The sequence below is a fragment of the Rhodohalobacter sp. 8-1 genome, from assembly GCF_038150125.1.
Taxonomy (GTDB): Bacteria; Bacteroidota; Rhodothermia; order Balneolales; family Balneolaceae; genus SW132.
Window position 1 is genome coordinate 173014 of the sequence record NZ_JBBVMF010000006.1, and the last position, 115343, is coordinate 288356.

The window sequence follows — 115343 nt, forward strand, 5'->3', positions numbered from 1 at the left end:
TGAGGCACAATCTGTTCGCCATTATAGACACCGCCATTTAAGATTAAATTGCCAATTTTCAGAAGCGCAAGCGGGCTGATGGCAAGGTTATTTCCGCCCATATAGTATCCCTGCGGATCGCGGTCCCAGCCGCCTACACTGATATTCATCGGGCCAAACAGTTGTTCGTTGGCAAATTCGAGCGTACTCATTCCCGTGGCTTTTGTAAGAATTACCGAAAGAAGATGCGATGTTCCCGTACTGTAAACCATTTGTCCGCCTTTTTCTTCTTCAAGCGGCTGATCAAGCGCAAACCTGACCCAGTTATCGCTTATCACCCATCGCCCATAATTATGAAAGCTTGTGGTTTCGAGTCCGCTGCGCATCGTAAGCAGGTTTCTAATCGTAATGGATTCTTTGGCCTGGTTAGGATTTTGATCGAAATAATCCGGAAAGAACTCACCGATTGTCTGATCAACCCCTTCAAGATGACCTTCATCAATTGCAATTCCCATAAGAAGTGAGATGATGCTTTTTGATGCTGATTTGATGTTTGTGGTGGTATTACGAGTCATGCCGTCACGGAACTCTTCATAAAGAAGCTCACCGTCTTTTTCAATCATCAGGCTCTGGACGGTGCCGATATTGAAAATACGATCCAGGTTGCGATGTTCAGTTGTGGACGGCTGAGCGACTGACGTAGAATGGGAAGTGCCGATCACAGCCAGGATGAGTAAAAAAAGTCTCATATGTAGATGTTGGTTTAACTTATACAACACCTATGTTAAGGAGTGTTTGGGTAAAAAAAGTTCCGGTCATGCCAAACTCACATCCATATTCATGAGTGGCAGTTTTTTAAAATCTGCGATAGAGTATTTAATACACTGAGGTTTAAACGTAGAAATCTTTTTCAGCCGGCTTTTCAATAACGGCTCCATCAAAAAGATGAATTCTCCGGTTAGAAAAACCGGCATCATGCGGACTGTGAGTAACCATTACAATGGTTGTTCCCTGCTGATTAAGTTCCGTCAGAAGATTCATTACCTCATCGCCGTGATCTGAATCGAGGTTGCCGGTGGGTTCATCGGCAAGGATAAGATCTGCATCGGCAACAACTGCCCGTGCAATGGCCACGCGCTGCTGCTGGCCACCTGAGAGCTGCTGAGGAAAATGATTACGGCGGGGCATCATGCTCATTCGTTGAAGTGAGTCCTCTACTTTCTTTTTACGCACATCATTCGATAACCCCATATACATAAGCGGCAGCTCAATATTTTCAAATACTGTCAGTTCATCGATCAGGTTAAAATTTTGAAAGACAAATCCAATATTGCCTTTACGGAGTGCTGCCCGTTTCCGCTCATTAAAACCGGATGTATCAATATCGTTGAAGAAATAATCGCCTGACGACGGTTCATCAAGCAGCCCGAGGAGATTAAGAAGTGTAGACTTTCCGCATCCCGATGGTCCCATTACAGCTACAAACTCGCCTTTCTTGATGTTGATGTTAATTCCATTCAGTGCTGTTGTTTCTATCTCTTTAGTTTGATAGAGCTTTTTTAAATTTTGGGTACGGATCATAATTACCGGTTTTGTAGATGCTGATATTACACACAAATCCGAACCAGTGGACGAGCGTGGCCGATATTCCTTTTTAAACATATCTATTAAGAACAGGAGTTGATTTTTTTTGGGGCTCCCGTACGATGTTGTCTTGAAAGTAGAAAAAAAATGTCAGTTTTAAGCGGTTAAATTTTTTAACTCGAATTCGATTTATACTTTTTTGAAAGTTCAGGATAAAACTCTTCCGCCTGGCGGAGAGATTGCCCCGAAAGGGGTCTCTCGGGGCGTAAAGGGGATTCTTTCATTCAAATTTCATTAATCGAACTCAAGGATTTAGGGTTCTAAATGTAATTATTCTAAAACTAATACATCATAATTACTAAAAGTATTGTATCCCGAGATGATGACACTATCTCCGGTATTTAAACCCTCCAAGACTTCAAAATATTCCGTGTTTCCCCGTCCAAGCCGTATGGGCTGGCGATACGCGCGCTCTTCAGATTCATCTATTAGGTAAATCCAGTTGCCGCCGGTTTCCTGGTAAAATCCGCCGCGGGGCAGGAGTGTTGCTTCTGTTTGATCGCCCAGTTCGAGGCGCACGCGCACGGTCTGGCCCCGGCGGATGCCATCGGGTGTGTCTCCCGTAAAGTCCATATCAACCTGAAAACTTCCATCCTGTATAACCGGGTAAACGCGGGTGATAGCAAGATTATACCTGTTGCCGGCAAACGGGAAACTTCCTTCCAGGCCTGTTGTTACGCGAGACAGGTAGAATTCATCGATGTTGACCCGCACCTTATAACCATCCATTTGATCAATCTGCCCAAGACGTTCACCCTGGCTGATAGACTGCCCCTGGTTAAGTTCAACCGTTGAGAGCTGACCGGATATTGGGGCTGTTACCACAAGGTTATCCAGTATTTGCTGCACGCCCTCGAGGCTCCTCCACATCCGCTCCTCGGAATTATCGAGCTGAGTAAGCTGCGTTTGTAGCTGGAGGGAGTCTTTCTGAAAAGATTGATAATTGAGCTGGTAGCGTCGCTGCTGAAAACGGTACGATTGACGCGTCTCTTCAAATTCCTGCGGCGAGATGAGTTTTTGGCTGTAGAGTGTGCTGTCGCGCCCAAACCGGGGCCGAAGCAGGTCGAGCTGGGTTTCGGCACTTGCAAGATCTTCCCGGAGGCGCAGGTTATTTTGTTCCAGGTTGAGGCGGGAATTTCGAACGTTGTTGATCTGGTCGTAAAGACCGGCTTCCTGCTGCAGTACATTAAGCTGAAGACTGGAATTGGAAAGTGTCAAAAGTGTATCGCCGGCCTCTACTGTTTCACCGGATTGAACGAAGACCTCCTGCACAACTCCGCCTTCCACAGCATCCAGAATGGTTGACTGAAGCGGCTGCACCACACCGCTGACCTCAATATACTCCTGGAAAGAATCGCGGGTGACTTCGCGTATCATCACTCGGTCGCGGCTCACCGTTTCTGATGATCTCGTATCAAGGAAAATGTACGTAAACAGGAATAAAGCGAGAGCTGCGGCTATAAGAACAAACGCCGCGATTGCACCTTTACCGAACGATTTCTTTTCAATTTTTCTGTCCATTCCCATAATTCGGAATCACTACTGCTTTGGGTTATTCACTTCTAAGACTTTCAACCGGACTGATGAGGGATGCGCGCACAGAATATGAGCTGATGGCGAAGAGGCTGATCAAAATTGAAATCACTATACTTGAAATAAATGTTAACACCAGGTAAAAGTGAAGGTTGATGGCATACGGAAATTCTCGAAACCCGATCGTTGCCAGCAAATAGACAATCGGCAATGCTATCAGATGCGCTAAAAGAATCAGTTTTACATAGTCTTTGCTGAGAAGATAAAAAATTTGCGAGGCTGTTGCTCCCATCGCTTTACGCACCCCTATTTCGCGTGTACGCTTGCTGATGGAATAGGACGCAAGGCCAAGAAGACCAAGACAGCCAATGCCGAGAGCTAAAATAGTGAAGATCCCCATCAGCGAGCTGAACTGCTCTTCCTGCTCATACATCTCTTCAATCTTGCTATCCAGGAAAAAGAAATCAAATGGGTGCATAGGGTCAATGCTGTCCCAGACGCCTTGAATATGCGCCAGTGCATCGTCTGTGTTCGCTCCCGAAAGTCGTATTTTAAAATAATCGATATTTGAGACAAACTGGCTCTCCGATTCCGGCAGATCCAGTATCAGCGGTTCAAGATCGTAACGAAGATGCGCGAAGTGAAAATCTTCGGTGACGCCAACCACATTGCCGGTTTTGTCAGCCAGCTGAAACGTTTTTCCGATGGCCTCTTCCGGCTTTCCCCAGCCCATTGAATCAACCATCGCGCGGTTAATCAGAAGTGCCTGTTCGGGATCAGTGGAAAACTCATCAGAAAAATCCCGTCCGGCGATGAGTTTAATATCCATCGTTTCAAGAAAATCATCGGCAACAAACAGTTTGGCTATAGAGAACGCCTCTTGTTCGCCATATCCTTCCGGAGCAATCTGGTAGGTGAAATAGGTATCGGACCCCAGCACGGTTTTAGAACCTGAAACCTGGCTCACGCCTGAATTTGCCAGCACGCGCTGTTTAAATTCTTCAAAGTACCAGATAGTCAGGCTCATAGAGGCCGGTACAACAATAACCTGCTCGCGATCGAAGCCCATATCTTTCTCCTGCATGTGCTGGTACTGCAAGAAAGCAAGTGATGTGCCTATAATTAAAACAGCGGTTATAGAAAACTGAAAGACTACGAGTGATTTCCGAAGCTTGCCGCCTTTATGACCAGCCGTAAATGTTCCCTTTATGGCATCAATTGGGCTGTATCTCGACAAAAACGTGGCAGGATAGAAACCTGCGAGCAACGTGATGGCGATCACAATCAGCACGCTGATTGCCAGGATAATCCCCCAGCTGAATGTGGCCAGCTCAATCTCTTTGCCTGTAAACAAGTTGAAATATGGTAATGCGTTAACCACAATAAATCCGCTTATCAGCACTGCAAGGATTGTGTAAATGAAAGACTCAAACAAAAATTGGCCTGTGAGCTGGGACCGGTGAGCTCCGAGCGTCTTTCTAAGCCCCACTTCTTTTGAACGCGTAAGAGCACGTGCTGTGGATAAGTTTATGTAATTGATGCAGGCTATGACAAGGATAAGCAGGCCTACCGCGGAAAAAATCAATAAGTAAAGAAAGCTGCCGGTAGGCCCGATTTCATTATCGGCGTTGGAGTGCAGATAAATATCAGTCAGCGGTTGAATCTGCAGATCTACCTGCTCATTTTCTCCATAAAATGGCTCATAATAGGTTTTAGAAAATGCGGCGAGTTGCTCCTCAATCTGCTCACGATTAGCGCCTGGCTCAGCTAAGATGTAGGTCCAGTTAGGCGTCCATAGCCAGCGTTCAGTAATTTGATCGTAATTTTGCCAAATATTCCTGAGCGACTCAAACGATGCAAGAAGAGCGGCCTCTACATGGCTTTGCCGCGGCCAGGATTCCATCACACCGGTTACCGTAAGTAAGATGCGTCCCTCGTACACAAGCTGCTTGCCGATGGGGTCGTCATCACCAAAATAGCGGGCGGCTGTTTCAGGCGTAATGACCACGCTGTTGGGTTCAGCTAAAACGGCGGCAGGATCTCCCCTGAGCAGGGGAATATCAAAAATATTGAAAATGGAGGCATCGCTGAAGTAGAAATGTTCTTCACGGTAAAACAGCTCGTCATCACGGTTGCCAATGGAGATGTTCGGGGCTTCCATATCAAAGAGCCGTGCGGCTTCTTTTACGTAGCCGTCCAGGTCGTTTAGCATGGCCTGGCGCAGTGGAAAAGGAGTGCTTGCAGAATGCGTTTCGTTACCCTCGTAGGTATTTATCTGACTAACTCTGTAGATATCCTCTTTCTGCTCATGATATGTATCAAACCCAAATTCATCCCACACATACATACCAATAAACAGGAAACAGGCAATGCCAACCGCAAGGCCGGTAAGGTTGATAAGTGTATAAACAGGATTTCTTTTCGCCGTCCGATATAAGATTAAGAAGTAGCTATTTATCATGTATCAGGGTCAGTTAAGAAAGTCTGAGAAGTAATGAATCTGCATTTGAGAGCACTATTTGGGGTAAAGACAAGAGATTTTCTAAACTACATTGTTACAACTAATCTTAAACATTAAAATTAATTAATAAAAAATGGAAGTCTATTTTCGGGGATAAAAGAAACATTTATAGATACTTATAAACCTGAGTTCGATCCTTAAATGATGATATCAAAAGTCCCTTTTATAGTGGATAAGTGAAATAGTTTATTAATCGAACTGAAGTTTTAAAATTAGACAAGGTATTTAGGGAAAAGGACTTTCTATGATGTAACATCATCCTGTATATTTGGGCCAAATCAAACTTATATATGAAACATCAGCCAATAATAGTATCTGCGCTTCTTACAACTCATCTGTCAGACAGGCACCTGCTAGAACTTCTCAACTCACTTTTGAAGATGTCCTTTGCAGGTCTGGAGATAATCATTATTGATGATGCAGCCTCTGAAGAACTCAGCGGCCAGCTTCATGAGATGGTTCAGACCTGCGACAATGATTTAGTATTTTTGCTCGATCACGAACAGTCTGCTGGGCGCGGTAACTGCCTGAATGAGGCAATGAATCAGGCGTCAGGCAAGTTTATATGGGCACCGCAACGGGCCGACAGGTTTAATGAAAATCTATTCAGGGATGCTTTCAGGCGGTTTAAGTCGGATCCTGCGGCTGTTTGGGTGATGGACTATAATTTACCTAAAAGCTCAGCGGAATGGATTGAGGATGCCGAGAATGGCCGGCTGCCAGACGATAGCTGTTTCGTTTGGAATCGAGACGTTCTGCAAGGCCGCTCGTTTTTCTTTAACCCTTTTTTAACCCATTTGCACGGTGCCGAGCTTGCGATGCGCATCAATGGAGATCATGTGTGGCACAGAACGGATCCGTTTTTTGTGATTGATGACCATCAGTTTTTGGCACCGGTCGGCAAAAACTTCGAGGAATTTATCCGGTCGGTGCATAGATCAGAACAATCTGCGGGTCGAAAGGCTAATATTCTAGACCACCTTATGAAAGCGGGAGAGGATTCTTCACCATCGGTAAGTCATGGTAGCCTGCTCACTCAATGCCGACAATTACTTGCACAGGAAGATGCTAAAAATACACTCAGGCTGATTGATACATTTTTGAAGCAAGAGCCGGACCACTATGAGGCATTGCAAATAAAAATCGCAGCACTTGAAAAATTGCGCCGGCATGTAGAGGCGGCGGAACTGAAGCACGATTTAAAAAAACTACGCCTGGCCGAGTCGATGGAGCAGACCAGGAGAGGAGACGATATTGATGAGAAACTCCAAAACGAAAGTCTGCCTGAACAAACAGATGATGAGAAAGAGATCGCGTACTCTGTTGTCGTCCCAACAACTGGCGTGGGGAAACACCGGCTCGAGCGGTGCCTGAACTCGCTGGCAGGTGCGGTATCAAAGTCTGACACGGAGCTTATTATTATTGATAACGCCAGCATCGACGACACCTTCGACTATCTGGATCAACTTAAAGAGAAGCAGTTTTTAAATATCCGTGTGATTACCAATTCAAGCAACGCAGGGTTTGGTGCTTCTGTTAACCAGGGGCTTGACGCAGCCGATGGAGATTTTGTAATGGTGCTACACAATGATGTGGAAGTTAGCCCTGGTATCGTGGCTGATCTTACCCGTGGATTCGACGCCGATCCCCGCGTAGCGATCGTTGCGCCCGTGCTCGATCAAACTCAGCATGCGGCCCAAATAGGTCAGCCGGAGGAAAATGTAGCTGATCCCGTGGTGCTAACTGATATCGTAGATAGTTGCTGTTTTATGGTTAAGTGCAATCAGTTAGCAAGAATGGACACATCGTTTGGGCTGGCCTATTTTGAGATGGAGGACTACTGCCGTCAGGTTCTTGATGATGGAGGGCAGATCGCCGTTTCATCAGGCGCAAAAGCGATTCATCATGAAGGATCAACCACAAAAACAATGGGTTTCAAACAAACGCCCCAGCGAAAATGGGCCAACCGGGCGCTTCTGCACCACAAATGGACCGAGCCTCCCGCTTATGAAATTCCAAGCCAGGGAACTATTGCTGACCGATTTGAGCGGCTGGAACCGCCAATTGATCCGTCGAACCCGCCGAATGACTGGCAAGAGACGGTGCTGGAATTTTTAACGGATGAAATTCGAACGGAGATACTTCGAAGTGATCTCTCAAAACGAGAGCTGATGGTAATTGTACCCACCTTGCTGATGGCCGATTGCCGGGAGTTGCTGCGTACGCTTGAAGATCGCCTGGACAACATGGATCTCCCGCCGTCAATGTTGCTGCTGTTTGTGAACTACTACTTCGAGAAGAATATCTACTCCCGCTGTCACCACTATCTTGATAAGGCAGGCCAGTCACATCCTGCGTTCGACCTGTTTCGCCTGAAAATACACATCGCAGATAAAGAAATAGATGATGCCTCAGCCCTTCTGGCCAAGCTTATCGACAAGTACCCGGCCAGCCCGGACCTTTTTGCGCTCGCGGCCCGGCTATATGAACAGGCTGGTGACAGGGATGAAGCCAATTCCTTTGCGGCAATGGCCAACCAGCTCGACCCGCTTCGCTACCCGCCCGAAGAATCAGCCTTTGAAGTGAAATTTTAAGTCATCGGTGTTAGTCTGCAGGGGAAGAAATTCTGAAGAAAAGTCAACGGATGAGTCACTCACGAAAACCGATAGTTTTAGGGGTGACTCGAATTTTGGAAAACCCGTTACCCTAATCACCAATAAACAAATAACCAATCAACCAACCTACCTACCGTTTCGTCTCAACCAGTGCAAGCAGCTCCTTAAGATCTGCCACTTTCTGCTCCTGGTGATTTTTCGCGTAGCTGTGCATGAGGTTGCGAATGCATCTCGCCAGAATTTCCGACTCATCGGCTCTCTCAAGGTGCTCCGCCCGCGGTTCAATGCCGTTCTTCTTCAGAAAATAATAGCATTGATCATACGTCACAATGGTGCCGCCATCAAACGGATCAACCAGGATGTTTTGGTTGTGCGTCTGGTAGACCAGCATAAAATGGATCGGCATGTTCGCACCGTAAAACGGAAGGTTCAGACGCCGTGCGATACTCATTACAACAACGCTGAGCATGATGGGCAGGCCTTTCCGGCGATCGATTACGCGGTCAAGAAATGCGTTTTCAGGATCATGGTAGTTCTTGGAATCACCCCGGAATCGCAATTCGCGAAACACAAAATGGAGAAGTATCCTCATTTTTTCATTTAGCGAGGGTGTATAAGCGATATCACTGCCAATTTGCCGGGCAAGGTCATCAAGCTTATCCTTATATTCTGATGCCCTCAGTGTGGGGTTGCCAAACCGGGCTAAGATAAAAAGCGCCTCTTCAAGCGATCGCCTGCCAGTAACACCGCTGTCAATCAGGCCGGTAAAATCCTCAAGAAGAGAACCATACGTAATATTGTGTATAATTTCATTGATATGCTGACGTTCGCTATCTCTTACGGATTCGCTTTTATACTGGTCCAGCAAGGGTACAGCTCTCTCACCCAGTTCCTGAAACCTGTTCTTAACACCGTTTTGCACTGCAGGATCGGGATCCTCAAGCAGATATATAAGTGATTCTATTTCGGCTTTATTTGTCATGTGTGATGTAACATCAGCATTGGTATTAATATTCCATCTTTTTTTGTTATCGACCAAATAGATAAAATGATAAAATCATTTTTAAATGAATAAAAACTCGGGATAAAGATCTATTTTGTCTGCCCGTTTATAAAACCATCTTCAGAAGCACTTATTGCAGTGTAATCCAGTTTATAATGGTGTTCTATAACACGTATATTGCGCCTTCAAATAAATTCACTTATTCGTTCACATGAAGATTCATATACCCTCAGAAACAGGCCGGCTGAAAAAAGTGATTGTACACACTCCCGGGCATGAAGTGTCGCTTGTAAACCCGGAGCTTAAAGACGAGCTTCTGTTTGATGATATTATATTTGAAGAAGATGCCCGCGAAGAGCACCTTGATATGCTCGATCTGTTCAAGGCGGCTATGCCGGAAGATGGAGAAATCCTGGAAATTATGGATTTGGCCCGCGAGTGTCTTCAGGATGCAGATATCCGGCGGGGATTCGTTAATACACTGGTAAGAGAACTTCCATACGAAAATCTCGCAGCTGTTCAGAAAGATCTTCAAAAGCTATCGGCCGATGAACTGCTTCGGTTTGTCGTGGAAGGATCCATTTCCCCTTCTCACCACTTTACGCTCCACCCGGCTCCGAACCTGCTATTTACCCGCGACCTGGCCGCCGTTGTGAATGATACGGTTATTCTATCAAAAGCCGCCAAGCGAGCCCGTGCAAGAGAATCTCTGTTGATGGAGCTCATTCTGAAAAACAGTGACACCTTTAGCGACGTAAAAAACAGGATTATCTACACAGACAGAAGCCAGTCGATTGAAGGCGGCGACGTGTTGGTGGCATCCGATAAAGTGGTACTCATTGGAATGAGTCAACGAACCACATTCAGCGGAATGATGGGAGTTGCGGGTCAGCTTTTGTCTGGAAACGTTGAGCACGTACTTGCGGTTGATATCCCAAAGCAACGATCATCGATGCATCTTGATACTATTTTTACGTTTTCCGACGAAAATGAATGCGTGGTTTTCCCGCCTGCCATCGAGGAGCAGACAGACAATGTGGTTGAGCTCAGTAAAGATGGAGATTTGATAGTCTCAAAGAAGCACTCGAGTCTCAAAAATGCGCTTGAAACACTAATGGAGACAGAGTTTACGTTTATCCGTTGCGGAGGTGATAACCGAACCACGCAGTTTCGTGAGCAATGGACTGATGGTGCCAACGTATTTGCACTTGCCCCCGGCGTTATTGTTGGATACGAACGAAACACAAAAACGTTTGAAGCGTTGTCTGAGCATGGATACAAAATTATGGATCAGTTCGATTTTGTTGATGAGTACGAAGACAAACAATTTGATTATAAAAAATCGGGAAAAATAGCGATCAGTTTCCAAGGGCATGAACTTTGCCGCGGCCGGGGCGGAGCCCGTTGTATGACGCTTCCCATTCTCAGAAATTAATCTTTTAGACAGCAGATTTGCCTTACCCACATTCTAACATTCCCGAAACCGATATTGATGCCCAGGAACCAGCGCAGGTACCGCCTCCAATCAATAAACCGACCTGGATTGAAATTCTTAAGCACACGGCGCTTTTTGTAGCTACCTTTGCCTGCGTTACGTTTGTAGGGATCATTTATGTAGGGCAAGACGTCGGCGCGGAGAGCTATTTTGATATGTGGCCTCACGGTGCTCTTTTTGCATCACTCCTTCTTGCATTTTTGGCTACGCATGAATTCGGCCACTATTTTGCAGCCGTGTATCACAAAGTGCGGGTAACTCTTCCTTACTTTATCCCAATCCCGCTGGGCATTGGAACATTGGGGGCTGTTATCAGGATTAAAGAGCAGATACAGAGCACCAAGAAACTATATGATGTCGGTATTTCCGGACCCATTGCCGGGTTCATAGTGTCGCTGGGAATATTGCTTTACGGTTTTGCCACACTTCCCGATCCCTCCTTTATAGAAAATTTCAGCGGGCACGAAGCCGTTATCAATCACATTCAGGAGACAAGGACTTTTCCGGATGAGGCACCTGAAACGCCTGACGGCGTCGGTTCAATTATCATTGGAAACACACTGCTTTATAGTTTTTTGGCAAGTTTCTTTGAGAACGTCCCGCCTATGTATGAAATGTTCCACTACCCGTTTCTTTTTGCAGGATGGCTGGGGCTATTTTTCACCGCGCTGAATTTGATGCCGATCGGTCAGCTTGATGGCGGCCATATTCTCTATTCCCTGATTGGATTTAAAAAGCATCAGCAGGCGGCACGAATTTGTTTTGCAGGACTCACACTGCTTGCCGGTATAGAAGCCATACCGTTCCTGTACCTCCAGTTTTCGGAATGGCTGCCCGGCTACGAATTCTCCTCAACGGTTATATGGGCTGGTATTCTGTTCTTTCTTATGCGAAAAGCGTTTCACCGCGCCCATGAATGGATAGCTCCGCTTTGGGCATTGTCACTTATGGGTTCAGTTGGTTATCTTTACCTATTGGGCGGGGGGCTTGAGGAAGCCGGCTCACTCATCTGGGTGGTCTGGTGTTTTTTCCTGGTTTATTTTGTCAAGATTGAGCATCCGCCGGTCATATATGAGCAACATTTGAGTCCCCGGCGCAGAGTGTTAGGCTGGATCAGCATGGTTGTATTTATCTTATGCATCAGCCCGTCTCCGATAAGTGTACTAAATTAAAATTAAGTTGGAACCACTATTCTTGTTAAATAAAACTATGAAAAAAAGAAGTTTGATTTCCGCGTTTGTATTAAGCCTGTTTCTTATCTCATGTGGAGAAGAAACCCAAGACCAAAATCTGGATATGTCGCTCGAAGACAGAATCAACCTGCTGATTGAACAAAATGAGTACGAAGCAGCTCTTGAAACACTCTCAGAGGAAGATAGTTCTGATCCGGAGATTGCAAGATTAAAGGAAAAGACTCATCTCAACTACGGACTGCACAGTATGAACACATTCGATCAGACTGAAATGAGAACACGGATGAACAATGCGCTGTCTCAGTTCACAGAAGTACTTAGGATTAATCCTGACAATTCAGCCGCGAAAGCATACATCCAGCAGATTTTAGATATTTACGCTACAATTCCCGACAGGAGTCCTGAGGAAGACGTGATGGAAGGACTTCGTGAGGTTGGGTTTGATCAATAATAGGGACTGATTTGGCAAAAAAAGCAGAGAAAAAAAAGAATTCCCCACCGAAGATTGAGAACCGAAAAGCACGGCACGACTATCATATCGATGAAACATTCGAGGCGGGTGTTGCACTCAAAGGAACAGAAGTTAAGTCGATTCGCGCAGGCAAAGCAAGCCTGAATGAGGCGTTTGCGTATCTTCAGAACGGAGAAGTATGGCTGAAAAATATGTATGTGAAGCCCTACGAGTTTGGCACGCATAATAATCATGATGAGCGGCGCGATAGAAAGCTTCTTCTGAAACGCTCCGAGATCAGGGAGATCGATAAATACATCAATCAAAAAGGCTTTGCGCTTATTCCGCTGAAGCTTTATTTCAAGCGAGGATATGCAAAAATCCTGGTAGGATTAGGGCGCGGTAAGAAGAGCTACGACAAACGTGATGACATCAAAGAGAAAGATGCAAAACGTGAATTAGACCGCAAGATAAAAGGCTCCTACACGGTTAATTTGTAGGTTTGATGGGTAATTTTCTATCGGTCAATTTATAAGACCTTCTTTTCCGTAAGAATACTCACGGCGAATAAAGGTGGGTAGATTGAATATTCAAATGAACTCGAAAAGTCCGTCTTATACTCCTATATATTTCCTATTGTTAGGGGAGACTTCTTCTTAGATATTTGGAAAATGTGTTTCTACGGGAACCTTCGTGGGTTGATGACAAAAGTCCTGCAAGTATAGCTTCTCATGTAGTCTCATCAAACCATTTGAGTTATTCAGAAGGTAAAACCAGTCATTGATTTTGTTTGATAGGACAAAATATGTTGCTTTTACAGATTCTTCATCAAACGGAAAAACACCGTTTAATTCAGAATGACAATGATTCAGCTGAGGGGTAGGGCGGCGTGACATCAAGACGATATTTACAAACAACTGATACACCCACGCCGCCACCTTGCTACCCAACGAGTGTGTCATCCTGATCAAGCCATTGTAGTTGATGGCGTAGAGAAGGATCTGTAAAAGCAATATTCTATTTTTTGAATATGTTCGAAGCAATTGTCCACAAATTTTGTCATCAACCCACGAAGATTCCTGTAGAACAAAAAGTATTTTACCCATAAAAAAAGCCACTCATTTTTAAACTGAGTGGCTTTTAAGTTCTATAGGACAAAAAGGATACAGCTAAAAATTAGCCTTCCTGAGTAGTATCCTGGAGAGCAGATCGAAGTCTTGTCATAAGCTCCTGATCTTGCTGAGCACCCATCATAATTGCCTGGTAACGCTGAATATCCATACCATTGTCTTCAATTTTCTCAACGATCTCCTCCTGTGCTTTCATCTGCAGGTCGGATAGCTCCGGCTGAATTTCCTGGATTTGCTGACGCTCTTCATCAGTAATTTCAACTTGTTGCGCCATTTGAGGGTTTTGCATGGCTTGCATTAACTGCTGAAACCGCTGCATTGAAATTTCTTTCTCCTGGAGAATTTGCTGTATATCAGATTGAAGCTGTACCTGGATAGGTTCGATTTCAGAGATCGTGGTTACGAACTTGTCCAGTTCTTCTTCACTTACATCCTCTGATGAAGGAACATCAGGCATTTGTTGCTGCCCCATACCTTGTGCAAGTGCTGATGTTACTGCGAATGTTGCCCCTATAAGCAGAAGGCTTGCTATTTTTAAAATCTTCATTAAATGAGTTTTTTATTATAAATTAATAGTTTTAAAACCTTTGATAAGCAGTTTTATTGCCACTTTACTTGTTTTTATAAAAATCAGCCTTTTATGTTCCAATAACAAATGATTAGCTGAACGAGTTGATATGAAAAAGGATAGATGTTCCCTGTAAGCCGAATTCTGTGTCCCGATAAATCGGGATAGCAGCCATTTATCTGGCCTCTGCATCACTGCAGAGATCTGAGCGTCCCACCCGATTGTATTGTGACGAACGGCACACAATCTGCGTGAACTTGCACCCCATGAGGTTTGCCATGCGCCACACATCACTGCATGGCCGGTGAGCTCTTACCTCACCTTTTCACCGTTACCCACGCCCGTAAGCCCGGGCAGTCTGTTTTCTGTGGCACTTGCTGTCGTACCGGCCTTGAAGCCGGCACCCCTTCCCGTTAGGAAGCATGGTGTTCGTTGGTGTTCGGACTTTCCTCCCCCTGATTAAATCAGGGAGCGGCTGCCCGGAAACATCTAAATATTATGATTGGAGACGGCAGTAACATTACAGCCGGCGGATAAAAATACGAAACGTGTATGCTTAAGGCCGGCTGACATTATGTTGCTGACTCAAACGTTAAGCTGTTTTTTGGCCTCTTCAAAAAATGACGGGTCTACAACGATGCGGCCGCTGTTTTCGTCGATAATGACTTTATTCTTTCGGCGCACTTCAACCTGAGCCTGAGGGGGAAGTGCCATACCAAGAGCTGCGCCTTTTTCCATGGGTACAACTGCAATGCCATTATTAAGGCCGTTTCTTAACCTGTTATAGCTTCGAACGTACCTCGTATCGAGCTCTTCTTCGAGCTCTGCGCGTTTTTTGAGAAGTTTGCTCTCTTCACTTTCGGTACTTTCAATAACCTTATCAAGATTTTCTTTTTTCTCTTCGTAAAGGTTTTGGATATCCTCGAGTTTTTTCTGGTTTATGTCGAGTTCTTCTTCGAGTTCAACCAGGCGTTTTTCAATCTCAGCTATACGTTTTGTAGCATTTTCTACATACTGCTTTTGCGCTTCAATTTCTTTTGTGAGGGCATCATATTCACGGTTGTTACGAACCGTAAGCTGTTGCTCTTCATATTTCTCATTTTTTTGCTTGGCAGTTTCAATACCAAGTTCCAGATCTTTTTTCTCGCCTATCAGGCTTTTTTGCTCTTCTTCGAGCTGATTGATCCTAGCTTCGTGTCGTTTAATGTCGGTTTCAATGTCTAAAACTTCTTCGGGAAGATCGCCTCGTAGCTGGCGGATTTCGTCGATTCGGCTGTCAATGTATTGTAGGTTAGCGAGTTGTTGAAGTACCTCTTGCATGGGAGTTGGTGCTATTTAAATGGATTTATTATTGAATTCTGAAACGTAAATTTTCATCGGGTTCGTGACTTCTTCAGTTGCGTCAACCTGCAGCTGTTCAAATGCTTCTGCCAGTTCCTTACGGATAGCTTCCACTACCGGAAATTCGCTTTCGTAATGCCCGGCATCAATGAGGAGAAAATTATTTTTCTCTGTAAAATATTCGTGATATTTGATATCGGATGTTACAAACGCATCTGCACCCGCTGCCATTGCCTTGTCTTTCAACGAAATACCGGCTCCGCCGCAAACAGCGACACGTTTAATTCTTTCAGACTGTCCGGAGTAGCGAACGGCATCCACGTCGAGTGCGCGGCAGACAAGGTGCAGAAATTCATCCATGGCAATACCCTCGTCTGGATACTTACCAATGACACCCATCCCAAAATTATCGGATGGTGATTCCATGTCAGACACCTGGAATGTACCCGATTTCAGCAGGCCTTCTTTGTTGAGGGCACTTTTAAGCTGATTTACGTTATGGCTGTCGATAGTGGCCTCAAAACATTTCAGGCCGTTCTTTCTGCCGTCAACACCGTAGAAATAAGCCTCTTCAGCAGAGAAGTAGTTCATAAGTTTTAAAACTGCCTCAGAATCTTCAAATTCCGTTGTGAGTGAAATTTTCTTGCTTATGGGATATCCCTTGTCAAGAAACTGAAGATTGTCGAGCCCCAGGTTGTTAGCCAGTACGAACGAGACGCCGTCGAGTGCAGCGTCGAGATTAGTATGGGCCGACAGGAGTGCAATGTTATTACGGATTAGTTTGTATATGATCCGGCCCTGCTCATCGGAAGGGTTAATACTTGAGATCTTTTTGAAGATCAGCGGATGGTGTGAGACGATGAGCTCACATTTTTTCTCGAGAGCTTCATTTACAACAGCCTCCGTCACATCAAGGCAAACCAAAACGCGTGATACGGAAGCGGCTGAATCACCAACCAAAAGTCCAACGTTGTCGTAGCTGAGTTTTAACTCAGGTGGGGCCCACTGATGCATGAAGTTTGTGATATGCCGGACCTGAGTGTTCATCAAATGGTTCCTCCTCTAAAACACGGATGAGCTATGTGCTGAGGTTGCCAGGATAATAATCCTGAATATATTTGTTGTAGAATGAATGGGTAGTTTATCATATGCATTTTCACAGACCTAAAAATACGATTATTTTTCTACCATTGAAAAACTTTTTAGCCGTAAATTTAAGGCTTAGAAAGTTTATGGAATGATTCGGCATTTTTTCATTTTCATGCTAATTGATTAATTGAATTCAACAGGAATAGAAATGGATGTAAAAGAAAGGCTTGAGAAGGTCGAAGCGCGTATTGAAAAAGCCTGCAGAGCTTGTGGGCGGTCTGCAGAGGAAATTACACTTGTGGCAGTGAGCAAAACAAAGCCAAATGAAGATATTTTAAAAGTTCGGGAAGCTTCTCAGCTTCATTTTGGAGAGAACAGGGCAAAAGAGCTTCAGGATAAAATGGAGCAGATTGAAGATGAGGACATAATCTGGCATTTTATTGGAAACCTGCAAACCAATAAAATTAAATATATGGTGGAGCGGGTCAACTGGATCGATTCCATCCACAAGAAAAAAGCACTGAAGGAAGTGGAGAAGCGAGCGTCGCGAATCGGGCGCCATATAAATGTACTTATCCAGGTAAATATTAGTGACGAGGATCAAAAGAGCGGATGTGACCCCGAAAAGCTTGAGAAGATTTTAACCTATGGGCAAGATCTCAAATTTACGCACGTTCGAGGTCTGATGGGTATGGCTACGTTTACGGATGATAAAGATCTGGTTCGCAAAGAGTTCAGGCTGTTGAAAAAACTAAGGGATGAGCACCTTCACTTAAACGGTGGCTCTGTTGAACTGGAGCATCTGTCGATGGGGATGACAAACGACCTGGAAGTGGCCATCGAAGAAGGGTCGACAATGGTCAGAGTTGGAACGGCAATATTCGGTGAGCGTAACTATAATTGATTTCGCTCGTTAAATAGGGTGCGATTTTCCCGAAAATTTATATCTTACAAAGAAAAAGACAACCAATATGTCTGCATGGATATGGGTATTGATTCCGCTGGTTGCCATTATTGGTGGATACATCATAGATTATCAAAAAAACAAGTTGAAATGGCAGAATCAGACCAACAGCAATGAAGCTGAATTGGAAGATTTGAGGGTTCTGGCTAATCAGCTGAAATCAAGAATTGAAAATTTGGAAGCGATCGCAGCAGGCGACCCGGATGAATTTTCTTCATTTGAAGGTGATTCGCTGGGAAAGATTGAAGTGGATGACAGGCAGACGCAGAAGGATAGGAACAAATCGAAAGTAGAAGATATTGCGAATAAACAAAGGTGATGAGATATGTCAAATGAAGAAATAGCTATCGTGGCCATAGTATTTGGGAGCATCACTACAATTGTATTCCTGGGTATTGTAGGGAGCATTATTAAATCCTGGATCAAAAGCAGGAACAGTTCCGAAGACATTACAAAGAATAAGGAGTTTCTGTCGGCACTGCGCGATTTTAAAGAAAAAACAGAGCGGCGGATCGCCAATCTTGAAGCTATTGTAACTGAAGATCGCCAGCTTGAGAGTAATAAAAAGAGTGAACGCAAAACCGAGCATAAACAAACGGAACATACCCGTGCAGTTGAGATAGAAATGGATGATGAAAGCAGATCCGAAGAATCAAAATCCTCGGGTAACCTGCGCAACATGTTAAACCAGTAACTAGTATCTTTGTCAGCCTAACTCAATTCATCAACAACCAATATGAAACTCACAGCGCTCGAAATTAAGCAGCAGCAATTCGAAAAATCACTTCGCGGATACGATGTTTCCGAAGTAAATGCGTACCTGAACCTTGTGGCGAATGAGTGGGAGCATATGGTGGGCAAAATGAAAGAGATGGAAGCCCAGCTCGATAAAATGGATGAAAAGCTGAAGCATTACGAGCGTGTTGAGCAAGCTCTGCATGAAACGCTTCAAACAGCTAAAGATTCAGCAGAACAGAAACTAGTTGGGGCAAAAAAAGAGTCCAGAAATATTATTGAAAAAGCGGAGATGGAATCGGATGCCATCGTGCGCGAAGCAAACCAGAAGCGTCAGCAAATCAGGCAGAGTATTTTACGGCTGCTCGACCGGCGTGAAGAAATCATTGGCGGCATGAAATCGTATCTGGAAATGGCACAAGATTCGTTGCAGCATTTTTCAAGGGATGATGCATCGCTGTTTTCACTTCCAAAAGAAGACACAGGCTATTCCGGTGAACAAGAAGAGAGAAGAAAGCAGGAATCCGCATCTACAAAAAAACGTTCTCAGCAAAAAGAAGAACAGCCGGTCCCTCCGGGTGCCGAAAATCTTGACGACATTTTAGACGATATTGATTAATTAACTGAATGAACTGCGTTTAATGAGCATAGAATCTGTTGCGACCTTTCGAAAAAAAAGAAATGAAGCCCTTCAATTTATACAGGAAAATACCGACCTGAGACCGAACTACATGTTGATTCTCGGCACAGGCCTTGGCCAGCTTGCTGAAGAGATGGAAGTGGTAAAAGAGATCAGCTACGACAAAATTCCGCATTTCCCGGTATCTACAGTTGAAAGCCATGCCGGTAAACTTCTCTTTGGAACACTTGGAGGCAAAGAAGTTGTAGCCATGCAGGGACGGTTCCACTACTATGAAGGTTACAACATGCAGCAGATTGTTTTTCCGATTCGCGTGCTAAAAGCTAATGGCGCAGATACACTTTTTGTTAGCAATGCATGCGGGGGAATGAACCCAAACTATGCGGCTGGTGACATTATGCTGATTCGGGACCACATCAACATGATTGGAGATAACCCGCTGATGGGGCCTAACGATGAGGAGCTTGGGCCGCGCTTTCCTGATATGAGTGAGCCGTACAGCGAACGGCTGATGGATATTGCAAAAAATGCGGCACTCGAAAGCAATTTACAAATGCACCAGGGCGTTTATGTTGCACTTAGCGGCCCGATGCTCGAAACAAAATCTGAATATAGGTTCCTTCGGCTCATCGGGGCGGATGTGGTAGGCATGAGCACGGTGCCTGAAGTGATTGCCGCCGTTCATATGGGAATGGAGGTATTAGGAATTTCTGCAATTACCGATGAATGTTTCCCGGATTCTTTAAAACCGGTTAATATTGAAGAGATCTTAGCAGCTGCATCTATATCAGAGCCTAAAATGACACGAGTGATAGTAGACGTGCTTAAGAAACTATAATGCAGTTTGCTGTTTTTACAACACAAAAAATAGTAATTTGGTCATGCACCATTACTATAAATCATATAGCACATCAAAGGTATGAGCTTTGACAATTTTGACAGAGATCCTATCTGGAACGAACATCAGTGGGAGTCTCACTTAAACGAGATAGAGAAACGTAGCGAACAGCTTCGTAAATTCATTACATCAGATCCCAACGAAGATGTACCGCGATGGATAAGTCTGCTAAAAGAGAGTTTTGATGAAATGGATGCTGTAGAAGCGTATATAGAAGAAGAACTTCTGTTTGACGAAGCCTATTTTCCCGAAGATGAAGACGATTGGGAAGATGAAGATGATGACGATGAGTTTGACGATGACCTGTTTTTCAGAGACGAACTTCCACCGTTTCTCGAAACAGATGATTATGATGATGACGATTTTGACTACGGGGAAGACTGGAAAGAGCTGAGTGATGATTTTACCAACTCGGATTACGGCTCCATTGAAAACCTTGAGGTGTACAGGGAATCAATTGATTTAGCTGTAGATGTTCTTAAGTGGGGGGAATCTATTCCCGCACACGCAATGAATCCGCAGGTACATGAATTTGTGAGCAACATCCTGAAAATAGGAGCCAAACTAGCCGGCGGATATTCCTTTGGGTTTGAAAAAGATGTGCTGGGCGGTAACATCGCTTACACTAAAAAAGCTTTGCACAGCTCCAATGAGGCACTTCTGAAACTTCAGGATATGAAAGAAGCCTCTCAATTCAGAGGTGATGAATATTTCGATTTCCATGCCCGCCTTTTCGAAATTCGAAACGACATTGGAATCTACGTTCAGGAGTTGAGAGATCAATTTCAGTTTGGGATCGAATAAATCCTTACCCGTTTAAATTTTATTAGAACCGTAAACTAAAAATGCGGAAGTGGATCAATAAAGCTGATCTGCTTCCGCATTTTTTTATCCTTTCCAATAGGATTTTTCTTTTACGAACTGAGCTGGTTAGAAGAGATCTGGAATACCTTTCTACTCATTCTCCCATATCATCACTTCCTGCTCGCCATTGGAATTGATGGATCCCCTGAACATGCCCGGGGTGTTCATTTTCATGGCGATATTTCCAACGCTGTCAACAGCAATGAATCCCGCTTCATCGGGCTGAAGGCGCTCATTCAGAAGATAGTCGACGGCTCCTTCAAGGCTATATCCACCAAACTCAACAAGATTCGCAATCGTATTCGCTGACACCTGCTGCATAATTTTCTCACCCCAGCCTGTCGCTGAAACAGCCGCAATATGGTTGGCATAGGTTCCGGATCCGATGATCGGCACATCACCCACGCGACCAAACTGCTTGTTGGTCATCCCTCCTGTTGAAGTAGCAGCGGCCAGGTTGCCATCTGCATCAAGCGCAACGGCACCGACCGTTCCGAACTTTTTGTCAATCAGCCATTCTCTGTCAAGAGGCGAACTTTCAGGTGATAGATTTGAGGATTGTCCCTGTGCTCTTTGCCAAGCCTCGTAGCGGTTTTGTGTAAAGAAGTAGTCGTTTTCAACCCGTTCCACATCCGTTTGATCGGCGTAACTCTCGGCACCCTGTCCGGAGAAGAATATATGCCGTGACTCCTCCATCACATTTCGCGCCAGCGATATCGGGTTTTTGACGGTCGTCACCCCGGTAATGGCCCCGGCTTCGAGTGTGCTTCCATCCATGATGGCCGCATCCAGTTCGTGAGTTCCTTCGGCTGTAAAAACAGCGCCTTTTCCGGCATTAAACAGTGGGTTATTTTCAAGATTTCTGACCACTTGTTCAACGGCATCGAGTGCAGAACCGCCATCACGTAAAACAAGCTCTCCGGTCCGGACGGCACGTTCAAGTCCGTCATAGTACTGCTGGCGAATAGAATCAGGCAGATCTTTTGAAATTGTACCAGCCCCACCATGAAGGGCCAGCGCCCATTCAATGGCCGGTTCTTCAGATGTTTCAGCCGATTGTGTGCAACCGGTGAAGTAGAGTAAACTGAGGACCAGAAAGGCAATGAGTAGATGTCGAAATGTGGTCGTAAAATTCATAAATATCTGGGTTAGAACGTTGATCAGCAAAGTGCTAATGTAAGTGAGATTAGCAGAAAATAAAAAACCCGGCTGAATAACAACCGGGTTTAGTGATTTAAATATGGCTAAAGGCCTTTAAATTGAAGATTTTATTCTTTTTTCTTTTCAGGCCTGAACGATTCCAAAAACTCCATTGGGAATGGGATAAACGTGAATGTGGCGTTCTCCTCACTAATCTCGTTCATGGTTTGCAGGTATCGGAGCTGCAGGGCTGTAGGTGTTTTTTCAATCATTTCACCGGCTTCAACAAGTTTCGCAGCCGCTTCAAACTCACCTTGTGCGTTAATAACTTTTGCACGTCGGTCCCGCTCACTTTCGGCCTGCCGCGCCATGGCACGTTTCATGGTTTCAGGCAGAATCACATCTCGTACCTCAACAGTCACAACTTTAATTCCCCACGGATCGGTCTGCCGGTCGATAATATCCTGAATTTTCTTATTGATCTTCTCGCGCTCAGACAGAAGCTCATCCAGTTCAAACTGACCCAGCACACTTCTGAGTGTAGTTTGTGCAATCATGGATGTAGCCCCGATATAACGCTCCACCTGTATAACTGCTTTCTCGGCATCCACCACACGGAAAAAGGTAATGGCGTCAACATTTACGGTGACATTGTCCTTAGTAATGACTTCCTGCTTATCCACGTTAATGGTAAGCACCCGGAGGTCAACACGCTCAATTTTATCAATAAAGGGAATCAGGATAATAAGCCCAGGCCCTTTTGTAGACTGAAACTTACCAAGACGGAAAATAACACCTCGCTCATATTCACGAAGTATTTTAAACATCTGCGGCAGAAAGACCGACAGAAAAATTACAATTGTGATCAGCCAGATAATTAAATTAGAAAATGCTCCTGCATCATCCATCAGATAACTCCTTTTTTTCGGTTAGTTTGGATTTAGAATTTACAAATACTTTAAGTCCTTCAAATCTTACAATGATACAGCGGTCACCTTCATTCAGTATTTCGTCACTTTCCGCACGCCAATATTCGCCGTTATGAAATACGCGTCCTTCGATTTCGGGTGTGATGCGATCGGTAACTTCTGCTTCACGCCCTACTTCGGATTCAATACCGGAGTGAAAACCGCTAAATTGCGCTTTGATGCCGGATGTTACGATCCATGCGAAAAACAGTACCGTTACGATTGTTGCGGGAACCAGCCAATACCAACTCAATTGCATTTCCTCCGGTAAATCTTGAAATAACATTAACGCCCCCAGGAAAAAGGATACGGCGCCTCCGGCAATTAACAGTCCAAATGCCGGCGTAAACGCTTCTGCCACAAACAGTATAATAGCCAGTCCTATAAGCAGAAACCCTGCAATATTAACGGGCATGGCAGCTACACCATAAAGTAATAAAATTAATGCAATCACACCCGCCATACCCGGCACAATTGCACCGGGGTTAGATACTTCGCCAATAATTCCGTAGATAGCGACAAGTGTGAGTATTAGCATCACTTCGGGGCGCAGTAAAAAACTGAAAAATGTTTCGGCCAGGTTCGGTTCTATACGGTTTTGTGATGCATTTTCAGTTTGTAAAACGTTTCCTTCGACCTCCATGCCGTCGATTTGAGAGAGTAGGTCATCCAGGTTCTGAGCTATGAAGTCTACTACATTGATGTCTACGGCTTCGTTTGATGTGATGGAATCCCCATCGCGAACGGCTGATTTTGCCCATTCTGTGTTGCGGCCGCGCCGCTCGGCAATAGTTTCGATGTAGCTTTCAGAAAAGTTGAAGATCTTCTTTTGAGATACGGAATCCATCTCTCCGCCTCCCATTGAAACCGGTGAGGCCGCACCTATATTTGTGGCCGGAGCCATTGCTGCAATATGCGCAGCAAGCGTAATAAATGTGCCGGCACTTCCTGCATTTGCACCTTCCGGTGATACATAGACAGCAATGGGATGGGATGACCCAAGGAGTTCCTGTACAATCTCCTGGGTAGAACTAAGCAATCCCCCGGGCGTGTCGAGCTCAATGACAAGAAGTTCATCGCCGCGCTCGCGGGATGTGCGGAGCCCGCGCCGAATATATTGAGTCGTTGTGGGGCCGATGGTTCCCGAGACTGATATAATACTAACGCTTCCGGGTGTGCCTGGATTGGTTTGATCGGTCGTCTGCTCAGTAGTATCCTGCAAAACAAACGCGGATCCAACTCCAAAAAGCAATATCGCAAAATAGATTCGGTAATTTTTCATGGAAAACTTTTCGTTATTCAATCCGGGGTTGCACAAGTATTCGTAAAACTGTTATAGCCCAATAGCAAATCTTAGCACCAATAGTAATGAATATTTATGTATATCAGGTTAACATCCTCCGTTTAAATAACGTTTGAGAAATGATATATAAAGTATGACAGAGAAGTACCCCTTTAAAGAAATTGAAAATGATGAAAAGAAGATTTGGATTTTAAATAAAATTGCGAGAGTTTATCTGTATGAATTTTGAAACGCACAGCATACCAAGCTTTTCTTTCCGCCGCCGTCGCCGCTCAGGCGTGTGATAAAGCTGTGTACCCAACCACTTTCACAACGCCTGCTTAATTCAAATTGAGCAGGCGTTTTTTTTGCCCTAAAGTTTTCCCTCAAAGGACTAGCCTTTTTTCAAAATTCAACACCTAACATAAGACAAACGACATGTCTAATTTTTTAACGATCTCGGATTACGAACCGGAACAAATTCAGTATCTGCTGGACTACAGCGCCGAACTCCATCAAACAGCCGGCGGCGAGTTAACTGGTAAAAACATCGCTTTTGTATTTGAAAAGCCATCACTTCGGACCAAAGTCGGAACCGAAGCGGCAATTAATCATCTCGGTGGCAACGTCATTCATATTGATGCAGATATACTTCTCAGCAGCGGAAAGGCAATTCCGTTTACAAGCCGGGAATCTCTCAAAGACGCCATGAAAAACGTGTCGCTCTGGTGTGATGCTGTTTTTGCCAGGGTCTATTCCCATCAAACGCTGAAGAATATGGCGGAATACAGCTCTATTCCAATTATCAATGCGTTGTGTGATAAACATCATCCAATGCAGGCGCTGGCAGATCTTCATACGCTTCAGCAAAAGCTCGGAAAAGATGAGGAGCTGACGGTAGCTTTTGTTGGTGACGCCAATAATGTGGCATTCTCACTGATCGAGATTTTACTAAAATTTGGGCATAAGGTTCAGTTTTCAGGGCCGGAATCCTATGGCTGGTCAGATGATCAGCTTCGATACTTTGCCCTTCTTGCCGTTCAGTACAAAGGGACATTTACGACACATAATGATCCGTCAGAAGCTGTAAAGAATGCCAATGCCATCTACACTGATACATATATTTCAATGGGTGAAGAGCATTTGTATGATGAAAAAATCAAGCATTTCAAACCATTCCAGGTCAATATGGAGCTGTTCTCGCAGGCCAATCGGAATGCAGGTTTTATGCACTGTCTGCCGGCACACCGGGGTGTGGAAGTGACCGACGATGTCATTGATCACGAGAATTCCTGGGTGTATCAGCAGGCCGAAAACCGGATGGTTGTCTCGAAAGGCGTTTTCGCGGGGCTGCTAACTAGAGAAAGCAAAGAACTGATAAAAAATGGAGAACAAAAAGTCTCCTCTTGAAGGAGGTTTTAATTGAAGGCACTGAGCCTTTACGAACACACCCTAAAACAAATTTCAAAAATAGACTTTAAAGATAAAAATCATGAAAAACGAAACTACATATAAAAAAGTCGCCTCACACGAAGCTGAGAAAGGATCTTTCAACACCTGTCTGCTGCTCTATTCCGGCGGACTTGATACCAGCATGATGCTCAAATGGATCCAGGAAGAGTATGAATGCGATGTGATTGCACTTACGGTGAACATCGGGCAAACAGCCGATGACCTGGACGCCATCAAAAAGAAAGCGCTAATGTTAGGTGCAAAAGAAGCGATTGTGTATGATGCAAAATCAGAATTTGCCGAGCTTTGTGCGGAAGCCGTAAAAGCCAACGCGGATTACCAGGGCGGGTATGCACTTGGATGTCCGCTTGGGAGGGTTATGATCTCTCAGCTGGCTGTTCAGTTTGCCGCTGAATTTGGCTGCGAAGTTGTAGCCCACGGGTGTACCGGGAAAGGAAACGACCAGGTTCGGTTTGAAAGCTATATCACAACGCTTAATCCTGATTTGAAAATTATTGCCCCGGTACGGGAATGGAGTATGGGCCGGAATGAACAGATTGAGTATGCTATAAATAATGGGATACCGGTAGATCAAACCCAGAAAAGCCCGTATTCGTATGATGAAAATATGTGGGCTAATACCGGGGAAGGCGGTGAAATTGAAAATCCCGAATTAATACCCCCCTTGGAGCGAATCCTGAAATGGGCGAATACACCGCAGCAGGCGCCGGATGAAGAGGAGCTTGTGAAAATTGGTTTCGAAAAAGGAGAGCCTGTATCTCTGAATGGTATTAATTACGAGAAAAAAGAACTTATCCTGATGCTGAACGACATCGGCGGCAAGCATGCGGTTGGCGTGTTTCACCTGATTGAAGACCGGGTCGTTGGCCTGAAGGTCCGGGGAGTGTATGAGAATCCGGCCGCAACAATTCTGATCCAGGCGCATAAAAACCTGGAGCAGCTGGTGTCAACGCGGGAAGAAAATGAGCTGAAGGGATTTATGGATCAGAAATGGGCGTACCTTATATACGGAGCCAAATATTTTGAGCCGGTTATGGATAACATCAGGGCATTCATCAACGAGCAAAATAAAAAAGTAACGGGCGTGGTAACGCTGAGGCTATATAAAGGCAACTGTGTTGTCGTTTCGCTGTCATCGCCATACTCTCTGTTTGATGAAAATCTTGCTACCTTTAACAAGTCGGCCGCGTTTAACCAAAATGCATCTGCCGGGTTTATTGAACTCTGGAATCTTCCGCAAAAAACTGCGTATCAGCTTAAGAAAGAGGTGAGCAAGGAAGTAGTGCAGTGAGGTAAAAGTGAGAAGTGAAAAGGCAAAAGAAAGCAATCTTTCAGCCTTTAAACTCTTCAACACTCATTTAAACACAACCCAAAAAAGTCTTTACATGTCTAAACTCTGGCAGAAAAACTCAGCCGACACTCAATCCGATATAGCTAAAAAAGTGGAGGCATTTACGGTCGGGAATGATTACGAGCTCGACCAGGAGCTGGTTCCGTATGACGTAAATGCGTCAAAAGTGCATGCAGCTGCATTGGAAAAAGCGGGCATATTAACGGAGTCCGAGCTTGCAAAGCTCAAGAATGGACTGTCTGATATCCTGTCTCTTTGGGAGAAAGGTGAGTTCGAAATTACCGTTCAGGATGAGGATATGCACACGGCGATCGAAAATCACCTTGTTGAAAAGCTGGGGGATCTTGGGAAAAAAATTCATACCGGACGCTCCAGGAACGACCAGGTATTGACGGCGATGCGGCTATATGAAAAAGACCGGCTAAAAGATGTTATCTCAGCCGCAGGCCAGTGTACGAATGAGTTGCTGAAATTCGCCAAAGCTGGAGAAACTGTGCCGATGCCCGGATTTACCCACACACGAAAAGCGATGCTCAGCAGCGTAGCGCTTTGGGCCGGCGGATTCGCAGAGATGCTGAAGATGCAGGGTGATGCATCATCCGGAGTATTATCACTGGTCGACCGGTCGCCGCTTGGCTCGGCTGCCGGCTTTGGAACCACGATCGACATTGACCGTGATTTTGAAGCTGAGAAACTCGGTTTTGCAAAACCACTAGTCTGTTCTACCACATCACAACTGAGCCGAGGCTGGGTTGAACTTCAATATGTTCAATATCTGTGTGGATTAACGGCAGTACTAAATCGGCTGGCTGCAGATATCATCCAATATTCCGGGGAGATATCACCATATTTCACACTCGATGACGCGGTGTGTACAGGCTCGTCTATCATGCCTCAAAAGAAAAACCCGGACTTAGCTGAATTAATCAGGGGGCGGCATTCTGCGAATATCGGTCATGCGGCGACACTTCAGTCGCTCACCATGAATCTCAACAGCGGCTACCACAGGGATCTTCAGCTTACTAAGGAGCCTGTTTTAAAAGCTGTTCGAAATACACTTGAATCGCTTGCAGCCTGTACATTGCTTGTGAAATCTGTGTCGATCAACAAGGAAGAGCTGCAGAAAGCGTGTTCCGCGGAGCTTTTTGCGGCCGAAGAAGCGTATAAACTGGTTAAAGAAGATGGAATGAGCTTCCGGGATGCCTACAGAAAAATTAAAGAGTCAAGTGGTGGGGCAGATATCGATCCGCATCAAAAATTAAAAGAGAGTACACATCTTGGGTCGACTGGGAACCCGGGGCTGGAACGGATTTAGATCCGTTAGCAAAGTCCTCTTCGAATGACTTAACTGGAATAACTGAATGTTTCAGTTTGCGCCATTAGAAGATGGAAATAACAGTTTAAAGTGTAATCACTTTTTTAATAAATTACCTTTGAAAGCGCTTTTGTATAAAATATTTTCTTGAAGCTTTTAATTGCATTGTATTTGTAATATTATTGCGGTGCTTATTATAATAAATAATAGTTGACACATACTTCGCGTCGGATTTGCTCATTCAGGCATCATAACAGTCAACCACGAACTCGCCTTAACTGCCAAGCGCGGAATAACCTATAAAATAAAGCATGTATATATGTACAGATCTATACGTAAATTAATTACCAAATTAACGTTTCTGTTATTAGCTATTCCCCTGCTTGCGGCAAGCGCAAATGGCCAGGAAAGGGAACGAACAGGAACTGTATTAGATACCGAGGGTGAAACTCTGGTTGGAGCTACCGTTTACATTGCGGATAACAGCGAGCGCGGAACGGTTACCAATATTGATGGCGAGTTTACAATTGAAGCTGCAGATGATGATGTACTCGTTGTATCGTATGTAGGCTATCAAACCCAAAGAGTTCTTGTTGGTGACAGAACAGATATCACTGTAACACTTGAGTTGGATCAGCAGTTGCTTAATGATGTTGTAGTAGTGGGTTACGGTGTACAAACCCGAAGCGATCTCACAGGATCCATCTCCAGTATTTCTGCGGAGGAAATTGAAAATCAGCCTGTTGCAAGTCTCGATGCAGCCCTCCAGGGGCGGTCGTCGGGTGTGTTCGTCAGCAGTCCATCCGGAACACCGGGTGCCGGGATAAGCGTAAATATTCGAGGGCAAACCTCAATATCGGGCAGTAGTGAACCCCTTTATGTGATTGATGGCGTGCCTATCATTTCTGAAGATCTATCAGGATTGTTTTCCGGTGGGCAGTCAACCAATTCAATTGCGGATCTGAATCCCAATGACATTCAATCTATCGAAATCCTCAAAGATGCTTCCGCTACCGCTATTTATGGATCGAGGGGTGCTAACGGTGTGGTAGTTATCACCACAAAACGAGGCCGTTCGGGTGAAGCAAAAATTGGCTTTAATACATATACGGGATTTCAAAATGTGACCGACATCATTGATATGCATGACTCCAACGAGTTTTTGCAGCTGATGAATGATGCAGCCAGGCAGGATAATCGCGATTTGGGTACAAATTATTCCGATACGTATGTATCTGACTTATGGGGTTTTGATCCTAACGCAAATGATCTTCAGAATACACGCTGGTACGATGAAATTTTCAGGACTTCGCGGGTTTCAAACTATGAGCTTACGGCATCAGGCGGTAGTGATAATACCCGTTACTTCACATCATTGGGTTATTTCGACCAGGAAGGCGTTCAGCTCGGGACAGGCTTTGAGCGTATCAGTGCGAGGATAAATCTCGATGCAACTGTGACGGATTGGCTCGATGTTGGGACGAACCTCACGGTGAACAGAACCATCCAGAACCGGACTATTAATGATAACTCTCTTTATGGTGTTGTTATCAATACGCTGGCAGGCGACCCGCTGATGCCCGTTTATGAGGAGGATGGTTCTTACGCTGACCCGTTCAGCTATTTTGGATGGTGGATGCTGGATAATCCAGTCTTGATTGCCGAAGAGTACAGCCGGTTTACACGAACAGTCCGCGGGCTTGGAACCATCTTCGGCGAAGCGACTCTCGCAGAAGGATTGTCTCTGAGAACATCTCTGTCGATCGACTATACAAATCTAGATGATGAGGCTTATACCCCGATTATTTCCAGGGAGTCTCAGAATTCACAGAGCAACGGGTTCGGTAATTACCTAACCACGCAAGATTTTACGTGGCTAGTTGAGAACTACCTGTCATATATTAACACCTTCAATGATCGTCACAGCGTTAACGCCGTTCTCGGGACCTCATTTCAGGCGTCTGACCGTAACTTTTCCTCGCTTTCAGCCCAGGGCTTTCCGAGCGATCAGTTTACTAAATTATCCGTTGCTGCCCAGGTAACAAGCGGGTCAACCTCCGGCACAAGCTGGGGGCTTGCATCGTATTTCTTCCGCGGGAATTACACCTTTGATGATAAATACCTGCTAACCGCCACCGGCCGCCTGGATGGATCATCACGGTTTGGTGAAAACTTCAGATATGGTTTTTTCCCATCCGGATCAATAGCATGGAGAATCACCAATGAAGATTTCATGCAGGATCAGAAGATCTTTTCAGAACTTAAGCCAAGAATCAGCTACGGAATTACTGGAAACCAGGAAGGAATCGGCAACTTTGCCTCCCGCGGTCTGTTTGGCGTATCTGACTACAGATCGACTCCTACGCTCGTTCCGGCACAGCTGAGCAACGCAAACTTATCGTGGGAATCTACCCGTCAATTTGATATAGGACTCGATGCTGGTATTTTGAATGACCGGATCACATTTAGCGCAGATTATTTTATTAAAACAACGGAAAATCTGTTGCTCAATCGACTTGTTCCGGGAGTATCCGGTTTCACGGGAGTGACAGACAACATCGGGAAGATGGAGAACAAAGGTTTTGAGTTTTCTGTCAGAGGCGCTGTCTTATCCGGCAGAGATTTAACCTGGACTTCAGGATTTAATATATCATTTATTGAAAATAAGGTGTTAGAACTTGAGGTTAATGATCAGGTATTGAACGATTCCCATATTCTATCGGAAGGTGAGCCGGTGGGAACTTTCTATCTTATTGATCAAAATGGTGTTGATCCACAAACAGGAAATATGCGCTGGATTGATGAAAATGGTGACGGAGTGATCGACTCCGGTGACCGGCGGATTGTTGGAAATGCTCAGCCTGATTTCTTTGGTGGCTTCAACAATTCGTTTACCTATAAAGGCTTTGACCTGAATGTGCTCTTCCAATTCACGGTCGGAAACGACGTTTTCAACCATAGCCGCGCATCATATGAAAATCTCGGCTGGAGCCGGATTGGTACCGGATTTCCGCTGCCCGATGGAAACAATCATACACTTGCGGATGACCGCTGGATGGAGCCGGGAGATGAAACAGACATACCCCGGGCTTCTCTAACCAATATCAACTGGAGGGAATACTCCTCTAGATGGCTGGAAGATGGATCGTACCTGAGGCTGAAAACTCTCACATTGGGATATAATGTCGCACCTGATCTGACACAGAAATTCGGAATGAGCAACCTGAGGTTGTACATGCAGGGGCAAAATCTACTGACATTCACCAACTACACGGGCCTCGACCCTGAAGTGAATCAGAATGCAAGAAATGCACTTGTTGCAGGATCCGACTTCGGAACCCATCCACAGGTACGTACGATCTCTTTTGGCATAAATCTGGAATTTTAAAAATAGGACTCATGAAAAAATTATTAATAACAGGTATTACATTTTTTGCGCTGTTTCTGATGTCCTGCGATGTATTGGATACGGAACCGGATACATCCCTTGATGCAAATACTGCCATAGTTGACGGCGCGTCAGCTGAGGCAGTTCTTCTCGGAGCGTATTCCAGAATGCAGACAAACCCTTATTACGGTGTTCACTATACTTTGAGCCCCGACCTTGCATCGGATAATGCAGTATATCAAGGGTTTTTTGACTCCCAGCTTGAAGTAGACTCCGGCTTCTTTCCCATCAGTAATCTCTGGATTGGTACGGCCTGGGTTGATATTTACAGGGTAGTCAATATCGCAAATCTCCTGATCGCGGAAGTGCCAAACGTTGAAGATGATGCATTTTCCTCTCGCGACCGGGTGCTGGGTGAAGCTCATGCAGTTCGAGCAATGGCTTATTTTGACCTGCTTCGAGTATTCGGATACCATTTCGATCGCTCGTCAAATTTTGGTCTGCCGCTGTTGCTGGAGCCTGTAGAAAACAATGACTTCAACCAGATTCCTGACCTGGAAAGAAGCACGGTTGAAGCCACCTATCAGCAAATATTGTCCGATCTGGAAACAGCTATTTCGCTGATGCAGGGATACGATAATAATACAGCACTTAGCTATTGGCCTGCAATTGCGCTTCGCGCAAGGATTAACCTGTATGCCGGTAACTACGGGGATGCATTTGATGACGCCGACGATGTGATAGCAAACGGAGGTTACAGCCTCGTTGAAAACGTTTCGGATCTTTATTCCAACACCGGAACGACTTCTGAGTCTATTTTTGACCTTGTGTTCACTGACCAGGACGGCAGCAGCTTATTCACATATATGTTTCAGCGGGATGAATATAATGTTGACCCGGATTTAACAGGATCGTTCGAAGCTGGCGACGATCGTGCAGATTTGTTCAGGTTTGACCGCTCGAGCGACAGATCCTTGAAATGGTCTGACCCTAATAATGCGAATAACGTAAGAATTCTGAGACTAGCCGAAATGCACCTTATCCGTTCAGAAGCGGCGGTGTTTGATCAGACGGATCCTAACGCAGGACTGGACGATCTCAATGAAATCAGGAACCGTGCCGGACTTGCCGATGCGGGACCCTTTGCTACAACCGAAGAATATGTAGATGCATTGCTGGGTGAACGCCGTGCGGAGCTAAATTATGAGGGGCACCGATTTTTTGACCTGGTTCGTCTCGGGCGTTTTGACGAGGTCCTTGGAAGGGAGCCGTTTCGAAGGGTGTTTCCAATTCCCAGGGATGAACTTCAGATATCAGAAAATCTTGAGCAGAATCCTAATTACCCAATCGAATAATATCTGATAAATAAGACGCCGACCTTGCCGGGGCGACTGATCTGAACGATAATTCAAAGCCGAAAGAAAATATATCTTTCGGCTTTTATTTTGTCTATGAATTTGTGGGAGTAGAGAGTCACAGCTATATTCAGCTGAACGTTCACCAACATATCCGTTATGTATCGCAGCTTATTAAGCTTAATAGTAATTTCACTGTTTCTTTTAAGCTCCTGTTCAGATACCTCACAAAATCTAAGTGAGCTCAAATTGGAAATAGAGTCAGTTCTGGAGAATGAAGAAGGAACATACGCCGTCTTTTACAAAGATCTGAATAATCCGAACCTCCAGATCACCATCAACCCGGATACAATGTTTCATGCCGCCAGCACGATGAAAACCCCGGTCATGATTGAAGTATTTAAGCAGGCGGAAGAGGGACGGTTCTCAATTTACGATTCCATTGAAATTGAAAACAGGTTCTATAGTATTGTGGATAGTTCGGAGTTTTCTCTTGAGCTGGATCCAAATGCCGATGATCCTTACGAATCGATGGTTGGGGAAACGGCAACTATTTATGATCTCACGCATGCCATGATTACCTACAGCAGCAACATCGCTACCAACCTGATGATTGACCTGGTGGGTGCTGAAAGCACCACAGAATCCATGCGAGAGCTCGGCGCCGATTCCATCCGGGTACTGCGCGGCGTTTACGATATGAAGGCGTACAATCAAGGATTGAGCAACCGAACAACGGCGCGGGACCTTGCCATTATTCTCGAAAGTATTGCTGACGGTGACGTGGTGGATGCCGAAGCAAGCCAGCTGATGCTCAATATTCTGGAAGAACAGTTTTATAAAGATATTATCGCCGGAAACTTACCTGACGAGGTTGTGGTTGCGAGTAAATCGGGGTTCATTACCGGCGTAAGGCACGATTCCGGCCTCGTTTATCTGCCGGACGGGCGTTCGTACCTTCTGGTTTATCTCTCGAAAAATGTACCTGACGAAGAGCGAAGCGTAGCGACGGGAGCCACGATATCGAAAATGGTCTACGATTTTTATATGGAGAATCGTGCAGGCCTTGATCAGTAATGATCCTCTGCACTGCTATGTAATACTCACAATTTAATGCAAAACTAAACCACAGAAAGTCATGAAACGCCTCAATTTTTTCCTGATCATACTCACAACACTTATTGCTCTCAGTTGCACGGCCGGGGAGCAGTCCGAAACGGCTGCCGACAGCGAATACCCGAATGCAGAGCTGCTGATTTCAGCCTCTGAACTGTCTGAGATGCTCGCCGATCCCGGTAATGAACTGCTTCTGGTAGATGCGAGAAGTGAAACGGAAGGTGGCGTGATACCAGGCGCTATCCATTTTCCGGCTGTTTCCTCGTTGGTAGACGAGGATCATCCCATAGACTCTTACCTGGTTGGTCCGGATCGCTTCCAGGAACTGATGCGAGGAATTGGACTGGACCAGGACGATAACGTAATTATTTACGATGGCGGAAATGCCCTGGCCGCCGCCCGCCTTTTTTACGCACTCGACTATTATGGATTTTCAAATGCATCCATTTTAAATGGCGGTATTCAGGCCTGGGATGAAATGAACGGAACGCTTTCTGAATCCGCATCAACCTCGCAGGAGGGCACATTTGAGGCCTCGGCGGAGGAAACACTAATGTGTGATTTTGATTATGTCGTTGAAGCTTCTCAAAGCGATAATAAAGTTATATTTGATGTACGGTCGGAAGAGGAATATGCCGGGGAGGTTGAGAGAGCCGCAAAAAGCGGACGTATTCCTAACGCAGCGCACCTGGAGTGGAGTAATGTTCTCGAATCGGAAGGAGTCCCCTATTTTTTACCTGCAGACTCAATCCAGGCAAAGTTTTCAAGCCGGGGAATCACACCTGACAAAGAAGTTATACCACATTGCCAATCTAATGTGCGTGGGTCACACGCTTATTTCACTCTCCGCTTGATGGGCTATGATTCTGTGAGGCCTTACGAAGGCTCCTGGGTCGATTACGGTAACCGTGAAGGTGCCACGGTGGTACAGTAGAAGTTTGGAGGAGGTAAATGTATTAATTGAAGTGCTTCGGTTTAAAACAGAATTTGAGTTTAAGTAGCATTTATAAGCCTTTGTTTATCACCTGTATCTGCTTAAACGCGGAGGTGCATTTTTTAAACATGGATTCGTAGTTGAAATCAGAATCAAGCTCTTTATCCGGCACTTCGAAAAATTATAGATAAATACTTTAAAATGTCAGAAGAAGTATATAGAAAATTTTTAGAAGATAATACTGAAAGTGATGCTGCCCATGATATTGCGCATGTGAAACGTGTAGTAAAAAATGCAGAGCTGATTTTTTTAAAAGAATCTGCAGACAAAGAGATTGTATTGGCTGCGGCCTGGCTTCACGATTGTGCGATTCTTCCTAAAAATCATCCCGATAGAAAAAGAGCGTCAACTTTTGCCGCACAGAAGGCAGCGCAATTTTTAGCGACAATTGATTTCCCTGAAAATAAAATTGCTTCGACCGCTCATGCCATCGAGGCGCACAGCTATTCCGCAGGAATTATCCCTAAAACGATCGAGGCCAAAATTGTACAGGATGCCGACCGGCTGGATGCACTCGGTGCTATTGGCATTGCACGATGCTTTTCGGTTGGTGGAGAATTGAACAACCCGATGTACCACCCGGATGACCCGTTCGCAGAAAACAGAGAGCCAGACGATACGATATGGACTGTTGATCATTTTTATCAAAAACTTTTCCGGCTGCCGGATATGCTCAATACCAAAACGGCGAAAGAAGTGGCATCAAAGCGGGTAGAGTATATGAAATCGTTTCTCCAGCAAGTGTCTGCGGAAATTGGCTGATGTTGGGATGCGATGTCTGGAAAGGAGGTCAGAATATATTTTTGTGTTCATGAAAATAATCTGATACACATCTCATGGTTCTAACGCTTTGTTATATAGAGAGTGGTATATAATTGTAATCATGTAACGCGCCTGGCTATGAATGAAGAACAGCTGAATTACTATAAAAAGATGACGGAGAAAATATTCTCCATTCCAGCCAACGAGAGAGGGAATTACCTGGCAGAAATCAAGAAGAAAGATGGCGAATTTTATGAGCGCATCGAACACCTTTCGCAATTTCTTTTAAGTCGTAAAGAGAATGTGGAGAAACATGCGCAAGATCAGATTAAACGCATTTTGTCTGATCTGAATGAAGACACTGTTCAATAGCGATTGTATCATTTCCTCTGCACTTAAAATTTCAGGAAGAATTACTATGATGGGTGCCATTTTCGTATTTTTCACGTGAGGGCATTAAAATGGTTCCAGAATATATAGGCGGATGATAAACTTCAAAAACCCTGCTTCTATCTTTATGTTTGCACTTTTCATATGCATTCAGGTTACGGCCGCGCTCACCCCTTATCAGGCTGTATCAGCCCAAAGTGCTTCAGAAATAATAGAGCGAATGGAAAATGTTATGCAGGGAGAGTCGAGTTACGCTGAAATGACAATGACAATTGAGCGTCCCCGGTACACTCGGAATGTAAGTATGAAGGCATGGTCGCTCGGTGATGAGTACTCACTTATTTTAATCACTGCTCCGGCTCGCGATGAAGGAACTGCTTATCTAAAGCGAGAGGATGAAATATGGAATTATGTGCCCACTATCGATCGTACCCTCAAGATGCCCCCGTCGATGATGTCGCAGTCGTGGATGGGGTCAGATTTTACAAACGATGACCTTGTCAGGGAAACGACTCTTCAAGATGATTACGACCACTCAATCCTAAGAGAAGAAGAGTATGAGGCACGTGATGTGTGGGTGTTGGAGCTGATTCCACACCCGGATGCACCAATTGTCTGGGGAAAGGTTTTGGTGTGGGTCGACAAAGAGCATTTTATTATGCTTAAAGAAGAGCAATTCGACCAAAGTAATGAGCTTGCCAGCACGATTGAATTCACCAATATTACTGAAATGGACGGCCGGACTTTCCCCGCAAAAATGACCATGATTCCGGCTGATGAGCCTGACCACACGACCATCATGGAATACGAAGAACTTGATTTTGATATTGATATTGACCCCTCATTTTTTACCAGGCAGAATATGAAAAGAGTGAGGTGAACAGTAAACAGTATGTCAGTGGCAACAGTGTGTCAGATTGGGATACTTAAAATGAAGTAAACCTCCCCCTTTGAAGGGGGCGGGGGGATGATTTCTCAGGGTTAAATCATAGGTGAGATGAATAGCACAAACCTATACTATAACAAAAATCTGAAAGAGTTTGCTCGTAAGCTACGCAAACAAGCGACAAGAGCTGAGGTCAAATTGTGGCAAGAGTTGTTACGAGGGAGACAAATGCATGGTTATAAATTTCTCCGTCAACGACCGGTATTATTTTTTATCGCTGATTTCATGTGCAAAGAGCTATTTCTGATCATTGAAGTTGATGGTTATACCCATGAATGGGAGGAACAATGGGCACTGGATCAAAAAAGACAGAAGAGGCTCGAAGAATTTGGATTTACCATATTGAGATTTACAGACGAAGAGATTTTAGAAGATATAAGAAATGTAGAGAGTGCGATTGAAGGATGGGTTTTGGATCATCCCCCTGCCCCCCTTCGAAGGGGGAACCCTTAAAACTAACGAATATTCATGTACCTAAAACTTGCCTGGCGAAATATCTGGCGTAACAAACGGAGGACACTCATCACCGTGTCGTCTATTATGTTTGCTGTTATTTTTGCCATGTTCCTGGAGTCGATTGAAAGAGGGTCGCACAATGTTGCTATTGAAAATATGACGCGGTTTCACACCGGTTATATCCAGGTTCAGGATTACCGATTCGAGGATCAGCCGTCGCTCGACAATGCATTTCTGTACGACGCAGAGCAGAGAAATCAAATCTTATCTGCTTCAGAATCAATTAATTATCTGGTTCCCCGAATCGAAACATTTATGCTTGCTGCCGGAGATGACGTGACAAAAGGCGCAATGGTGCTCGGAATTGATCCGGAAAAAGAAGACCGGCTGAATAATCTAAAAAGCCATTTGGTGGAAGGGGCATTCTCATCCGGAAACCAAACGGCCGTTATCGCTGCAGGATTCGCTGAGCGTCTTGAGCTAAGCCGGGGAGATTCACTTGTGCTGCTGGGCCAGGGGCGGTTTGGCAGAACTGCCGCCGGTAAATTTGAAATTACCGGGATTGTTGACCTTCCCATGCGTGCCATGAATAATCAAATGGTGTACCTCTCACTCGAAAACGCACAACGTCTGTTTTCGGCAGATCAGCGGATTACAAACCTTCTTGTAACACCCAATTCACCTCAGCAAGTTGAACAGGCAGCCAGAGAAATCGCAGAAGCTATTTCGGGTGGTGATCTGCGCGTCTTTACCTGGCAGGAGCTTCTGCCGGATCTTGTTGAAGCCCTCAATTTTGACAGGGCAAGCACACGATTTTTGATGGGAATCTTATATGTGGTTATCGGCTTCGGGATATTCGGGACCATACTGACTATGACGCTGGAGCGGCTTTACGAATTCGGGATGCTGATATCCATCGGTATGCACAGGGCAAAACTCGCATCTGTTGTTTTTCTTGAAACACTTTTTATGGCCATAATAGGTGTAGCATCAGGTTATTTTTTTTCTACGTTTCTCCTGCTTTATTTCAAAGCGAACCCGATTGAACTTGGAGGGGATGCGGCAGAAATAATCTCCGAATATGGCTTTGACCCCATAATACCGGCAGCGATAGCGTCAGACATCTATCTGTTTCAGGGCGCGTTTGTCTTCGCATTGTCGATTCTGATTTCATTCTACCCAATTATGAAAATATTCACTCTGAACACGATGGAAGCCTCAAGAAAATGATAAAAGAACCAACCCGAATCTCAACATAATAATAAACGAGCGGTGAATAGTTGAAAATGCTAATCTTCATATCTTGGCGTAACATATGGCGGCATCCGGCGCGCAGCGGTGTTTTGCTTGGTGCAATTATTGCCGGAATGTGGGCCGGCATTATGGTGTCGGGCCTTACCAACGGAATGATGGAGCAGCGGTTCAATAACCTGATTGAAGAGTCGATAACACATGTTCAAATTCATCATCCTGAGTTTGTCACAGAGCGTGATCCGGATATGTTCATCAGAAAATCTGATGAAATAATTGAGTTTCTCAGGAGCCTGGAGGAAGTTCATTCTTTTACGGCACGAACTCTGGCCGGCGGTATGATTCAGTCGCCGCAAACTACCGCGGGGGTGCAAATTCAGGGTGTTAAAGTTGAATGGGAAAAATCAACCACCACGTTTCACGAAAACATGACACGGGGCGATTATTTAAATACTGATACCCGTAACGCTCTGGTAATGGGTGAAGAGCTTGCGGACAAGCTGGAAATGGAGATGGGCAAGCGCGTGGTGCTGACCTTTCCAACCGCAGATGGCGAGATGACATCCGCGGCTTTCAATATTACGGGTCTGTATAGAAGTGCATCCTCGCAATTTGATGCACAACAGGTATTTGTGCGATCGTCTGATCTGTCAGAGCTCATTGCCGGCGAGACAGTGTATCACGAAATTGCAATGATGTTAAACGATGCAGATAGCAGTGAAGTGGTTGCCTCACGAATTAACGACGAGTTTCCAAATGTGAAGGCTGAAACGTGGTATCAGATCTCACCTGAGCTGAGATACATAGCAGATTTTGGAAACTCAATGACATTTTATGTCATGCTTGTGATTATGCTTGCCCTGGCCTTTGGTATTTTGAATACAATGCTGATGGCCATCTTCGAACGCATGCGTGAGCTGGGCATGCTTATGGCGGTGGGCATGAGCAAAGGACGGATATTTCTAATGATTATGTTTGAATCGATTATGCTGACTTGTTCAGGAGCAATCGCCGGAATGCTGCTGGCTTACCTGAGTATCCAATGGCTCGGCGATACCGGAATTGATATGGCGGCGTTAGGCGGTGAATCACTCAGTGAATTCGGCTATGATACGGTCGTGTATCCGGTTATCACCTCGGCAGATTTTATGGCGATTGCAATTTTGGTTGTCGTGACCGTCTTGGTATCAGCAGTATATCCATCATATAAAGCGCTTAAGATCAAGCCCGCAGATGTAGTGCGGGAATAAAATTTTTACAGTGTGTCAGTTTGCAGTGCCAACAGTATATCAGACATCAATTGATGTAATTACTGAATGTACTATAGCACTGTCGTTACTTATATATTTTTATTTCTGAAACACTGTAGAACTGTTGACACTGACACACACTGAACGTCTGACACACTGTTAAACTGTAAAAATTGAAAACTATGCCAATAATCACAACCCAAAACCTTTCAAAAGTTTACAACCCGGACACGGTACCGGTGCACGCAATTCGGGATGTGTCGCTTGAATTTGAAAAAGGTGAGTTTACAACGGTTCGTGGTCCATCAGGATCGGGCAAAACCACGCTGCTGAATATGATTGGCGGTCTTGATGAGCCTACATCTGGTTCCGTAGAAATAGATGATGTTCGTATAACCGGAATGAAGGAAAAGAAACTGATCGATTTCAGACTTCATAATATCGGGTTTGTTTTTCAGGCGTATAACCTGATTCCTGTATTTACAGCTTATGAAAACGTGACGTTTATTATGCTGCTGCAGAAGCGTAGTAAAGAAGAGATGAAAGAGCGGGCAGATGAGCTTCTTGCTGCTATGGGGCTGAAAGACAAAATTGACTCTCGCCCTAAAGAGCTGTCCGGCGGAGAGCAGCAGCGAGTGGCAGTGGCGAGAGCTCTGGCGTCGTACCCAAAATTTATTCTTGCTGATGAACCAACGGCAAATCTCGATACTGAATCCGCAATGAACCTGCTGGATATGATGGAGAAGATGAACCGTGAAGAAAGCGTCACATTTATTTTCTCAACCCACGATCAGCGTGTCATCGATCGTGCCCGGCGGGTTATTACCATTGTTGACGGGGCGATAGATACGGATGAAAAAAAGGAATAATCAAGAACCTGCGAGAGTCCGGCAGGTCCTCGCAGAGTTCATTACATGTACCGAAACTCTGACAGGAGCTCTCTTCGTTCGCACTCTGGCAGGTTTCTAAACTATTTTCATAAATGAAACACATATTCTTCATACTTGCACTGATCCTCTGTACAACCATAGTTCATGCCCAAAGTGATGAACTCCAAATCGGCGGCTACCTCCAGGGCATGCCGGTTCGCATAGGTGCCGATCTTCCCGAACCGATCGGTTCGGATGCACTCTGGGAGTATCGCCTTCAAAATAGACTGAACCTGAACTGGTATATTACATCTGACATAACTGTCAACTGGGAAATGAGAACCCGGTTTTTTGCCGGTGATCTTGTTGAAGAGATTCCGTTCTATGCGGATGCAATTGACAGAGATCCCGGCTATGTGGATCTTTCATGGATGATTGTGGAGAATGAGTCGATACTGCTTCATTATATTCCTGATCGATTGAACATTGACTGGTACACCGATGATTGGCGCGTGACGGCCGGACGGCAGCGGATCAACTGGGGGATCAATACGGTGAGTAACCCAAACGATTTGTTTAATATCTATTCGTTCTATGATTTTGATTATCCCGAAAGACCCGGCACAGACGCCATTCGGGCACAGTATTTTATCGATTGGGCGTCAAGGGTCGAATTCGCATATAGCCCGGCGCGTGATTCACGAAATTCCGTAGCGTCAGGAATGTACACGTTTAACACACGAGGTTATGATATTCAGCTGATTACCGGATATTACAGGCATCGATGGGCGGCTGGTGGTGGCTGGGCCGGAAGTATTCGCCAAACGGGATTTAAAGGCGAGATCATGGCTTTCATGGATCTCGACGAACAGAGCGGAAACAGATCCGTGAACCTGGTTGCCGCGCTTTCAGCCGATCACATGTTCGAAAACAGCCTGTTCCTGGTTACAGAATTCCTCTACAATAAAAATGGCGGTCGTGATCAGTTTCTGTTACTTGGTGAGCCGCTGTCAGCCGATAACCCATCATTTTCCCGATACCAGTTCACGGTGCAGGGATCCTACCCCTTCTCTCCAATTCTAAACGGATCTCTTGCCGGTATTTACTACCCGGATGAATTCGCTGCATTTCTTTCGCCTTCAATAACTTGGTCGGTGCTTCAAGATCTGGACTTCAACATTCTGCTGCAGATATTTGCAGGCAGTGAGGATTCTGCCTTTTCAAATGCCGGAAATGTAGCGGCGGGTTCGCTGAAGTGGTACTTTTGATTGAGTGATGATATTATTTAAGGTTCTACAGAAAATGTTGTGGGTAAAAAAATAATCCTGTAAGTCCATCTTTCCATATAGATTCTGCAAACCTGGTGGGTTATCCTGTATGTTAAATTGCTCAATGATATCTTCTGGTAGTGTGAGGTATTTTGCTTTTTGAGATTCTGATCAAAACGAAAACTCCCGTTTTGATCAGAATGGCGTTCACTTTTCTTGTTTAAGTGGCGGCGTGATCACATAGCATGAATAAAAATCTGTTTAGTAACCACGCCGCCCCATTCTCAACCTTATGAGCTTGTCATCCTGACACGAGCCCCGTGTTTTCCGGGGTAAGTGGAAGGATCTGCAATAGCTATGAGATTTTTTGTGACGATATTTAACTCAACTAAAACGATCTCTTTAGAAATTTGTATCCAACCATCAATGTTTCCGATAGAACTATTAAGAACATTTGAAGTTAATTATTAACAATTCTTAATACTAAGAGAGCTGCCTTCCAATATTAGAAATCTATTCCAAAAGCCTCTATTTGTAACATTTAACATTACAAATCCTCTTGTTTATAGCAAAGAGAAAAAATCCGATAACAATATTAACTCTTTTACATTAAAAGGACTTAATATTTTTAATAGGCTTACTCCCTCAAATACTCAGCTATGATAGGATACAGTGAAGTCTTACAAACCATGGCAGCAATGATCCTCTTTTCGATGATCCTGCTAAATGCCAACCACATGATTCACCGAAATTCGATGATGCAGGTACAATCGGAGCTGGAGCAGGAAGTAATTGCGCTTGGTCAGGAAGTGATTGATGAAGCCCGGACTAAATCGTTCGACCAGGTGACGGTTGATGCCGCTGCGCCACCCTCCTTGATTCCCGGAGGATTTACAGCTCCAGGCTCGCTGGGACCGGGTGGGGCTGAAACAACCCGGAGAAGTTTTAACGACTTTGATGATTATAACAACTGGTCGGATACATTTACCACAGAACACGGAGATTTTGAGGTAAGTGTGGATGTGCATTATGTGGATCCGGTCAACTATCAAAAAATAATGAATGCCACTACGTTTAAAAAAATAGTGGTAGTGGTATCTAGTAAGTTTCTGCGAACAGGCGGGGATATTCCGAGAGAATACAGGCTCGAATTTATAAGGAATTACTATGCTGATTAATATAAAGTAAGAGATACTATGAACTTGGCAATGATTACAAGCTATATTGTGGCAGGGGTTCTGCTTTTATCTATCGTAATGGTGAATATCAATATTTCAAACAGCGGTGCTGAATTGACAATGACCCAGATTACGAGAGATAAACTGGAATCTGTGACTGCCATGCTGGATGATGATATCCCGAATATGGGATATGACCTTCTTCAGCCGCCTGATACAATTTTAACGGTGGCTGACGGAAACCAGATTCAGTTTTTCCGAAATCTGTGCCGCGATCCCGCTCGTGATGCGGCGTTTGTGAACTGCAGTGAGCCCGAAAGAATTACATGGCAGTTTTTTGATACCATGAAACCTGGATCAAGTAAAAATAACGATCATGGCACACTGATCAGGGTAGTTGAAGAGGTTGGTCAGGCACCGGATACAACATGGATTCAATCTGGTGTCACACGATTTAATGTCCGCTATTACGACGACCACGGACGGGCGCTCGACCAGAATATTCCGACACCAGTATCCTCAAGCCAGTTTGATGACATCAAACAGCTTTACATTGAACTTGAAGTACAAAGTGATGAGAGAATTCCCGGCAGATTTAATTCAGATTCGCGCTTCGTGCGGGCTGTCTGGGAAAAACGGTTCTCTCCCCGAAATCTTGAGATTGAACTTTAAAAAATAAGGGTGGCACATTATGGGACGAGCAATGATCATTATTACATCAGGTGTATTGGTGGCACTTGGTATTTTTAATATATCCACATCGCAGCAGGGTTTGTCGCTGACCCAAAAAACGGTCAACAACGCCGATTACATCATGGCAAAAAATACGGCTCACACCGCTATTCAGATGGCAATGCAGCATATAAACGAAGATGATGAGTGGGCTGAGCGTCACGATAAAAACAACGCAAAATTTAGCGGCCCGTGGCAGACAGTGATCGACGGCAGCGACGTTACTCTTTACACGGAATACGCCAAACATCCGGATTACTGGCAGCCCGACACACTACGCCTGATTTCAAATGCGAAACGCAATGAGTTACAGGCAGAAGTAATCAGTCTATACTACAAACAACCGTTTAGTTCTCTTGTTCCGGATTTTGAAGGTGCCATTTCACTGCCCACAGGATTTAAAACGTTCAATGCTGATGGTAATGCGCACGATATTACGGGAACTGCTCCCGCCGGTACAGCCTGCGAAGACAAGCCGGCTATTGTTGTAAACCGGAGTGAAACGAAAGATGCTCTTCCAACTAACTTAAACACATTCGCGGATCCGGCAATAAAAGTTGACAATTCACTAAGTTACGAACCAACCGATGAGCTAATTGAACGATTGTCCAATACCTCTGGAGTTGAGTATTTAACAGGTAATCTGAGCGGAGATACCGTTGACATGGGGAGCCCTACTGACCCGGGAGTATTTTTTGTGGAGGACGATCTGAAAATTACCGGTGGAAAAATACAGGGCTATGGAATACTTGTCATCCGTTCGTTTGGTGATATGGAATATGTAGATGAATCTGGTGCTACGCTGGATCTGGCCGGAAATTTTGAGTTCAACGGCCTCGTTGTTTTTGAAAATGCGTACAGCATGGACGGTCGCGGAACGCCAACTATCAATGGTACAATGCTGATAGGAAACACTGATTTGATGGGCAATGACTCAATTGATATCGACCTCGGGGGAAACATCAGCATCAACTACGACTGTGAGGCGGAAGAGTACGCAAAAATGGCTGCAGCAGATGCTGTTAAGCAAAACAAATACACCCGGCGCGTTACGACTGAAGGCGTGAATTACGCCCAGAATTAGTGTTTAGGGTTGAAAGAATGGCTGTTAAGTCGATGGTAGCACTTAATTTTGCTCCAAAAAACTTGACAACACCATTTAAGAAGTGACAGGATAAAATCCCTTCTTGAGAGGGGAAAGGTTTAAACGAAACGGCAACGCCGGATGAGTGTAACGAGGGGTGTGTTTGGTCGTCTTGGACTAGAATAGATCTGTCTTTCTGCCTTACAGCCTTATCGAACACACCCCTGAACCCCCAAACAAACGCTCTGCGTTGTTTTGTGATTCTGTCCCCTCTCGAGATGGGATTTAAAAGCTCCTTAGATGTTTCACTTTTGAAATCTGTCATTGGGAGATGCCGGATCGGAGTCCGGCATGACGTTGATTAGGACTTTAGATCATTAAAGCACGATCTACGCCTAAAACTCACGTTCTTTGAAATCCTCATCAAAATAGTTGTACCATTTCCGGAACGGGCGGAACGCATTATCCGGATCAAACGGACGGCGGTACTCGCTGTTCAGGCACTCTTCACTGCAACACCCCTTAAATTTTTCCGCACCCTCTTCAGAGCAGACAAACAACTTGTTGCACTCCATATTGGCGCAGTTAATAAAACTATCAGCCGGTTTGCCGGTGATTTCACATCGGGCAATGGGCTGAAGATCACCTCTGTTCACAGGCACCACAAGACGGTCGTCAAACACAAAGCATTTGCCTTTAAAGTGTTTTCCATCTTCTTCTTTAGCGTAGTTTAAAATACCGCCGTGAAGCTGGTTCACATTGTTCCAGCCTTGCTGCTTCATCAGCACAGAAAACTTCTCACAGCGAATGCCGCCTGTACAGTACATTAGCACTTTTTTGTCTTTTGGGATGTCGGCTTCATCAAGCCACTGAGGAAACTCATAAAAATTTTCAACCTGCGGCGTGATGGCTCCCTCAAAATGGCCCACTTCACTTTCATAATCGTTTCGCACATCAATCATAACGTAATCCTCTTCGGATTCCATTGTTTTCCGCCATTCGGAGGGCGAGAGATGACGTCCGCCCTCACTCGGATTAAGCCCGTCAACGTGGATGGATACAATCTCTTCGCGTACTTTACATGTGAGCCGGGGAAATGGAATCACGTCCGATTCCTCCGTTTTGAATTCGGTATCATTAAACCCGTCGAGCGACCAAACGTATTCGCGGTATTTCTGCATTTGGCCCGGTGTTCCGGCAATTGTGCCATTCAGGCCTTCACTGCCTAGGTATACCCGGCCTTTGACGTCAAGATCTTGCAGAAACCGCTTATGCTCTTTGCAAAAACGCTCAGGGTTGTCAATGGGATGAAATTTATAATAAAGAAGTACTTCGTAACTCATATTCAAACAGACGATTACCGTTGTTATTTCGTTATTTTTTGCTGACTCTATAAATTACGATCTTTTGTACCATTTTCGTATCAAAAAAAATGAATCAATTGCAGAAGCGCATTTTAAATAGTTTTTGGATGTTAGTCCTTTTGTGTCTGGGCTGCGTGATATCGGTATTGGCCCAGCATCAGATTCATTTTCATGAACATCCGGTACTGATCTCTATCAAAGAGGCTAAAGAGGCTGGTAATTTATCGGCCGACGATGCGATTTTGCAGATGCACTATGCGGCCTATCGACCTGAAAAGCTTGATGACCGATTTAGAGAGGGGCAAAATGACACTCCGATCAAATGCATGGTTCCGGTTTCGCTTGAGTTTGAGGAGATACGATCTGAGCTAAGGCCATCAACAATTGCAGAAATTGATGATATGAAGAGCTCCGCTGTATCCAATATGGCTCAGAGCTATGTGTCGCCATCAGGAAAGTTCATCTTTAAATATGATACAAGCGGAATTGATGCCGTTTCAGATGAGCAAACTCTTGCCGGAGCGATTGAGGCCGGTATTCCGGACTATATCTACAAGGCAGCATTTGCGGCCGATTCATCTTATCGCTACCAGGTAGAAGAGCTCGGATTCAGTGATTTTGCAGGCTCAGCTCCCTACGAAATCCGGTTCGATAATTTTGGCTTTTACGGTACAACCACCTCTTCGGGATCCACGTCTTACATCACGCTTCATAATACGTTTAACGGATTCCCGGAAAACTCGCATCCGGAAGGAAAGCAAATTGGCGCGCTTTACGTCACCATCGCGCACGAAATAAAACATGCTATTCAATACGAAGCGAATCGCTGGCGGGGCAGTGCTGGCAGCTTTAATTGGATTGAGATGGACGCTACATTAATGGAGGAGGTGGTATTCGATGATGTGAATGACTATTACAATTACATCAAAGCGGACTTTAATTCTACGGAACCAAGCACAACGTCTATTTTCGGTACGCCTCAAAACCCAACGCCCGGCGCCTATTACCATATTACCTGGATGCTCTATTTTACGGAGGTTTACGGTATGGATTTTTGGGTGGATGTGTGGGAGAATGTCGTGGCAGATCCCCAGATACCGTTTATTGATGCAATTAATGCATCTCTGATCCTGCAAAACGAAACATTCGGCAGAGACCACCTGGCCAATCACATCTGGCATATGGGATCGGGTGAGGTATTTGCCACTACTGACTTTGGCTTCAGGGAACGGGAATTTTACCCAAACCCGTTTACTGAGTTTGATCTTTTCTCAGTTCCTGACAGCCTCACGCAAACAAGCCTGAGGCCACTTGGTGCAAACTATATTCGGGCTAACTCTCCGAATATCGCGATTGGCCGGCCAGCAATCAGGCTGGAATCAACGGCACCGGGTGTTGGAATTGGAGTGATTGGAATCTTTGCAGATGGATCAGTCCAAAGTGACATGGTTTTGAATGAGACATCCGCAAATCAACAGCTTCAGACGCAGTGGAACTGGAATGGGCTTGTTGATCTATATATTGCGGTTGTAAACACTAACCGCAGCCGATCGGCCGATTACACGCTGAATCTCGAATCGGCGCTTCCGGAAGAAGATATACTCGCAAGAAATTATCCCAACCCGTTTAACCCGTCCACGCGAATCGAGTTTTCACTGAACAGGCCCAAGAATGTCCGGCTTGATATATTTGACAGTATTGGCCGCCGAATTACTACACTTCTCGACGGGGAGCTTAACGAAGGATTTCATTTTGTGGATTTTGATGGGTCAGGTCTTGCATCAGGCGTTTATTTCTACAGAATTAGCACAAACGAACAAACCCTTACGCAAAAGATGTTGTTAGTTAAATGAAGTAGTTTAATGCTTCGATATAAATTCGCAGTGATACATCAGCGCAACAAAAGAGATAGTCTTTCTGCTATTGATCCGCTACCTTTCAACGCTACAATCTAAATGAATTTTTATTTATGTCTACCGTACAACAATATATCGACGACAACATTGACACGTTTAAAGATGAACTTTTTCAGCTGCTCCGGATTGAAAGTGTAAGTACCGATTCATCCAAAAAAAGCGAGGTCAAAAAAGCGGCTAAGTTTCTTGCGGGGCATCTTGAAGAGATTGGCCTTGATGATGTTATCCTTCATGAAACGGATGGCCACCCGATTGTAACCGCCCAAAAATCTGTAGATCCTGATCTTCCAACCATTCTGATTTATGGGCATTACGACGTACAGCCGCCAGATCCGGAAGAGCTTTGGGAGACTCCCCCTTTTGAGCCAACGGTAAAAGACGGGCGCGTATATGCTCGCGGAAGCTCAGATGATAAAGGTCAGTCGTTTACCCACGTTAAAGCCGTGGCGGCATATCTTCAAACGGAAACAGATCTGCCGGTTAACGTGAAATTTATTCTTGAGGGAGAAGAAGAGATCGGCTCTCCGAACCTGATTCCGTTTATCAAAGAGCATAAAGAGATGTTGAGCTGCGACATGGTTTTGATATCGGACACCGCGATGTTTGCAGAGGATCAGCCGTCGATTACGTATGGATTACGAGGCCTTGCTTACATGGAAGTTCATGTGACCGGCCCAAGCAAAGATTTGCACTCCGGAGTTTTTGGTGGCGCGGTTGAAAATCCGGTTAATGCGTTGGCAAATATTATTTCAAAGCTGAAGGATGAAGACGGTACAATTCAGATTGATGGTTTCTATGATGATGTTGAAGAGATGACGTCTGAAATGAGGGAAGAATACAGCAAACTCCCTCATAATGATGCAACATATATGAGTGACCTGGGAATTACAGAACTTCACGGCGAAAAAGGATATAGCACGCTGGAGCGCGCATCGGCGCGTCCCTCGCTCGATGTAAACGGTATTTGGGGCGGTTATCAAAAAGAAGGGGCAAAAACAGTGCTTCCATCCAAAGCCGGAGCAAAAATTAGTATGAGGCTGGTGCCTGATCAGGATCCAAGAACTATTTCCAAACTCTTTACAAACTATGTAAAATCCATCGCGCCCGAATCTGTGGACGTGGAAGTTATTGAGCATCATGGCGGACATCCCATCGTCATTGACCTTGAGTATTACGGACTGCAGGCGGCAGCACAGGCGTTTGAAGATGTCTATGAAAAAGAGGCCCTGTTTTCCCGCGAAGGCGGGTCGATTCCTATTGTAGCAGACTTCAAAAAAATACTGGGCGTCAATTCTATTTTGATGGGCTTTGGCCTGACAAAAGATGCGCTTCACTCCCCTAATGAAAGTTTTTCACTGAAAGACTTCCACCGCGGCATAAAAACATCTGCTCGATTTATGCAGCTGCTGCCTGAGTTCAGGGAAGAAGGATAAAATTGCAACCTCCGGGCGTCTGGAGCGGATGCAGAGGATCCCCGAAGCGTTGGAGATTGGGCGCTCGTACTTCCGGTCTGAATCAAGTGACGAGAGTTCATGAATCGGCAAATCGATCTTTTGCCTGTGCTCCGCCACGATTGGAGGTCCTGCGGACGCTTCAATGTGGCTGGATGTGAGCCAACCTCCAGGCGTCCGAAGCGGATACGGAGGATCCCCGAAGCGTTGGAGATTGGGCGCTCGTACTTCCGGTGTGAATCAAGTGACGAGAGTTCATGAATCGGCAAATCGATCTTCTGCCTGTGCTCCGCCGCGATTGGAGGTCCTTCGGACGCTTCAATGTGGCTTGGATTTAAGCCAACCTCCGGGCGTCCGCAGCGAATGCGGAGGATCCCCGAAGCGTTGGAGGTTGGGCGCTCGTACTTCCGGTCTGAATCAAGTGACGAAAGTTCATGAATCGGCAAATCGATCTTTTGCCTGTGCTCCGCCACGATTGGAGGTCCTGCGGACGCTTCAACTTGGCTGGATGTGAGCCAACCTCCGGGCGTCCGCAGCGGATACGGAGGATCCCCGAAGCGTTGGGGTTAATGTTTTCAAAGACTAGGCACCTGAGAGATGCATACAATTATTCCAGGATATATTTTGAAATATAATCCATTCTTACCTCTTCATGAGCTGCTGCAGCGTTATCTTCACCGCCTAAGAATCTCAAAATCTCTGCCTTATTTAACAGGGTTTTCTTATCTGAAAAGAGCGAGTTATACGAAGAGTATTTATAACTACTGTAGTCACGACACAAATGATGGTGTATCGGATTTCTGTGAATATAGCATATTAGATGAGAGAGATACTTTATTGAATCAATTTCAATTCTTTTGAATCGTCCATCAAAAATAATCCCTGTTCGTTCAGAAGCTGTATTAAAATATCGTGTATAGCTGTTTAGAAAATGGCCTATCTGATTGGATGCACAATAATTTTTAAAATCTGGATAATCGATATTATGGTGAGCAGGTGTAAAATCCTGACTACCAATCATCTTTTTTTGGCATTTTGAAAATAGTTCTAATTGCTCTTCTTCTGGTCTGACTCTGAGCAATACATGAAAGTGATTGGGGATAAGGCAGTATGCATACGTATCAGCTGCAATGTAGAGGTAGTAAAAATACTTCTCCAAAAATCGCTGATAATCAGAATCTTGATAAAAGATATTATCTCCTTTTACGCCTCTGTGATGGATATGGTAATATTTGGTTTCTTGAAGTTTCATGATGATGAACGATAGTGTCTCTTATCTCAAATATATGTTTTAAGGTGAGATTTGCAACTATAGGCTTTAGGAGTATTGCACCTTTGCACCAAGTCGCCACGATTGGAGGTCCATCGGACGCTTCGATTTGGCTGGTTGTAAGCCAACCTCCGGGCGTCTGCAGCGCATGCGGAGGATCCCGATCCCCGAAGCGTTGGCGGTTGGGGACTTGTAATTCCTGTGTGAACCGAATGACGTTGAAAGTAATGAGTAGGTAAATCGCTCATCAGTCGTTACTGGCTCGGTCCGCAGGTGTGAATCAAATGATGAGAATAAAGGGATAGACAAAAGACTCTTTTACCTATGCCCCGCCACGATTGGAGGTCCGCCTGAGCCGGCGGACGCTTCAATGTGGCTGGTGGTGTTGCCTCAATCCAAAAATTCGCGAATTGCAGGCAGCATCACTTTAGCCCAAAGTTCGTATCCATATTCGTTGGGATGCAGCTGATCGGGCATGATCTCTTCCGGCAGATTTTCGTCCTCATCAAGAAAAACAGAATTGATATTCATAAAGTGAACACGTTCACCGTCAGCGAAAGACTCAATACGCTGATTAATGGCAGTATTTAGTTGACGGAGCTCATTGCCCGCAGTTTCACCGCGCGGGAATATTGCCAGAAGGAGTACCTCAGTGTCCGGGAGTTTTTCGCCAAGTTCATTAAGAATCATTTCAATACCGCGGGCGGTGCATTCAGGCGAATCCTGCCGGTGTCCCGTGTTATTTGTTCCGATCATTACTACAGCCAGTTTGGGGTTGATACCGTCTATTTCACCGTGATCAAACCTCCAAAGCACGTTTTCCGTGCGGTCGCCACTGTACCCAATATTATAGATGGAAAAACCGGAAAAATACTCCTCAGCCACAGCCTTGCCTGTCGTTTCCCAGCCGTGGGTGATGGAATCGCCCAGGAACAACACGTCGGCAGTCTCACGCCCCTCTTCCGTGAGCTTACTTTCGTGGCGAGGCATCCACCATTCTATCGCCCACTCTTCCTCGAGCGGTGCGGGCGTGAGTGCGGTGGCATCCTCAGGGCAGTTCACCTGACTGAAAGCATCTGCGGTTGGAATGCATATGGACAACAGAATGAGAGCAAAGATGTTTTGAGCTAAAAGTCTCATAGATATTTCAGTTTGAATGAAGTGGTGAGAATGTAAGTCAAGTGTAAAAAATGGCTGATTGATTATACATTAGGCATATCAGGCAGGCTCCAGCCCTCCCTATAATTTTTTCTGATGAGGCCTTTGGCAAATTCAAGCGCGTTCATTGGTTCCGTTCGCTGCTGGGAAAATGATGGGTTTCCATTTTCCATCTGAAACTCATCTTTCTCAACAATGGTCAGTTCTTCAGTGTCTGAAATATTGGTAAACTGCATATTTTCACCATCCCAGTCGAGCTCTTTGTTGAGTTCCTGGAGCCTGACGGCCAGCACGCCCATGACGACCATTTCATTGAATGGCCCAGATTGATCGAACGATGATTTGGTTTTTACTCGATTTTCAGGACTCTCTTTGCAGGCTCTTGCCCAATCTTTTACGTGTGCTGCCTCCCCCGCGGTTTCCTCAACTATTACACGCCGTTCTGTCTTTGGCACATTGGGAGTATTGCCCGAAAGTAACCACGGGTCAGAGCCGTAACATCCGCATACAAGTGTGTCCCGGGAACCGTGAAATAAGACCGCACCGCCGCGGTGATTCATATTACGTCCATCCGGCCACCCCTCAGGTTTAATAGGCTCAATACCTCCATCTGTCCACTGAACCTCGACTTCGGGCAGGTTGCCACCGTAACGACTTTTGCGTTCTGGGTAGGTCAACCTTACTTTCTGAGCGGTTGGCGCCGATTCTTTTAACAGAAGTGTTGAACTGCCCTGTACTTTTGTAGGATAGCCCAGTTCAAGCGCCTTATACGGGGCGTGTAAAATGTGGCAGGCCATATCGCCGAGGGCGCCGGTGCCGAAATCCCACCAGCCACGGAAATTCCAGGGTGTATATATTTCGTTGTATGGCCGCATTTCGGCCGGGCCAATAAACAAGTCCCAGTTTAGCGTATCGGGAACGGGCTGCACTTCCTCGGGCGGATTCTGCCCCTGCAGCCAGATCGGCCGGTTGGTAAACGACTCAATTTTTGTCACATCGCCGATCACGCCGCTTTGAACCCATTCGGTAATCAGGTTGATTCCCTCACCCGAGGCTCCCTGGTCACCCATTTGGGTGGCCACATTGTATTCCTTTGCAAGTTCTGTGAGCAACCGCGATTCGTAAACCGTGTGAGTCAATGGTTTTTCAACATACACGTGCTTGCCCATGGTCATGGCGTGAGCGGCAACGATGGCGTGAGTGTGATCGGCAGTGGCAACAACAACCGCGTCGATATCATCGCCCATTTCATCAAACATCACACGCCAGTCCCAAAACTTCCGGGCATCCGGGTAGCGCTCGAACTCTTCTTTGGCGTATCGCCAGTCCACATCACAGAGCGCGACAATATTTTCAGACTCTTCAATCTGACTAATCACGCTTGATCCGCGGCCTCCAACCCCCACACAGGCCACATTGAGTTTGTCACTTGGTGCTTTATGGCCGAGGCCGCTCACCACTGCGCTGGGAACAAATGTAAATCCGGCGGCAGCAGCTGCAGCTTTGCCAAGAAAATCTTTTCGGGATAACTTGTTAATTGTGCGTGCTGAATCTTTTTTGTGTCCCATCAAATAAACGGTTGGATTGAAGTTTGTAATCAGAGCAATATCACATATTTGAAGGATATACCCAAGAGAGGAAATTGTTGATCTGAAGGAATTGAAGCAGGATCGAACCACTTCCATAAATTTAATTTAAGGAATGGCAGACATTGATCTGATCAAATGTGCTATCCGGAAAAGATGCTATCCTGTATCTGATTTAGGTAGTTCTTGAACGTGATTGTTCATGTACAAGGCTTGAAGTATGGTGCGGGAGGAATATGCCTGAACGTTACGGGGATTGTTCAATTCGAACGTTTTATTCGCGCAGCTTTCTTATGCCACCCGGCTGGACCATGATAATGATAATTATGGTAAGAGCCAGGCCGGTCACAAGTCCTGCATAGTAATTCATGCGGTTTGTACCATCGATATAAGTGGTTAAGAGAGCAATCGCGATGCAAATTAGACTCTCATAAAAGAACTATTTGCTCCAGTTCATAGTGTCTCCAGTGTGTGTTTTAGAATAGGCCCTGTAATGTTGATGTAGTGAGAGGTTGAAATCTAGTACAAAATCGAACTCAAATATTGAGGTAAGACAAGTCCGGTTTATGTACCGGCTGGTTTAAGAGTTATTTTTTTAGCATAAATCCAGTCACCGAATGACGAATCATCATAATTTCCGGCATTGGCAGCCACATTGATGATCACGGATTCGCCAGTTTCGGGGGCGAGCCAGGTAAACGACCAGCTCACTTCACGTTCACCGGTGGGCTCAGTCCCTTCCTCCGAATGCTGAATATATTGAACATCACCGCTGATCTCCGGCGTAAACCTCAGGCGATCGCCATCCCACTCAAATGATCCTGCCTGGGAACCGTCTTCATGTCTCGCCGTCATTTGGAATCCTCCGATCTCAAGCTGTTCACTCCGAACTGTCACGATGATATCCACTTCCGAACCGGGTTCATACTCTTCATTAAGTCCGTCGACCGATAAACTTCCACTTTCCATATTTAAATCATAGTCGAAATGGCAGCTGCGGCAGGTTTCTTCACCAAAGCCACCTGTAAAGGCTCCATCAAGATGGTTCGGGTTAATGGAGCCGATCGTATGATTCGCAGACGTTTTCTTCTCTGCTGAGATTGAGACACCCACAATGAACGGAAGCAAAATCAAGAACAGGAGCGAATAATAGATTTTCATGACATCATGGACAAAAGTTGTGTACAACCTGGATCAGCCCTCAAGCAAATAGTAGCAGAGCGCTGACATTTACGGTATCAGGAGCTAATTAACCATGATACGGCCAATATGGCCGGTGTCTGTTCCAAACCAAAGTGCATTTGTACGTACTGCGAAATCCATATGCCGGATAGAACCATCGCCTGAAGGGATCTCCCGAGAGGCCACAAATGTTTTAGTTTCTGTATCGAAAGCGGTCATAATGCTTGGGTCAGGTCCGCTTAATCCCAGCCAGATTCTATCTTTATGGTCTGCCAGAACTGCATACGGCCGTGATCCCTCTCCTTGCGGAATATCCCACTCTTCAACGGAGCCATCTTCAGGGTTATATCGGCCTATTTTGCCCATGGCGTAATCGCCATACCAAATATTTCCGTCGGTCGTGACGTCAAGCCGGCGCGGACGCGTTTCTTCCCGCGGTAGTTCAATTTCTGTGAGTTCCATTGTTTCAGGGTCGACGGTTGCTAACTTGTTTGTGCCAAAGAGTGCAACCCAGGGAGTAACCTGGTCAGGAGCCATGCGAATTCCGTACGGACGGGCACGCTCAGTTGGGACGGAGATGACGTGGGTTTCGCCGGTGTCTGTATTAAAATGGCCTACGCCGTTGCCGCCCTGAGCAGTAAACCACAGATTCCCATTCTTGTCGATGGCAAAGGTGTGAGGATCCCTGGCATGCTCATCTTCCATCATATACTTTGTAATTTCACCGGTTTCGGGGTCCAATTTCCCAATATGACGCGCTCTGTTTCCTGTATACCACACGGTACCGCCTTCAGCCACAACCACAGTATGAGGGCCGGCGCCATCTTCAAGCGGATACTCCCTGAACTCTTCAGTTATTGGGTTGAAATTTCCAATGTAGTCGGAGCGCTGACCGGCAAAATAGACGGTTCCGTTTGGTGCAACATAGGGGTCCCGGGAGCGGGAATCATCAAACGGTACATTCCATTCCTCCATCGAAACGATAACATCGTTTGAAGCAGTGTCTGTTGTGCCAATGGTGTTGATATCGACGATTGTACCAAGCCCGACAATAATGCCGGTAACTATTAAAGAAATTAATGTCTTCATAAGTCTCTCAATAGGTTTAATTTAAGTTCATACTGAACTATTTAATTAATTTATAATCCGATGAAAAGCAATAACTAACAGCGGATTGAAATTGTTAAAAGATTTATGATGACCGCCAGTTTTTACCAGCGCTGATGGACAAAAGGCTTAATATCCGATTCGTATATTTTATCAATTATGTCCATCGTTTCCTGCGAGACATCACCAATCTCTGATGCCTGCAGGTTGGATTCCACGTGCTCAACGGAAGACGCACCCGGAATCACGCAGCTTACCTCATCACGCATCAGCACCCAGCGAAGAGCCAGGTGAACTAAATTAGTGTCGTCAGGGAGCTTGTTTTTTAGTCGTTCAACAGCTTCGACACCTTTTTCAAACGGAATTCCCGCAAAAGTTTCACCCACATCAAAAAAGTCACCTTCGCGGTTAAAGTTGCGATGATCTTTTTCGCCGAATGATTCATCTTTTGAAAACTTGCCTGTCAGCAATCCGCTGGCCAGCGGAACCCGGACTATAATTCCCACATTTTTATCTTTTGCCATGGGAAAGAGTTTTTCATGCGGACGCTGGCGAAACATGTTGTAAATAACCTGAATGGAGGTCACATTTTCGTACTCCAGGGCCTTGATTCCTTCCTCTACTTTTTCAATACTGACTCCCAGGTTTAGAATTTTCCCCTCATCCTTAAGCTTTTCAAATTCCCCAAATATCTCCGGGCGGTAGTAAACCTGTGTGGGAGGACAGTGCAGCTGAATCAGGTCTATCGTGTCCACATCAAGCCGGCGGAGAGAATCTTCTACGTAAACACGCAGTGTTTCGGGCGTATAGTTTTCGCTTATGTGCGGATTGATCTGGCGCCCGCACTTTGTTGCCACATAAATTCGATTATCGGCTCTTTTAATCGCCTTGCCCACAGCGGTTTCACTTTCCGTGCCTTTATACACATCGGCCGTATCGATAAAGTTAACGCCGCCTTCAATAGCGGTGTCCAGCGTTTCTGCAGCCAGTTTCTCGTCAAAATCAGTCCCCCATTTGCCGCCAAGCTGCCAAGTGCCGAGCGATATTTCCGAAATGTCGAATCCTGTTTTTCCTAATGTTCTGTAATTCATAATTGAGTCAGTAAATTTAAAAGAGTGAGAAATTTTGCGAGCTGGTTGAGATGATCTATTTCTTAAACAGAGTTTATGGGTAAATGGATTCCATCATCGAGGGTTTACCACGATAATTTGGAGTCAAAAAGTAAACCTACGAACCTCTTCGATAACAATCTCATCTGATTGGGTATGTAAAGGATTCAAAAGGATATTCCATTCTGACGATATAATTGCCGATGATACTTTCAGCGCCGGATATTGTCCCGCTTCACACCATTCTGCGCCAATATCTTTTAGGGCAGATGGGGCCGGGAACTCATTCCATCTGTCCGAAAGCTACGAGGTCACTATGGGTAATATGGGATTACATTTAACTATCCGGGACTCAACCACTACCACCATAAAACAAGGCGGATGCTACACAAATGGTTAAACAGGCGTGGAGGCACCCCGCGGTGGAGTTGGGACAGATACACCGGAGAGCTCCTAAAACAACATCCCTTAGAACAGCCACGGATTGTACACCAATACTTTTAGCGAAACCACAAACAGAGGAACCGTATGCGGGAAATCTGCTCGTACGGGTCTGTGGGGGAGCGGGGAGGTAACGAACCGCTCTACCCGGAACCAGTATGCTCTTGTTAAAGATATCTAAAAGCTGCCTGGGCGACATGTTTAAGTTATAATCTTCTAATGTTTGAAGTAATATTATGCTATATTCGGTTTTCGCCGATAATAAATTCGTTGAATGAAGCTGCTAAGAATCATGAAGCAGGCTGCAGTTTCGTTGAAACGTATTCATCATGTGCCGGACGGCGCATAACATCCGGTCTTTTTACTCTTTACAGACCAATTCAGTATTTATGAATAATCATCTGAACGACTCTTATCACAAGGAGAAGCTTGATCTGCTCTTGGAGCTAATTGGGCAAATTAACTCAGACCTTGAGCTCAACAAGGTGTTGCTGAGTATTATTCACGCAGCAAAAATTATTACAGACAGTGAAGCCTGCTCTGTCTTTTTGATTGATGATGTGACCGATGAACTGATTTTAAGCATCCCGACGGGTCCGGCCGGTGATTCCGTATCGGGCAAGCGGTTTCCAATGGGTGAAGGAATCGCCGGATGGGTTGCCGAAAATGCCGAATCACAAATCGTTAATGATGTGAGCCTCGACGACCGGTTCAGGGGAGATTTTAATCCTGAGATTTTTCAAACACGTAACATTCTCTGCGCACCGCTTCTGAATCAGTCAAAAAAGGTGATTGGTGTGTTGCAGGCTATCAACAAAAAAGACGGTTTAGGCTATAATGAAGGCGAAATACCCTTATTCAGTGCGCTGGCAAATCAGGCGGCCAATGCCATTACCAACGCCCGGCTTCATGAAGAGCGAACAGCTCTGCTTAGCGAGATCCATCACCGCGTGAAAAACAACATGGCCGTTGTTTCGAGCCTGATACAGATGCAGGCAATGGTAGAGCAGGATAAAGGAGTACAAAGCAAACTGCTTGTAAACGTTGCAAGAATTTCAAGTATGGCTACCGTTCATGAATACTTGTATCGGTCGGATAGTTTTTCACGACTTAATTTTGCCGATAACATTAAGAAAGTGGTCGCGGGTACGTTAAGTAGCTTTAGCTCATCGGAACGGGTAGATACGTCGTTTGATTGTGATGTAGTTGAGTTGAATATAAACCAATCTATACCGTGCTCACTTATTGTAAATGAGGTGGTTGTTTACCTGCTGAAATATGGGTTCATTGGTCCGGATACTGGACATTTTAATTTAAGACTGTGGAGCGGACCTGATGACATCATTCATCTGAATATTGAGCACAGCGGTTCATCCATACGCAAACAGATTGAAAGTGCAAATAATCCCGAAGCCGGGTTCCATCTCATCGAGGTTCTCTCGAAACAACTACACGCAGATTACAGCTACAACGGAGAAGTCGCACCGTATACCTTTTCACTTTCATTTGCTAAATCTGATCGAAAAGGCGCAGGAAATAGTTCGTTTTAATATTGAAGAGAAAATTAAATTCAGGCTGAGTTTAAACAATTACGGTAAACCAATTTATTTTGCTAAAAGTCTGTTTCTTTAAGTATTTTCGATAGTCTTATTTAAACGTACTTATCACTAAATAGAAGAATGATTTGATTGCAGAAGCACAAATCCTGCCGGATATATCGGACCGGACATACACCATTGAAATTGCGAAAACGGAAGAAGAGGTACAACAGGCACTAGAACTGAGATACCGAATTTTTTACAAAGAGCTTGATCGAAAGTTTAACGACAGCCGCACCATAGACCGGGACGAGTTTGACGAACAATGCCATCACTTGGTTGTAAAGAAAAATAGTGATCAGTCTATCGTGGGCACCTATCGGCTCCAAACCTACGAACTAGCCAAGCAGGGAAGAGGGTTTTATACTGACAAATACTACAAGCTTGATTCAATTCCGCACGATATTCAGGCACTAGGTTTTGAGGTTGGGAGAGCATGCATCGACAAGAATCACCGCAACGGCCGGGTACTGTTTCTTCTCTGGAAGGGATTTGCCGGCTACCTGACGCACTTCAACAAGAAATACCTGTTTGGAACCCTCGGCATTGAAGAACCCGACCGGAAAGTAGCATATGCGATGTACCACAAGCTTGAAGTGGATGGCTATATTGATGAGGATGTAAGAGCTGTGACCCGGGATAAATACAAGCTCGAGCCTTGCGCTGTGGATCCAAACAGTGAAAAATCAGCTCTGGATGAATCACCTCTTCTGAAAAACTACATGGATATTGGATGTAAGGTGTGCAGTGCTCCGGCTTATATTGATGAGCTGGAAATGCTTCACGTTATGGTCTTGCTGAATGTTGAAAAAATATCTCCGAAAGTCAGAAAGATGTTTTTCAGCTAAAAATAAGATCCACGCTGCCGAAAAAGTGATAACGGCTGTTCCTTAACCTTCGTTGCGAAAAAAGATTCAGATTACAAAGAGCAAGCTCCTTATTGCCGAATCTGGCATCACTGCAATGAATTGACAAGAAACGGATCATAGCTTCTTCTTAAGATCATTTCTGGCTATTATTATATGACGCTGAACCACTTAGGGCTTTAGGTAACTTTGCAATTTAATTGTGCTGAATAATGTCAACTCTACGAGCAGTAATCAGGCTTTTTTTACTGACAGTTTATACGCTTACAACGTTTGGAATTTATCTGTTGGGGTACTTTTTTGTCAGGCTGTTTAATGCCAGATATGAACCCTGGAGAAATCTTTTTATGCGAACCTGGGCCCGGGGTGTGGCATTTATTTTTAACGTACAGGTTGAGGCTGTCGGCGAACCGCCTGAGGCTCCGTTTTTTATTGTGGCCAATCATATGAGTTATCTCGACATTGTTCCCTTGTATCTTAACCTGCGATGTACATTTGTGGCCAAAAAAGAGGTTCGGAGCTGGCCGGTAGTTGGATTTATGGTAAAAGCTGTCGGCGTAATTTTTATCGACCGTAAAAAGCGAAAGGACGTTAAGCGGGTAAATAAGCTTCTGAGCAATTCACTGAATGAATACCAAGGTATGATCGTATTTCCTGAAGGAACCTCATCAGCAGGAAAAGAAGTGCTGCCCTTTCATGCATCACTGCTTCAACTTCCTGCTACGGCTAACCTCCCGGTTCATTACTGTTCTCTCTATTATGAGACTGGTGTGGGCGACCCGCCCGCGGATGACAGCGTTTGTTTTTATGGCGCCCGTGAATCATTCCTCCAACATATCTGGAAGTTTGCAAAGACACACTCTGTATTTTGTGAGATAAGTTTTGGAAAATCACCAGTTCAGTCTACTGACCGAAAAGAACTCGCGGAGACCCTTCATCAGAGAATTGAAGGTATTTTCCGTCCAACAACCGAGCCGGAAACTGAAACAATAAAATCAACATGATATCGCGGGTAATTCTTCTATTGATGGACTACTAACTGAGGGTGCCGGCTTATCTGTAGGTCTAACAAATCTAAATTAATTGAGAAATCAGCGATTTGAGGTATGTCTAATCAATTAAACCGATTGGCTTCACAAGTCTGTTATGTTCATTATCTTATAGAGAGATAAGGCACAATACGTTACAGAAATAAATACATACGATGAACCGTCGCGTAATACGATTATTTATCTTCGGATTGGCACTATTATCACTTCCGGCTGTTAGCTTTGGCCAGCAATCGCTCAGTGAAATCGGCTTTAGCGGCCAGTTTTTCTTTTCCTACGAGCATGATGTCTACGAAGATGGCTATACCAATGAATTCACAATCAAACGTGGGTATATTACATTCAGGAAAGATCTTAGCGACCGGTTTGAAATACGGTTTACCCAAGATATCACTATCGATGAGCAGGGAGATGGGTTGGGTGATATTGAGCTTCGCCTGAAATATGCACTGGTCAAATATTCAATGGACGATATTGGACTATTTACCTCTCCCAATATCGAAGCCGGTGTGGTGCATCGTCCCTGGACAAACTTTGAGCAAGACGTAAACGATTATCGTTCTCAAAAATCAATGTTCCTAGATCAAAATGATATTCTGTCATCCGCGGATTATGGGCTGCAATTTGCAGCTGCACTCGGCCCGGAACTTGATGAAGATAAACAACGCGGCCTGGAATCCAATCCCGGGCGGTATGGAAGCTTTGCTATCGGCCTTTATAACGGAGGCGGATATTCTGATCTTGAATTTAATAATAATAAGCTTGTTGAAGCTTCGCTGAGCCTGCGCCCATTTCCTGATCAGCTGCCCGGCATTCAGGCATCACTGCTGGGGGCATACGGTAAGGGTAATATTCCGGAAAGCCCGGACTTTAATCTTATCGGATCAGCCTTGACCTACGAATCTATTCGGGCAAATTTGGTTCTTCAGGGGTTTCGCGGAACAGGCGATGGCTCTGGCAGGTTTATTAATCCCCGTACGTTTGAAGCGTACGACCTTGAGGGATGGAGTACATTTGCTGAACTACAGCCGTTTGAATTTCCTGTAAAAATCACCCTTCGGTATGATGAACTTTATAACAGGGACCTCAATCGATTATCTGTGCAGCAATGGGTTGCCGGTGTTGCCTATGTTTTTTCAAACCGCTCAAAGATCTTGCTTGATGTAAGCCGGCGTAATGTGAATTCAACTTTTAACACGGAAGAGTTTACGCGATTTGAGGTGGTGACCGAGGTTCGGTTTTAGGCGAAGTAGATAATGAATGCCAGCAGAACTACAAGCGATATCCAGATGGAAAGCGCGATGCGATTATACTTTTTTGCTTTTTGTGATTCATACCATCGCCTGGGCCGAACGCCCTGTAGAATAAAAGTGGCAATCCCGGCAAGATTTACGCATATGATGTTCGTGAATAGCAATAATATAGAGTAGTAGGCAAGCTCCCACTGCATATCCCCCAGAAGGAGTCCGGCCACAACCAATGGAGGGAGCAGCGCTACAGCAACCATCACGCCGATAACTGCTGTAGACATTCCCATAGTATAGGCAAGAACGCCGGCCGCTCCCGACGCAAGCGCCAAAGCGATATCGGACAAGTGCACTTCAGTCCGGCTGGCTATATGATAGAGTTCTGAGTCTACAACCATCCCCACTCCAAAAGCCACCGAAATAGCTAATGCAGCAAAGAGACCGGTGGCATTTGTTTTGATGGATTCAAGTCCAAGGTCCCAGTCAGCCAGTGTTGTTGAGAGCGCAAGCCCAACATTTGGTCCCAGCAGCGGGGCAATCACCATTGCACCGATCACAACAGCGGTATTATCCCGCAAGATACCCAGTGCAGCTACAATAGTCGATAGCATAACAAGCGCCATGTAGACACGGTTTAGGGATACCGCATCCGAAATATCTGTGTAGAGTTCCTCACGGCTTACTCTAATGTCTTTGATCTCATCTTCTTCATCGTCATCAGCAGGCTGAGACTCTGCCGTTTGTTGTTCTTCCTCTTCCTCTTCTTCATCTTGTTCAATCCGCGGAAGTGTCGCTTCAACGCTGACCATAACCAGCCGGAATCCTTCGCTGTTGTTAAACTTTTTTTCCGCTTTATCCAGGAACTTTTCGGTATTTACAGCGTCAACGAGAACCTTTAAAATATGCCCGGATTGTTCGGAATGATCGCTCCAGTAATGTATGACATTTTCATCATCCAGAAGGTCACGGCAGGACGATTCCTTGTCATCGGGGACGATAATTTCAATTTTGCGCAGCGGCATAGGATCAGGTCAGGTTCTGCTGATGAAACATCAGTCATGCAAAAATCTGTCCGGCACTAAATGTGCCAATATGTTACGTCTCGAATTACCAGACGCGGGTCGGTTTAAAGGCAATCCCAATATTAAGTCCCGGATAGTCTACTTCACTTTTAAAGCTGTCACCGTAAGTTATATCAATATTTAATACGTCCTGAACAACATCAAACCTTACACCCGCCTGAAATGACGGTGATTCAAAATCGGTGGTAAATACTTCAGATAGAATAGAGAAGCGGTCAGTTAAACCAAAATCTGCACGAAGACCCGTGAAAAATCCATATTCTAAATCTCCGTCGATATTGTCGCGCCCGTCGAAACCAATATTAAGGTGGACTAGGGAGGTTCGGTCGAGCACATATTTGGTGAACGGAAGATAGGTATACACCCGGTCTACGCGTCCGTCGGTATCAAAAAATATCGCTCCGGTCCAGCCATAGGAGTAGCCGTCGAAAGAAAGGTCGGTGGGAACATATTTCAACTCACCAAACAGCTGAGAGATGCTGCCATCATCACCTGTGTTAAAGATGATCCCCGGCGTGATGTCCCACAGATGACTTAGCGAAATAGAAGGTTGTATCCACGATTGCTCAGTACCATACCAGGCTTCAATCTGCATCTGTCTGTCAACAAGAACGGTAGCGTCATCAACAACCATTTGCTGAGCGTTGGCGGTGTTACTGAACGACCAAAAATTTGCTGTCAGGCTACATATTAGAACTAACAAAATCTTGCCAATAGCGGCTGCACTAAATCTCATACTATCTGTTATTTATATATTTATTAACTACAGGTACTGGTTGATTGATAAACGCGAACTGTAGTTGAAAATTTGACTGCTCGTAAGATCTTATAATTGTTGCACAGAATACAATTTAATTGATGGATATTTGAAAAATAGATAAACAGATTAACTGATACTTGTGATATTACTTTTTACAGAGAATCTTTCTTATGACATTGGATACATGCAGTTTATCTTTAGGTAATGAAAAATAAGAATCGTTCAACTGACCATTCCCCGGTTCGGGCAGCATTATTAATAAGCCTTGGGGCGTCCTGCATATCGCTGGCACTGAAAGTTGCAGCATATGTTCTCACCAGTTCAACAGCGGCTCTCTCAGATGCGGCAGAATCGGTGGTTCACCTGTTTGCCGTACTCTTCGTGGTGTACGGATATTACCTGAGCCGTAAACCGGCTGATGAAGATCACCATTACGGGCATGAACGGGTTGAGTTTTTCTCTGTAGGGGCAGAGGGCGCCATTATTGTGATAGCCGGCCTCACTATTATTTACAATGCGTTTGAGAGCGCAATTCTCGGAATTGAGATAGTAAATATCGGCACTGGTATGATATTGATGGGCGCGGCGGCTCTGGTAAATCTCGTTGTCGGATTGTATGTCACCCGAGTAGGCCGGCGTGAAAACAGCATGATTACAGTAAGCAACGGCAAACATACACTTACTGATGTATGGACCAGCGGCGGGGTTCTGCTCGCGCTTGCGCTTATTGAACTAACGGGATGGCTGTTTCTCGATATTGTCGTGAGCCTCCTCATTGCGGGTTACATTATTCGGGAGGCTTACACTCTGCTGCGCTATTCTGTTCGCGGGCTGATGGATACCCGTAACCCGGATGTGGACAGGGCGCTGAAAAGTGTACTGGCAGATGAGCCTTCATCCCGTATAAAAGGGTGGCATCATTTAAGACACAGAACCTCCGGCGGAACAACATGGGTTGAACTACACCTGGTATTTGAGGACGACATCAGCCTTGAGGCGGCCCACGATCATGCTACCCGACTCGAACGTAAATTGATTGACGCTCTGAAGACCGATGCAGTTGTTACAATTCACCTGGAGCCGGATGAGGCTCATGATGAGTCTCACAAAGTTCTCAAAGGCGCAAACCGGGGCGTGGACCTCGATGACTTTGCATGACTATATTTTTTTTGTGAAAAGTCGAATCTGCGTTGCCAATCCCTTAATTTTGGTTGATGTTATCATCAATACTTTCTCATAACTCTTCGGGAGAGATTTCACATAAAACCTATGCAAGATATCCAAAAACTGTTAGATAAAGCCATTCGCGCACTGGATGCCGAGATTAAGGCGGTTCGGGAAAAACCATCCAGCGATGTGCTATTCAACGGCACGAAATGTAAAGCCCAGCCCGAAGACGGAGTTGATTACCAGTTTGAATCGCACCAGCAGTCGATCCGGTTTGCAGAAGAGATCCGGGCACTGATTGATGAAAAAGAGCTTACTATTCATCCCATAGCCTACGAAAACCAAGAGGTGATACTGAGGTTTCCCGACGATCAGGGACCCGATATTTCAGAGATGCATGTAGAGTGGGAAAATGATTTCATCCTGAAAAAAACACTTGAGGAGATCGAGCGAATCGACTCTGAAGATGAAGCAATCCGCAAGCGGGTAGAAAACCTGTTCAATCCGCCGGAGGGATCGCTGGCTGATGGGGATCCTGTCGCTGAAGACGGCCACAGAAATGAGGCCCAGAAAGATGCTATCAAAAAGGCAGTCACGAATCGGACGGTGTTTATCTGGGGGCCGCCCGGAACCGGGAAAACAGCTACGCTCGGATATATTATTGCCAACTACCTGGACCAGGGGAAGTCTGTTTTATTCGCATCCAACACGAACCGCGCCGTAGACGTGGGATTGCTGAGCACGCTTCATGCACTAAAAACGGTAGGCCGTGATATTCCTCAGAACAGACTTACGCGGTTTGGTGAAGTGGCTCTGTCAGATTCTGCTCTTGAAGAATATGTTTTTGATCACCAGATGGAGCAGGTTGTTCAGCAAAAAAAGGAGACAGCCGGCGAGTGGATCTCCCTGCTGGAACGCAGAGAAGCCGCGCTCAAAAAGGTTGAAAAGCGCCTTCGTGATGGCAAGCAGCCAACAAACAACCAAGAGCTGGAGCTCAAGCTGATCGATCAGAAAATTGAGGATCTTGGCGGGCGCGATGAGCTGGAGGCAAAAATTGAGGCGCAATCGTCGGTAAACGAGCGCTCAGAGCTGCGAAAGAAACAGTTGGTGGCCACGACTTTGGCAAAAGTGTGTACGTCCGACCTGTTTTTTGACCTGGAGTTTGATGCTGTTATTGTTGATGAAGGATCGATGGCCTCGCTTCCCTATCTGATGGTTTTGGCATCGTTGAGCAAATGGCATATGGTTGTGGTGGGCGACCCCATGCAGCTGCCGCCAATTTCTATAACAACGGATCGTGAAGCACGCGATTTTCTTGAGAAGGATATCTTCACGACCGTTTCCGGCGCAGAAACAACTGGTGACCTGTTTGCCTGGCATGACGAGCATCCGTCCTACACGGCCTTTTTTGATACTCAATACCGCCTTGAGGAGTCTTTGGCCGATGTGATCAGTGCTGTGTTCTACGAAGGACGGCTAAAGACCGATAAGCCACCTGAAACTCTTGGGCTGAGTGGCAACAACCGCGCATTTCACCTGGTGGATACATCAAAATACAATCCATACCTGGAGCAAAAATCAGGCGAGCGTGGATTTAAACCAGTCAACCTGGTACACCAGGAGGTTGTGGAGCGGCTCATACAAAAGCTCGCAGGCCGCGGCGTGTTGATGCAGCAGGTCGGTGTTATTGTACCTTTCCGAAGCGCTGTGTACGATCTTCGCAACAGGCTTTATGATGCAGGCATTCGCGATGTGGAAGTAGGCACGATTCATACCTTCCAGGGCCGCGAGAAAGACTACATTATTTTTGATACGGTAATGAGCGGCGAAAAGCAGCGCGGGTCACTTCGCCATTATTCCGTTCGGCCGCTTGATGAGGATAAAAACGGCCTGAGCGTTCCGCGCTTGCTCAACGTAGCATTTTCAAGAAGTAAAAAAGAGCTGGTGGTTATCGCCGATATGAATCACGTGGACAGAATATACGGAGGAAAGTTTTTGGGGAAACTTCTGGAGAAAATCAGATAGATAGGAGATGAAAGATTTGAGATTACAGGTGATTTAACGAAATGACCTGGCAGAGTCGCCGGCGCTTTTCCGGGGTCCTGCAAGAGTCAGGTGAATCGCCTCTCATCTTTTAATCTTTAATCTAACCAAGACCCTGGCAGGACCTGCTCCGCCTGAGCCGGCGGATTCGGACTCTTCCAGGTCCCTGCATTATCGTCCACTGAATCCATCTTTTATCCTTTATCTGTCATCTATCATCCATTATCTAAAATCTCTCATATCTGCGATGCAATCAGCATTTCGATCTCCCGGTAGGGAATATCGAATAGGCTAGCGAGGGATTTCTTGGTGAGATGTTTTTTGTAGATGTAGGTTCCGTTTCGGAGTGCAGAATTCCCCCAAAGACATTCTTGTATTGTGGAAGCATCGCCCAGTTCAAGGAGGTAGGGAACCAGCACGTTGCTTAGTGCGTGAGTTGCAGTTCGGGCTACGTTTGATGGTATGTTCGGCACACAGTAATGAACTACATCATATTGTGTGAAGACCGGATTTGAGTGGGTCGTGGCTTCACTGGTGGCAATGCATCCGCCCTGGTCAATGACCGCATCAACAATGACACTGCCGGGTTTCATCAGCTGCACCATCTCCTCGGTGACCCAGCACGGGGCGCGTTCACCTTCGGTAAGTGCCGCGCCAATGACAACATCCGCAAACCCCATCGCTTTTGTGAGATAGTGATGATTGGCCGTGGCGGTGACGATTCGCCGGTCGAGCGCGTTTTCAAGCCGGCGCAGTGCTGCCAGGTTGTTATCCATCACAAATACCTGGGCCCCGTAGCCGAGGGCGGTCCGGGCAGCATATTCACCTGTGATGCCTGCACCCAAAATAACCACGGTAGCCGGCGGTACACCGGAAATTCCGCCCAGCATAATTCCCTGGCCATCACTACTGTTTTCAAGGTAGTGCGTGGCGATTTGAACGGCCATCGACCCTGTAATTTCATGCATCATCCTTACAATTGGAAACTCGCCGTCCTGTCCCTTGATGAACTCGTAGCCAATAGCGCAGACGCCTTTCTCTATCAGCGTTTTCAGGAATTCGTACTTGGTATGCCCCAGGTGCAATGCCGATACAAGTATCTGGTTGGGCTGCATCCACTCTTGCTCGGCATAGGTTGGGGGGGCCACTTTTACGATCAGCTCCGATTCGTTGAACAACTCTTCGGCGCTATAAGAAATTTCGGCGCCGGCTTCAGAATACTCCTGATCAGAGAAATGACCATCTATTCCGGCATTTTTTTCGATGGAGACTTCATGCCCGTTTGCCACAAGTGTAGACACTCCCTCGGGTGTTAAAGAAACCCGGCGTTCATCATTCGATATCTCTTTAGGAAGTCCTATCTTTAGAGATCGGCTGGATGACGATTTCATCAGGCTTTTTTCAAGCGTTTGAATCCCGATCTGTTCTGTGTCGAGTGGGTTAAGTTCCATGCGATAGTAATAGTATAGGTCTGAGTTATAATACAGTATAGTTAATCATAATAAATCTACATAAAATGGGCTGATCTGCAAGCGCAGATCTTAAAAATAGGAGATTCAGCTGTAAGTTTTAACCGCTTCCGCTCCTATTTCTTTAACAACATGCCTGCCGGAAAATATTGGCAGGATAGTTCAGCCTATCAAATCGACATATCAATACAACTAAACATTATTTATGGCAGACCGTCCCCGAAAGAAAAAAAGCCTTGGACAGCACTTTTTGCGTGATTATCACATGATTCAGAAAATCGCCGGGTCGCTGCCTGCAGATGAAGGCGAGCGGGTGGTTGAAATTGGTCCGGGTGGCGGAGCGCTCACAGAAGTACTCCATAAAAACTATAAAAATTTCACTGCCATTGAAATTGACCCGGTCATGGTGAGTCATTTAAATGAGACTCTGCCAGATCTGCATGTTATTAAACAGGATATCCTTAAAACTGACTGGCAAGAGTTGTCTGATGAGAGCGAACCGATTCACGTAATAGGGAATCTTCCATATTTTATTACAAGTCAGATTCTATTCTCTCTTCTCGAAAGCAGGAAGCTTCTGAAATCTGCAACGCTGATGATGCAGAAAGAAGTTGCCGAACGTATTGTGGCTGAGCCGCGAACCAAGGCTTATGGAATCCTCAGTGTTCAAACCCAGCTCATGAGTACGCCGGAGATTCTTTTTGATGTCCCCCCGGAGGTGTTCTCACCACCCCCAAACGTCATGAGTTCCGTAATTCAGCTTCATTTTAACAAGCCGGATTTAACTTGTAGTGATGCGCATCTTAAGACAGTAGTTCGAACGGCATTCAACCAGCGACGGAAAAAACTAAGCAACTCACTGAAGCCTCTTGAAACCGACCTGCCGGACGACGAGTTCAATTTTGATCTGAGAGCCGAAGCGCTCGAGCCTGCCATGTATGAAAAGTTGACAGCCCGCCTTGAACAACTTGGCACCTTCGGGTAGTCTTTGACATACATTTAGTCTGAAATTGGATGGTATTAGTCTATAATTTAACTGTAGCTCGCCTCTTTGCCACGATACATAACTTTGGTACGGATGTTGTAACACAATCAATCTAAACAGGCGTCGGTTGAAAAGTGGCGCATATGATTTTATAAATAACCATTAACTAAATAATTAGGAGTCATACAATGGCTAGTATTAAACCTTTAAGCGATCGCGTATTAGTACGCCCGATAGAAGCTGAAGAAAAAACAGAATCCGGCATCATCATTCCCGATACAGCAAAAGAAAAACCCCAAAGAGGTACTGTAGTTGCTGCGGGTCCCGGAAAAATTGAGAATGGAAATAAGATTGATATTTCCGTTAAAGAAGGCGACGAGATTCTTTATGGTAAGTACTCCGGTACTGAAGTTACGCTCGAAGGAGAAGAATACCTGATTATGAGAGAATCTGATATTCTTGGAATTGTATCGTAACCACTTTTTTAAAAAATATAAACACTAACTCAAATACTTTATAATTATGTCGAAATTAATTCACTACGATGCAGAAGCACGCGACGCGCTGAAACGCGGTGTCGATAAGCTTGCAAATGCTGTTAAAGTTACATTGGGCCCTCGCGGACGCAATGTGGTTATTGAAAAATCATTTGGTGCACCAACAGTTACCAAAGATGGTGTAACCGTTGCGAAAGAGATTGAGCTCTCTGACAAAGTTGAAAATATGGGTGCTCAAATGGTGCGTGAAGTAGCATCCAAAACGAATGATAATGCAGGTGACGGTACAACTACAGCTACTGTTCTTGCACAGTCTATCATTCAAACCGGGCTGAAAAATGTAACGGCCGGTGCGAATCCAATGGACCTCAAAAAAGGTATCGATAAAGCTGTAGCGTCTGTTGTAAAAGAGCTGCAAAACATCAGTAACCCAGTAGGCGATAGCCTCGACAGCATCAAGCAGGTTGGTACAATTTCAGCCAATGGCGATGAAGAAATTGGCGGCCTTATATCAGAAGCGATGGGCAAAGTTGGCAAAGATGGTGTGATTACCGTTGAAGAAGCCAAAGGTACTGAAACCTATCTTGAAACTGTAGAAGGGATGCAGTTCGATCGCGGTTACCTGTCACCTTATTTTGTGACAAACAGCGAAACGATGACTACAGAAATGGAGAATCCTTATATCCTGATCTTCGACAAGAAGATTACTAATATGAAGGATCTGCTTCCTATTCTTGAGAAAGTTATCCAGACCGGCAATCCGCTTCTGATTATTGCAGAAGATATTGAAGGCGAAGCTCTTGCAACTCTCGTAGTTAACAAACTGCGCGGATCACTGAAAGTAGCTGCTGTAAAAGCACCTGGCTTTGGCGACCGTAGAAAAGCGATGCTCGAAGATATCGCAATTCTTACAGGCGGTACCGTGATAAGCGAAGAGCGCGGATACAAGCTTGAGAATGCAACGCTCGATTTTCTCGGACGTGCAGATCGTCTTAACATTACCAAAGACGACACAACGCTCGTTGGCGGACAAGGTGCCGATAATGATATCAAAGGACGCATCAATCAGATTAAATCTCAGATTGAAAACACCACGTCAGATTATGATCGTGAGAAGCTCCAGGAGCGTCTTGCTAAACTGAGTGGCGGTGTTGCCGTGCTTTATATTGGCGCAGCTTCTGAAGTTGAAATGAAAGAGAAGAAAGCCCGCGTGGAAGATGCATTGAATGCAACACGTGCAGCCGTAGAAGAGGGTATTGTACCCGGCGGTGGAGTAGCCTACCTGCGAACATTGAAAGTGTTCGACAGCCTGAAGGCAGAAACTCCGGACGAAGGTGTAGGGTTCGATATCGTAAAACGAGCTCTTGAAGCTCCGCTTCGTGCACTGTCTAACAATGCTGGTGTTGAAGGCTCGATCGTTGTGCAGAAAGTACTCGAAGGCAAAGACGGATATGGCTACAACGCCAGAACCGATGTCTACGAAGACCTGATTGCTGCAGGCGTGATTGACCCCACCAAAGTGACTCGTTCTGCGCTTGAAAACGCTGCATCAGTTGCCAGCCTCATGCTGACAACCGAAGCCGTAGTTGTCGACAAGCCATCAAAGAATGATGACGACGACAGCGGTGGCGGAATGCCCGGCGGCGGCATGCCAGGCGGAATGGGCGGCATGGGAGGAATGGGTGGAATGATGTAAACCCATCATCCACTCTCACCAACCGTGAGAACCATTCAGCCTTGAGCTGAAAAATTTAAAAACCCTGCTTCGGATTCAGTTCCGGGGCAGGGTTTTTTTGTTTAACCCACCCATCTTCCTTCCCTCCCTTCGAGAATGGAGGGAAGGGCGCGTCGGGGTGATGTTTGGAAAGGAGTGATGGTTTGTATGAATGAGAAAGACGTGTGAAGAGAGTGAATAGAGGGACCTCCTCTCAATAGGTCGAAATATATTGATCCGTTGTTTGGAATGGATCCAAGAACAGGGAGATCTATCGACTCCACACAGAAAATGCACCTGCGTGTCGCTCGAGATGACAACGGTGTCTGGGAGGATAAGTGCGGCGTTTCAGTATCCTAATTATGAAAAATCCTGTCTTACGCCGCATAGAAAGTAGTTTTTCATCGCGGCGCAGCCAGAAATCCTGGTCTACTCGTGAATCATATGCGCCGTACTTCTTTTGTTGGGCGCAACTGTCATGTCGACTAAGTGAAGCGCCATCTGGCGGAGAACGCATGGAGACATCTCCTTTCAATGGCTTTAGTTCTTTCGAGGTGTGATTTGAGAGTGTATCCTGGGTATTGTCTCAAATTTCAACGCTGACAGATCAACCGGTTGGCGGACATGGTCCGGGGTCCGGTGGGTGTACCGCTGGGGCAGCACCTTCGGCGGTCAGGTTGATGCATGAGACCTGTCAGCATTCCGGTGCTTTTCCGGTTTCTGACAGCGTCGGATTTGGGTCTATGAATGAAACATGGCATGTCTCGAGGCGCCATTGTATTCAGAGCTATCGAGAAGTTTTGAGGAAATTAGAAATTCAGGTGCATTAGCGAGACATGCCATGTTTGATGTGTGGCGGTTGCTTGGTCTGAAACATAGCATGTCTCTTGCTATCCAAGCGTTCCGCTACTTCAACAATCTTGTTGTTGATAGTTGATGCAGATTCAGTGTCAAGACATGCCATGTTTGGGCAAATGAATCCCGCACTCTGTTTTATCCAGCTCTTTCCAGCGGCCGGCTCGTTCCGGTTCGCCGAATTTTACTTTTGACGTGCAGGGGATGCAGCCAATACTCGGGTAGCCATCATCGTGAAGCGGATTGTAGGGCAAGTTGTGCTTTTTGATGTCACTCCACACCCTTTCCGCGCTTATGTGAATCAAAGGGTTGATTTTGACAACGCCATTTTTTTCATCCCACTCAAACATATCAGCACTAGCACGTACATCACCCTGTGACCGGCGAATGCCAGAAATCCAGGCTGTTTTATCGGATAGATAATTTTGAAGTGGGAGCACTTTTCGCAGGTGGCAGCACTTGTCGGGATCTCGCTTCCATAGTTCCGGCCCGTGTTCGGCCGCCTGTTCATCGAGGCCAAGCGACGGCGGCACGGCTTCAATCTGGATATCATATCGCTCTTCAAGCTCGTCTTTGAGGACGTGGGTTTCATCAAACAGAAGGTGGGTGTCGAGAAAAAAGACAGGGGTAGGAAGCCCAAGAGTTGACAGGCGATGGATCAAAAAAACACCCGACGGGCCAAACCCGGTGCCCAAAACCATTCCGGTGCCAAATTCTCTGAATGCCCAGCGCAGGATATAGTCGGGGTGAATAAGTGCAAAGCGGTCGTTAAGACGCTGTAGCTGTTGTGTGGTTAGTTTGTAGTTGGAATCCGGGGTTAAATCCATAAAATGTAAACGTGCATAATAAACAAACACCCGAATCTGCTTTGATTTCCGGGCCTCTATAATTTGTATAAGCGGAGGTTTTAAGTCAATAATGCATATAGATTTGGAGAGATTCCTCTTTATGCGTTTAGGTGATGAGACGGGACCTGCATTGATTCACGTCAACCCGGTAGAAAAGCGCTTACAGAGTTGCTTGAAGATTGTGTGTAAGACACAATTGGTAAAATTGGTGAAGCAGTCTCCATCAAAAAAATGGGCTAATTTTCTTATGAATTGAGAGTATAGGGTGATGAAACATGGCATGTCTCTTAGAGTCCAGGCATTCCGTTATTTCAAAAACTTTGTGGAGATGGAGAATTAGGTTGCAGTATCAACACATACCATGTTTAAAGGATTAGACCTCACAGCGTGCCCGTCTGTTTCGGGCTCCTGTACGCGTCGACGAATGACTCAAACTGCTTACTAATTTTTAGATTGGCACTTGCCGTAAAGATCAACGCTGACAGATCAGCCAGTTGGCGGACACGGTCCGGTGGGTGCACCGCTGTAGCGGCACCTTCGGGCGAAACATGGCATGTCTCTTGTCAGATTTAAGTTCAGTTAACTAGAGATCTTAGAAGAGATCGTAAATTCAGGTTCAATATCAAGACATGCCATGTTTAATATGTGGCGGTGACTTGGGGTGAAACATGGTATGTCTCGTACCACACAGGCATTTAGTTACCTGAAAGAGCTTAGTGGAGATGGAGAGTTAGGTTGCATTATCAAGACATACCATGTTTTTGTGGTGCCCTGCTATTTTTCTTTTTTACGTCCAATCATGTAGTTCACAAACAGGAATTCAATTGCGGTGGCTTCGTAACCTTTCCAGTTGGAGATCATCTCCTGAAACTCCTCTTCAGATGTGTTCGCAGGATCGCCGCCATAGCTCATGATGATCCACTTTCTTAAGCCTTTTTCTTCGCCTTTCTTTTGGTTACTGGGAAAAACGGCATCGGTTCGCTCACGGAATAGCATCAAATCCTGGGCAGAGGTTGGGCCGATGCCGCGAACTTTAGATATTTTGTCGTAAAACTCTTGTGGGTCGGCTTCTTTGTCCAGCCAATTGATATCTACTTCGCCGGAAAGGATATCCTGCGCCAGCCCGACGAGGTATTCGCCTTTTCGAAGCGTCGGCCCCATTTTGCGAATTTGGGCAGGATCAGCCTTGGCAAGCTGATATGGGCGGGGCCAGGCAGGCAGCTTTTTTCCGTTATGGGTGAGATGCGTGCCGTATGCCTCGCGCATTTTAAACGCCATCTTTTTGGCTGTGGGTTTATGCGAGAGCTGCATCTGTACGATGCGATAAATAATATCTTCCAGCAGTGTGCCTCGCGCCATTCGTTTCAAACCATAATATTCTTTGAGATGCGGACCGAGCACGGGATCATTTTCAGCCTGGTCGTAGAGCGGCCTCAAATCTAAATTAGTGCCAAGTATTCGGGCAAGAGTGTCATTAGCTTGAGATATCTCTTCCTTCGAAAGATCCTCAGGCGTTTCAATATGAAATTCGGGGTTTTCCGGATCGCCATTGAAAAACGTAGTGGCTATGATATCTCTCTCCTCAAGCGGAGTGGGACGCGTAAATCCCTCCTCAAATATCTTTTCCGGCTCATGTTCGTGGTCGAAATAGGGATCGATATCGAGGCAGATGAACCAGTCGTGCGGGGGAATAGATTTGAGGATCCAGGATGACATAGATAATAAATAAGTGGTTAAAATTATTGAGAACAGTGAGTAAAAAAACGACAAGCTTCAGGATTCAGAGATTACTGCGATAAATTAAACAGTTACAGGCAGTCGAATCGTTGGAATCACCACTAAAAAATTCTCAGACAAGATATAACCAAAAATGGTTCCGGCGCCGGCATCATCAAACTTGTACATTCAGCATCATGAATGAAAATGATAAAACAAAAATCCGTCAAACGGTCGATTTTTATAACGGGCTTTCACGCAAATATGATACGGTCTATACAGCTTACCTGCATCATACGCATCAGCAACTGTTAAGTCATCTGGATGATCTGTCCGGAGAGAGGATTCTGGATATCAGCTGCGGCACCGGGCTTCTTGCCGAACATCTGTTGAACCGATATACTGACCTGGATCTTGCTCTGAATGATCCGGCAGATAAGATGCGGATGGTTGCAGAGGGCCGCATGCAGGGAAATCTGTCGATAGAGTTTTCCGATAAACCGGCAGAAGAGCTTACTGTTAAAGGAGAATATTTCGACCGGTTGATCTGCCTGAATTCCTTTCACTATTACGCTGATCAGCAGAAAGCAGTAGAGAACATGAGGAATGCACTAAAGCCGGGCGGCATCATACACATTTTAGACTGGAACCTGGAAGGATGGTTTCACCTGCCAAATGCCATCATTTCGGGGCTCAGCCATGAGAATATCAATACACGATCGGTAAGTGAAATAGAAGGGATGCTTGTTGACAGAGAGTTAGTGATTACAAAGAGGCAGAAGTGGAGCTTCTGGTTCTGGAAGTTTTATATGATCGAAGCAAAATTGTAAATCGAACCTGGAGTTTAGATCATCAATTTTTATAAAACGAATATTCAACTTCACACAGAACTGCTCAATATCATATGCATTGTAAACTTATGTAAACTAAGTGAATGCCGATAATAAGATTAGTTTTACAAAAGCTCAGATGTCTACTTAAAAAAAGTATGAAAGTGGAGATTGCCAGAATTGGGAGAACAAGCTATTTCAATATTATTCACTTTATTTCCATTCCAGGTTCTAAAAGGTTAAAAAATCAGTTCTCAATATCTAAATAGAGCGCTTCACTTAATGGTTTAGCTAGTTCTAAAATTTATGGCTACCAAAAATAGGTACCTGTCAATATTTGAAGCCATCCCGCTGCCGGCGGTTGTCCTTCGTACAAACTCTCCTGAATTTACGGTAGAGAACGCCAATGAAGCATATTCTAAAATCTCAGGTAAATCAATAGAAGAACTTATTGGGGCAAATCTTTTTGAACTCTTTCCAGATAATCCCACCGATTCTACTTCAAATAATGCAACGGAAGAAACCGCCTTATTAGACGATGTTATTGAAACCGGCCGTGAAAATTCAAAAAACATCCAGCGCTATGATCTTGAAATTGATGATTCTGAAGTTTTCGAAGATCGGTATTACAAGCAGTCTCATACGCCTATCTTTAACGACGATGGGAAAATCGAATACATTCTGCAGGTCGTTGAAGAAGTGACCGATAAAATACACCGGGAACGCGAGCATAATCTGTTATTTAACGAGAGTGAGGCAAGTTTTGTGCTGGTGGGCCTTGATATGAACATTGTAAATTTCAACAGAGAGTTTGAGCTGTTGTATGAATCGCTGACAGGTAAAACACCGAAGAAAGATCAATCAGTTCTTGATTTTGCGCAACCGGGAAGGCAAGAAAAAGTATCGCAATTATTCGAAAGAGCCCTAAGTGGAGAGGTTACAAACGATGAACTTACGTTTCCTGGTGAAAATGGGTTAACCAGGCACTTTAAAGTCAAATATAAGCCAGCTGTAGATTCCAAAGGGAATATTTACGGAGCGGTAGTTTCACAGAAAGAGACCACAACTGAAAGAGAGGCGATACAAAAGCTGAGGGAAAGTGAGGCACGATTTCGCGCGTTGGTTGAAAAAGGACACGATGTGTTGTTTGTGTTTTCACTGGATGGCACGCCCACATATATATCGCCAACTATTGAAAATGTATTAGGATATACATCGGAAGAAGCAAAAAACATGGACCTGTTTTCAACTATACATCCTGATGATTTCCCACATGTTCAGTCTGAACTCGACAAATGCCTCAAGCGTCCGGGAGTTCCAATAGAAGTAACGCCTGCCCGGATGAAGCATAAGGATGGAAGCTGGCGCTGGTTCGGCGGTACCATTACCAATATGCTGCATGATCCTGCGATTAACGGAATTGTAGATAATTTCAGGGAAATAACCTGGCGGGTGGAGATGGAGCAGAAGCTTGAGCTGGCCCGCAAAAAGTATAAATCTCTGGTTCAAAGCAATGATGGCCTTTTTTGGGAAGCAAAAGCAGACACGTTTGAATTCACGTATGTGAGTCCGCAAGTGAAAGAGATGCTTGGCTATACACCTAAAGAGTGGCTTGATGAGCCGGAGTTCTGGGAAAACAAAATTCATCCGGAAGACAGAGAGAATGCAGTAAATTATTGCCAGAGAGAAACGACAAAAGGAAAAAATCACGAGTTTGAATATCGGTTTAAGAAAGCAGACGGCAGCTACATGTGGCTGAAAGATGTGGTGACTGTCATCAAAAAAGATGAAAAACCAGTGCTTTTACGCGGGTTAATGCTCGATATTACAGACCGGAAAGTTAGTGAAAAAAACAGGCTTGCCGAACAAGAGAAGTACCAGTCAATTTTCGAAAATTCGCTTGCTGCGTTCATGGTTACACGGCCGGACGGATCGATACTTGAAGCCAACAGGGCGGCCTGCAAGTTGTTTGGTTATAGCGTTGATGAAATTCGTGAGCTCGGACGACATGGATTAATCGATCCCGAGAGTCCTGAATTAAACGACAGGCTACGCGAACGTATGGAAACGGGCAGCACGACTGGGGAATTGATTGGGATTCATAAAAGCGGTAAAAAAATTCCGTGTGAATTTTCATCGGTCCTATTCAAAGATATCAACGGTGATCCCCTCAGTACCGTAATGATGGTAGATATTACGGACCGGAAATATTACCACAAGAGCTTATTACTGTCCAATATGCAGCTGAAAGAACGTATAAGAGAGCAGAAATGCATCTACGCGATCTCACAGCTTGATGAACAGAAATTGTCGGTAGAGTCTCTCTTAAAGGAAGCCGTTGACATTATTCCATCGGGATTTCAGCATCCAGAGATCGCGCAGGTCTCCATCACATGGAAAGAGCAGCTCTATCAAACCGAACAATACAGCTTATCAGCCCGGCAGTTAAAAGTGAAAAGCCGCCGATTTAAAGAGTGGCCATTTGTGATTGTGGTCAGCTATGGAGATGACAAACCTGAGGCAGGCCACTCTTCTTTTCTTGATGAGGAGCGTAAGCTGCTGGCCTCAATCAAAGATCAGCTGGCGATTAAAATTGAGAAGATTCTTCAAAAAAAGGAACTGGAACAGCGAAACGCCTATATCGACGCCACCATTAATAATCTGCCTATCGGTGTGGGGACACATGACTTAAAGAGTGGAATCATAACGTTCAGTAACTCAAAACTGGAAGAGATTTATGGCTGGCCAAAAGATTCCTTTCAAACGATTGAGGACTTTTTTGAGAATGTGTACCCGGATGAAGAGTATCGCAAACATATAAAACAGAGGGTTCTGAATGATATTGCGTCTGGGGATCCCGAGCGAATGCAATGGAACGGGATTGAGATTACGACCAGGGACGGCCGGAAAAAAATTGTCAATGCAAAAAATATTCCGCTGTTTGAACAAGACCTGATGATCTCCACGGTAGTGGATGTTACAGCTGAAAAAGAGAGTGAAAAGGAACGAATTCGCCTGCTTGAAAGCATTTCAGATGCTTATTTTGCACTCAATTCAAGCTGGCAGTTTACCTATGTGAATAAAGAAGCGGAACGTGTGCTCAATAGACGAAGCAGCGAAATGGTCGGTCAGAATATGTGGGAGGTTTTTGCTGATTTGAAAGAGACGGAGATCCACAAGATATATCAAAACGTATTTGAGAGCCAGATTCCAACGTCAACTGAATTTTTCTATAAGCCGCTCAATACATGGTTCGATATTTCAATTTACCCCAATAATGGCGGACTTTCAGTCTTTTTCAGAGATATCAACGAAAAGATAGAACGGGAAACAAGGCTGCGGGACCTTTCGCTGGTGGCATCAAAAACAACCGATTCCGTAATCATTACCGATGCGGAGGAGCGCATCACCTGGGTGAACGATGCGTTTACGAAGCTTTCCGGGTATTCGCTGGATGAGTGCAAAGGCCAGGTTCCCGGTGACTTTCTGCAGGGCCCAAAAACAAACTCAGGTGCCAAACGTCGTCTTAAAAAAGGTATTGAGAAAAAGGTTTCGGTGGATGAGGTCATACTCAACTACAGTAAAGATGGAAAATCATATTGGCTTGAAATTAATATCGACCCTATTTTTAATGAGAATGGTGAGTGCACGCACTTCATTGCTATTCAGCGGAATGTTACAGAAAAAGTTGAACGTGAAGAGAAACTCAGGAAAACTGTTGAGCGATATGATACCGTATCGAAAGCCACGAGTGATACCATCTGGGATTTTGATCTTTCCGAAGATAAAATGCATTATAATAACAACATCTACACAATGTTTGGCTACAAATTTGAAGAAGTTAGCCATTTGGCATCGTGGTGGCGAAGTAAAATTCACCCCAATGACCAGCTTTATATAAGCCAGGAATTACGGAATGCCATATCATTTGGAAAAGATCGTTTCCAGATGGAATATCGCTTTCGCTGTGCTGATGGTTCCTATAAACACATCTACGACCGTGCTTTCCTGATTAAAGGTGAGAACGGCGATCCGGTGCGTATGATTGGAGCCATGCAGGATATCACAAAGATGGTGGAAGAGCAGGAACAGATGAAATTGCTGCAGTCGGTCATTACAAATACAAATGAATCGGTTGTGATAACTGAAGCAGAGACAATGGATCAGTCTGGAGGAAAGATTGTGTATGTAAATGATGCATTTACAAGCATGACAGGCTATTCGGAAGAGGAAGTGCTTGGGCAAACAACTGACTTTTTGTTGGGGCCGAAATCTGACCCGGAGCTGTGTAACCAGCTTCGTTCTTCTTTGGGGAGCCAAAAAGCATCAGAGATTGAGTTCATAAACTACAAGAAATGCGGTGAGGAATTCTGGGTTCATACCTCCGGGGTGCCAGTAGAAAACAGAGATGGTGTTTGTTCGTGCTGGGTATTTATTAGCCGGGATATTACCGATCAAAAAGAGCAGGAGGAGAAAATACTTTCCTCGTTAAAAGAGAAAGAGACACTGCTTGCTGAAATTCATCACCGGGTAAAAAATAATCTGGCCGTGGTTTCTAGCCTGATGGAATTACAGGTGATGTACAGCAATGACAATGAGCTTCAAGGGCAATTAATGAGCAGTGTGATGCGCATCAAGTCGATGGCAACCATTCACGAACAGCTTTACCAGTCGAATAGCTTTTCGAAACTGCAGTTTTCTGATGGCCTGAAACGGCTTGTAAATAGCGTTGTGGGTACCCTCCAATCGGACGTAGAGATCATGCTTACGTATGATTTGGACGATGTGGAATTGAGTATTAACCAGGGAATCCCGTGTTCACTTTTAGTGAATGAGATCATCACAAATATTTTAAAGCATAGCTACAAAGGCAGGGCATCAGGCAACATTAATATTTGTCTGCGGGATTCGGGCGAGGCGATCCACCTCGAAATTGAGGATGATGGAAATGGACTTCCGGATGGTTTTGAGGAGATGGATACAACATCGATGGGCATTCAGCTTATTGATCTGCTGACCCAGCAGCTGAAAGGCGAAAAGAGATATCGTTCTGATAGGACCGGAACCACTTTCTCACTTCGTTTCACAAAGTATGGTGGAAAAGGTGCGGGCAGTACATTTGTGAATTAGGGGTGCGCTGATTCGTACCCCGATGAGGTGTTACGTAGAGCGGCGTCGCTGACCCGCTCCTGATGCACACCGAACGATCTTGATTTTGGTTGTGCAGCTACCTTTTTAAACGTTCAGACATAAATAGGGTGCGTTGCTGCCTCTGAAGGATATTCCCTCGGGTCAGGCGACCCGAGCTACGTAGATCGAAGCTCCCGCTTCGGGTGCTGCGATACTGCCCATGCATCCATTGCAAGACACATCGTTGATATAGAAAAATGACCGACATTTGATTCCACTCGCTAACTTATTTCAAAACCTGTCGAACGGGGACGTTCGACCCACGTAGAGCGGCGTCGCTGACCCGCTCCTGAAGCACACCGAACGAACTTGATTTTTGGTTGTGCAGCTACCTTTTTAAACGTTCAGACATAAATAGGGTACGTTGCTGCCACTGACGGATATCCCCTCGGGTCAGGCGACCCGAGCTACGTAAATCGAAGCTCCCGCTTCGATTGCATTGAAACGACTCACTGATCCATTGCGAGTTAAATCATTGATACAGAATGATGACCACCATTTGATTTTAGCTTGTGTACAGTTATTAGTACAGGCTGTAAATAAGAGAGTAACAATTGAAAATGTAAGCGCAATAATGTGTGTGAGTTTCATAAACTAGAGGTTTTAAAATGAAGATTGATTACTCTTTCACCCGTATTACGAGATAACTGTATTACGAGATAAAACGCCGGGCGGATTGGTAGATATTCTGTTCCACAGTTCTTTCTTTGATTTTTGAGAGCAACCGTTATCTTATCCCATCTGAACTGAACACATCATTTGTTTTATGAACGACTCTCAAACCTACGTTGCCAAAACTTTTGGAGACCCTGTAACACGCCGTAAAATTTATTTTGGGGCGTTTCTCGCACTTGTGATTGCCGGGGTTTACTTTGCCGGCGATTTTCCTAAGACGAATGATCATTACGGATTCTGGAGCATTATGCCGCCTCTGGTGGCAATCGTTCTGGCGTTTTGGACCCGTGAGGTTGTAAGCGCCCTGTTTATCGGTATCTGCCTCGGGGGCGTGATATCGGGTAATGTGAACGTGGTGGAGGGTTTCCTGATCCCCTCTATTGGTACCGAAAGTTTTGCCATGATACTGCTGGTCTATTTGTGGGCGCTTGGCGGGCTGATTGGCATCTGGACCCGGACCGGCGGGGCGGAAAAATTTGCGGCATGGGCAAGCAGCCTTATGGTGAGAGGGCCGCGGTCAGCTAAATTCTTTACCTGGATGATGGGGCTTGTATTCCACCAGGGAGGGACCATCAGTACCGTCCTTACCGGCGCCACGGTGCGGCCCATCGCGGATAAACATAAAGTATCCCACGAAGAGCTGGCTTACATGGTTGATTCCACCGCCTCTCCTGCTGCAACGATTATCCCATTTAACGTATGGCCGTTTTACGTGGGCGGATTAGTGATCGGTACACTTCCACTTTTTGAAACACAGCTGGATGGCGTCAATTTCTTCATTTCGTCCATTTTATATAATTTTTACGGTATGTTTGCTATCCTGATTACCTTGCTGTTTGCATGGGAAAAACTGCCATGGGTTCCCGGCAAGAAAATGCGGGCGGCAACTAAACGGGCACGTGAAACCGGCCAGCTCGATCGTGAGGGCGCCACACCAATGGCTGCTGATGAGCTTACCCAGAACAAAGTGCCTGAAGACTATAATCCGGGCCTGATTGATTTCTTCGGGCCGATCGGGACACTTCTGGGCGTTGCGATTATCCCCTATCTGTACACATATGTATATCTTGGACAAAAAGAAGACCCGACCCTGTTAATTGCTGAGGCTTTCGTGCTTGCTGTTCTTGCAGGACTTGGAATTGCAATTGCAAAGGGAATGAGGCTCCAGGAAGCGATTGACGGGTTTATTGACGGTTGTAAAGGCGTGACCATTGGTGCGATTATCCTGGCCTTGGCTGTTTCGCTGAAAGAAGTGGCAGATGCCGTGGGTACGGCTGCTTATGTGGTAGATCTTGTCGGTAATGTAGTAGCACCGATGGCACTGCCCGGTATCCTGATGATTCTCTGCATGATCATCGCGTTTTCCACGGGTACATCCTGGGGTACCTATGCGGTAGTTTTTCCCGTGGCTGTTCCGCTTGCCTGGGCTGTTGTTCCCGATCCGTTTTTTCTTTCGCTCTGTTTCTCGGCTGTAATTGGGGGCGCCGTGTTTGGTGACCAGTGCTCTCCCATTTCAGATACAACAATATTGAGCTCACTTGCTACCGGGTGCGACTTGATGGATCATGTGACCAGCCAGTTTCCTTTAGCCATTCTGGCAGGTGTGCTGGCGATGCTTAGTTACGCATTAATGGTGTTCTTTTATGTTTAGACTTTAGATAAAAGATTATAGATCAGAGATGTCAGATAGACAAAAGATGGCAGATGACTTGTCGGCTTACACATCACCAAAAATCTATAATCCCTCAAGATTTTCTATTATCATTCATCTAAAATCTTCTCCCCTGCCAATGATTGAAAGTTTTCTTATGTTGTGATCGATATCATTAGGGGTGTCCCGCGAACGCCGGGGCTGAAAGAATACCCTTATCACCTGATCCGGATCATGCCGGCGTAGGGAAATGGATCGTTTACATACTCTTTTTCCCTTTCGAGTCTGTATCGTGCCGTTTTCTCTCCAATTGCATGTGAATGATTTTCATATGAATTTAAAAACAGCTTCAGACGATGAAAGAATCAGAGATTACATGGACTTATCTTGAGAAACTTAAAGAAACCGGGCCGCTGGTTCACAACATTACCAACTATGTAGTGATGAACAACACCGCAAATGCCCTGTTATCTATAGGTGCCTCACCGGTGATGGCCCATTCTACGGAAGAGGTTGCCGATATGGCGGCTATTGCAAGTGCACTTGTCATCAACATCGGAACCCTGAGCAAGCATTGGGTGGAGGCGATGGAGATTGCGATGAAATCTGCCTCTGAAAACAATGTACCCATAATTGTTGACCCGGTTGGGGCCGGAGCCACAGCCTATCGAACGGACACCGTAAAGCATTTGATGAGCGTCAACTCGCCCGATATCATCCGCGGAAATGCATCCGAAATTGGTGCACTTTATTCAGCAGACGTGAAAACAAAAGGAGTAGACAGCACGCAGGACAGCCAGTCTGCAATTGAAGCGGCACAATACCTCGCAAAGGGATATAATTGCGTGGTTGTGGTGAGTGGTGAAACAGACTACATCATTACCGAAACACAAACCCGGTCTTCCCACAACGGCCATCCTTTGATGGGGCGTGTAACAGGAATGGGATGTACCGCTTCCGCTTTGATTGGTGCATTTTCCGGAACTGGAATTGGTGCAGAAGAAGCCTCCCTTGCAGCGATGCGCGTCATGGGTATTGCCGGTGAGATGGCTGCTGAGAAAGCGGATGGGCCGGGCTCGTTCCAGGTCCATTTTTTGGATGCTCTTTATCAATTAGATCGTAAAGTGATTGAGCATCGCCTGAAGCCGGAGAAAGCCCATGCGTAATATCGATCTTAGCCTCTACCTGGTAACAGATCGCGATATGCTACGGGGGTACGCCTTGCCCGAATTGGTTAAAACAGCCGTGGAAAATGGAGTCACGACAGTCCAGCTTCGGGAGAAGGACGCATCAACCCGCGAATTTATACAGCTGGCGGTCGACCTGAAAAAAGTGCTCGATCCACTTAATATTCCGCTGATTATCAACGACCGGGTGGATGTGGCGCTTGCAACTGATGCAAGCGGCGTGCACCTGGGTCAGAATGATATGCCGGTGAGCATTGCGAGGAATCTTCTTGGCCCCGATAAAATCATCGGGCTGTCTGTGGAGACCAGAGAAGATCTCGAAACCGTTGACGCACTCAACCCGGATTACCTGGGTGTAAGCCCAATATTCAGCACACCTACCAAAACTGACACTATCAATGAGTGGGAGTTGGATGGTTTGAGGCTCGTTTCCGAAAAAACTGATTTCCCGCTTGTTGCCATTGGCGGAATCAATGCTGAGAATGCCCAAAACGTGATGGATCATGGTGCCGACGGACTGGCAGTGGTGTCGGCCATTTGTGCCTCTGAGGATCCCGGTCAGGCTGCAGCCCTTTTGCGAAAAGAGATCGACTTAGTAATGGGGCATCAATACCAAAGCTGATGAGTAGGGTAAAAACTAAATTAAGATCTAAATTCGATTATAGATGATGCAATTAATACTGAGGCTGTCCAAAAAGGTTTGTTCAATAAAGAACTTTACAATCAAATAGTCATACCGGACTCCGATCCGGTATCTCCTGCCCATATCAACGATTGGAGATCCCGTATCCCCCGTAAGGGATCCCATTGGGAAAGTACGGGATGACACCCTTTTTGGACAGCCTACCGGGGGGTGGTAGCCTTAGGTCTTTGAACCCAAATTAATCAAAGAAACCTGTTTCCCTACAGGGATTTGGCACAACCATCCCTCAATCCCCTCTTGGGAAGGAGGGGACTTTCTAATCCGAAAACCTATTTTAAAGATAAATTAATCGATCAACATGAACGAGGAAGCGCCATTTAAAGGATTTGAATCCCTGTCTGAGCTGGGTGAGTTTGGTTTGATTGATCAGATCGCCGGCCTATTCGGTAAAGGCTGTGTTGAGGATACGATTGGTATCGGTGATGACTGTGCGGTATTGCCATATAAAGATGGCCAATCACTGCTAATCACAACAGATATGTTGATTGAAGATCGCCATTTTCGCCATTCCTGGATCTCAGCAGAAGACCTTGGCTATAAATCCCTGGCGGTGAACCTGAGTGATATCTCGGCGATGGGCGGTAAACCGCTATACGCGTTCCTGAGTATTGGTTTGCCGGATGATCTTACTCTCGACTGGGTGGAGCGGTTTTTCAGGGGAACACGTGAACTTTCAGAAACAAATGGAGTAAAATTATTGGGCGGTGATACCACAAAAAGCCCCGGGCCGATGGTGATCAATTACACCGTTCTTGGCGTTATGGACGAAGACTCTGTTCTGTGGAGATCATCTGCAAAGCCGGGAGATCAAATAGCGGTGCTTGGAAAGCTGGGTGAATCCGGTGCCGGGCTGAAACTGCTCATTGAAAACAAATCCTCGTACAGTTCTTCAGAACAGGCCATGATTAAATCTCACAGCCGGCCACAGCTCTATGTGGAGGAATCACAGTTTCTTGCATCTAATTCTGCAGTGCACGCAATGATCGATCTGTCGGACGGTATTCAGTCTGATGCCGGGCATATTGCTAAAAAATCGGGGGTAACACTACAGGTTGATGCAGATCGTATTCCGATAACTTCAGATTTGAAACAAGTTTGTGAATCATACAACTGGGATTCGCTGGAGCTGGCACTGTCTTCTGGCGAGGATTACGGATTGCTGTTTACGTTTGATGAAGCGAATGCAGGCAGACTATCGGATGAGTTTAAACAAAAATTCAATATCGAGCTTACTATTATCGGTGAGGTTAAAGACGGTTCGCCGGAATTGACCCTGTTAAAAGATGGTGATGCATTTGATATCGGGAAAAAGGGGTTTGATCATTTTAGAAGTGAAAAGCTGGAGCGAAGCGACAGTTCCGATCCCTCGGGGTGAAAAGTGAGAAGTGAAAGCTGTGGGTAAACTGCACGGGTATCAATTGTGTAAAACTAGAAAAGATATTTCAATATGACCTCAAAAAAATATACAAGAGTACTCACTATTGCGGGATCCGACAGTGGTGGTGGAGCAGGAATCCAGGCCGACCTGAAAACATTTTCTGCACTTGGGTGCTATGGAATGTCAGTTATCACTGCTTTGACGGCACAGAATACGGAAACTGTAGCGGGAATTCAGGCTGCCGAGCCGGAATTTGTAGTTCAGCAAATAGATGCTGTTCTGGATGACATCGGTACTGATGCGATCAAAATCGGAATGCTCTTTTCGGCTGAAATTATCGAAGCTGTGGCGGAACGGCTGAAGGCGTACAAATCAGACAGCATTGTACTCGATCCTGTCATGATTTCAAAAAGCGGAGCTCAGCTTCTGAAAGAGGATGCTGTTGAGACAATGGTCGAACAGCTATTTCCGATCGCTTTACTCATCACGCCAAATATACCGGAAGCTGAAAAACTAACGGGGATTGATATCGGGACGGAGGATGACATGAAACGTGCCGCGGAAATCCTGTTCGATACCGGCGCTCAGAATGTACTGATCAAAGGTGGTCATATGAATGGGGATCAGTCAAAAGATATGCTCTTTTGCAATAGAGACGGGAAAACCGATACGTATGTTTTTGCTTCAAAACGTATCAATACAAAAAACACGCACGGAACCGGATGTACCTACTCATCGGCCATCGCATCCTATCTTGCACACGATTGTGACCTGGAGAACGCCGTAAAATTTGCCAAACAGTATGTTAAGGGAGCGATTGAGGAAGGGGCTTCCTATAAAACCGGATCGGGCCATGGTCCGTTAAATCATTTTTTTGATGTTTGGAACAGATAAAATTCAGCACAGCTTAGCTTTCAGTTATCACTTTAAATCAAATAGCATAATCAACAAATATCAAACATGTCATTTACAACATCACTTTGGGAAGAAATCACGCCTATCTACAAAAAAATTTTGGATCTACCCTTTAACAAAGAATTGACGGAGGGCACGCTTCCTGAAGATACATTCGCTTTTTATATGAAACAGGATGCTCTTTACCTCGCCGATTTTTCCAAAGCATTGGCCATTGCCGGAGCAAAAAGTCAGTCTGCGGATGAGCTCAAGGATTTTCTCGATTTTGCTACCGGAGCCGTGGTAGTAGAACGTGCTCTTCATGAAAGCTTCCTTCAGAAATTCGATACCCACATCGACGTAGATAAATCGCCGACATGTTTTGCATATACACATTTTCTTCTTTCCACGGCTTCTCTGGAAGATTATCCTGTGGCGGTTGCAGCGCTATTGCCCTGTTTCTGGATCTATCGTGAAGTCGGGCTTCACATCCATCAAAAATCTGCCAAAAACAATCCTTACCGGGAGTGGATTATTACATACGCCGGAGAGGATTTTTCAGAAAGCGTGGATCGTGCAATTGAGATCACTGAACTGGCGGCTCAGAAAAGCTCTGATGCTGTAAGAGGACGAATGAGAAGTGCATTCGCAGACTCAACCCGCATGGAGTGGATGTTCTGGGATTCGGCCTATCGGGTGGGGCAGTGGCCGGTATAACGCACCGTGGCGTTGCTGACCTGCATTCTGATCTTAAAAATACATGGGATGTCTTTTACTGGCAAATAGCATGGATATTTTCCAATAGTATTGTAGTATATCTTAGCTTTTTGTAATTGTTAGACATACCATGTTTAAACATTTGGCCGAAATCTACCTAATTGTCAGCAAAGACAGCCGTTAACTGTGGGGTCCGGCTATTTTTCACTACCGGAATCGGGAGAGGAACTCAAGCCAAGCTGTTCTTTCATGCGTTTCAGGCCTTCACTTGCTTTTAGTTTCCAGTCTTCCGTGAGGTAACGGCGTACCATCAATACAGAACACGGAGCGCTGTCTGCTACGATATCAGTGATGGTTCCAAACAGGACATTGCGAATTCCCCATTCATGTGAGGCGCCGATGATGGTCAGGTCAAAATTCTCCTCTTTAAGAATCTGGTCAATACCGTCTGTCACACTTTCTGATTCGATGATTTTGATGTTAAGATTATCGAACGAATCGGCAAGTGGTTCGATGATTTTTTTTAGTTCTGCGCGTTCATCCTCCTTCACGGTTCCGGGCTTCACGAGCCGTAACAATGTAAGGTTAGCGTCCAGATTACGCGCAATACGCAGCCCGATTTCAAGTCCCAGCTGTGCGTGGTATCCGCCCCCCAGGGCAACAGGATGGAGTCGACCTTGTCGAGCCCGCGATCCTTTAGAATCCCGACATCGGCCTTCAGATTTTTGATGATCTTTTGAACGGGTGAATTGTAGATGCGGCCGATGCTGAATCCTCCCTGCCAGCCCATGAGCATCATGTCTGCTTTTCGGTTTTCGGTCTCTTCAATCAAGCCGTTAAATACATTATATGCAGCTTCGGATACGGCTTCAAAACTCGTATTGGCAAGGGCTTTGGCACTATCTGAGGAAACTTCGCCTTTTTTTAGTTTCACTTGTTCTCCTATTTCTTTAATGCTGTTTACCACAGATTGCCGTTCTTCCAGTTTTCGGCGAATGGTTGATAACGGCGTTTGATAAGGTACCTTTACGATACTCAATCCTGTAACGCGTCCCGGCTCTTTAGCGCCGGCGGCTATCATCTGCCCCAGCCGCAAAAGATCACCCTCGGTTTCAGGATTGGCCAGTGCCGTGACAATATGCCGCGGTTCGATGGCATCCAACGCCCTTACACCGGGCTGCCACTCCTCGGATGGTTCGGCTTCATGAAGCTCAACCGGAAGGCCGAATATCTTGAGCCCGTGCACTTCCCATCGCTTCTTGAAATCCGGCAGGGCATCCTCGAACTCCACACGTGATCGCCCCCATGCCAGATACCAGCCTAAACTGCCGATAATGAGTACTGTTACGGCGATCTGGGCAAATGTGCCTGAAAAAATAATAATCCCAAGACAGCAAATTGCGGCTACGAGCTGCAGCCATGGCGTTCCGGGTGATGGGTACGTGGGCTTGTACCACGAAGGATTGGCGGCCCTTAGCATGACACATCCAATATTGAGAGCCGCATAGCTGTAAAGCTGAAGCACACTTGCCACTTTTGCAAGGTTTTCAAGGCTCTCGAGAAGTAAAAATGAAAGTGCAAGGATTCCTGTAAGAATAATTGCCCGGTAGGGTGTAAGAAGTTTTTTGTGAATCTCGCTGAGCCAGTTTGGCATCATCCGGTCGCGTGCCATCGCCAGGTTAATGCTCGATGATGCGAGAATGCTGGCATTTGCTGATGAGATGGTGGCAAGAAGCCCCGCCAGGATAATCAGCACAACACCGGGGTTCCCAAGCATTTGCCGGGCAGCGGCTGTTAACGGGTCGGGAACGTCGCCGATCGTATCTTGTGTGAAAATTCCGCCGATCACTAATAGAATCACTACATAAAGCACAGTCACAAGTGCCACCGAACCAATAAGAGCGCGCGGTAAATTTTTAGACGGATCTTTGATCTCTTCCGCCACAGCGGCGATTTTCACAAATCCGAGGAAAGAGACAAATACAAGCGCGGTGGTCCCGAAAATAGGTTCTGTTCCGAATGGGAAAAAGGGGCTAAAGTTGTTGGAATCTATTTAAAAACACCGAATAAACTAAATCCGCCAAGAATTACAAACAGTGTTAAGACGATTGTGACCTGGGTTCGCCCTGACTCCTTTGCACCTACGACATTCTATATGGTAAGGAGTACACCGCCAATAAATGCGCCCCAGAATGCAGTGACGGGAAGAAACTGAGATAAATACTCGCCCATGCCGAACAGGTAAAATGCAATGGCAAATGTGAGGCTCAGCCAGATACCCACGCCCGATATGGCACCGAAGGCGGGACCGAGTGAGCGTGACACGAAAAAATAATCACCGCCGGATGTGGGTATGCCGGTGGCAAGCTCTGTGGCACTTGATGCGGCAATCATACAAACGATACCAGACAGGATGTAAGCAAAAATGGCTGCCGGGCCCGACATCTCAAGGGCTACGCCGGCCAGCAGGAAGATACCGGCACCGATCATTGTACCGGCGCCGATGGTTAATGCGTCCCAAAACCCAAGTTCGCGTCTGAGCTCACTCATTTCAATGGGGCTGAATTAGAAGGATGAAAAATCTGCGTTAAAAAAACGTGTACTCATTTTGTTCAGGACCCACAGACGATATCTTGAATGAGACCGTAATGAACATATCAACACCGCAGTCTTGTTGTTGACCGCTTTGATGAATATTTTCAATGACAAATAATATAAATTTTATAATTAGAACCAAATTTAGATGACCGAAGATGAGAAAAAAGAGATCAAACGAATCATTGATGAGCAGATAGAATCCGTTCGTGAAGAGATTGAAGAGCTGAAGGAGCTCACCAAACCGGTAAAGCTGGATGCATCGGTTGGCCGTTTGTCACGCATGGATGCCATTAACAACAAAGCGATCAACGAAAAGCAGCTTCGGGACAAAAAAAGCACGCTCCAAAAGCTGGAGCGGGCGCAGGAGAGATATGAAGAGGGTAAGTTGGGCAAGTGCCTGAAATGCGGGAAAGAGATCCCGTTTGGCCGGCTCAAATTTATGCCGTACACCACCCGGTGTGTGCAATGTGCCGGGCGGTAGCAATGATTAAACAATCTCCTGGCTAATACTTCTGATAAAACCGTTACCGGAGGCCGGGTGTGCTCCAGGGGATCCAGCGCTCGTTTTCAAATGAAAAGCTTGCATCCGTATCAAAAATATTAGTTTGAGCCGGGTTGTTCAGGAGAAACGTTTCAACAAAAGCAGCTACATGCGGCTTCTGAGAATCGGGCAGCTGGCAGTGGTTATGGCCGCTCACCTGCGAAAATCCCATCCGCTGAGGTACGCCCATCGCAGTCCAAACCTCACGGGCTGCCAGTGACGCGCCATAAGTGCTTTTTGGTCCCAGCCAGTCGATCCCCGAATGTTCAATAACAAGCAGTCCGCGCGGTGCAACCATACCCATCACCTCGTGATGGTCGAACGGCAGTTTCTCCACCGATTCACTGAACTGCGAAAAGGACTCCCTGAGCCAAACATTTTCACCGACAATTTGCCGCAGCGTTTGCACATTTTGCCCGTTTTCTAGCATGGTATCGGATATCCGCCAGGATGCAGCTCCACCCGCGCCCGACTCCTGGGGAATGGTGAGGGCGATTCGCTCATCAAATGCCCCGGCAATCAGCGCGCCTTTTCCATTTCTTGAGCAGCCAGTTACACCCAGCCGTTCGGTGTCAATCGGTGAATCCACAGTTTCCAGGAGGTCAATCACCCGGCTGACGCCCCACGCCCAAGCCATGAGCGCACCGGCGGGATGATCGCTTCCGTACAAATCATAAAACAAACCGTTACCTCTTGAAGATGCATTCATCTGCTCTGCAATCGCGCTATTTGGAAAGTTGATCAAGGCCACGCCAAGACTGTCGAGCTGATCATTATCCAGGAATGAGCGGCCCATACCAATGATAGCAGGATAAGGAGCCTGACCGCCGGACGGCAAAATCACTTCTGAGTTGAAAGAGATCGTGCGTCCCTGGTGTTCTATGGTAAGCCGGAGCGTTTCGTTTTCAAACGATCCGGTGACCGATTCCGGGGCACTTGGTTTTTCTCCCAGCTCAAACTGCTGGGCCATTTGGCCAATTTCATCACGTCTGCAGTTCCAATGGTCCATTCTGGATACTTGGGAACCATCAGAAAAACTGAAAGGATTTGGCAGATGAGCGACGGAATCAAGCTCTGAAAATGACAAATCAGGGGCTTCCGGACAATTGCTGCTGGTTTGACCCGACTCCGCTGACATAGCAACAGGCAGCGCTGCGGGTGATTCCGCCCGGTTATTTGTACATGAAACAGCCGCCAGGAAAAGCAGCGCGCAGTATATAATTGTTCTGAATAGAGACATCTGGTCTGATATGTTAATTTGGTTCACGTATCTTTGGCTGTTTGAATATGGACAAAGAATCGGTTCAAGTAAAGGGTGGATACCTGAGTTCGAATTATAATGTCTTTTGATTGGAGTAAAAAGTCCTCTCCTTCTCAAGGAGGGGATTCAGGGGTGGTTATGCCCAGGGCATCGCATCCCTCTGGGGAAACAAGATTTTGAGTCTAATTTAAATTCAAAAATTTAAAGCTACCACCCCCGGCCCCTCCTTACACAGGAGGGGAGTTTTATTTGTCCTGATTTAAAATCAAACTCAGATTAAAACTACTTTCAGATGAATAAATTAAACTCTTTAACCAAATGATCTACCTGGTTTTTGCTTTCCTGACCGCCCTGTTTGAATCGCTGAAGGATCTGTCGGGGAAATTTGGCCTTGGCCGGCTTGATGAATTTTTTATCGCCTGGGTGATGTCGGCACTTGCGCTGCCTATTTTGCTTCCAATTCTATTTGTTACCGGTATCCCTGAATTGAATGCTTCATTCTGGAAAGCGCTGCTGGCAGGTGGCGCATTAAATGCGGTGAGCCTTGTGCTGTACATGCGGGCGATCCGCATGTCAGATCTGTCGATTACTATCCCGATGATCACATTTACCCCGATGTTCTTGTTAATCACATCACCGTTTATGCTTGGGGAATATCCATCAGCCGTTGGCGTGGCAGGCGTACTGCTGATTGTTGGCGGATCGTATATGCTGAATATAAAAGTACGCGGAGAAGGGTTCCTGGAGCCATTTAAAAAACTGGTGGTAGATCCCGGGCCGCGGCTGATGCTCCTGGTGGCGTTCATCTGGAGCTTTACAGCAAACATCGATAAGATCGGCGTTCAGAATTCATCGCCTATCTTTTGGTCGGTGGCCATGACCTGCTTTCTGGCGGTAGCGCTGTTCCCGGTAATGCTGAAGTTTTCAGATCATAGCAGGGAGGATATCAGAAAGCAGGCCAAACCGCTGATCGCTCTCGGAGTCTTCAATGCGCTGACGTTTGTGACCCAGATGATCGCCATCAATTTCATTTTTGTTGCTTATGTGATATCCATCAAACGGGGCAGTGCCATTTTGAGCGTCTTTTGGGGTTACTTCTTTTTTAATGAGAAAGGATTGCGCGAACGGCTCTTGGGCGTGATCATCATGGTGGCGGGCGTGTTTTTGATTACGTTGTCTTGATGACTCTCTTAGTATTGATAAATAATCAATCATCCCAGTTCCTCTTTTAAGGCAATGTTAATTACAATGACTAATTTCTTTCTCTCGTATTTTTAAACGGTCAAAAGTACGCAAAACCCATCGAATGCGCTCCCCGGATGCCAAACGCCTTCGTCAGTAATCAAAGGCCGGGCTATTTGAAGGTTAATGAACAGCTAATTTGTAAAATCAGATCATTGCTATGTCATTTTAGAGCTGACACAGATTTAATGACAGGACTATACGGGCCTCGAAAGAATTGGCGATAAAGGGAGCCGTAAGATCTGTGGAAACCCTTTATCATAAGGTCAGAAAAACTTAGAATTATAAAGTTTTAGCTCTAAAATTTAGAGATTTGAACAATCCATTTTAATATTTTGTATTGATTGGTATCTTTTGATCAGACTAAAAGCAAAAAAGCCAAGGGCAATGGATGAGACTTCAGGCATTCATATTTATGAAGAGAGTGGCTATAAGGACAAAATTCGGATGTGATTTAACAGCCCGAATAATCATAAAACAGTTATCAATCACAAATACCTTCAGGTAGAAGCCTAAGAACTTGATCAAAGTTTAGATAGCTTAAAAGATTTCTTGAGTTAATCTTCCTTTGAATAACGCAGTATGCTTGTAAAATCTTGAATATTTGTGAAAGTTTTAGAGTCATTGTCAAACCTTAAAATTGGAATTTCTTCTACTACTGTCTCATTTGTTATTTGAGGTACTACAAGTACCGGTGTTACAACTAAATTTTTCCCTCGCTCTTGTAAATATTTATTATACTCATTTGCAGTTGACTTAATTTTATACGTTGCATGGGTAATTGAGTGTTCATTTTTGTAATGTTTTATTTCTATTAAAAAGTGTCTCTCTCTGGACATTGCAATCGCATCAATTATTATAGTTCTTGAACCGGCATTAAGCTTAATGTGTTTAGAAAAATTTGAAGTGAGAAAAAGACTGAACTTTTTCGATTCCAATGCTTTCAGTACATTATTTTCAAAAGCATGCGCTTCTTCTATAAGCTTCCCTATTTTCCTTGTAGATTTATCTAATGGTGATTCTGGTTTATTATCATATGCACTTTCTATTTTTGTGACTTCTTCTTGAGCATCCTCAATATACTTTGCTTTTATTTCTTCATCAGATGCTTGACTTAGATACTGCCAGTATTCCTTTCGATTCCAAGCAAGAGCCGCTAACTTTTCAAGGAATTGCAATTCCGTAACTAGAGTCGCAACAATGAAAACCCCTATTGCATATATCCATGCATTATTAGCACCAAACATAATGGATAACACCATTAAACTACCAAGAAGCTTAACTGGAAGATCACGTTTGTGAAAGTATGAAAGAAGTAGAGTCATCAATAGAGCAACTACTGCATAAGCACCAGCAAGTATGGAGGATAATTCATTAAAATCCGTGAGAATATCATTCATAACTTACTCAAAAACTATATTTAATTGATCTGGAGGTGGAATATGCTCTTTAACTTCCGTTATTTCATGATCCGTTTTTAACCCGGTACCAGTTTTATATTGCTTTGTTGTCATTTTCACACGCAAGATATCATCTCTTCGAAACGCCTCTCTATTGTCTTGGACATCATTAATAAAATTATCGTCTGAGATTGTAGCTGTAAAAGTATTATTACCATCAGACACACGCCATTTATTCCCTTCTTTAAAAGAAAGGCTCTCAATAGTTATAACCAATTCCTGTTCTTTTTCGAGCAATAGTTCATCTGCTACGTCGGGTGGATCAAAATATGATGCAGTGTCGGTATCTATTCCATTTTCAATACTTCTTTTTGTTTTTTCATCATAAATAAGAATTTCATCAGCTGAGCCGGTGAGTAGAGGTTTCTTAAACTCAGACAAATATTTCCTTGCCTTAATACTTTTTAACACATTCAGTTCATTCTCTGTAATTTCAATGCTGTCCCCATCTTCAAGTATTAATACGACCTTCTTACCATCACTCAATTTAACTTTTTGGATCTTGCGGTTCTTGAGCCATTTGATAAGTTTAAAAATCCCATATCCGCTACCACCTGCCAACCCAATTACCTCTTTGAGGTTGAGTAAAGCGGCTACTGCATCACCGCTGAAAAAATCTACAATCTGGGTTAATATATCGGCGTGTAAACCAAGCTCTACAATTATAGACCCTTCTGATGAAGCTTTAAATTTTAAATCAACCTTTACTCTCTTGCCATTTATTACTGAATTAGCTTGGTCTAAAAAATCAGAAAATGCAATTAAAGCAGGCGCAAGATCTTTAACCGTAAGTTCCTTATTCTCTGACTCTCCACCCGAAAACTCTATTTTAAAATACTGTTTTGCTGTTGATTTCATAGTTTGATTGTAGTCTTTCAAATTTTCACAAGCAAACAATTATATAATAAAATACTGTAAGGCAGCAGGACTTTTCTGATTATAACCAAAATACTAACTATATGATCAGAGTGTACTTGAAAGAAGAGAGACTTTTGTGCTTATGTAGTCAGGCGGCAGCTCCAATGCGTACCACATCATTCACCCTTTACCTCAACTCCACATGCAGATGATCAGCTGTACCCACATGCCGAATAGTTCGGAATCCCATCACTTCAAGCGAGCCGCGAAGAAGGGCATTGCGGATAAATCCGCGGTCTATCGTTCGGATATCCACCGCGTGTACGTAGCCGTTCTCCTGGCGGTAGTGGAGTGAGGTTTGGTTGACGGGCAGCCGCATCCGGCCATAATCTGCTTGCACCCGTTCAATGTCGGTAATCACGAGATCACTGTCAGCCAAGGTCATCGTGGAAACGGCAACACGTAGAATAGGGTGCATTGACCGGTACACGTCTTGAACATCACCACTCTTGGCGTTCACGCTTGAAAGATAAAAGAGGGAAAAAAGACAGTACCCAAGTACCATTGTGCCGATGCCAATTCCTCCGATTTTGATAAGCAGTTTCTTATTGGACACTTTAAAAGAAACCAGCAGCAGATAAAGGCATAAAAGCAAGATGGTTGCCAGAATGCCGCCGGTCAGGGATGTCGAAGCTCCAAGTCCGTAGTTCAGGTTGAGGTAAACTGAAAAGCGTATCAGCAGAAAGAATGGGAAGATGACGAGGCAGAGAATTGCACTCACTGCAAGAGAAAGCCGTATAGTCCACTGTTTCCAGGTACGTCCGGGTTTTGGCGGGGCGTCAATACTGGCAGATCTGCCTGACCCTTTATGCAGGTTCAGCAGCCATTTGATATCTTTTTCAGTGTACTTCTCCATGCTACCTGAAACGAAAAAGGAGCCTCACTGTTTCACAGAAAACATGGAATGTCTGATCAAGCCGAGTCACTAAATGCTGATGAGATTTTTGATAGGCAAAGTAACATGGCGATGCTGAGAGACATGCCATGTTTATTAAGGTCTCGAAACCGAAACATAGCATGTCTCTTGCCGATGCGGGGCGCCTGTTCGATGAGAAGCTTCGTGGAGGTAGCGGGGTAGGTTCCATTGCGAGACATGCCATGTTAAGTGTGGGCATGGAAAAACATAGCATGTCTCTTGCCAGTACGGTGCGCCTGTCTGTTGAAGGGCTTTTTGGAGGCAGAGAGCTATGGTCGTTCGCGAGACATGCCATGTTTGGTGACGGCTCGAAACAAAAACATAGTATGTCTGATTTGGATGACAATTAAGTCATGGATTGCAAACACGTTTAGGAGTATTCTCGTGGTTCGTAGTGAAGACATGCCATGTTTGATGCATCAAATCACTCAGGTCTATTCACAGGGGCCTCGCCGTTCTCCATCTCCATATAAATGCGTTGCTTTACGGCATCACCCACATAGCTGATGCCAGCGTTGATCGACACCAGCCCAAACAGGCCAATCCAAAACCATAGGGCAGCGTGACCAAGATCGAACTCCGCCGGGCTGTTGCTTTTGATGATGATCGCTTCACCGATAAAATTGATGCCGAGTCCAACAAGCGTAACTCCGATGACAGAGTGCCGCCACCATTTCTTTTTATAATCCATGTTTCTGAATTTTTATTTGTGGAATTATTAAAGCAATGCTTTACAACGATTTTGAAACTTTTAGGAGAAAATGTAATTAAAAAAGGTGGTTCAGGGTTCCCTCCTCGCCTGTAACCTGTACTTGCGGGTTCATGGTGTATTGGTTTATAAATGAAGATAATGTCTGATATCCGTATTTATCTTCAGTTTGTAAAGAACAAGTTATGCGGATATTTTTAAAAACACGATTAAAGTGTTCTGCCCGTTGTCATTATAATTATTGTTCTCTTGACAGGAACAATACAATAATTTTTTACAATACATAAAAAACGGGCGCACCCATTTCAGTTACTTTGATTGTATATGCAGTTAATTAATAAAAAGATGAGTCTACGTAGACGTACTTCTTTTCTTTTAATTCTGGCTTTTTACAGTTTAATGATCTCTCCTGAACTTTCCCGTTCTGCAGAGAATCTGTCTGCTGTGATGTATCTGTCTGAAAGCTCAGAATCCGGCGAAAGCACCACAAATAAATCACTCCTGGATAAAAGATACGGAGATGAACCATTTGAACTCGGCCAGGAACGCACGTCCGATGGGTTGCTCATTAGCTATACAACTGAAGATCCGGATTTGCTTGCTATTGATGGGAATATCGCAACGATCAGGGGAGCTGGAACTACAGTGGTGACGGCAGCGACTGACGAAACTGTTGATGAACAAACAGAACAGGTCGTAACGATACAACCCTCAGTGCTTGAGATCAATGCAGATGGAAATCAAGCCAAAATTTATGGGGAATCCGACCCTCAGCTCACCTATTCAGCAGAAGGATTTGTGTACGATGATGACTATGATTTGATCACCGGCTCGTTAAGCCGTGAGGCAGGTGAAGATACGGGTGAATATGACATTACCCGTGGTGATTTGTCAGCAGGCGGAAATTATTCAATACAATTCAGACCGGCTGATTTTGAAATTCAAAAGCGTGAGCTGGATGTTACGGTTGAACGCCGGCTATCTAAAACCTACGGAGAGCCGGACCCGTACCTGGCCTATAGTGTATCCAATTTTGCGGAAGGTGACGATAAATCCATTCTTTCAGGGGAGCTTTCGCGTGAGGCCGGAGAAGATGCAGGTGTATATGCAATTTTAGCGGAAGGTCTTGATGCCGGCTCAAACTATAACATCAGATTTCAACCGGCTGAGTTAACAATTCTGCAACGATCGCTTATGCTGGACACTTTCACAGCAGAAGACAAAATATACGACGGATCACCAAATGCGAGGGATGCCAACTTCCGGGATAACCGGCTTTCAGGGGATGACCTGGAGTTCAGCTACACTGCGCAGTTTGAGAATCCGGATGCAGAAACAAACAAAACTGTCATTTTCAGCGATATTGAAATATCGGGCGGATCTGACCGGCAAAACTACATTTTGAATAGCACCAAAGGGGCTGCACAAGCTACAATTTTTCCCCGTCCGGTAACTGTTCAGGCCCTTCCCGTTGAGATGACATACGGCGATGAAGAGCCGGCCCTGAAGTACAGAATCAGTGAAGGCTCGATTGCGGAAGGCGATCGTCTTGACGGGCAGTTAACCCGAACCGGATCACAGGGTGCAGGGGAATATGAAATTCAGCAGGGATCTCTGACTGCCGGCGGGAATTATGATATTTCGTTTGAACCGGCGGAGTTTAGCATTACACCGCGAACGCTTCAGGTGGTTGTGGATGGCGGTCAATCCAAAATTTATGGCGAAGCTGACCCTGAGTTGACATTTGAAGCGCGAAATTTTGCCCCGGGTGAGGATATAGAAATCCTCAGCGGTTCAATCAGCAGAGGGAATGAGGAAGATGTGGGCAGCTACCCGATAAAGCAGAATACACTGAGCGCAGGAAGAAATTATGAAATTGAATTTTCATCAGCCGAATTTGAAATCAAACCAAAAGAACTGCTGGTGGAAGTGATTCCTCATCAAACGAAGTTATATGGAAGCGGCGATCCGGAAATTCGGTTCAGGGCAACCGGCTTTGCTTTTAACGATAGTGAAACTTTGTTGACGGGATCACCAAGTCGGAAATCAGGAGAAGATGTTGGATTCTATTACATTCAGAAAGGGTCTTTGGATGCAGGCACAAATTACAAAATAAAATTTGAACCGGTCGAATTTGAGATCATGCCCCGCCCACTCATGCTGACCAATTTTAAGGCCGGTGACAAAACTTATGACGGCACCTCGGATGTGTCAGGCACCGATTTCCAGGATAACCGGGTAGACGGCGACAAACTGGAGTTCGACTATCACGCGGCATTTGAGAGATCGGATGCCGGCCAGGACCTGTTGGTCCATTTCACCGACATTGACATTGCAGGGGGAGAGGATCAAAATAATTACAAGTTACAAACAACAAGCTGGTCTGTCCTGGCTGATATCAAACCACGAAAATTAACGGTAGCTGCGCGTCCGGTTGAAATTGTGTATGGTGATGAGGAGCCAGAAGAGCTGGAATACAAAGTCACAAATGGATCGCTGCTCGAAGACGATGAATTTCGGGGAGTGCTTCAGCGCACCGGTACTGAAAATGCCGGAAAATATGAGATCCGCCAGGGTACTCTCACAGCCGGGGAGAACTATAAAATCAAATTTAAGCCGGCAGCGTATCTTGTCAAACCAAAAGAGCTGACCGTAACCGCAAATGGAGAGCTCTGGAAGTTTGAAGGAGAAAACGACCCGGAAGTTCCATACAAGGCAGTCGGATTTGAGTATGGGGATGACAGAACAATTATTGACGGATCCCTGGAACGGGAACAGGGCGAGACTCATGGTGAATACACCATTTTGAGAGGAACGCTGGATGCGGGGCCGAATTACAACATCCTGATGGAAAACGCGGTTTTTTCAATCTTCCGGACACCGCCGGTAGCCGTTCAGCAGTCACCGGTTCCGGATGAGACAAGAATTGAGACCGACGCACCGATAACGGTTCAATTTGACCACTCCATTCTCCTTGCCAACGCCGATCTGATATCTGTGACCGATCCGGAAAGCCGGGGCATTGAATTTAGGGTTGAAGCGGAAGGAGATCATTTGAGGCTTATCCATGACGGGTTGAATAATCACACCACATATACTGTGACCATTAGGGATGAAGCCCTGGTGAACCTGGATGGAATACCCAGTGAAGAGATATTATGGCAGTTCACAACTGTAATGCCGCCACCGGTGGTAGACACACACTCCCCTTCTGACGGAGCTGTTGGGGTTGGGTTTACTCGGCCTCCGGTCGCTTCGTTCACACAGAAAGTGAATGCCGGAAACCTGGCCGGCATCACCATAACCAGGCAGGATGATGGTTCGGTACATGATGTTGAAGCCGCACTGAAGGATAATCAGCTTATCATTGAACATGGCCAGTTCGAACAATTTGCAGATTACCGGGTTTCCATTCCCGCAAATGCGGTTCGTAATGCCGATGACGTGGGCAATACTACCTATTCCTGGACATTTACAACGATCTGGGCGCAGCCGGAGCAAGTTGCGCTTCAGCTGCCAATCGACAGCAAAGGTTCGGTTGAACTTCAGCCTACTTTGGAGTGGAAACCCGCCCTGCACGCCGAGAGCTACCAGGTACAGGTAAGCAGTGACATAGAGTTCACTCAAGCAATTGCTGATTCCGAAGTCCAGGACGGGTTAAGCTATGAGCTGCCAGAAACACTGGACTATAATCAGCGCTACTTCTGGCGTATAATGGCAAAAAACAGCACGAGCCGTTCAGAATGGTCGGATGAGCGGTCTTTCATAACAATTGCAGAAACACCAGATGTTGTTTTTCCCATAGCTGATGCCAGTCAGGTCAGCATCGCTCCCTTACTTGAATGGAGCTCTGCCTACAACACAACATTCAGGATCCAGCTTTCACAGTCAGGTGATTTTTCAGCTCCTGTGATTGACAAATTAACAAACGACACATCGTTACAGTTGACAGGTTTGGAGGACGACGAACTATATTATTGGCGAGTAAGAGTCGAAAATGAAAGAACAAAGAGCGATTGGAATCTAGTATCTGCGTTCAGTACAAGGCCGGCTCCTCAAATAGCAGGTGAAACCGACGTTTTACGTGAACAAATTGAATTTGGGAAATCCACTGTAAAAGCTAAGAACGATCTTTCGGATCGGGAATATCGTCTTGTGGGCCTGCCTGGTGGGGATCAGTATTCGGTGAGTGATCTTTTTGAGGGAAATTATGGAACCGACTGGAAGGCATTTCGGAAAGTTGGTACTGATGATGTATACCGGGAGTACAGCCAAAGCGACAAAAATTTCACTTTTTCTTCAGGTGGTGGATTCTGGGTATCCGGAACAAATACCCTGAACATTGAACTGCCCGTAGCCGGTGTAGAAACCAATGAAAATGACGCTTACACTGTTCCGTTACATCCGGGCTGGAATATAATTTCAAATCCACATACAAAGAACGTTAGTTGGCGTGATGTTCGGGTAATGAATGGTATTCACGGTGAAGTCTATAGCTACAATGGACACTTTGCGGAAGCGGATACTCTGCACTCAGTTTATGGATATTACTATTATAATCCACCGGAGACCGCCCTCGACGCCCTCGAGATTCCCTACTCCGGTATGGAGAACCGGCGGAAAATAGATAACAAGGGTGAGCTCTTGAATGCGGCATCCCTGGGCACACAGCCGACAGTAAAGCTTCATGCCGAATTTAATGAAGAGAAGAGATTAGCTAATGAACTGCTTTTCCCGGGTCTCGCTGAAAATCATTCGGATTTTGAGGAAGACGTAAACCGTTTAAAAAAGTATCATCCGCCCATGGCGATGAGTCGTACCGGAATGATGTTGATAAAGCCTGAATACGAAAACAGCAAAGGTATGATAAGAGATGTTTCAGAATACAATCGCCAGGGGAGTGAGTATCATCTTCACATGAAAGCAGATAAAGGGTCCGTTTTTACATGGCGTGCTGAAATCGCTGATATGCCGGAAAATACCAGCCTGTTGCTCGTAAATGAAGAAAGTGATCAATCGTGGATGTTGCGACATGGAGAGACTGTGGAAGCGGTCATGGAGAAACCAGAAATGATCTATACGCTATTTGTGGGCGATAAATACTGGCTGGAACAAAAGGAACGGGAGTATTTGCCGCAAGATTTTGCACTGTTTCCCAACTACCCTAACCCGTTTAATGCAGCGACCACTATCCGGTACTCACTGCCGGAAAAGCAGAATGTTCGTCTTGAAATCTATGATGTAATCGGCCGGCGTGTGCAGGTGTTGATCAATGACGAACAGCCTGCAGGCTGGTATACGATGCGGTTTGATGCGAGCAGGCTGGCTAGTGGTGTTTATATCTATCAAATGACCACCGAGAACAACGTGACTTCCCGCAAAATGACGATTGTAAAATAAACAGACCCTCCCCCTCCGTACTGAGCCCTGGCGGTACTTGATAGGGAGGGGAGCTTTGAAATAAATTCATAGTCTATTAAAAGGAAAAAAGAAATACATTGTGTAGCCCATTTTTTAATGAGATCAGGAGACCGTCATAACAGGCACATTTTAGCGGCAGCCAAAATAGATGAGATAAGAATACTTTTTCTGATTTCTGCTCATGAAGACCAGTCTTTAAAAAGATAATCAATCATATCGGTATCTAACCGTAGTTTTGGCTGTATGCAGTTAGCGCTGCTGGTTATACTCAACAGTAATCAAGGACTGATCAACGCATATACCAGCAGGTTCACGCCAAATCGAAGAGCCGCATCTGTAATTGATTGTGGATTGTCGTGTTCATCATATGCCCAGCCGTCAGATGGGTTGGATTCATACGTGTAAAGCACCACCATTCGCCCCTCATGGAAGATGCCAAATGCCTGGGGTGGCTGATTGTCATGCTCGTGTACTTTGGGCGGCCGGCCGTTGGGAAAGTTATACACGTTGGTATAGATAGGATGGTCGGCCGGAAGTTCGATGAGGTCTTCATCAGGAAAAATTCTTTCAAGGTAGGGCCGGATATATTGATCCAAGCCGTAGTCATCATCCACATAAAGAAAACCGCCGGATTCCAGGTAGCGGCGAAGATTCTCCATTTCCGCTTCGTTGATGGATATATTGCCGTGCCCCGTGATGAACAAAAACGGATAGTTGAAAATGTCTCGGCTGCCAAGCTGCACGTCATCGTACTGCTCGCTGACGCTGATAGGCACCTGTTCTTTTACAAAACGGAGCATATTGGTTAAAGCTGTGGGTGAGCTGTACCAGTCGCCGCCGCCGCGATACTGAACACGGGCTATTTTAAACTCATCATCATCCTGCGCTTGTGCTTCAGCAACAGGAATGAGAGCAAGCGGCAGAATAAAGATGGCGGTAAGGAATAGATACTTCATAAACATGTGCAACTGTTGTTGGCAAATCAATTCGTCAGTAAAGATACGTTTTATACCAGTGGATGTTGTGTTGAAATCAATGCTGTCCAGAAAGGCGTCATCGCGGCCTCCGAGCCGGGAACTCCAATTCTTTCCCGATCTGTACACTCGCCATTGGTAACCATTTTACCGATACAAGAATGGGAGATCGCGGGTCTAAGCCCGCGATGACGTATGGGTGGATTTAAGACTAATGACTTATACCTAAACCTAAACTAATCAACCAAACCACCAATTTACTGATCCCACAACTCAGACCGAATCATGTCGGCACTTTTATCGGAAAGGATATACTGCAGTTTGAGGCGTTTTTTTTCCGGCACTTTCTGTTCAACCAGCCGTGCGCATGCGGGAGTGTAGACCACAAGGTCCGTGTTCCTCACAAAGAGCGGCAGAGACTTTCCATAGGTTGCCCCTGCTACAAAAGATCCGCTAAAGTTAATGGCCGATTTCAGCTGACTGATGATTTTCTGAATCGATTCTTCCTGGGCAGTTACCAGCCCGATAGCGTCCAAAGCGGCTCTGGCTACAATAGAGATCAGAATGTCCGCATCGTAATGATATACAACCGGCATGATGCGGATGGAATCACCGGCGCCGTGAAATTCACTCACCAATTGGATAGGGATGAAGAGCGCATCATAAGTTAGCGCCTTATCGTAATCGTCGAGGCTGAGCGTATCGCTTTTTACGCCCACCTGATCTTTGATGGAGCTCGACAAAATGGTAGCCAGCTCTTTAGTTTCGCCGATGGTAGCAATGCTTTGTATCCTGTCGGGCCACTCCAGGTAGCTGATCTGCTCGCCAAACAGGGTTTCAATTTCGGACTCATCAAGGCCGTATCCGATGAGCTCTTCAAGCAGTTCTTTCAGCTTTCCCGCTCCAATTTCGAGTCGCTCCGACTTATCCAGCGATGTGTTTTGCCGGTTTACGGTGAATCCGCGTCCCTGCTCGCCCGTAATCAGCCCTTCATCCTCCAGGTGACCGTATGCTTTCCGGACGGTGTGGAAACTGACTTCAAGCTGACGCCCCAGTTCGCGGGTAGAGGGCAGAAGCTCGCCAACCTGAAACTGCTTGGTGGCAATCATCAGGCGAATACGATCGGCAATATGTTTGGCTGAGTTTTTCATATTTTACGACTAATGTTAAGTCAAATATGAATTGTCGTAAGCAACCTGTCAGCACCCACTGCCCCGAAGGGATCCCTATGGGGGATCTGACAGCGTTGATTTTTGACGCTGACATCCCGACCGCTGTCGGGACGGCAAAGCCCAGAGGGATCGGGACCAGAAAAACACCGGCACCTTGAATGCTGTCAGGTCTTTATTCGACAAATGTGAATTGACATGACACTAGAAAGTACGGCAAAACTATTGCGTTCACCAATTATAGAAGAGAACAAGATCAAAAAACTGATGTCTCCAAAACTGAAAATAATAGCGATTCTACAGGCGGTTTTTGCATTTATGATTGTATTCGCCCTGAACTATTTTGCACTTGGCATGTCCGTAATCCTGAGTTTTTTAGGAGCGGCCGGGTTTACGCTGCTGCTTGGCGCCTGGGCCGGTTATCGGTACCAGCGATATCTGAAAAAACAGCAAATAAAGAAAGAGAAAGAGATCAGCGGAGAAGCCAAAGAGGAAGAAAAAAAGGCGTGAGGTACCATCATCCGATTGTAATGATCAGCCAGGCAACCTCAAGCCATTTTTATTTATTTATTCTAAACGCCTAGTTCCTGCATATATAATGCATTATCGCGGATGGCATTCATCGGTGTGGTGCCGGTATATGCTTCCTGCTCCACAATAAATGCTTCCATGCCTTGTTCTACGGCAACGGGCAGCAGCTGTGTGAAATCAATAGCCCCGGTACCAAGTATGGTAGACTCCGGTTCATCGCCAGGCGCAATATCCTTCACATGCCCGGATGTAAAACGGCCTGGATACTTTCGCATCCATTCGGCGGGATCCTGACCGGCGGCCACAACCCAGTAAATATCCATCTGGTACTCTACAAGATCCGGGTCTGTATTCTCCATAAGTATATCATGGGGCATCTCGCCATCCTGCTCTTCGAAACTGTAGGCATGATTGTGGTAGGCGAACCGGAGCCCTACATTATTGGCAATTTCTCCTATTTCGTTAAACTGATCAGCCATCTCCCGATAGCCATCAAGTGTATCCTGCGGTCCTATCCACGGACAAACGATAAACGTAAGGCCGATTTCCGCAGCTTCATTTGCCTTGCGTTCGAACTCTTCAAATACATTTGCGTGGCTGGAAATAGCGGTCATGCCCAGCTCGTCCAACAGGTTCTTAAACCCGGTATTCCCCATATTCCACCACATGCCCATAGACCCTTCATAGCTTTCGATCTGCGTATATCCAAACTCGGCAACCCGGCGGAGCGTCGCTTCCGGATCATCCGCAATCACATCCCGAAGCGTGTATAACTGAAGACCGAAGTCCGTTTGGGTTGGCGATTGTGCCGGGCTGCATCCCTTTAAAAATGGAAGCGTCCCGATAGCGGCACCGCCGGCAAGCAGGCCCGACATTTTAAGAAACGTTTTACGATCGTAGGTCATGATAGATTTTTTTTGGTTAAGGTTACTTTCAGCATAGGCCAACCGGTCGATTGGTTAAAATAATTGATTAACAACACTATACAGAAGTTCTGGATTTACTTCAACGCTGGTTGGGATAAGTTCTGTAAAACAAAATTTTGCATTTCCAGCATAAAAAAAGGCGGAATGCTTAATCCCGCCTTTTTTTGAGTTGTGATGAATGGTCAGGAACTTATAACCTGAGACCGCTGAAATTATATTTCAACGACATCCAGAAAGTACGGCCTCTTGGTGCTGTTCCAAGCTGGTCTACTTTTTCTGTATCAAAGATATTGTTGATGCTTGCCTGGAACGAAAGGCCGGTTTGAGAAATATCAAACCCGGTGGAAAGATCCATCTCGAATTTTGATGGGAGCTCTTCGTCGTTGGTCAGGTCTCCGTCATCATCAAGCAGCACGTTTGTGTTCCAGTAACCTGATAGGAACTGGTAGCTGTCTTGCCAGCGGCCGTTAATTTTGAGAAATGGTTGTCTGAACATGTCGTTATTGAAGAACTCCTTCGCTGTAAATCCGCCTTTAATTTTAAGCGGTGGAGTGTTGAGCGGCAGTTGAGCGTCTGTTACATCGTTCGTGAAGTCAACCAGCTCGATCGCTGAGAGATTTGCATTGAGAATGTACTTATCAGTGAAATAATAATTCATTCCAATATCAAATCCTCTCACTTCAGCTTCACCAAAATTGATGTATGAAAGAAGTGCTGTAAATGTACTCCCATCTACCAGCACTTGTTCACCATTGCGGAATGCAACGGAATTGAACCCATCAGCAACAACATCCGTACCGATAAAATTATTGTACCAGGAGTAGTAGCCTACGGCATCAACAAAAAGCTTTTCACCCAGAACTCCTTTATAGCCCAGTTCAAGGGAATTTACCTCCTCGGGTGCTATTGGGTCAATAGTGTTAATAACATTTCCGTTAGCATCTTGAATAGTGTAACCCTCCGTGTTTCCTCTAATCAGGAAATCGTAGTTTGGTGCAAACAGGTCGGGTATAGGAATGTATGCATGACTCTGGATAATAGATGGTGTTGTATAGGCCCGGTTGTAAGTTGCTCTTAGGTTATGGCCTGGAGCAACAGTAAATACAGCTGACGCCTTGGGACTAAACTGAGTGTCATAGTCGGAGTTTCCGTCAACGCGTGCCGCGGCGACGAGCTGAAGCCTGTCGGGGACCAGGTCGTAATCGAGCTGTGCATACCCGCCAAATAGTTCACGGCTAATGTTTTGTCCTTCACCATCTTCAAGATAAGTGCCCTGCGACTCAGGAAGAAAATTACGGTAATTCAAACCTGTGACGAGGTTGAGTGCACCGAACTGATTATTGTACTGCAGTTCCGCATCGTAGATTTCAGTGTCGTCAATAAATGCGACGGCTTCACGGATACTTTCGATGTCAACCTGATCGAGAGGAACACCTGCATTAACGGTTGCCTGAACAGCTGGTACAACCTGGTTCAGCTGGTAGCTACCGGCTTTGTTACCCGTTCGCGATACCTGTGCGTACCAGTTGGTGTTGCTTAGCTGCAGAGTCTGAAAATCAACTTCCCAGCCTTTAATGCGGTTACGGCCGTTACTTGTGAGCGAGAACTGATCGGTGGATGACCATCCGTAAGTACCAGTTGCCTGCCAGTCGCCAAAGCGGTAGTAGAGCGATCCATTAATTTTTGTTGCGCCTACATCGTAATTCTCAACCACGTCTGTTTCAAAAACAGTATTTGCTGCCGTTGGCAATGTGCCCTGGGCCTGGTAGAAGTGAAGTCCGTCCTCACGCTGTGGTTTAAAATCCGTTGCCTGCATATACTGGCCGGTCACCTTATATCCAAACTTGTTGTTAACAGTGCCGGCAATCCGGTAGCTGATATCCCGCAAATCCTGGTTTCCGGCGCGTGTTTCGATGGTGACGCCTGACTGATCCCAGGGATCTTTCGTGGCCACATTGATCACACCTGAGCCTGAGTTCGGGCCGTAGAGTGCGGCTGCAGGGCCCAAAATCACTTCAATATTCTTAAGGTCGATTTTACTTGATGGCAGGAAGTTTCCCTGTGGCAGACCTGTGCCGCCAAGTGTGGCGAGCCGTCCGTCAATAAGAAACAGCATGCGGGTGTTAAAACTGCTATTAAAACCACGTGCAGAAATAAGCTGCGTGTTCATCCCGGCATTGGTGTAGTTGACACCTTTTAGGTTCGAAAGTGACGACATAAACGTTGAACCGCCCGAGTATTCAAGGTCTTCAGCTGAAACACGCTCAATGGTGATGGGCGATTCAAGCAGCTTTTCCGGCCGGCGGGAACCGGTCACAACAAGCTCGTCGCTCATGAAAGTGGTAGCTTCAAGCGTGATGTCTACATTGAGCGTTTGCCCGGATCTGACCTGAACTTCCTGCTCATAAGGCTGGAATCCCAGGTATGTAGCTCGCAGAATGTATGTTCCGGAAGGCACATTCTCAATTGTATAGTTTCCATCAATGTCTGATGCGTCGCCATAGGTAGTTCCGCTTAGCATGATGTTCACACCTGCAAGCGCTTCCATTGATTGCATTTCAACAACCTGTCCTTCAATCATTCCAGTTGATTGTGCCATTATTGCCGGCGTGGCAATCAGGCAAAGTAAAAGTAGTAATGATAGTATTCGGTCCATGTCAATCCCATGTTATGTGTTAGTGATTAGATCTAGTTCTGTAAGCTGTTGATTTTATTCACGCCAATCCTATGGTACGTTTGAAATCTTTCAAACACTAAAGATAATATATTTTCCGCTGACCAGTTTGTCAAGGCTATTCGGGTTAATTAGCTCAGTTATATCTGTTGAGAAAATCTCGCAATGTTTTGTAAACCTCTTCCGGTTGCTCAAGAAACGGAGTGTGGCCGGCGTTGCTGACAACCAATTCTTCGGCATGACCGCTATTCTTTTCATATTGATCTAACGCATGACGAATCTGATCCTCCATCGGCTGAGGCGGAAATTTATCGTCTCCGGGCCATCCATTTCTGAACCCCGCCTTACCCTGGTAGCCGGGATCTGACAATGATTCGTTCGAAATAATCTGGTCTTTATCGCCGTGAATCCAAAGAATCGGAGGTTTGACACGGCTGTCTGTCAGCCGATTCACCACCTCTGAATTATATTTGGGTGACAGTGCATTCACCGGCCCGAATTTTCCGGGAGCAACGCCGGGCCAGTATTCGCTGGTGTCGTAATCTCCGGGATATCGTTTTTGTCCGCAGTGAATCTGAAGCAGCGCCGTAAGAATCTCTTCTTCACGACCGGGCTCAAAGCCATCACGCCAAAAAAGCCGGTGCATCACGGTTCGGGGCGAAAATATTTTGTCATCGGTATCCCGAAGGCCTTTTCGTAAATTTTCAGCAAAAATTTCGTTTACGACGCCTGCTCCTGACCCTGAAAAGTCCGGATTGTTTGGCTCACCAATGTTCCCATGGATGCCGCCAAAGCCGGCTGGAGGTCCCGGGGCCATAAGTGTGACACTCAATATCTTTTGCCCTATTTCCGGAATGGCGCCCCAGCATACGGATCCACCCAAAGAGTGTCCAACGAGATAAAACGGATTCAGATCCATTTCTTCAACGAGAGCTATAAGATCATCCACCCATTCCATCATGCCGCGTGTGGCGTCAATAATCTGATTGGGATCTGACTGGCCATAGCCCCGCAAATCGGGTGCTATGCAAAAATAGTCAGATGAGAGCTCCAGCATCATTTCCTCCCAGATAGTAGAAGCCGATGCATTACCGTGCAGAAACACAACTGGTGTGTTTTCTGGGTCGCCAGCCGTTAACAGGTAGGTTTTTATGCGATTCGTCTCAATATATGAAGACCGGATGCCGTTCAGGTGTTTAATTCCCATCACCCCCCGCCCTTTTAATTTTTTTGCGATACAGTTCAGGGAGTACTTTTTTCTGTACTTTACCTGAATGACCGAGCGGTAGATCATCAACGAAAAATATGTGGCCGGGACACTGAAAACTCGCAAGAAACTTTTTGCAGTATGCTTTCAAACCAGACTCATCGATTTCAGCCTCATCGCGAAGCACGACAAACGCGCAGCCCGTTTCGCCCCACTGCTCATCCGGAACGCCAATCACGGCAGCCTGGGTAACGTCAGGGTGTTCATAAATCACTTTCTCTATCTGCACAGGATAGACATTTTCGCCACCGCTGATGTACATCTCTTTCTTGCGTCCGGCGATGTAGTAATATCCTTCGTCGTCACAGCGAAACAGATCGCCCGTGCGCACCCAGCCATCCTGCAGTGTTTTACGGGTCGCTTCATCATTAGTCCAATAGCCTGAAAACGCGTGGGGTCCTTTCATGAGCAGTTCTCCAACAGATCCTGCCAGGACATCATCTCCGTTTTCGTCCACCACCCTGACGTCGATATGGTAGTTGGGAAATCCAACAGAGCCTTGTTTACGAATAGCATCCTCAGCCGGCAGCGAGTAGCAGTTCGGGCCCGCCTCGGTGAGTCCATATCCCTGTCGGATCGGGACGCCGTGGTCCCTGTATTTTTTGATGACGGGGATCGGGCAGGCTTCACCGCCACAAATGGTAAATCTCAGATTTGAAAAGTCAGTCAATTCAAACTGCTCCTGTTCCATCATCATGCGAAGCATCGTAGGGATGCCAAAAAAGATCGAAATATTTTCGGTTTGAATGATGTTGAGACAGTCGGCCGGATCAAACTCAGGCTGAAGCACCACTTTCCCACCGTGATGAAACAGGGGCGTGAGCAACACGTGCCACCCGCCGGTGTGGTAGAAGGGCGTGTTCACAATCGTGCTGTCGTCGGATGTCAATTCAAGGCTGATGGCCGTATTGATGGAGTTCCAGTGAATTTGCCGCCATGAAATCATCGCCCCTTTCGACTTACCCGTGGTTCCGGACGTGTAGAGAATCATCGCGATATCTTCAGCGTCTGCATTATAGAGATCAGGTGCCGGATGGTCCTCGTGGACGATTTTTTTAACTGCCCCTTTCTTACCGCTGATTGGAAGCAGCGCGGGAACCGTTTTATTGTTAAGAAGTGTCTCGGCAGTCTCTTTGAACTCTTTTCCGTACACTAAAAGCGAGGGGGTACAATCTTCGGCAAGTTCACTAATCGCCGGCGCTGGCAGCCTGAAATTGTAGGGAACGAGAATCACCCCAATTTTACCACAGGCAAAAAAGAGGTCGATCATCTCGAGGCAGTTTTTCGAAAGTACCGCAAGCCGATCGCCGGGTTTCAGGCTGAATTTACTCTGAAGCAGTCCGGCCAGGCTGTTTGCCCGCTTATTCAATTCACGATAGGTAAACCGGCCGTTATCAGACAGATCGACCACGGCTTCATGATCCGGCGTGTATCTTTCGCGTTTTGCAAGCCAGTCGTTATAGTGCATGTCTACCCCTCGGTTGTTGTCGTTTCGTCATCACCGCGCAGTTCCAGCTTTCCGTGTTTGGCTCTGTAGATCGCAAAACCCACAGTTACTCCGGACAGAATAGCAATGGCCGCAGCCACGCCCGGGTTTTCACCTGTGGCCTGCGTAAATGGGACCGGCAGCATCGCATAGTACATCGTAAAATGAACCGTCACAGCTACCACGGATGCCATAATAGGCGCCAGCTTGGGAACATTCTTGAAAAACATGCCGAGAAGAATAGGCGTGAAAGCTGCAGAGAAGTAGGCATACACCCCATTTTGGGCAAAGATACCCACGCTCAGCTTCGGGTTTAAAATCTGATCCCAAGACAGAATTATGGCGATGAATCCCATCAAGCCGATAATAATCCGGTTCCAGACAAGCTGTGGCGGGAGTCCAAACATCTCTTTTTTGAAAATTTTGTTGCCGGCAAGCGGCTGTAGAATATCATGGGTGATGGAGGTTGAAAGGGCCTGAATGAGGCTTTCAAGGGTAGAGATGCCGGCCGAAATAAGGCCCATTACCACAATAAGTGCGATAATGACCGGGAACTCACTGACCACATAAGCCGAGACGATGTTGTCCATCGGCAGGGGCTGGCCGCCAATCATCAGGTTCGGGAATTCAAGCCGGGCAAACAGTCCTGCAATTACCACAAGGAAAAAGAGGAATTGCGCTGAACATCCAACCAGGAGGTAGCGGTTTACGTCATCATCCGATTTTAAAAGCAGTGATTTTGTGAGAATGTGTGGCTGACATATGATGGCAATTCCCACCACAAACTGGGCGAAGATGATCTCGAAATAATCGCGAAAGAGGAAGCTGTCGTCGTTCGTGGTCTGGGTCAGTTTTGGGTCGATGGCGTTAAGGCTGTCGATGAAGCCATGGACACCATCGCGGAAATGTTCATAGCCGGAGCCAAGTAGAATGACCGCCACAACCACCATCAGCAGAGCCTGGATCGTGTTTGTGTATACCATGGAGTTGGCGCCGCCGAACATCATATATCCAAAGATAAAGATGACAATACCGATCAGCGTATAAAATTCGGGAATGTTCAGCGTGCTGGAGAGTACCTTGGTGAGTCCCACGCAAATGAGCACTATAAACGTGATGAGCAGTAGCGATAGAAAGCCGAAAAAGATGCCGAATCCCTCGCTCTTGTACATCGTTTTCATCCACTCGGCCATGCTGAGCGCTTTGGTCGTTTTACCGTGCTTGCGAAATCCTTTGGTCAGCAGCACGAGCGATATCAGCGCGGCAATCGGCAAGGCCAGCGCCATGGAAATAACCCCGCTAAAACCATAAAGCGCCACAAATCCCGGGTTGATGATAAACGTGGCAGCGCTTGTGATAGAGGCTGCAAGTGATAATCCAACCGCCGCCGGTGAAAAGAGAATATTGCCGAGGGCGTAATCCCGTATATCCTTCGTTTTTCCGGCGCCTCTCACCACAAAATAGAGAATTGTACAGACGTACAGCAGGATCAAAATCCAGCCGCCGGTTACCATTTGTTGTGATGCGAGTTCCATATTGACCAATCCTCTTATTCCTTTTCTCTATCGTGAAATGCATACGATAGGGAAACGGGAGACTTCAAATTAAAATTTAGAACCGATTCGACCTGTCAGAGTAAATTTCAAATACATGGATTTAAACCTCCCCTCTCGAGAGGGGAGGTTTAAATCCGCGTTTAGCGGAATTGTCAGGGGTGTGTTCCGGACTTGAATGTTAAGTGAGTAACCCAAACTCGACTCTGCAAGGACCTTCGGACTCTGGCAGGTTGGAGCTAAAACCTATACGCACAGGCACCAAAGTGCAGGCCGCCGCCTGATCCGATAAATACGGTCAGATCGCCTTCGCTTACGCCATCATGCCTAAACGATTCATCGAAAACCATCGGTATTGCAGCCGATCCCGTATATCCAAACTTGTCCATGATTGTGGGCGCCGTTTCGTGCGGGAGCCCAAGTATATCAAGCGTTTCCCAAATCTGATTGATATTGATCTGGGTAATAAAAATCTTTTTCACGTCAGATACATCCGCCCCGGCGCGCTCACATACGGTCCGGATCATGTCGCTCCACATGGTTGGATTCAGCTCTTTCGGGAACTTCTCAACAAACTTGAGGCAGTGCTGGCGGTCGGATACTTTCTCTTCAGTGGAGGGATCAGCGGCAGCTCCTGTGTAAATCCCCATGTGCTTGTGATATTCACCCTTCGTTCTCAAATCCGACGATAGAAATCCCTGCTGGTCATTTTCCGTGGGTTCGAGAACTACTGCACCTGCGCCGTCAGCAAAAAGGGTGAC

Annotated in this window: 93 protein-coding genes, 1 other RNA gene, 1 pseudogene and 1 riboswitch (2 of these 96 only partly in view); of the genes and pseudogenes, 53 read left to right on the forward strand and 42 right to left on the reverse strand. The window is 45.6% G+C overall.

Features of this window, described 5'->3' with window-relative positions; genetic code table 11:
* The 4 genes from AABW11_RS08060 to AABW11_RS08075 all read right to left on the reverse strand — a co-directional run.
* Positions 1-728, reverse strand: the 5' portion of a protein-coding gene (locus AABW11_RS08060) for a serine hydrolase domain-containing protein (protein ID WP_340104405.1). Its footprint begins 271 nt before the window's first position; 728 of the gene's 999 nt are visible here — the first part of the coding sequence; the start codon lies at positions 726-728; its stop codon lies off the left edge, out of view.
* Between the two features lie 142 nt (positions 729-870).
* Positions 871-1560 carry an ABC transporter ATP-binding protein gene (locus AABW11_RS08065; protein WP_340104407.1) on the reverse strand — a complete coding sequence of 230 codons (690 nt, stop codon included), beginning with the start codon at positions 1558-1560 and terminating at the stop codon, positions 871-873.
* A 333-nt stretch (positions 1561-1893) separates the two neighbouring features.
* On the reverse strand, positions 1894-3144 hold the full coding sequence (locus AABW11_RS08070) for an efflux RND transporter periplasmic adaptor subunit (protein WP_340104409.1): 1251 nt from the start codon (positions 3142-3144) through the stop codon (positions 1894-1896).
* Positions 3145-3175: 31 nt separating this feature from the next.
* Positions 3176-5617, reverse strand: coding sequence for an ABC transporter permease (locus tag AABW11_RS08075; protein ID WP_340104411.1), 2442 nt, complete (start codon positions 5615-5617; stop codon positions 3176-3178).
* Positions 5618-5967: 350 nt separating this feature from the next.
* Between AABW11_RS08075 and AABW11_RS08080 the strand changes: the two genes are divergently transcribed.
* Positions 5968-8271, forward strand: a complete 2304-nt coding sequence (locus tag AABW11_RS08080) for a glycosyltransferase (RefSeq protein ID WP_340104413.1) — start codon at positions 5968-5970, stop codon at positions 8269-8271.
* A gap of 151 nt (positions 8272-8422) precedes the next feature.
* Here AABW11_RS08080 and AABW11_RS08085 read toward each other — a convergent pair whose 3' ends face one another.
* Positions 8423-9274: a transglutaminase-like domain-containing protein gene (locus AABW11_RS08085; RefSeq protein WP_340104415.1), complete on the reverse strand. Its 852-nt coding sequence runs from the start codon at positions 9272-9274 to the stop codon at positions 8423-8425.
* Between the two features lie 232 nt (positions 9275-9506).
* On the opposite strand from AABW11_RS08085, the gene AABW11_RS08090 reads away from it, so the two are divergent.
* Genes AABW11_RS08090 through smpB form a run of 4 tightly spaced genes read left to right on the forward strand, consistent with a single transcriptional unit; the run spans position 9507 to position 12934 of the window.
* Positions 9507-10730: an arginine deiminase gene (locus AABW11_RS08090; protein WP_340104417.1), complete on the forward strand. Its 1224-nt coding sequence runs from the start codon at positions 9507-9509 to the stop codon at positions 10728-10730.
* Positions 10731-10747: 17 nt separating this feature from the next.
* On the forward strand, positions 10748-11962 hold the full coding sequence (locus AABW11_RS08095; protein WP_340104419.1) for a site-2 protease family protein: 1215 nt from the start codon (positions 10748-10750) through the stop codon (positions 11960-11962).
* A 37-nt stretch (positions 11963-11999) separates the two neighbouring features.
* Complete coding sequence (locus AABW11_RS08100) at positions 12000-12434, forward strand: hypothetical protein (RefSeq protein ID WP_340104421.1); 435 nt, start codon at positions 12000-12002, stop codon at positions 12432-12434.
* An 11-nt stretch (positions 12435-12445) separates the two neighbouring features.
* The gene (gene smpB, locus AABW11_RS08105) at positions 12446-12934 is read left to right on the forward strand and encodes an SsrA-binding protein SmpB (RefSeq protein ID WP_340104423.1); all 489 of its coding nucleotides are present in this window, start codon (positions 12446-12448) and stop codon (positions 12932-12934) included.
* A gap of 156 nt (positions 12935-13090) precedes the next feature.
* Here smpB and AABW11_RS08110 read toward each other — a convergent pair whose 3' ends face one another.
* The 5 genes from AABW11_RS08110 to AABW11_RS08130 form a co-directional block, all read right to left on the reverse strand.
* Positions 13091-13540 (reverse strand): hypothetical protein, encoded by a 450-nt coding sequence (locus AABW11_RS08110; protein ID WP_340104425.1) that lies wholly within the window; start codon positions 13538-13540, stop codon positions 13091-13093.
* Between the two features lie 70 nt (positions 13541-13610).
* Positions 13611-14111, reverse strand: a complete 501-nt coding sequence (locus tag AABW11_RS08115) for a DUF4168 domain-containing protein (protein WP_340104427.1) — start codon at positions 14109-14111, stop codon at positions 13611-13613.
* Positions 14112-14249: 138 nt separating this feature from the next.
* Positions 14250-14623, reverse strand: an RNA gene (gene rnpB / locus AABW11_RS08120) — RNase P RNA component class A.
* A gap of 94 nt (positions 14624-14717) precedes the next feature.
* Positions 14718-15452 (reverse strand): zinc ribbon domain-containing protein, encoded by a 735-nt coding sequence (locus AABW11_RS08125; protein ID WP_340104429.1) that lies wholly within the window; start codon positions 15450-15452, stop codon positions 14718-14720.
* A 15-nt stretch (positions 15453-15467) separates the two neighbouring features.
* Positions 15468-16520: a Nif3-like dinuclear metal center hexameric protein gene (locus AABW11_RS08130; protein ID WP_340104431.1), complete on the reverse strand. Its 1053-nt coding sequence runs from the start codon at positions 16518-16520 to the stop codon at positions 15468-15470.
* Positions 16521-16770: 250 nt separating this feature from the next.
* On the opposite strand from AABW11_RS08130, the gene AABW11_RS08135 reads away from it, so the two are divergent.
* From AABW11_RS08135 to AABW11_RS08160, 6 genes are all read left to right on the forward strand, one after another.
* On the forward strand, positions 16771-17466 hold the full coding sequence (locus AABW11_RS08135) for a YggS family pyridoxal phosphate-dependent enzyme (RefSeq protein WP_340104433.1): 696 nt from the start codon (positions 16771-16773) through the stop codon (positions 17464-17466).
* A 67-nt stretch (positions 17467-17533) separates the two neighbouring features.
* A complete protein-coding gene (locus AABW11_RS08140; protein WP_340104435.1) occupies positions 17534-17845 on the forward strand; it encodes a hypothetical protein in 312 nt (103 codons plus the stop codon).
* Positions 17846-17851: 6 nt separating this feature from the next.
* On the forward strand, positions 17852-18220 hold the full coding sequence (locus AABW11_RS08145; protein ID WP_340104437.1) for a hypothetical protein: 369 nt from the start codon (positions 17852-17854) through the stop codon (positions 18218-18220).
* 42 nt (positions 18221-18262) lie between these two features.
* The gene (locus AABW11_RS08150) at positions 18263-18880 is read left to right on the forward strand and encodes a DivIVA domain-containing protein (protein ID WP_340104439.1); all 618 of its coding nucleotides are present in this window, start codon (positions 18263-18265) and stop codon (positions 18878-18880) included.
* A gap of 22 nt (positions 18881-18902) precedes the next feature.
* The gene (locus AABW11_RS08155) at positions 18903-19739 is read left to right on the forward strand and encodes a purine-nucleoside phosphorylase (protein ID WP_340104441.1); all 837 of its coding nucleotides are present in this window, start codon (positions 18903-18905) and stop codon (positions 19737-19739) included.
* An 81-nt stretch (positions 19740-19820) separates the two neighbouring features.
* Positions 19821-20603: a hypothetical protein gene (locus AABW11_RS08160; protein WP_340104444.1), complete on the forward strand. Its 783-nt coding sequence runs from the start codon at positions 19821-19823 to the stop codon at positions 20601-20603.
* Between the two features lie 150 nt (positions 20604-20753).
* On the opposite strand, the gene AABW11_RS08165 is transcribed toward AABW11_RS08160, so the two are convergent.
* The 3 genes from AABW11_RS08165 to AABW11_RS08175 all read right to left on the reverse strand — a co-directional run bounded on the left by AABW11_RS08165 (position 20754) and on the right by AABW11_RS08175 (position 24053).
* Positions 20754-21800 carry an isoaspartyl peptidase/L-asparaginase family protein gene (locus tag AABW11_RS08165; protein ID WP_340104446.1) on the reverse strand — a complete coding sequence of 349 codons (1047 nt, stop codon included), beginning with the start codon at positions 21798-21800 and terminating at the stop codon, positions 20754-20756.
* A gap of 131 nt (positions 21801-21931) precedes the next feature.
* Positions 21932-22711, reverse strand: coding sequence for a slipin family protein (locus AABW11_RS08170; RefSeq protein WP_340104448.1), 780 nt, complete (start codon positions 22709-22711; stop codon positions 21932-21934).
* Entirely contained in the window at positions 22704-24053 is a 1350-nt protein-coding gene (locus AABW11_RS08175; protein WP_340104450.1) for an NfeD family protein, read from the reverse strand. The genes AABW11_RS08170 and AABW11_RS08175 overlap by 8 nt, the downstream gene beginning before the upstream one ends.
* 438 nt (positions 24054-24491) lie before the next feature.
* On the opposite strand from AABW11_RS08175, the gene argF reads away from it, so the two are divergent.
* The 18 genes from argF to AABW11_RS08265 all read left to right on the forward strand — a co-directional run bounded on the left by argF (position 24492) and on the right by AABW11_RS08265 (position 45231).
* The gene (gene argF / locus AABW11_RS08180; protein ID WP_340104452.1) at positions 24492-25463 is read left to right on the forward strand and encodes an ornithine carbamoyltransferase; all 972 of its coding nucleotides are present in this window, start codon (positions 24492-24494) and stop codon (positions 25461-25463) included.
* An 82-nt stretch (positions 25464-25545) separates the two neighbouring features.
* Entirely contained in the window at positions 25546-26817 is a 1272-nt protein-coding gene (locus AABW11_RS08185; protein ID WP_340104454.1) for an argininosuccinate synthase, read from the forward strand.
* A gap of 94 nt (positions 26818-26911) precedes the next feature.
* Positions 26912-28192 carry an argininosuccinate lyase gene (gene argH / locus AABW11_RS08190; protein WP_340104457.1) on the forward strand — a complete coding sequence of 427 codons (1281 nt, stop codon included), beginning with the start codon at positions 26912-26914 and terminating at the stop codon, positions 28190-28192.
* A gap of 319 nt (positions 28193-28511) precedes the next feature.
* Positions 28512-31580 carry a SusC/RagA family TonB-linked outer membrane protein gene (locus AABW11_RS08195; RefSeq protein WP_340104459.1) on the forward strand — a complete coding sequence of 1023 codons (3069 nt, stop codon included), beginning with the start codon at positions 28512-28514 and terminating at the stop codon, positions 31578-31580.
* Between the two features lie 11 nt (positions 31581-31591).
* A complete protein-coding gene (locus AABW11_RS08200; RefSeq protein WP_340104463.1) occupies positions 31592-32935 on the forward strand; it encodes a RagB/SusD family nutrient uptake outer membrane protein in 1344 nt (447 codons plus the stop codon).
* 249 nt (positions 32936-33184) lie between these two features.
* Entirely contained in the window at positions 33185-34012 is an 828-nt protein-coding gene (locus AABW11_RS08205) for a serine hydrolase (protein WP_340104465.1), read from the forward strand.
* Between the two features lie 61 nt (positions 34013-34073).
* Positions 34074-34985, forward strand: coding sequence for a sulfurtransferase (locus tag AABW11_RS08210; protein ID WP_340104467.1), 912 nt, complete (start codon positions 34074-34076; stop codon positions 34983-34985).
* A 201-nt stretch (positions 34986-35186) separates the two neighbouring features.
* Complete coding sequence (locus AABW11_RS08215; RefSeq protein ID WP_340104469.1) at positions 35187-35807, forward strand: HD domain-containing protein; 621 nt, start codon at positions 35187-35189, stop codon at positions 35805-35807.
* A gap of 138 nt (positions 35808-35945) precedes the next feature.
* Complete coding sequence (locus tag AABW11_RS08220) at positions 35946-36179, forward strand: hypothetical protein (RefSeq protein WP_340104472.1); 234 nt, start codon at positions 35946-35948, stop codon at positions 36177-36179.
* Positions 36180-36291: 112 nt separating this feature from the next.
* A complete protein-coding gene (locus tag AABW11_RS08225) occupies positions 36292-37077 on the forward strand; it encodes an outer membrane lipoprotein-sorting protein (protein ID WP_340104473.1) in 786 nt (261 codons plus the stop codon).
* Between the two features lie 117 nt (positions 37078-37194).
* The gene (locus AABW11_RS08230) at positions 37195-37596 is read left to right on the forward strand and encodes an endonuclease domain-containing protein (protein WP_340104474.1); all 402 of its coding nucleotides are present in this window, start codon (positions 37195-37197) and stop codon (positions 37594-37596) included.
* 15 nt (positions 37597-37611) lie between these two features.
* Entirely contained in the window at positions 37612-38829 is a 1218-nt protein-coding gene (locus AABW11_RS08235; protein ID WP_340104476.1) for an ABC transporter permease, read from the forward strand.
* A gap of 56 nt (positions 38830-38885) precedes the next feature.
* A complete protein-coding gene (locus AABW11_RS08240; protein WP_340104478.1) occupies positions 38886-40100 on the forward strand; it encodes an ABC transporter permease in 1215 nt (404 codons plus the stop codon).
* A gap of 182 nt (positions 40101-40282) precedes the next feature.
* Complete coding sequence (locus AABW11_RS08245; protein WP_340104480.1) at positions 40283-40969, forward strand: ABC transporter ATP-binding protein; 687 nt, start codon at positions 40283-40285, stop codon at positions 40967-40969.
* 113 nt (positions 40970-41082) lie between these two features.
* Complete coding sequence (locus tag AABW11_RS08250) at positions 41083-42237, forward strand: hypothetical protein (protein WP_340104482.1); 1155 nt, start codon at positions 41083-41085, stop codon at positions 42235-42237.
* A gap of 659 nt (positions 42238-42896) precedes the next feature.
* The gene (locus AABW11_RS08255; protein ID WP_340104484.1) at positions 42897-43415 is read left to right on the forward strand and encodes a hypothetical protein; all 519 of its coding nucleotides are present in this window, start codon (positions 42897-42899) and stop codon (positions 43413-43415) included.
* Between the two features lie 30 nt (positions 43416-43445).
* On the forward strand, positions 43446-44087 hold the full coding sequence (locus AABW11_RS08260; protein WP_340104486.1) for a hypothetical protein: 642 nt from the start codon (positions 43446-43448) through the stop codon (positions 44085-44087).
* A 19-nt stretch (positions 44088-44106) separates the two neighbouring features.
* On the forward strand, positions 44107-45231 hold the full coding sequence (locus tag AABW11_RS08265; protein WP_340104488.1) for a hypothetical protein: 1125 nt from the start codon (positions 44107-44109) through the stop codon (positions 45229-45231).
* A gap of 395 nt (positions 45232-45626) precedes the next feature.
* On the opposite strand, the gene trhO is transcribed toward AABW11_RS08265, so the two are convergent.
* Positions 45627-46574 carry an oxygen-dependent tRNA uridine(34) hydroxylase TrhO gene (gene trhO / locus AABW11_RS08270; RefSeq protein ID WP_340104490.1) on the reverse strand — a complete coding sequence of 316 codons (948 nt, stop codon included), beginning with the start codon at positions 46572-46574 and terminating at the stop codon, positions 45627-45629.
* Between the two features lie 89 nt (positions 46575-46663).
* Here trhO and AABW11_RS08275 point away from each other — a divergent pair, with 89 nt between their 5' ends.
* Positions 46664-48448 (forward strand): MXAN_6640 family putative metalloprotease, encoded by a 1785-nt coding sequence (locus tag AABW11_RS08275; RefSeq protein ID WP_340104492.1) that lies wholly within the window; start codon positions 46664-46666, stop codon positions 48446-48448.
* A 116-nt stretch (positions 48449-48564) separates the two neighbouring features.
* The gene (locus tag AABW11_RS08280; RefSeq protein ID WP_340104494.1) at positions 48565-49944 is read left to right on the forward strand and encodes a dipeptidase; all 1380 of its coding nucleotides are present in this window, start codon (positions 48565-48567) and stop codon (positions 49942-49944) included.
* 625 nt (positions 49945-50569) lie between these two features.
* Here AABW11_RS08280 and AABW11_RS08285 read toward each other — a convergent pair.
* The 7 genes and pseudogenes from AABW11_RS08285 to AABW11_RS20110 all read right to left on the reverse strand — a co-directional run.
* Positions 50570-51214: a hypothetical protein gene (locus AABW11_RS08285; RefSeq protein ID WP_340104496.1), complete on the reverse strand. Its 645-nt coding sequence runs from the start codon at positions 51212-51214 to the stop codon at positions 50570-50572.
* 408 nt (positions 51215-51622) lie between these two features.
* The gene (locus tag AABW11_RS08290) at positions 51623-52372 is read right to left on the reverse strand and encodes a GDSL-type esterase/lipase family protein (RefSeq protein ID WP_340104498.1); all 750 of its coding nucleotides are present in this window, start codon (positions 52370-52372) and stop codon (positions 51623-51625) included.
* 62 nt (positions 52373-52434) lie between these two features.
* Complete coding sequence (locus AABW11_RS08295; protein ID WP_340104500.1) at positions 52435-53958, reverse strand: Gfo/Idh/MocA family protein; 1524 nt, start codon at positions 53956-53958, stop codon at positions 52435-52437.
* A gap of 582 nt (positions 53959-54540) precedes the next feature.
* Positions 54541-55137, reverse strand: a complete 597-nt coding sequence (locus tag AABW11_RS08300; protein WP_340104502.1) for a choice-of-anchor V domain-containing protein — start codon at positions 55135-55137, stop codon at positions 54541-54543.
* 84 nt (positions 55138-55221) lie between these two features.
* A complete protein-coding gene (locus AABW11_RS08305) occupies positions 55222-56247 on the reverse strand; it encodes a Vgb family protein (protein ID WP_340104504.1) in 1026 nt (341 codons plus the stop codon).
* A gap of 122 nt (positions 56248-56369) precedes the next feature.
* Positions 56370-57356: an aldo/keto reductase gene (locus AABW11_RS08310; protein WP_340104506.1), complete on the reverse strand. Its 987-nt coding sequence runs from the start codon at positions 57354-57356 to the stop codon at positions 56370-56372.
* A 123-nt stretch (positions 57357-57479) separates the two neighbouring features.
* Positions 57480-57638, reverse strand: a pseudogene (locus tag AABW11_RS20110) (RES family NAD+ phosphorylase); the annotation flags it as partial.
* Positions 57639-58204: 566 nt separating this feature from the next.
* Here AABW11_RS20110 and AABW11_RS08315 point away from each other — a divergent pair.
* The 4 genes from AABW11_RS08315 (at position 58205) to AABW11_RS08330 (ending at position 62572) form a co-directional block, all read left to right on the forward strand.
* Complete coding sequence (locus tag AABW11_RS08315) at positions 58205-59365, forward strand: histidine kinase dimerization/phosphoacceptor domain -containing protein (RefSeq protein ID WP_340104508.1); 1161 nt, start codon at positions 58205-58207, stop codon at positions 59363-59365.
* A gap of 134 nt (positions 59366-59499) precedes the next feature.
* Positions 59500-60261 (forward strand): GNAT family N-acetyltransferase, encoded by a 762-nt coding sequence (locus AABW11_RS08320; RefSeq protein ID WP_340104510.1) that lies wholly within the window; start codon positions 59500-59502, stop codon positions 60259-60261.
* Positions 60262-60491: 230 nt separating this feature from the next.
* The gene (locus AABW11_RS08325) at positions 60492-61283 is read left to right on the forward strand and encodes a lysophospholipid acyltransferase family protein (RefSeq protein WP_340104512.1); all 792 of its coding nucleotides are present in this window, start codon (positions 60492-60494) and stop codon (positions 61281-61283) included.
* Positions 61284-61483: 200 nt separating this feature from the next.
* Positions 61484-62572: a hypothetical protein gene (locus tag AABW11_RS08330; protein WP_340104514.1), complete on the forward strand. Its 1089-nt coding sequence runs from the start codon at positions 61484-61486 to the stop codon at positions 62570-62572.
* Here the strand turns inward: AABW11_RS08330 and AABW11_RS08335 are convergent.
* On the reverse strand, positions 62569-63597 hold the full coding sequence (locus tag AABW11_RS08335) for a TIGR00341 family protein (RefSeq protein WP_340104516.1): 1029 nt from the start codon (positions 63595-63597) through the stop codon (positions 62569-62571). The genes AABW11_RS08330 and AABW11_RS08335 overlap by 4 nt on opposite strands.
* Positions 63598-63682: 85 nt before the next feature.
* Positions 63683-64393: a hypothetical protein gene (locus tag AABW11_RS08340; RefSeq protein ID WP_340104518.1), complete on the reverse strand. Its 711-nt coding sequence runs from the start codon at positions 64391-64393 to the stop codon at positions 63683-63685.
* Positions 64394-64621: 228 nt separating this feature from the next.
* Between AABW11_RS08340 and AABW11_RS08345 the strand changes: the two genes are divergently transcribed.
* A complete protein-coding gene (locus AABW11_RS08345; RefSeq protein WP_340104520.1) occupies positions 64622-65575 on the forward strand; it encodes a cation diffusion facilitator family transporter in 954 nt (317 codons plus the stop codon).
* 111 nt (positions 65576-65686) lie between these two features.
* Complete coding sequence (locus tag AABW11_RS08350) at positions 65687-67609, forward strand: DEAD/DEAH box helicase (RefSeq protein WP_340104522.1); 1923 nt, start codon at positions 65687-65689, stop codon at positions 67607-67609.
* Positions 67610-67863: 254 nt separating this feature from the next.
* On the opposite strand, the gene AABW11_RS08355 is transcribed toward AABW11_RS08350, so the two are convergent.
* Complete coding sequence (locus AABW11_RS08355) at positions 67864-69078, reverse strand: alanine dehydrogenase (protein WP_340104524.1); 1215 nt, start codon at positions 69076-69078, stop codon at positions 67864-67866.
* Between the two features lie 223 nt (positions 69079-69301).
* On the opposite strand from AABW11_RS08355, the gene rsmA reads away from it, so the two are divergent.
* The 3 genes from rsmA to groL all read left to right on the forward strand — a co-directional run bounded on the left by rsmA (position 69302) and on the right by groL (position 72274).
* On the forward strand, positions 69302-70081 hold the full coding sequence (gene rsmA / locus AABW11_RS08360) for a 16S rRNA (adenine(1518)-N(6)/adenine(1519)-N(6))-dimethyltransferase RsmA (protein ID WP_340104526.1): 780 nt from the start codon (positions 69302-69304) through the stop codon (positions 70079-70081).
* Positions 70082-70269: 188 nt separating this feature from the next.
* Positions 70270-70557 (forward strand): co-chaperone GroES, encoded by a 288-nt coding sequence (groES, locus tag AABW11_RS08365; protein ID WP_340104529.1) that lies wholly within the window; start codon positions 70270-70272, stop codon positions 70555-70557.
* Positions 70558-70603: 46 nt separating this feature from the next.
* Complete coding sequence (gene groL, locus AABW11_RS08370; protein ID WP_445263746.1) at positions 70604-72274, forward strand: chaperonin GroEL; 1671 nt, start codon at positions 70604-70606, stop codon at positions 72272-72274.
* A gap of 968 nt (positions 72275-73242) precedes the next feature.
* Here the strand turns inward: groL and AABW11_RS08375 are convergent.
* Entirely contained in the window at positions 73243-73974 is a 732-nt protein-coding gene (locus AABW11_RS08375; protein ID WP_340104531.1) for a phosphoadenylyl-sulfate reductase, read from the reverse strand.
* A 795-nt stretch (positions 73975-74769) separates the two neighbouring features.
* Entirely contained in the window at positions 74770-75711 is a 942-nt protein-coding gene (locus AABW11_RS08380; RefSeq protein ID WP_340104533.1) for a DNA-3-methyladenine glycosylase family protein, read from the reverse strand.
* A 197-nt stretch (positions 75712-75908) separates the two neighbouring features.
* On the opposite strand from AABW11_RS08380, the gene AABW11_RS08385 reads away from it, so the two are divergent.
* The 8 genes from AABW11_RS08385 to tenA all read left to right on the forward strand — a co-directional run bounded on the left by AABW11_RS08385 (position 75909) and on the right by tenA (position 88936).
* Positions 75909-76541, forward strand: coding sequence for a class I SAM-dependent methyltransferase (locus tag AABW11_RS08385; protein WP_340104535.1), 633 nt, complete (start codon positions 75909-75911; stop codon positions 76539-76541).
* A 306-nt stretch (positions 76542-76847) separates the two neighbouring features.
* Positions 76848-81671 (forward strand): PAS domain S-box protein, encoded by a 4824-nt coding sequence (locus AABW11_RS08390; RefSeq protein WP_340104537.1) that lies wholly within the window; start codon positions 76848-76850, stop codon positions 81669-81671.
* Positions 81672-82497: 826 nt separating this feature from the next.
* A complete protein-coding gene (locus AABW11_RS08395) occupies positions 82498-84057 on the forward strand; it encodes a Na+/H+ antiporter NhaC family protein (RefSeq protein ID WP_340104539.1) in 1560 nt (519 codons plus the stop codon).
* A 167-nt stretch (positions 84058-84224) separates the two neighbouring features.
* A riboswitch (TPP riboswitch) is annotated at positions 84225-84323 on the forward strand.
* 90 nt (positions 84324-84413) lie between these two features.
* Positions 84414-85223 (forward strand): hydroxyethylthiazole kinase, encoded by an 810-nt coding sequence (gene thiM / locus AABW11_RS08400; RefSeq protein WP_340104541.1) that lies wholly within the window; start codon positions 84414-84416, stop codon positions 85221-85223.
* Complete coding sequence (gene thiE / locus AABW11_RS08405) at positions 85216-85866, forward strand: thiamine phosphate synthase (protein WP_340104543.1); 651 nt, start codon at positions 85216-85218, stop codon at positions 85864-85866. Before thiM ends, thiE begins: the two co-directional genes overlap by 8 nt.
* Before the next feature lie 379 nt (positions 85867-86245).
* Complete coding sequence (thiL, locus tag AABW11_RS08410) at positions 86246-87322, forward strand: thiamine-phosphate kinase (protein ID WP_340104545.1); 1077 nt, start codon at positions 86246-86248, stop codon at positions 87320-87322.
* A gap of 72 nt (positions 87323-87394) precedes the next feature.
* Entirely contained in the window at positions 87395-88219 is an 825-nt protein-coding gene (gene thiD / locus AABW11_RS08415; RefSeq protein WP_340104547.1) for a bifunctional hydroxymethylpyrimidine kinase/phosphomethylpyrimidine kinase, read from the forward strand.
* Positions 88220-88285: 66 nt separating this feature from the next.
* On the forward strand, positions 88286-88936 hold the full coding sequence (gene tenA, locus AABW11_RS08420) for a thiaminase II (RefSeq protein ID WP_340104549.1): 651 nt from the start codon (positions 88286-88288) through the stop codon (positions 88934-88936).
* A gap of 197 nt (positions 88937-89133) precedes the next feature.
* Here tenA and AABW11_RS08425 read toward each other — a convergent pair whose 3' ends face one another.
* The 3 genes from AABW11_RS08425 to AABW11_RS08435 form a co-directional block, all read right to left on the reverse strand.
* Positions 89134-89592, reverse strand: coding sequence for a universal stress protein (locus tag AABW11_RS08425; RefSeq protein WP_340104653.1), 459 nt, complete (start codon positions 89590-89592; stop codon positions 89134-89136).
* Positions 89499-90989 carry an APC family permease gene (locus AABW11_RS08430; RefSeq protein WP_340104654.1) on the reverse strand — a complete coding sequence of 497 codons (1491 nt, stop codon included), beginning with the start codon at positions 90987-90989 and terminating at the stop codon, positions 89499-89501. Before AABW11_RS08430 ends, AABW11_RS08425 begins: the two co-directional genes overlap by 94 nt.
* Before the next feature lie 98 nt (positions 90990-91087).
* Positions 91088-91486 carry an APC family permease gene (locus AABW11_RS08435; protein ID WP_340104551.1) on the reverse strand — a complete coding sequence of 133 codons (399 nt, stop codon included), beginning with the start codon at positions 91484-91486 and terminating at the stop codon, positions 91088-91090.
* 193 nt (positions 91487-91679) lie between these two features.
* Between AABW11_RS08435 and AABW11_RS08440 the strand changes: the two genes are divergently transcribed.
* A complete protein-coding gene (locus AABW11_RS08440; protein ID WP_340104553.1) occupies positions 91680-92015 on the forward strand; it encodes a TraR/DksA family transcriptional regulator in 336 nt (111 codons plus the stop codon).
* A gap of 43 nt (positions 92016-92058) precedes the next feature.
* On the opposite strand, the gene AABW11_RS08445 is transcribed toward AABW11_RS08440, so the two are convergent.
* The gene (locus AABW11_RS08445) at positions 92059-93315 is read right to left on the reverse strand and encodes a glucuronyl esterase domain-containing protein (protein ID WP_340104555.1); all 1257 of its coding nucleotides are present in this window, start codon (positions 93313-93315) and stop codon (positions 92059-92061) included.
* A 339-nt stretch (positions 93316-93654) separates the two neighbouring features.
* On the opposite strand from AABW11_RS08445, the gene AABW11_RS08450 reads away from it, so the two are divergent.
* Positions 93655-94518 carry an EamA family transporter gene (locus AABW11_RS08450; RefSeq protein ID WP_340104557.1) on the forward strand — a complete coding sequence of 288 codons (864 nt, stop codon included), beginning with the start codon at positions 93655-93657 and terminating at the stop codon, positions 94516-94518.
* Positions 94519-95135: 617 nt separating this feature from the next.
* On the opposite strand, the gene AABW11_RS08455 is transcribed toward AABW11_RS08450, so the two are convergent.
* The 3 genes from AABW11_RS08455 to AABW11_RS08465 all read right to left on the reverse strand — a co-directional run bounded on the left by AABW11_RS08455 (position 95136) and on the right by AABW11_RS08465 (position 97812).
* Positions 95136-95978, reverse strand: a complete 843-nt coding sequence (locus AABW11_RS08455; protein WP_340104559.1) for an NERD domain-containing protein — start codon at positions 95976-95978, stop codon at positions 95136-95138.
* A gap of 3 nt (positions 95979-95981) precedes the next feature.
* On the reverse strand, positions 95982-96896 hold the full coding sequence (locus AABW11_RS08460; protein WP_340104561.1) for a hypothetical protein: 915 nt from the start codon (positions 96894-96896) through the stop codon (positions 95982-95984).
* Positions 96897-97083: 187 nt separating this feature from the next.
* Entirely contained in the window at positions 97084-97812 is a 729-nt protein-coding gene (locus AABW11_RS08465) for a hypothetical protein (protein ID WP_340104563.1), read from the reverse strand.
* 128 nt (positions 97813-97940) lie between these two features.
* Between AABW11_RS08465 and AABW11_RS08470 the strand changes: the two genes are divergently transcribed.
* On the forward strand, positions 97941-98222 hold the full coding sequence (locus tag AABW11_RS08470) for a hypothetical protein (protein ID WP_340104565.1): 282 nt from the start codon (positions 97941-97943) through the stop codon (positions 98220-98222).
* Positions 98223-98296: 74 nt separating this feature from the next.
* On the opposite strand, the gene AABW11_RS08475 is transcribed toward AABW11_RS08470, so the two are convergent.
* Complete coding sequence (locus AABW11_RS08475; protein ID WP_340104567.1) at positions 98297-98563, reverse strand: hypothetical protein; 267 nt, start codon at positions 98561-98563, stop codon at positions 98297-98299.
* A gap of 363 nt (positions 98564-98926) precedes the next feature.
* Between AABW11_RS08475 and AABW11_RS08480 the strand changes: the two genes are divergently transcribed.
* Positions 98927-103981 (forward strand): MBG domain-containing protein, encoded by a 5055-nt coding sequence (locus AABW11_RS08480; protein ID WP_340104569.1) that lies wholly within the window; start codon positions 98927-98929, stop codon positions 103979-103981.
* Positions 103982-104280: 299 nt separating this feature from the next.
* On the opposite strand, the gene AABW11_RS08485 is transcribed toward AABW11_RS08480, so the two are convergent.
* Both AABW11_RS08485 and AABW11_RS08490 read right to left on the reverse strand, forming a co-directional pair.
* Positions 104281-104958: a DUF4159 domain-containing protein gene (locus AABW11_RS08485; protein WP_340104571.1), complete on the reverse strand. Its 678-nt coding sequence runs from the start codon at positions 104956-104958 to the stop codon at positions 104281-104283.
* A gap of 275 nt (positions 104959-105233) precedes the next feature.
* Positions 105234-106127, reverse strand: coding sequence for a GntR family transcriptional regulator (locus tag AABW11_RS08490; RefSeq protein WP_340104573.1), 894 nt, complete (start codon positions 106125-106127; stop codon positions 105234-105236).
* A 216-nt stretch (positions 106128-106343) separates the two neighbouring features.
* Here AABW11_RS08490 and AABW11_RS08495 point away from each other — a divergent pair, with 216 nt between their 5' ends.
* Entirely contained in the window at positions 106344-106655 is a 312-nt protein-coding gene (locus tag AABW11_RS08495) for a hypothetical protein (RefSeq protein WP_340104575.1), read from the forward strand.
* Between the two features lie 62 nt (positions 106656-106717).
* Here AABW11_RS08495 and AABW11_RS08500 read toward each other — a convergent pair whose 3' ends face one another.
* The 6 genes from AABW11_RS08500 to AABW11_RS08525 form a co-directional block, all read right to left on the reverse strand.
* Positions 106718-107581, reverse strand: coding sequence for a sugar phosphate isomerase/epimerase family protein (locus tag AABW11_RS08500; RefSeq protein WP_340104577.1), 864 nt, complete (start codon positions 107579-107581; stop codon positions 106718-106720).
* A gap of 211 nt (positions 107582-107792) precedes the next feature.
* Complete coding sequence (locus tag AABW11_RS08505; protein ID WP_340104579.1) at positions 107793-110258, reverse strand: TonB-dependent receptor; 2466 nt, start codon at positions 110256-110258, stop codon at positions 107793-107795.
* A gap of 154 nt (positions 110259-110412) precedes the next feature.
* Entirely contained in the window at positions 110413-111483 is a 1071-nt protein-coding gene (locus tag AABW11_RS08510) for an alpha/beta fold hydrolase (RefSeq protein ID WP_340104581.1), read from the reverse strand.
* Positions 111473-113011, reverse strand: coding sequence for a class I adenylate-forming enzyme family protein (locus tag AABW11_RS08515; protein ID WP_340104583.1), 1539 nt, complete (start codon positions 113009-113011; stop codon positions 111473-111475). Before AABW11_RS08515 ends, AABW11_RS08510 begins: the two co-directional genes overlap by 11 nt.
* A 2-nt stretch (positions 113012-113013) precedes the next feature.
* A complete protein-coding gene (locus AABW11_RS08520) occupies positions 113014-114564 on the reverse strand; it encodes a sodium/pantothenate symporter (protein ID WP_340104585.1) in 1551 nt (516 codons plus the stop codon).
* 257 nt (positions 114565-114821) lie between these two features.
* A protein-coding gene (locus AABW11_RS08525; protein WP_340104587.1) for a 3-oxoacyl-ACP synthase III family protein crosses the window boundary here: on the reverse strand, positions 114822-115343 show its 3' portion. Its footprint extends 468 nt past the window's final position; the window shows 522 of its 990 coding nt (coding positions 469-990); its start codon lies beyond the right edge, outside the window; its stop codon occupies positions 114822-114824.

Excerpts from the sequence above, each read along its gene's own strand:
- AABW11_RS08065 (WP_340104407.1), bottom strand. The coding sequence starts at position 1,560 with ATGATCCGTACCCAAAATTTAAAAAAGCTCTATCAAACTAAAGAGATA.
- AABW11_RS08070 (WP_340104409.1), bottom strand. The coding sequence starts at position 3,144 with ATGGACAGAAAAATTGAAAAGAAATCGTTCGGTAAAGGTGCAATCGCG.
- AABW11_RS08075 (WP_340104411.1), bottom strand. The coding sequence starts at position 5,617 with ATGATAAATAGCTACTTCTTAATCTTATATCGGACGGCGAAAAGAAAT.
- AABW11_RS08080 (WP_340104413.1), top strand. The coding sequence starts at position 5,968 with ATGAAACATCAGCCAATAATAGTATCTGCGCTTCTTACAACTCATCTG.
- AABW11_RS08085 (WP_340104415.1), bottom strand. The coding sequence starts at position 9,274 with ATGACAAATAAAGCCGAAATAGAATCACTTATATATCTGCTTGAGGAT.
- AABW11_RS08090 (WP_340104417.1), top strand. The coding sequence starts at position 9,507 with ATGAAGATTCATATACCCTCAGAAACAGGCCGGCTGAAAAAAGTGATT.
- AABW11_RS08100 (WP_340104421.1), top strand. The coding sequence starts at position 12,000 with ATGAAAAAAAGAAGTTTGATTTCCGCGTTTGTATTAAGCCTGTTTCTT.
- AABW11_RS08110 (WP_340104425.1), bottom strand. The coding sequence starts at position 13,540 with ATGGGTAAAATACTTTTTGTTCTACAGGAATCTTCGTGGGTTGATGAC.
- AABW11_RS08115 (WP_340104427.1), bottom strand. The coding sequence starts at position 14,111 with ATGAAGATTTTAAAAATAGCAAGCCTTCTGCTTATAGGGGCAACATTC.
- AABW11_RS08125 (WP_340104429.1), bottom strand. The coding sequence starts at position 15,452 with ATGCAAGAGGTACTTCAACAACTCGCTAACCTACAATACATTGACAGC.
- AABW11_RS08130 (WP_340104431.1), bottom strand. The coding sequence starts at position 16,520 with ATGAACACTCAGGTCCGGCATATCACAAACTTCATGCATCAGTGGGCC.
- AABW11_RS08135 (WP_340104433.1), top strand. The coding sequence starts at position 16,771 with ATGGATGTAAAAGAAAGGCTTGAGAAGGTCGAAGCGCGTATTGAAAAA.
- AABW11_RS08140 (WP_340104435.1), top strand. The coding sequence starts at position 17,534 with ATGTCTGCATGGATATGGGTATTGATTCCGCTGGTTGCCATTATTGGT.
- AABW11_RS08145 (WP_340104437.1), top strand. The coding sequence starts at position 17,852 with ATGTCAAATGAAGAAATAGCTATCGTGGCCATAGTATTTGGGAGCATC.
- AABW11_RS08150 (WP_340104439.1), top strand. The coding sequence starts at position 18,263 with ATGAAACTCACAGCGCTCGAAATTAAGCAGCAGCAATTCGAAAAATCA.
- AABW11_RS08155 (WP_340104441.1), top strand. The coding sequence starts at position 18,903 with ATGAGCATAGAATCTGTTGCGACCTTTCGAAAAAAAAGAAATGAAGCC.
- AABW11_RS08160 (WP_340104444.1), top strand. The coding sequence starts at position 19,821 with ATGAGCTTTGACAATTTTGACAGAGATCCTATCTGGAACGAACATCAG.
- AABW11_RS08165 (WP_340104446.1), bottom strand. The coding sequence starts at position 21,800 with ATGAATTTTACGACCACATTTCGACATCTACTCATTGCCTTTCTGGTC.
- AABW11_RS08170 (WP_340104448.1), bottom strand. The coding sequence starts at position 22,711 with ATGGATGATGCAGGAGCATTTTCTAATTTAATTATCTGGCTGATCACA.
- AABW11_RS08175 (WP_340104450.1), bottom strand. The coding sequence starts at position 24,053 with ATGAAAAATTACCGAATCTATTTTGCGATATTGCTTTTTGGAGTTGGA.
- argF (WP_340104452.1), top strand. The coding sequence starts at position 24,492 with ATGTCTAATTTTTTAACGATCTCGGATTACGAACCGGAACAAATTCAG.
- AABW11_RS08185 (WP_340104454.1), top strand. The coding sequence starts at position 25,546 with ATGAAAAACGAAACTACATATAAAAAAGTCGCCTCACACGAAGCTGAG.
- argH (WP_340104457.1), top strand. The coding sequence starts at position 26,912 with ATGTCTAAACTCTGGCAGAAAAACTCAGCCGACACTCAATCCGATATA.
- AABW11_RS08195 (WP_340104459.1), top strand. The coding sequence starts at position 28,512 with ATGTACAGATCTATACGTAAATTAATTACCAAATTAACGTTTCTGTTA.
- AABW11_RS08200 (WP_340104463.1), top strand. The coding sequence starts at position 31,592 with ATGAAAAAATTATTAATAACAGGTATTACATTTTTTGCGCTGTTTCTG.
- AABW11_RS08210 (WP_340104467.1), top strand. The coding sequence starts at position 34,074 with ATGAAACGCCTCAATTTTTTCCTGATCATACTCACAACACTTATTGCT.
- AABW11_RS08215 (WP_340104469.1), top strand. The coding sequence starts at position 35,187 with ATGTCAGAAGAAGTATATAGAAAATTTTTAGAAGATAATACTGAAAGT.
- AABW11_RS08220 (WP_340104472.1), top strand. The coding sequence starts at position 35,946 with ATGAATGAAGAACAGCTGAATTACTATAAAAAGATGACGGAGAAAATA.
- AABW11_RS08225 (WP_340104473.1), top strand. The coding sequence starts at position 36,292 with ATGATAAACTTCAAAAACCCTGCTTCTATCTTTATGTTTGCACTTTTC.
- AABW11_RS08230 (WP_340104474.1), top strand. The coding sequence starts at position 37,195 with ATGAATAGCACAAACCTATACTATAACAAAAATCTGAAAGAGTTTGCT.
- AABW11_RS08235 (WP_340104476.1), top strand. The coding sequence starts at position 37,612 with ATGTACCTAAAACTTGCCTGGCGAAATATCTGGCGTAACAAACGGAGG.
- AABW11_RS08240 (WP_340104478.1), top strand. The coding sequence starts at position 38,886 with ATGCTAATCTTCATATCTTGGCGTAACATATGGCGGCATCCGGCGCGC.
- AABW11_RS08245 (WP_340104480.1), top strand. The coding sequence starts at position 40,283 with ATGCCAATAATCACAACCCAAAACCTTTCAAAAGTTTACAACCCGGAC.
- AABW11_RS08250 (WP_340104482.1), top strand. The coding sequence starts at position 41,083 with ATGAAACACATATTCTTCATACTTGCACTGATCCTCTGTACAACCATA.
- AABW11_RS08255 (WP_340104484.1), top strand. The coding sequence starts at position 42,897 with ATGATAGGATACAGTGAAGTCTTACAAACCATGGCAGCAATGATCCTC.
- AABW11_RS08260 (WP_340104486.1), top strand. The coding sequence starts at position 43,446 with ATGATTACAAGCTATATTGTGGCAGGGGTTCTGCTTTTATCTATCGTA.
- AABW11_RS08265 (WP_340104488.1), top strand. The coding sequence starts at position 44,107 with ATGGGACGAGCAATGATCATTATTACATCAGGTGTATTGGTGGCACTT.
- trhO (WP_340104490.1), bottom strand. The coding sequence starts at position 46,574 with ATGAGTTACGAAGTACTTCTTTATTATAAATTTCATCCCATTGACAAC.
- AABW11_RS08275 (WP_340104492.1), top strand. The coding sequence starts at position 46,664 with ATGAATCAATTGCAGAAGCGCATTTTAAATAGTTTTTGGATGTTAGTC.
- AABW11_RS08280 (WP_340104494.1), top strand. The coding sequence starts at position 48,565 with ATGTCTACCGTACAACAATATATCGACGACAACATTGACACGTTTAAA.
- AABW11_RS08285 (WP_340104496.1), bottom strand. The coding sequence starts at position 51,214 with ATGAAACTTCAAGAAACCAAATATTACCATATCCATCACAGAGGCGTA.
- AABW11_RS08290 (WP_340104498.1), bottom strand. The coding sequence starts at position 52,372 with ATGAGACTTTTAGCTCAAAACATCTTTGCTCTCATTCTGTTGTCCATA.
- AABW11_RS08295 (WP_340104500.1), bottom strand. The coding sequence starts at position 53,958 with ATGGGACACAAAAAAGATTCAGCACGCACAATTAACAAGTTATCCCGA.
- AABW11_RS08300 (WP_340104502.1), bottom strand. The coding sequence starts at position 55,137 with ATGAAAATCTATTATTCGCTCCTGTTCTTGATTTTGCTTCCGTTCATT.
- AABW11_RS08305 (WP_340104504.1), bottom strand. The coding sequence starts at position 56,247 with ATGAAGACATTAATTTCTTTAATAGTTACCGGCATTATTGTCGGGCTT.
- AABW11_RS08310 (WP_340104506.1), bottom strand. The coding sequence starts at position 57,356 with ATGAATTACAGAACATTAGGAAAAACAGGATTCGACATTTCGGAAATA.
- AABW11_RS08315 (WP_340104508.1), top strand. The coding sequence starts at position 58,205 with ATGAATAATCATCTGAACGACTCTTATCACAAGGAGAAGCTTGATCTG.
- AABW11_RS08325 (WP_340104512.1), top strand. The coding sequence starts at position 60,492 with ATGTCAACTCTACGAGCAGTAATCAGGCTTTTTTTACTGACAGTTTAT.
- AABW11_RS08330 (WP_340104514.1), top strand. The coding sequence starts at position 61,484 with ATGAACCGTCGCGTAATACGATTATTTATCTTCGGATTGGCACTATTA.
- AABW11_RS08335 (WP_340104516.1), bottom strand. The coding sequence starts at position 63,597 with ATGCCGCTGCGCAAAATTGAAATTATCGTCCCCGATGACAAGGAATCG.
- AABW11_RS08340 (WP_340104518.1), bottom strand. The coding sequence starts at position 64,393 with ATGAGATTTAGTGCAGCCGCTATTGGCAAGATTTTGTTAGTTCTAATA.
- AABW11_RS08345 (WP_340104520.1), top strand. The coding sequence starts at position 64,622 with ATGAAAAATAAGAATCGTTCAACTGACCATTCCCCGGTTCGGGCAGCA.
- AABW11_RS08350 (WP_340104522.1), top strand. The coding sequence starts at position 65,687 with ATGCAAGATATCCAAAAACTGTTAGATAAAGCCATTCGCGCACTGGAT.
- AABW11_RS08355 (WP_340104524.1), bottom strand. The coding sequence starts at position 69,078 with ATGGAACTTAACCCACTCGACACAGAACAGATCGGGATTCAAACGCTT.
- rsmA (WP_340104526.1), top strand. The coding sequence starts at position 69,302 with ATGGCAGACCGTCCCCGAAAGAAAAAAAGCCTTGGACAGCACTTTTTG.
- groES (WP_340104529.1), top strand. The coding sequence starts at position 70,270 with ATGGCTAGTATTAAACCTTTAAGCGATCGCGTATTAGTACGCCCGATA.
- groL (WP_445263746.1), top strand. The coding sequence starts at position 70,604 with ATGTCGAAATTAATTCACTACGATGCAGAAGCACGCGACGCGCTGAAA.
- AABW11_RS08375 (WP_340104531.1), bottom strand. The coding sequence starts at position 73,974 with ATGGATTTAACCCCGGATTCCAACTACAAACTAACCACACAACAGCTA.
- AABW11_RS08380 (WP_340104533.1), bottom strand. The coding sequence starts at position 75,711 with ATGTCATCCTGGATCCTCAAATCTATTCCCCCGCACGACTGGTTCATC.
- AABW11_RS08385 (WP_340104535.1), top strand. The coding sequence starts at position 75,909 with ATGAATGAAAATGATAAAACAAAAATCCGTCAAACGGTCGATTTTTAT.
- AABW11_RS08390 (WP_340104537.1), top strand. The coding sequence starts at position 76,848 with ATGGCTACCAAAAATAGGTACCTGTCAATATTTGAAGCCATCCCGCTG.
- AABW11_RS08395 (WP_340104539.1), top strand. The coding sequence starts at position 82,498 with ATGAACGACTCTCAAACCTACGTTGCCAAAACTTTTGGAGACCCTGTA.
- thiM (WP_340104541.1), top strand. The coding sequence starts at position 84,414 with ATGAAAGAATCAGAGATTACATGGACTTATCTTGAGAAACTTAAAGAA.
- thiE (WP_340104543.1), top strand. The coding sequence starts at position 85,216 with ATGCGTAATATCGATCTTAGCCTCTACCTGGTAACAGATCGCGATATG.
- thiL (WP_340104545.1), top strand. The coding sequence starts at position 86,246 with ATGAACGAGGAAGCGCCATTTAAAGGATTTGAATCCCTGTCTGAGCTG.
- thiD (WP_340104547.1), top strand. The coding sequence starts at position 87,395 with ATGACCTCAAAAAAATATACAAGAGTACTCACTATTGCGGGATCCGAC.
- tenA (WP_340104549.1), top strand. The coding sequence starts at position 88,286 with ATGTCATTTACAACATCACTTTGGGAAGAAATCACGCCTATCTACAAA.
- AABW11_RS08435 (WP_340104551.1), bottom strand. The coding sequence starts at position 91,486 with ATGAGTGAGCTCAGACGCGAACTTGGGTTTTGGGACGCATTAACCATC.
- AABW11_RS08440 (WP_340104553.1), top strand. The coding sequence starts at position 91,680 with ATGACCGAAGATGAGAAAAAAGAGATCAAACGAATCATTGATGAGCAG.
- AABW11_RS08445 (WP_340104555.1), bottom strand. The coding sequence starts at position 93,315 with ATGTCTCTATTCAGAACAATTATATACTGCGCGCTGCTTTTCCTGGCG.
- AABW11_RS08450 (WP_340104557.1), top strand. The coding sequence starts at position 93,655 with ATGATCTACCTGGTTTTTGCTTTCCTGACCGCCCTGTTTGAATCGCTG.
- AABW11_RS08455 (WP_340104559.1), bottom strand. The coding sequence starts at position 95,978 with ATGAATGATATTCTCACGGATTTTAATGAATTATCCTCCATACTTGCT.
- AABW11_RS08460 (WP_340104561.1), bottom strand. The coding sequence starts at position 96,896 with ATGAAATCAACAGCAAAACAGTATTTTAAAATAGAGTTTTCGGGTGGA.
- AABW11_RS08465 (WP_340104563.1), bottom strand. The coding sequence starts at position 97,812 with ATGGAGAAGTACACTGAAAAAGATATCAAATGGCTGCTGAACCTGCAT.
- AABW11_RS08470 (WP_340104565.1), top strand. The coding sequence starts at position 97,941 with ATGTTTATTAAGGTCTCGAAACCGAAACATAGCATGTCTCTTGCCGAT.
- AABW11_RS08475 (WP_340104567.1), bottom strand. The coding sequence starts at position 98,563 with ATGGATTATAAAAAGAAATGGTGGCGGCACTCTGTCATCGGAGTTACG.
- AABW11_RS08480 (WP_340104569.1), top strand. The coding sequence starts at position 98,927 with ATGAGTCTACGTAGACGTACTTCTTTTCTTTTAATTCTGGCTTTTTAC.
- AABW11_RS08485 (WP_340104571.1), bottom strand. The coding sequence starts at position 104,958 with ATGAAGTATCTATTCCTTACCGCCATCTTTATTCTGCCGCTTGCTCTC.
- AABW11_RS08490 (WP_340104573.1), bottom strand. The coding sequence starts at position 106,127 with ATGAAAAACTCAGCCAAACATATTGCCGATCGTATTCGCCTGATGATT.
- AABW11_RS08495 (WP_340104575.1), top strand. The coding sequence starts at position 106,344 with ATGACACTAGAAAGTACGGCAAAACTATTGCGTTCACCAATTATAGAA.
- AABW11_RS08500 (WP_340104577.1), bottom strand. The coding sequence starts at position 107,581 with ATGACCTACGATCGTAAAACGTTTCTTAAAATGTCGGGCCTGCTTGCC.
- AABW11_RS08505 (WP_340104579.1), bottom strand. The coding sequence starts at position 110,258 with ATGGACCGAATACTATCATTACTACTTTTACTTTGCCTGATTGCCACG.
- AABW11_RS08510 (WP_340104581.1), bottom strand. The coding sequence starts at position 111,483 with ATGGGAATTAAACACCTGAACGGCATCCGGTCTTCATATATTGAGACG.
- AABW11_RS08515 (WP_340104583.1), bottom strand. The coding sequence starts at position 113,011 with ATGCACTATAACGACTGGCTTGCAAAACGCGAAAGATACACGCCGGAT.
- AABW11_RS08520 (WP_340104585.1), bottom strand. The coding sequence starts at position 114,564 with ATGGAACTCGCATCACAACAAATGGTAACCGGCGGCTGGATTTTGATC.